The following is a 115343-nucleotide window of genomic DNA, read 5'->3' as shown; positions in this document are numbered from 1 at the left end:
GATCATTCTCACTTGGTATCCGCAAGTGAATCTGAATCGTTTGCCCTTTAATTTAATAGCTTGGCCTACCGAACCATTTTTAGTGCCATTGCGAAAACTGGTACAACCTATAGGCGGAGTGGACATTACACCTATTATTTGGGTTGGTATCTTCAGCCTGCTGCGAGAAATATTACTAGGTCAACAAGGATTGCTGACTATGCTATCTCGTGTGAATTAGAGATGGGGCATGGGGCATAGGGCACTGGTTCCCCTCCATCTCCCTCATCTTCTCCCACTCCCCACTCCTTACTGCCCGCTCCCTACCCCCTAGTACAAGTCGGCAGAATAAACCTACCATTTCATTACAGCCAGAAAGCCCAAAATTAAAGCAGGCGTGACTTTTGACTTTTGACTTTTGACCCTTCGACTCCTTTCGACTGCACTCAAGGCAAGTCGCTCAGAGTCAAGGCTGAACGAAGCCGAAGCCTTGACTTTTGACTTGCGGTACTAGCCGTTCATTTCCTGCACAAAATTTGTATAGACATTACCCTGTAAAAACTGTGGAGTTTCCATAATTTTTTGATGAAACCCGATGGTGGTAGGTAATCCAGTAATGGCACATTCCCGCAGCGCGCGTTTCATCCGGTTAATAGCAGTGGGTCGGTCTGGTGCCCAAACAATTAACTTGCCGATTAAGGAATCGTAGTAGGGCGGGATTTGGTAATCTGTGTAAACGTGGGAATCAATCCGCACACCAGGGCCTCCGGGGGGCAGATAGCTACTGATTCGTCCAGGAGAAGGGCGAAAGTCATGGTCGGGATCTTCAGCGTTGATTCGGCATTCGATCGCATGACCTCGTAATACTACTTGCTCTTGGGTAAGCCTGAGTCTTTCCCCTTGGGCAATGCGAATTTGTTCAGCAACTAAATCTATCCCAGTAATCATCTCTGTTACAGGATGTTCTACTTGAATCCGGGTGTTCATTTCCATAAAGTAGAATTTACCGGATCTATCCAGGAGAAACTCAATAGTACCCGCCCCACTGTAGTTAATGAATTGGGCAGCTTTGACAGCAGCTTGTCCCATTTTTTCACGTAGGTCTTGATCGAGAGCCGGACTAGGAGCTTCTTCTAACAGCTTTTGATTCCGGCGCTGAATTGAGCAATCCCGTTCGCCTAAGTGGATGGCATTACCATAGTTATCCGCCAAAATTTGAAATTCGATGTGGCGGGGACGTTCAATAAATTTTTCTATGTAAACGCCAGAATTCCCAAAAGCTGCTCCTGCTTCGCCTTGGGCGGCGAGAAAAAGTTTGACAAATTCGTCTTCAGAACGAACTAGGCGCATACCCCGTCCACCGCCACCTGCTGTAGCTTTGATCATCACTGGATAGCCGATATCCTTGGCGAATCCTAATCCTTCTTGCTCGGATTCTACCAATCCCTCAGTACCTGGTACCGTCGGTACTCCAGCTTTTTGCATGGTTTCTTTGGCAGTGGATTTATCGCCCATCCGTCTCATAGCTTCTGGAGTTGGGCCGATAAAAGCAATATGATGGTCGGCACAGATTTCCGCAAACCGGGCATTTTCTGCCAAAAAACCATAGCCTGGATGAATGGCAGTAGCATTGCGCGTCAGTGCAGCAGCAATAATATTGGGAATATTCAAATAACTTTTACCGCTAGCAGGTTCGCCAATGCAAACTGCTTCATCAGCAAGTTGGACGTGGAGAGCATTACGGTCAACGGTGGAGTGAACCGCAACTGTGGCAATTCCCATTTCTTCACAGGCGCGGAGAATGCGAAGGGCGATTTCTCCCCGATTGGCAATTAATATTTTGTCAAACTTCATTTTTTAGTTTCGATATCATTACCAGTAGATTGACATTTTCTCTGATCCAACTTGAAACAATGCTTCCACATTATTTCAAATTATTGCAGGATATTCACCACCCTGATTCTAAGCAAACGCAAGATGTGCAGGCTTGCTGCCTCTACGGGTCTTACTACACTAACAACATTGCTGCTGTAAGTCTTGGCTAGACTACCAAGCTGGACTTTTGCATAGGCGTAGCCCTTCCTAGATATCGCCTACAGCAGACGCATACCCCATTGCACCCCGCCAAACACACACAGTAGCTCTACCCTTTTCAATATCCCTTGTACAGCTGCTAAATTTCTGTCAGTCTGATACCGCCTTGAGAAAATTTATATTTTTGAGCAACTGAATTTAGATATCACCTTACTATAATTATTTTCTTATGCTATAGTCTATTCTTAGACAAACCATGCGGATGTGGCGGAATTGGTATACGCGCACGCTTGAGGTGCGTGTGGCTTTGCCTTGGGAGTTCGAGTCTCCCCACCCGCATTTTTGCTTGTTTAAGCATAGGGTCAATAGTCACAGGTCAAAAAACCTTAGACTGTTGACCCTTAAATATTAAGTTTGCTTCCGAAGCACTTCAGTGCTTACTAGATATTAAGTAAAGTTGCCTTGTCAAAGTACTAGTCCTTTATGCTTTTATAGAAATAGGTGAAGTTTTGTAAAAAGCATTGACTATTTCTTTTCCGCCAACAAACAACCTAACACTGCCACCAGCTTGGCATCGCCTCACTCCGATTTGGCAAGGAGGGGAGGAAATAATTCAACAAAGTTTACCTCACACTCAGCTAGCACCTGCATGGCAGCTAATGCTTTTGGGTGACGGCTCTCCAACACGTCACTTAGAATTGCTCACAGGTGAGGCTATAGAAGTAGATGTTATTGATATGTCATTGATTGGCATGGACTTGGATGCTGCTCCTGAGTTAATCCAAGCTGTCCCAGAACCGCGATTACGGCGACAAGTATGGCTGCGTACCGCTTCTGGTCAAAGATTAGCCTATGCTACTTCGTGGTGGGAAGCCAGTCATGTCGATGAGTATTTACAAAACCGTTCATTACCAATTTGGGCAAGTTTAGCTCGTCTTCGCACAGAATTGTATCGGGATGTTCGAGGAATTTACTACGGTGACTCATTGGCACTAGAGTCCGGTTTTGGTGTAACTGGGCCTTTTTGGGGCCGCCACTACTTGTTTTGGCATCATGGACAACCACTGACATTAATTTATGAAGTTTTTTCACCTTATTTAACTAAATATTTGGGGCCTATGCAGTTGAGTGCTGTTAATGCTGAGGCATAGTATTATTTAAAAGTTTTTCATCTTTTACAGTGCGCCCCAGAGCATGGGAATTTTGCATTAATGACTTTGAAGATGAGTAATCTATGTAAAATCCCGGACACTGAATTGATCTTGCTTAGATCAAGTCAACACCACAAATGGAGGCTCTATAAATAAAAGGTAGTCTGGGTTACAGATTACTTGCAGCTTTTTCAAGTTAGTTATATCCTCAAAGTGCTTGAAATCAAGGATGTTAACTTTCGGAGACTTTCCGAAAAAGACAGCCCTTTAAAGGAAGTGTCCTGCGAAATTTAACAAAGCATGTTAAAAAAGGTAACTAACCACTAAAACACCGCTTTGAAACAGTAGAGAAGGTTGATTACGGAAATATTATCAATGTCTATGGTGGAGAAATTTATGAAATTAACTACCTAGATCGCAAGAAACTTTTTGGTTGACTTAACCAATTCAGCAAGTAATGAGTTTGGAAATATGAGGTATAGGTTTCAATGGCACCGCCTCTTGTGTCTGTTCCGATGAAGAAAAATAAGAAACCGTCTCTGGTGCTGACGCTCTCGGCTGCTGGGTTATTGATTGGTGCGGGGAGCGTAGCTTACTGGTTGTTAGCTCAGAGACAATTATCTTCTAGCGATTTGCTAGTAGGTGCAAATATTATTCCTGGTGATGCCTTGTTTGCGGTTTCTTTAACAACAGATCCGCAGCAATGGCAGAAATTGCGGCAGTTTGGGACAAAAGAAACTCAAACAGAACTGGACAAAAATTTAGTCCAGTTACGCGATCGCTTTCTGACTAATAATGGTTACGACTTCCAAAAAGATATCGCTCCTTGGGTAGGCAACGATGTGACGATCGCAATTCTTGCCCCAACAATAGGGAAGAAACCCGCACCCAAACCAGTTACCACCAATGAAAGTGCTGCTAGCGATCAGCAGTCGATGGTAATGGTATTGCCAGTAAAAAATTCAGAAATCGCCAAAAGCATTTTGGCACAACCCAAAACCCTTAAACAAGGCAAATGGATTGACCGTACTTATCAAGGGATCGCCATCAAAGAAGGTGAGGGACAAGCAGGGCAAAACTTCTCGACTGCATTACTAGATGGGCGTTTTTTAGTCATAACTGATAGTCCCAAAGCTACAGAACGAGCGATCGATGCTTATAAAAATAAAACATCTCTAGCCACAACAGGAGGCTTTACTGAGAATTTCCCGAAAATTGCCAATTCCCAACCCTTTGCCCAGTTTTATGTAAATGTGCCAACAGCAGCGAAAATAGCCGCAGCTTCTCCAAACCGCCCTTTACCTGCTCAAGTTTTAGCTCAACTGCAAAATAACCAAGGTTTAGCCGGGACAATAACCTTAGAGTCAGAAGGAATCCGCTTCAAGGGCGTTTCTTGGTTAAACCCTAATAGTCAACGTGTGCTGGTGGTGGAAAACAAAGCTGGGAAAATGCAAAGCCGCATACCAGCAGAAACCTTAATGATGCTTACTGGTGGTAATTTACAGAGATTGTGGAGAGACTATGTTTTAACATCTCAGGGAAATCCTTTGTCACCGATCGCACCAGAACAGATTCGAGGTGGGATAAAATCCCTTACCGATCTTGATTTAGAGAAGGATTTGCTTAGTTGGATGAAAGGGGAGTTTTCGTTATCAGTAATTCCTGCTACTCCAAAAGAAGGTTCACCAAATGATTTTCGTGCGGGTTTGCTGTTCATGGTACAGACAAGCGATGCTTACGGCGGGCAAAGCCTACGCAAATCAGCTGAGGCATCCATCAGTAAGCTGGATGAAGTTATGAAAAATCAATACCAGTTTCAAGTGCAACCAGGAAAAGTCGCAGGTCAATCTGTTGTTAACTGGGTATCACCTTATGGTACGTTAACTGCTACCCGCGGTTGGTTAGATGGAGATGTCGCTTTCTTAGTAGTGGGCGCTCCTATCACCGATAAAATTGTTCCTAAACCTAACTACACACTAGCTGGTACTCTTCCCTTCCAACAAACAGTTCCTACAGAACCCAATCCAACGAATGGTCAATTTTTCCTGGATGTGGAACGAACTGTGAAAAATTTCCCTTTACCAACTCTAATTCCCAATCAACAAATTTTGCTAGATGCAACGCGCTCAATTGGCATGACATCTGCTGTCAGCGATAATCGTAGTAACCGTTACGATATTTTTATCGAACTTAAAAAAGTTACTAACGCGACTACATTACCTACCCCAGAAGGGGGTAAGAGTAACTCTGTTAGATAGGGAGTAGGGAGTGGGGAGATGAGTGAGATAGGGGGACAAGGGGACAAGGGGGTAAACAAAACTCTTAACTCTTAACTCCTAACTCAGCACTCAGCACTCCTAATGCCCAATCCCCAATGCTTCATTCCCGATTCCTCTCTAAACATATAGGATCAAAACAGTCAGAATAGATATTTTAAATTATCCACGGAGAGAAGACTTTATGAATTTGGTTGTACTCCAAAACTGGCTGGACAATGCGTCCTTTGCCATATTATTCCTAACAATGCTGGTGTATTGGGGAGGAGCGGCTTTTCCAAATCTGCCTTATCTAGCCGCTTTGGGGACAGCTGGGATGGCGATCGCAAATTTGTGTATAGCTACTCTACTAGGGGCACGATGGATCGAAGCTGGTTACTTTCCCTTAAGTAATCTCTATGAATCCCTGTTTTTCTTAACTTGGGGAATAACCGCCGTCCATCTGATTGCGGAAAATAGTAGCCGTAGCCGCTTAGTAGGAGTTGCGACAGCCCCGGTGGCAATGGCGATCGCAGCTTTTGCTACTATGACACTACCATCGCAAATGCAAGCGTCAGAACCCTTAGTACCTGCCTTGAAGTCAAATTGGCTGATGATGCACGTCAGCGTTATGATGCTGAGTTATTCTGCTTTGATGGTGGGTTCGTTATTAGCGATCGCTTTCTTAATAGTCACTCGCGGTCAAAATATTCAACTCCAAGGCAGTTCTGTAGGTAATGGTGGCTATCGCAGCAACGGCTATCGCTTGCACAAAGCCACTGAACTAATTTCTCAACCACCAACCCCTGCTGTCGAAAATAACGGCTTTGCCCGTTTTGAAAGTAGTAGTAACGGCAACGGTAACGGTAACACTGCTGTTTTGAATTTAGTAACTACTCCTGAATCTCAAGCCATAGCATCTGCTGAACCTCTTTCACCCCAGCGCCTTAGCCTTGCTGAAACCCTCGACAACATCAGCTATCGCATCATCGGACTAGGATTTCCCCTGCTGACAATTGGCATTATTGCTGGTGGCGTTTGGGCTAACGAAGCCTGGGGTTCCTACTGGAGTTGGGACCCGAAAGAAACTTGGGCATTAATTACCTGGTTAGTGTTCGCTGCCTACCTTCACGCCAGAATTACTCGCGGTTGGCAAGGGCGTCGTCCCGCAATTTTAGCCGCCACCGGCTTGCTTGTGGTTTGGGTTTGCTATCTCGGTGTGAATCTTTTAGGTAAAGGTTTGCATTCTTACGGTTGGTTTTTCTAAGAATCGTTTAAATAAAACTACCCTACCCGCGCTGCCGCGCACTCTCCCCTTGCCAACTACGGTGTATACACAAGTCTGAAATAGTTTACTCAGCTGCTTTTTTGCGTCAGTTTTACCCCACCCTAACCCTCCCCGTATGTATTGGGGCTACGGTGTACACACAAGTCGAAAAAAGCTTGATTTTCCATTGTTTTCTCGTTGATCTCGTTCCCATGAAGAGCATGGGAATGCCTGATTTAGAGGCTCTGCCTCCAGTCAGATATTGAGTCTCTGACTCAATGAATGCATTCCCAGTCTCCGACTGGGAACGAGGAAAAACAGGAAAGTCTTATCAAGCTAGGTTTTTAGGACTTGTGTGTACACCGTAGATGTATTGGGGAGGGAACTAGATTTCTTTTCCCCCAATAAACGGCGGGATTAAGGGGGGTAACTTGACTTTTGTATATACCGTAGCCCCTTACCAAGGGGAGGGTTGGGCAGGGGTAAAGCGAGAATTATAGGCTAATTTACCAGAGATGAAATTATTACCGAATTTTTATTTGAGCAGCACTAAATCTATAAAATCATTATTTTATTTCGGATGAACTGTTATATCTCTAGAAAATATAGATTTATTGATGGAGATTTTTATGGAAGATGGATTCGAGAGACTAAATCACGATGAAGTTGTGTCTATAGAACCAGACACATTTAATAAGTTAAATATTGCTAAAACCTTTAAAGTCCGTGATTTGATTACAGCAATTAAAGAATATGTTGGAGCAGAAGAAACAGATGAAGTAAATTTGTATACCCAAGGATTAAATTGTGAAGTTTTACAGTTTAGTACTTTGGGATGGAAAAAAGGAAAAGTGAGACTTGCTTTAGAATTTTGTCCTGATGAATCTGAGTCCCCACTTGATGAAATTTTTCAAAAACTCAAACAAGTGGAAAATTAATATCCAATGAGCAAAAGAACCCCGACTTCTTAAAGGATACAGATGGTGAATAGGGGGTTTTACCCCCTAATACAGTTTAGAGCAGCAGGTCAGAAGATACAAAAAGTAGAGTAACTTGTGGTATCTGTGTATGACACTGCATCCAAAAAATCAATGGGAAATACCAGAACAAACAGCACAAATACGAGGTAATTGGAGTGCCTTAAAAACCCTGCATGAAAATCCAAGCTACTCCCGCCGCTGTTAGAGGTACGCTGAGGTTATCTGTGCCGTGGGGTGAGACTGCCTCTGCTAAGGTTGCGAAAGTAGCAGTTACTACCGCCGTCAACAATGCCCATCCTAAATTTAAAGGCGTTGCTAGGGGACTTAGCGACGAAGCAGGTAGCAGTAACAGCACCAAGAAAATTACTACTGTACTTGCTACAAACATTGCTGCTGAACCTTCCCAGGAACGCACAGAACTTCCCACTTGGTATTTATGCTGCCCAAAACGTTTACCGATTAATGCTGCTAGTGCGTCACCCCAGGTCATTGCCATTATGCCAGCTACAGCAATTGGGGCGCTATCTACTGGGCCATCTGGTCGCCACAATAGCCCGAACAGCAGTGTCACTGAGATAGCGAAATAAACTGTGCCGGGTGAGCTATCTTGGGTATCCATTGCGCCGATAATTCGGTAGCGGTAAAACAAGTAGTTCAGTCCGATAAAGGTAGCAAAAGGTATAATTCCAATTTCCCAATTCTTAAACAGTAGCAAGACTCCGAAAACCCACATCCCGGCACCAATATGGATTACCTTGCGGGTCAAATCTGGCTTTACACCAAATAGCCTACGTAGCCCTTCGCCAATCACAAGCAGGCTGATAGCGTAAACATAAGAAATTGCTAGCCCGATAAAATTATTTGTCATTTGTCATTTGTCATTGGAAAAAGAACTACAGAGAGCTGTCCCTCTGCGTTGCTGATTCACTTAGGTCGATCGCTATTTCGTCTAAAGTTCTTTTCTACTGGCGAAACGCTACCAATACCTTGAAGAATACCACGACCGATTAAACCTAAACCCCGACCAACTATTTGGGTAAGGATAAAAACTATACCGCTACCGAAAATAGCTACTAGTGATTTTAAACGCGGTGCGATCGCATCACTAAATTCTAGGAGCAATGTGACTACTAAAGGAATATTAGAAAGTTTTACTAATTCCTGATTTCGAGGAGCATAAACTGAAGTATTGGCAATGCCACGAGGCACTATTACAAATAGTTCATAGCGACTTTCAAAAACTTCTTTTGGCTCGTTTATATAATTTTTGAATCTATATTTCCATGACAAATCATTTCTGAAACGTTCAACTTCTCTTGTAGAAATTAATTGCTGTCCATAAAAATTTTGCTTAATCTCTTCTACATCTGCTAAATAATTTAACAGTGGTTGCACTACTCCATTCGCTACCTGAATCAATAAGTTTTCTAAAATCATCAATGCTTGGGATTTAGCTTCAGCGCTCACTACTGGATATGAGGTATTATCAATGTTCAATTCCGTTTGAAATAAGACATAAGAATAAAACTCACAAACTAGCGGAATTTTATTAAGAATATCTCTTTGCACAACCTCTTGATTTTGCAGCAATAAATTAACTATTTCTATATTTTGATTAACTATTTTTATCCGAGAAAACTTCCCGAAAAAATCTATAATTACTGCTTGCCATAAATCTCTTATCAAGGTATTCCTTAGTTCATGTAATTGATTTATCTCTATTTGAGAAGTACGCAGTTCATCCAACTGTTCAGCTATTTTTTGTAGTATTAGATAAAGTAATTCCCGTTTTTTATCGTCACGAAAGATGTCAATTTCTAAAGGTATATCTGTGACATTTCGTAAAGGAAATTGAAGTTTAGTAACGCAAGATGTAAACAAGGCAGATTGTAGGGTTCCCGGACTAAGTAAAGGTGATACAGCTTGCCTTTGTTGAATGGTACTACTTAATGAAGGAGTAAAAGGCGGCTCTTCAGCAACCGGAATCTGTTCCTCTTGCCTTTCTTGTGATGAAACCAACAATCGATTTATCAGCCAACGAGCCGCTAGCAGTTCTCGCCGCTGTCCAGCTAGAATTGCTCGATCTAGTATTGGTAGTCCGGGAACCTGTAATTGTGCTGTTACTGCGGCTAGGGTAGCATCAATATTAGCGATTCCTGACAAACGTAAATTATTTCGCAGTTTAGAGAAAGGGAGTGAGGAATTAGGAGTTAGGAGTGAGGAGTTAGGAGTTATTATTGCTTCTCTGTCCTGGAACCAGTAAGAACCACCATCTGCAACTTCTTGCATGACGGCGACTAACTCAGGAAGTGGTGTACCTTTAGGGCAATAGCCATTTACACCAACAGATTTCGCAGCTAAGAGCAGTCCTTGTTCTTGAATAGAACTGAGGAGCAAAATTGGTAAATTGGGATATAAGGCTCTGAGTTGCCGACAGAATTGTAAGCCTAGCTGTTGGCTGGTGGTGGAGCGACCATTGCCGAACTCCAAAACTAACAAATTTAGCTGGTTAGGGTCTTTTTTGGCAGTTTCTGCTAGAATCTGCAAGGCAATGGTATCAGTTTCTACAACTGCGATCGCCTCTAGGTTAGGAATCGCTTCTAAAGCTACCTGTAATCCCAGACGAAAAATCGGGTCTTGGTCGATTAACAATAATTTTAAAGGGCGATCGCTCATAATCCACTCAGTTAGATCGACACTGTTTTTTACCAATCAGAAAAAACTTTGATCCAAAACTTTGTCTTCCCCATTGTCACCTGTTTTCGCAAACTGATAAATCGATCATAATTGCCTTATGCAGCCTTCACTGTGTAATTAAATGAACCTGAGTATTCGACACTGGTTGGCAGAACGCCATATCGCAATCAATAAAATCAGAGGCTTTTCTGAGGGGCAATTGGCAGGTATTGCCTACCGTATTGTTCAGGATATGGAACTCAAAAGCCTCATACCTTTCGATATCTGTACCTTGGTAGAGGTTTTAGAACTGCCCTTAAGTATTGTTTGGGAAGAAATCAGTGTCATTTCCCAGTTGACAGAAAAACTGTTGCGTAGCCTCAGCCAGAAAAAACCGTTAAAACGTAACGAAGGCACATGGCTAGCGTTTCAAATTGCCTATCTCCAAGCTTTGCAAGCAATTCTAGAGCAGGAAGCAAGCTTACAAAAACCGTGGTTAGACCGGGCAATTATACCCATGCAACCACACATACTTAAAGACGATGTGGGTAAAATTATCCTCGAAGATCCGCAACTACAAGGATTGCTGAAAACTCTCAGCCCAGGTAAATTGACTGATACTCAAGCTGAACAAGCACTATCTTCGGTTGCAGATTCATTATTAGTGCAACAAATAAATAACGCTGCTATAGCTTGGTTAGTTGCCAATGGTGCAGAGGAAGCGGAAGCGAAACTTCTAACACAGCGTTTGGTTAACTCACTTCCTGGTGACATATTGGTAGTCGTCACCGAGAATGCTGCACCTTTAGCCCAACTGCAAAAATTTTTCCGTTTGGGGATTTCATTATCTCCCAGTTTCATCACCCCAGAAGTTGGTTCTACAGTCAGTGAAAAAATTGATTTGCACCGAGAACATTACCGTGCAAGTTTGATTAAAAACCTCAGTATCCCTTTGCTGATGGAATCCTTTGCTCTTAAGGATATCTATGTGCCACAAAAAGGCTTACCAATAGAGGAAAATATTTCTGAGCAAGATAAAAAAGCTGTTAAACCAGTTGACTTAAAAACATGGGCACAGCAACAGCTAACTGATTTAGAAACGATCGCTGTCATTGAGTCAGAACCTGGTTATGGAAAAACTAGTTTTTGCCAACTTTGGGCAGCAGAGGTAGCACAGGAATTGTACCCTACTTGGATGCCGATAGTAATTAGGTTGCGAGACGTAAAATACGGCAAAACTCTAATCGAAACCCTAAATTCTGCCTTTGGTGTTAATCTTTCAACTTGGTTAGAGCAAGAAAATCTCCCTTGTCTGTTGCTGCTAGATGGTTTAGATGAATTGCCCCATTCTGCTCAGGGTATCAGGGCACAAGCAATTTTTATTCAGCAATTACTAAACTTTCAATCTCAACACCGCCACAAAATTGTGTTGACAAGTCGTTCAACGACGTTACCAGAAATCGTCTCGGAACTACCGCTATTATTGAGGCGAATCATTATTCAGCCATTGGATGGGGATGAACTCAAACAATGGTTTCAACAGTGGGCAAAAGTGCAATCATTACCCATTGCCCAAAATTTCTTTACATTATTAAAACAGGCAGGGTTATTTACCAGCCAATCAAAGTTAAAAGAATTATCTGTCCTTATCCGTCAACCCTTAATGCTGCATTTGTTGGGCATCTTGCACCGAGAGGGATTGCTAGATGATGAACTATTGCAGTTAGCTGCTAGTACCCAAAAGTCTTTTCTGTTATGGGAAATTCATCATCGCCTGAGTCGATGGTTGTTGGGTTATCCGCTAATTGGTGGGATCAAGACGATGCTACTGCGTTCAGGATCGGCTCATATTCACCGAACTCCAGAAGCGATCGCTAATTTACTCGCCGATCGTCATCCCCAAGATTTACTTGAGCAGATGCAAGCGATCGCTCTCAAAATTTTACACTCGCAACGTCATCAAATTAATTTAGCTGGTGAATTTAATACTTTACCAGTGTTTTATTTTAAAGTTTGGAATGTAAAAAGCTCAGGTGAAAGCACAGCGAAAAGTAGTTTAATAGAGTTTTCGCATCTCAAGTTAGGAGAATCTCTTTGTGCAGATGCTATAGCTACCCAACTTAAATTTCTAACTCAGTACCAAGATGAGGCTTATGGTACGCCCACTTTTGTACTTGATTTCAGTAGCGTGGCCCAGAATATTTATAATTTACTAGGTTACGGCATACTTAGCCAAGAAATCGAAGAACTAGCGATCGCTGGATTACGCCGCCAGCAAAAACACAAATTTTCGTTTGAAGTTTTATTTCAACGTCTTTTATCTTTCTGGCGTGCTTACTGTCAAGGACGTTGGTTAGATGAGGGGATAGCCCACAACGCTTTGACTAATTTTCACGCACTGCAAAACCCTGTGAATGTTGAACAGGTGAATGCTGCGGTAGGACTGAATGTGTTTTTATTGCTTTGTGCTTGCTACCGAGAAACAAAAGTTCCATTTTGGCCTTGTGGGAATCCAGTCAATTTGACAGAATTCAACCCAGAAGTGGTGAGTGTGCTAATTGCTAGGACAACGGTTTTGCATAAAAGTGCTTTCGCAACCCGAATCAAGTCTCTGTCTGGACTCAATTTATCGGGAGCCTCTTTATCGCAAGTGATGTTAACTGGGTTAAATCTTGAGCAAACAAATTTATCTAATGCGGAGTTAACAGGGGCGAATTTGGCTGGAGCCAATTTGCAACAGGCGAACCTCGCAGGCGCGAACTTACAAAACGTAAACCTTGCAGGCGCAAACCTGCAACAGGCAAATCTCACAGGCGCAAACCTGCAACAGGCAAACCTGATGGGGACAAATCTTAATTCTGCCGATCTCACCAACGCCTGCTTATTTGACACCATACTTGCTGCCACTGACAAAAAATTGGCCGCTGATAATGGTGCTTTGTTCTCTAAAGAAATATTTCAAAAACTGAAACATTTGCGTAGTTTACCGCCGCAGGCATCGCAGCAGCACTTCTTAAACACCGTGAAAATCACACCAAACACAAACGTTAATTGGAACCAAACCCCTGCGATCGGATTAATTGAGAGCTGTGAAGGCGCAATTTTATCAGCAGATTTAGATGATGATGTCGATGATGAGACAGTTTTTGGCAATTAATTCGATTGGGGAATAGGGAATTAGGCATTGGGTACAAGAGGAAGAGGTGCAGAGGGGAAAACTTACTGCAACTTCTTTTTCTTTGCTCCCCTGCTCCCCTGCTCCCCTGCTCCCTATCCCTCTTGCGGATTGCGGTAGCCAAAAAAGTTAATACTGTAGTCAGTAATCCGCACTCCTGTTTCTTCTTCAATTTTGCGGATCAAATCTTCTGGTAGTTCTACATGAACATCAAGAATTTGATTTGTATCCACACAGTTTATATGACTGTGAGAGTCACTGATATTGCCGTACAAACGCCCATCACAGCGTTCAATACACTCAATGATGCCTTGACTGGATAATGCTTCTAAATTTTGATAAACAGAAGTATGACCGATCTCTTTGCCTTGTTGGTTTAAGCGATCGTAAATCTCTCTGGCAGCAAGATGTTCATTTGCTTGCCAAAGTAATTCCAGAATAAAGCGACGCTGACGACTAACGCGCATACCCAGAATTTGACAGCGCTCAAGTGCATCTTCTAAGGAACGAATTGGTCTTGTAGTAATTGTTTGTTTTTGCATATTACAGCTTGTTAACTGTTAAGGGAATTTTCCCATCTAAATGTTTATTGGTTATTTAATATATGCAATGTATATTGCATACCAATATTTTACCTGTACTTATGTTTTGGCTTTTGATCCTGTGGAAGTGACAGGTGGCGATAATGATTTTTTTTGCTTGTTGACGGCTACTTTGTCAGACCTTAATCTAAAACAAACTCATTACAACTTTAACTTAAAATTGCTGTAAATGTCCACCTTGGGGCAGGTATTGCCTTACCCAAGTAGGCTAATTCTAATGGCATACTCTATTAATGGTGTAGTAATTATTTAGTTAGAGGCGAGTAATTATAGCAATGATAAAAGTAACATTTAACTTGAGCAAGAATCGGTGAAGTGAGTAGCCACCGCAAGCATCGCCAGCGGCTGATAATATCCAGGCTAGTAACTGGATGTATATTTGTTATAACTAGCAAAAATTAAGCAAAATTATCAAATAAATTTGATCGGGTCAGACTTGTGTCTCAACCTTGGATAGGTTGACGAAATTATTAACAAAAAAGTATCAGTAAATACTAATTGATTTGTGAAGAAAACTTTGTGCTAGGGACTTGCAAAAAATAAATTATCCCAAATTATTTGTATATTTGTAGGGGCGCAAGGGCTTGCGCCCCTACAATGGGATATTTTTTTAACTGGAAGTCCCCTATTAAAAGTCAATGTAGCGTCAATCCCTGAAAGCTGCTACTGTATATTCTCGATCCTACAGTTGAGCATCAAGAAAGTGGCTGCTGAATCAATGACAATTGCGATCGCACTCAATAATGACTTCATTAACAATCTAGATTTGTCGCCTGCGTCAACGGTGATTGAAAAACTGCTGCAAGATGGGGTTATATCCCATGAACAGCAGCTACGCTTTGATATCAATTACAATCTCGAACCTGGCGATCCACGGGAACTCTCAGAAATTCCAGAGGTACGCCTGTGGTTTGTGCGCCTAGATGCTAAATACCCCTGGTTGCCATTTTTACTAGATTGGAAAGCTGGAGAATTTGCTCGTTATGCCGCCATGCTTGTACCACACCAGTTTAGTTCCCAAGAAGGTATTCAGTACAATCCTGAAGCCTTAGAGATATTTTTGATGCATAAAATCTTTATCTTAGGCGATTGGCTCAAACAACAAGACATCCCTAGCCTCTCGCGCCTAAAGTCCATGGCCCAAATGCTGGGTTATGAATTAGATGATGCTTTTTTTGGGATATTTTAACAAGAAAGAATTCAGGAGTCAGGAGCCAGAATTCAGTATGAATTCTGAACGAAAAAGCGGACTTCGGCATGAGCGTTCAGTCGAACGCTAAATCAGTAGCATTTATTGCACCCCCATAAAATCTATGATTTTGTGGTCAACTTTCGTAATAACGGGTCTGAATCTCCCACTTTCTGATTCTGACCGGAGGCGGAGCGTCTCCGGCTCCGCTTCTGAATTCTGACTTCTGACTTCTTCAAAAAATTACTGGTTTAGCCACCCCAAATTTTCTCTAAAACTGCGTTTGGTGAAATATCCGCCGTTTTTCCCGTGAGGGATTCAATAGCCAGGAATTTATCGTTTTTCGGCAACAACTTAGCCGGATTGCTGGGGCCCAAGATGGCAATGGTATAGGTTTGGACTGCAACACTCAGTTGTAATGGCGCGCTATCAGTAGATAACATCAAATTTGCCCCAGCAATTATGGCAGTTAACTTACCAATATCATCTGGGGCAGTCACCTTGATATCTGGAGAAGACTCCAGAAGCGATCGCACAAACAGATCATCATCAACTCCCTTAATAACAACCACAGGCAGATCCGGCTGCTTTTGTTGGAAGGCTTGAATAATTTGCTGCCAATTTTCGACAGGGTAGATTTTATCCAGTTCTTTAGCCTGGGATAACTGGCCAGAACCGCCATGAATCAAGATATAGCCTGTTTCATGAACCCCTAAACGTTTTTGTTCCTTTTCTGCCCATTCAATATCTGGTTTGGGCACATTTACTGCTAACTCTGGGACAGGACTATTTATTTCCAATGGTTTTAGCAAGTCGTGGTAAACTGCTGCCGCATACTGGGATGGTTTTAATGGCACAGCATGGGTAAGAAAACCCGATCCTTTGCCTTGATAGCCAATGCGTATAGGAATTCCCGTCAACCAGAGTAAAAGACCCACCAACCAATTCTGCTTAACAGCAATGGCAACATCGTATTCGCGATCGCGAATTGTTCCCACTAAATTACCCCAATCTGCCAGACTGTTACGGTCATTAAAATCAAAGTTCAGCACCTCGTGAACTGACTTGCTCACTCGGTAGGCAGCCTTTGACCGGGGTTCAACAAAGACATCTATCTGAGCGTTAGGGTAATGGCGCTTCAGGTCATCTAGAGTCGGAAAGAAGAGAACTTGGTCGCCAATTCCGCCAGGTACAAGGGCTACTACTCGCATAATATTTATTGACGCTTACTCGCTCCCTATTTTAGGGGAAAATATATAGCTTAAAGATTGAGGAATTCTGTGTATTTACTAATTCCAGCTGCGGGAATCGGAAAAAGAATGGGTAGTAACCGCAATAAACTCCTGCTCCTCGTGCGATCGCAACCAATTATTGCTTGGACTTTATTAGCCGCAGAAGCCGCTAGTACAATTAGTTGGATCGGGATTATTTCTCAGTCTACCGATTGGCCAGAGTTCAATGCAATTCTCGCCGATTTGAAGCTGACTAAACCCGTGGAATTAATTCAAGGTGGTTCCACCCGCCAAGAATCTGTTTACAATGGTTTGCAATCTCTGCCAGTAGCCGCAGAACAAGTGTTGATTCACGATGGTGCTAGATGCCTGGCCACACCAGATTTATTTAACTCTTGTGCCGAGGCCATTCGCCACTGTCCCGGTTTAATTGCTGGTGTACCCGTCAAAGACACCATCAAAGTTGTCAATGAACAAGGCATAATTCAACAAACACCCGACAGACGACAACTATGGGCGGCACAAACTCCCCAAGGATTTGATGTCAAGTTATTGAAACAGTGCCATGCTGAAGGAGTCCGTCAAGGTTGGGAAGTAACTGACGATGCTGCTTTATTTGAAAAATGCGGCATCGAAGTCCGAATTGTCGAGGGAGAAGAGACAAATTTAAAAGTGACCACTCCACAAGATTTAGCGATTGCAGAATTTATTCTCACAAGTAGAGGCTTTTGAAGAGGCAGACGGGCAGACGGGCAGAGGAGCAGGGGAGATGAGAGGGATAAAGAGACAAGGGGAGGGGACAAGGAAAATAATTCCTCACTCCTCACTCAGCACTCAGCACTGTTTTGCCCAATGCCAAATTTGAAAATTAAAAAAATACTTTGACAATTTACGATATAATGCCACACACTTGTTGATTGTTAGTTGTCATGTACTAATGACCAATACAACTCTTGGAGAGGCTGCGCCCTAAGCGTAGCTATGCCGCAGGCTTTACAACTACGCGGTAGTTGAGCGAAGTCGAAACTCAGTACAAGTGACTAATGACCAATGACTAACGACTAATGACTAATGACTAAATGATTACAGCCACAGCGACGAAGATAGAAGCAATTCTCTATTTAAAGGGTAAACCCTTGTCGCTCGGCGAAATCGCCGAGTATGCCGCGTGCGATCGCGCCACTGTCAAAGAAGGCATAATTGAACTCATGGACAACTATGCCCACCGAGATAGTGCCCTAGAGGTAATAGAAACCCCAGATGGTTATAGTTTGCAACTACGGTCTGATTTTCATGACTTAGTGCAAACGATGATACCAGTAGAATTGGGTGTAGGTGCATTACGGACTTTGGCCGCGATCGCTCTTAATAGTCCCATACTCCAGAGCGACTTGATTAACCTGCGCGGTTCAGGAGTCTATCAGCACGTTCCAGAACTCGTCGAACTTGGGTTCATCCGCAAGCGCCGAGATAGCGATTCTCGCTCCTACTCACTTCAAGTAACCCCAAAATTCCATCAGTATTTCCAAATTGAACAACTCCCGCAAATACTTTCTACCAGCCAGAAGGAAGAACAACTAGAACTAGAACTAGAGTTAAAAGCAGTGGCGAGTGGGGAGTAAAGAAGGAATAGGGTACAGGTTACAGCGTGCAGATTATTCCCCATAACCTGTCATTTGTCATCTCTCCCCTAATTACACTCCCCTCCTCTTGACTTATACCCGTGGTGAATGCGCTAACCTTGTACTATGGTTTAGAGTGGAGTTAGCAATTAAGCTAAATAAAACTGCCAATGGTGTTTAATCCTGACTTTTTGAATGACAACTCTGAGGAACACCCTAATCAACTTCTTTCCGACCACTCTGAGGAATACCCTAATCAATTACTCAAATATCTACAGCATCAGTCTCCTGATGTTTTAGCTAGGGTTGCTCAGTCCGCCAGTCCCGAAATTAAACAAATCATCTCGCAAAATGTCCAAGGGCTAGTGGGAATGCTCCCCGCGGAAAATTTTAACGTGCAAATCACAACAGATCGGGAGAACTTAGCTGGACTTCTAGCGTCAGCCATGATGACAGGGTATTTTCTGCGCCAGATGGAACAAAGAATGCAGTTAGAGCATTTGTCTAATGGCCAATAATTAATAGTCAGTAGTCAAACATTCTGGAACTATTGACCAAATAATTACTAATTCGTAATTCGGAATGACGCACTCTAGGAATTACGAATTATGTTGACTACTTCTTTTCAGGATAAGCTCCTGATTGTACTTTGAAGGTTTGAACTTTACCGCTGCGGTTGACTTCGATAGCGATTATGTCTCCAACTTTGCTAGACTCTACCAGCCTTTGAACTTGGGCTGAAGTTTTGACTGGTTTACCGTCAACTTTTTGAATCACATCTCCAGGCAGCAGTCCTCCACGCTTGGCTGGAGAATCATCTGTGACTCCTTTAATCACAATCCCTGCATCCTGCTGAATATTTAGCTGATTTTCTTGATTAATCTGCTGTTTTCTGGTATGAGAAAGGTCTGCCATTTCAACACCCAAAAAGGGATGTTCCGCACGCCCTTTAGTAAAAAGTTCATTAGCGATGCGGGCGGCGGTTTCAATGGGGATGGCGAAACCAAGTCCTTGAGCATCAGCGCGGATAGCAGTGTTAATACCAATCACTTCGCCTTGGGCGTTCAATAAGGGACCACCAGAATTACCAGGGTTAATTGCGGCATCAGTTTGGATAAAGCTGACTCGCTTATCTGGGACACCAACTTGAGTGCTAGTGCGATCGGTAGCACTAATAATACCGATAGTGACAGTATTATCTAAACCCAGAGGATTGCCAATAGCGATCGCCCATTGCCCTGGGATCAGGTTTTGCGAATTACCCAGTTTTACTGTCGGCAAATCATTCGCTTTTATTTTTACCACTGCCACATCTGTTACAGAATCAACTCCTACTACCTTCCCCTCTAGACTCCGACCATCCTTGAGGGTAACTTGTACTGTATCTGTATCTGCCACGACATGAGCGTTGGTGAGTAATTCCCCATCTTCGCTCAAAATAAATCCCGATCCTGTACCGCGTTCAATGCGTTCTTGAGGAATTGGTTGCTCATCCTCTCCAAAGAATCGCCGCAAGAGAGGATTTTTTAAAGCGTCAGAAATGGGATTGGCTACTTTGCGAGTGGCATTAATCCGCACTACAGCCGGGCCAACTTTTTGCACTGCCGTCGCAATAAAATTCACGTTATCGCCACCAGTAGCCCCAATAGCTCCGTTAGAAGAATTCGGCACTATGGATTCTGGAGGCGAAGCCATTGTTACATTTTTTAACTGTTGGAACGAGCGATTTTGTGGCAGGAGATAGCGACTACCAAACAAACCTGCACCACCGCCAATTACCAGTAAAAACACATAAACCGCCAGTTGCTTTAAGGATAACTTCATAATTGTTTTGCTCAAGAACAGCAATGCAGTTGCTAATTTCTAAGTGTAGTCAAGCGAACGGCAAGTGGACAGATCAATTTACGAGAAATTAGGGAATAGGCATGGGGCATTGGGCATTTGTCATTAATTATTCTCCCCTGCTCCCCTGCTCCTCTGCTCCTCTGCTCCCCACTCCCCACTCTTCCCATCTAAAATCTAAAGTTAATGCGCTCTTGACCTGTGTACATGACTTTACCCTTTCGTCAACTGTTTCTCTGTAGCTTAGTTAGCGCCTTGGGCCTAGTAAGCATACTGCCATACTCAAACTCAAACATTGCTAACGCTGCTGTGGGTGGTTGCTCAACTCCAGCCTTATCTCGCTTCCAACGCCATAAAGTTCTTCGTGGTGAAACTTTGGAGAGCATAGCGCAGCGCTACAATCTCATTCCGACAACTATTATTGGTATGAATCCAGCTTTGCAGAACGGTGCAGCTGCCGCCGTTGGTAGTGTGCTTCAAATTCCTCCCTACAATGGGATTGTAGTCGAAGTGCCTCGTGGTCAAACTTGGCGACAAGTGGCGGCACAATACAAAGTTCGTGCTGATAGCCTGTTTGAGGTGAATGGCTGCCAACAAAACCCCAGAATTGTGTTTGTTCCGGGGGTAAATTGGTCGCCCAATGGTGTTGTAACTAAGTCCCCTTTACCTACTAATGCAGGTACGCCAAACCGTACATCTTTGTCTGGATACCCTTTAGGGGAAGTGGCAACTATAGGATTAGCTTACGGCTGGCAAATTAATCCTGCGACAAGTGAAGTTTTCTTCCACAGTGGTGTTGACTTATTAGCACCAATTGGTAGTAATGTGCAAGCGATCGCCCCTGGGACTGTAGCCTTTGCCAGCGATCAAGGTTCTTATGGCAAATTGGTCATTATTAACCACAGTGGTGGACTCCAAAGCCGCTACGCCCAGCTTGACAGTATCAAAGTTACTGTCGGCCAACAAGTGAAAAAAGGAGATTTACTAGGAACAGTAGGCACTAGTGGAAAACCAACTTCTAGTCAACCGCACCTCCATTTTGAAGTGCGTTCTAGCTCATCTCTGGGTTGGGTAGCGCAAGATCCCAAAGGTTATTTGAAGAAATGAGAGAATTGGAAGTAGTGAATTTTAGATTTTTTAGATTGAAATTTAATTCAAAATTCTCAGTCCAAAATTCAAAATTGTATTGCCCCATGCCCTATGTCCAATTTCCAAATTCACTAGATTTTACAATGTGCATTCCTGCCTCTGCAAACCTTGTAAATGCTGCATCTGCCTGTTCTGTGTAGTCTACAACACCAGGAACAACAACGGGGGAAGTGCAATCTTCTAGCAGATAGATTTTTTTCGTCAGGGTAGCATCTACCTGTTTAATTTCTGTTAATAAATCGTCAATTGTCCAAGCGACACAGTGACTTTTAGCTTGACCACCAATAATTACTGCATCATATTCTAAAAGTTGTTTAATCAGGCGCGTATTCTTTTGAGCGAGTGGACGTTGCTCAAAATCTTCCAACACTTCTGGACGTAAGATGGAATAGTTTTCTGTTAAGGGATTTTCACCTTTAATTTCAAATTGCGTTTGACTCTGACGCGCCATGCCGTGGAAAAATATCGCTTCTTCTACCGATGAAACTAGAGCATGACCAATACCGCCCAACATAGAATGATAAGGCCAAACAGTAAGGGGATATTTACCGTCTTGACTAAGTTTTTTAAGGTAATGGTAAACGTGTTTTTCTAATAATTCATAATCCCCATTAGTAACACTGTTAGCAACTGCTGGGTTGACTTTCCAGATACCTTGTTCAATATCTGCTGGTGTAATGCTAGTCGCGGCTGGGGTGGGATGTTCTCCCGCAGCGTTCATCCAAAATATCGGATGGAAGATTTGGGTTGCTGTGTGGGTATCTAGAGTAGGTACAATTTTTGTAATTACTCCCAAGTTGCGATAGATAAACTCACATAATCTGACATTATCATCCACTGCCCCTTTCCCAGATTTTCCACCTACAAATAATTCAAATCCAGGGATGCAGAAGGTGTTTTGGACATCAATTAAAAGTAGGCAAATACGAGTTTTATCTAAAGATGTAGGTTTGATATCGTGTTGTTTTGCCCAGATTTCAGCTTCAGCGGCACGTTCTTGATAAGGTACGCGCCAGACTTTGCCCACTTCTTCAAGATTAAAGTGTAGGGGAATTGGTAGTTGGGGTGTTATTTGGGTGTTCATAATTACAGCCGTTTTTTTTCTGTAATAACATCTACAATTTCAAACCCCAAATTTTCTTAAGTTTAAATTCAATAGTATACTTGTATTATAAAACACAAATTTAGCGTTAGCGAAGCTTAACGAAGTTATCCCTCTTATGAATCGAGATGAATTACTGAAACGCTATGATGCAGGTAAGTCCAATCATGCCTGATAGTAGTATAAAAAATGATAATTTATAGTTAAATTATTGCAGGTTGGGTCATAAAATTACGATAGCTTCTGTAGTATTTGTGACCCAGTAATAAAGCGATCGCGGTGTTTTGCTTTCCATTGTGAAACCTGCGCGATCGCACTCAAGCTACTCAGTTAAAAAGATTTTTAAGCAATATATCTTTACAAAAGAGCAAAACTCCTTAATTGCTCTTTATTTCTTTGCCTTTCTGATTCTCCATTTTTTTCTATATTAATCGTCCAAAAAAGCGCTAGCTGTGGCAATCTGGGAAACAGAGATTTATTAAATCTGATATTTGAGCAACAGCAAATTTACCTAATCAGGTTATGCAAACTCTGCCCACAGTAAACACTTCAAGCATCACATCACCTCAAGCCACCTTTGATACAACCATCAAGCGGCGTAAAACCCGTGCCGTAAAGGTTGGAAATGTCACCATTGGCGGCGGCTACCCCGTTGTGGTGCAGTCAATGATTAACGAAGACACTCTTGATATTGATGGTTCCGTAGCTGGTATTCGTCGTCTGCACGAAATAGGCTGCGAAATTGTCCGCGTCACAGTGCCAAGTATGGCTCATGCTAAAGCTTTAGGAGAAATTAAACAAAAATTAATTAAAACTTACCAAGATGTGCCCATTGTGGCTGATGTCCATCACAACGGGCTGAAAATCGCTGTGGAAGTTGCCAAGCACATAGAGAAAGTACGGATTAATCCAGGCTTGTATGTGTTTGAAAAGCCAAACATTAATCGCACTGAGTATACTAAAAGCGAATTTGACGAAATTGGCGATAAAATCCGCGAAACCTTAGAACCTCTAGTAGTTTCTTTGCGCGATCAAGGAAAATCGATGCGAATTGGGGTAAATCACGGTTCTCTGGCTGAAAGAATGCTATTTACCTACGGTGACACCCCCGAAGGAATGGTGGAATCTGCCATAGAATTCATCCGCATTTGTGAATCTTTGGATTTCCGCAACTTGGTAATTTCCATGAAAGCCTCACGAGTCCCGGTGATGGTAGCCGCTTATCGCCTCATTGCCAAGCGTATGGATGAACTGGGTATGGATTACCCGTTACATTTAGGCGTTACGGAAGCCGGTGATGGCGAATACGGGCGAATTAAATCAACAGCTGGTATTGCTACCTTACTTGCTGATGGCATTGGCGATACAATCCGCGTTTCACTTACAGAAGCACCGGAAAAAGAAATTCCCGTCTGCTACAGCATTCTCCAAGCTTTGGGATTGCGAAAAACGATGGTGGAATACGTTGCTTGTCCTTCCTGTGGACGCACTTTGTTTAACCTAGAGGAAGTGCTGCACAAAGTCCGGGAAGCCACTAAACACTTAACTGGGCTAGACATTGCAGTTATGGGTTGTATTGTCAATGGACCAGGAGAAATGGCAGATGCCGACTATGGGTATGTTGGCAAAACACCTGGTTATATTTCTTTGTACCGTGGTAGAGAAGAAATTAAAAAAGTCCCAGAAGATAAAGGTGTAGAGGAATTAATTAACCTCATTAAGGCAGATGAACGCTGGGTAGAACCTTAAAAGGGGCAGAGGAGAGGGGCAGGGGAAGCAAGGGAGCAGGGGAGCAGGGAAAAATTGAAGTTGCAGTAAGTTTTTCCCCTCTGCACCTCTGCCCCTTTGCACCTCTGCCTCTTGTGCCCAATACCCAATCCCCAAAAACTTTGCATCTTTTGACCACCAAGGTTGCCTGATTGTCAAGTATTTTGTTTAAATTAAGAATACATACTCGGTCTGTACAGTGGTAGCCTGTGTTAGATTGAGCATACTGACTATAAATTTTCCCTCTGACGCAGCTGTCATTATGGTGATTACAAAAAGTAGGCTTGTTTTGGGTGCTACGGCAGTTACACTCTCCACGATCGCTGTTACTAGCCTTGGCATTCATTCGCGAGGTCAGGCTTTATTTAAAGCAAGTCCTAAAGAATTAGTAGATGAAGTTTGGCAAATTGTTCAGCGCCAATATGTCGACGGTACTTTTAATCAGGTAGATTGGCAGGCTGTTCGTAAGGAATACTTGAGCAAGTCCTACAGTAATCCGCAGGATGCGTATAAGTCCATTCGGGAAATGCTGAAAAAGCTAGAAGATCCGTACACCCGATTTATGGACCCGTCGGAATTCAAGAATATGCAGGTGGATACCTCTGGAGAATTGACAGGGATTGGGATCACCATTAGTCAGGATGAAAAAACCAAGCAATTGGTTGTAATTGCGCCAATTGAAGATACACCGGCCTTTAAAGCTGGTGTTTTGGCAAAAGATATCATCCTCAAAATTGACGGCAAAGATACTAAGGGGATGGATACTAATCAGGCAGTATCGTTGATTAGAGGTGAAGCAGGCTCGCAAGTCAGCTTGACAATTATGCGCGACGGTAAGACAAAACAGTTTGACATCAAACGGGCGCGCATCGAAATCCATCCAGTTAAGTTTTCTGAAAAGAAAACTCCAGCCGGAAATGTTGGCTACATTCGCCTGAACCAGTTCAGCGCCAATGCTAGTAAAGAAATGCAAACTGCCATTAAAAATTTAGAAAGCAAAAAGGTAGCCGGATATATTCTCGATCTGCGTGGTAATCCAGGCGGGTTACTCTTCTCCAGTGTGGATATTGCTCGGATGTGGATAGATAAAGGTAAGATTGTCTCCACTGTTGAACGTCGAGGAGAAGCAGAAAAGGAAGAAGCAAACGGACGAGCTTTGACCAATAAACCGTTGGTAGTGTTGATAGATAAAGGTTCCGCTAGTGCCAGTGAAATCCTCTCAGGGGCTTTGCAGGATAATAAGCGTGCTACTTTGGTGGGTACTCAAACCTTTGGTAAGGGACTAGTGCAATCGGTACGCCCCCTGGAAGATGGTTCAGGATTAGCGGTGACAATTGCTCATTACTATACCCCCAATGGTACAGATATCAATCACAAAGGCATTTCGCCAGATGTGAAGGTGGATTTGAGCAAAAAGCAGATGGAGGATTTGTGGCTCCATGAACGTGACAAACTCGCTACTCTTGCAGACCCTCAATTCGCTAAAGCAGTGGAAGTGATAGGTAAAAAAATTGCTGCTAAGGGCATACCTACAGCAGAAAAATGAAGAGTTAGGAATGAAAGTTAGGAGTGAATAGTGAGGAGTTAGGAATAAAGTCCGTCACTGTCAACTTCTAACTACTAACTTAAACTGGTTGGCACTTTCCAGCCCTAATAAGTCCGACACGTCGAGCGATCGCTTCTTCTGGCGAACTAAAAGGCCCCCACTGTTCTATAATTTCTAAATTATCGTCGCCAACTTGCTCGCTGGGGATGATTTCACAGTTTCCAGCAGAACGCTTGATAATATACCAAGTTTGTGAATCGTTCATATTTTAAATAAAAATCTTGTTTTTATAGTCAGAATTTTACGGCATACAGAAAATATCTTCGCACTTACTGTTATTAATCGAGGTAGACTAAATTTTGATAGTCCCCTCGATTTCTCACATTAATTCACTATTGGCTAATACTTCCGCTCTTTTGGCTCAAACATATTAATCGCCACCGGTCGATATTGAATGTCAATTCCGGCTGGTGAATAGTAAGCCATTGTGTGTTGGAGAAAGTTCGTATCATCTCGCTCGGAATAATCTTCGCGGAAATGAGCGCCACGACTTTCTTGGCGATTTAGGGCTGATGCCAAAATAGTCTGCCCTACTACCATCAAACTTCGTAATTCTAAAGCTTCCACGAGTTCTGTATTCCAGCAACTACCTTTGTCATCTAAATAAATTTGCGGGTATTTTTGTTGTATTTCTTCTAATTTCTGCAAACCTTCAGTCATTAATGCCTCAGTGCGGAAAACACCACAGTACTCAGTCATACAATCCTGAAAAGCTTCACGGACTTGGTTAATGCGGTACTGTCCCGGTTGTTCTAGCAAAGCTTGAATTTGTTGCTGGGCTTCTGTTAGATACCGTTGCTCATCTACAGAGGGTAACTTACGTTTTTGCACAAATTTGGCGATCGCAGCCCCAGTTCTTTTACCATAAACTACGCATTCCAGTAGTGAATTACTCCCCAAACGATTTGCACCATGTACGGAAACACAAGATGTTTCACCCGCAGCAAAGAAAGCATCAACTAAACCATCGCCACTACTGCGAACTTGACCATCGGTGTTAACTGGGATACCACCCATACAATAATGAATTGTCGGGCGGACTGGCATCGGTTGAGTTACTGCGTCAACGCCTACCAAACGATGGGCTTCTTCCCAGCAAAAGGGAACGCGACTCATAATTTTTTCTTTGCCCAGATGGCGCAGATCCAGATAGACAAAGGGGCCGCCAGCACTTCCATTGAGATGAATACCACGTCCGGCGCGAATTTCGTAAGCGATCGCTCGTGAGGTAATATCACGAGGAGCTAGTTCCATGCGACTGGGTGCATAGTTCGCCATAAAGCGATCGCCTTCACTATTAATCAGATACGCCCCTTCACCCCGTACCGCTTCCGAAATCAGCACCCCTACCGGATATAAGCCAGTGGGATGAAACTGGACAAATTCCATATCTTCGAGGGGCAAACCTGCGATCGCAGTCATTGCCAAACCATCACCCGAAGAAGCGTAATCATTAGAGGTAGTGTTATAAACGCGACCATAGCCCCCTGTGGCAAACATCACCGCCTTAGCCCGCACCACCTCGATATGTCCATCCAAAAGATGGAACATGACCACACCCTTCGCCTCATTTTCTTCTAAAATGAGACGCATCACGTACCACTCTTCATAAACTTGCACCCCATAACGCCGCAAATTGTTAACCAATTCGTGCAAAATCGCGTGACCGGTTTTGTCAGCAGCGTAACAAGTGCGGTTGTGAGAATGTCCGCCAAAAGCTCTTTGGGCAATGCGCCCATCGGGTAAGCGAGAGAACAAAACGCCGAGATGTTCTAAGTCAATTACCACATCTGGCGCTTCTTGGGCGAGAATCGCTACAGCGTCTTGGTCTGCCAAGTAATCAGAACCTTTGACAGTATCAAAAGCGTGTGCTTCCCAACTATCTTCGGAATCAACATTTTTCAGCGATGCAGCCATACCACCTTGAGCTGCAACCGAGTGAGAACGAATTGGATGGGTTTTGGCAACCACAGCAATATTTAAATTGGGGTCAGTGCGGGCAATTTCTACAGCAGCGCGACATCCCGCCAATCCGCCCCCGACAATAATCACATCGTGTTCCAGCATAATTAGCCCCCTGATTGCAAACCACTGCTGTTCTATTGTAGAGACGTGATTAATAAGCTAGTGGGTTGTGACAGTAGCATCTTTACTAAAAAATTCCCTGCTTCTATACAGGGAGGTTGTAACAAATTTTGAAATTAGGAGTAAAAAGTTAAAAACAAAGAGTTATGGCACAGATGGAGTGACTCATAACTCATAATTCATAACTCCTAACTCTTTAGCTAGTTGCTTGTACAGGTTGTTGCTGAGAGACATTACCTGGTATGGGTTCCATTTTAGTCCCTGGCCCTACAGGACTGACTTCAATATGATTTAACAAGGTAGTGACAAACGCGAACAACAAGAAAGGTAGCGATAGCAGAACAACGAGACCCGCTGTTGCTAAAGCGTACACGGGCCGCTTGGCACCCATCAACGCCAAGGCTGATGCCAAACTTAGGGTAATTGTAATCAACCAAACAATTATTTGACCGTAGATATCACCGAAAGTCAGGGTACAGACAAAGCGGTACTTTTGAATATTATTTTCGCTCATCACATTTGCCTCAAGTCTCTCCTAATAGGTTCTACGTTAGAACTATGTTTGCCTTGTAGGCAATTTCTAAATATTTTTGCAAGCTTTGTAATATCACTTCACAATCTAGCTGCCTTTGGCGATAAGGCAGCTATGCTAAAAAACTTCTTTCTTTCATAGGAGAGATCGCGATCGCCTTCTTAACAAACACTATCTTGATTTTAAACAAAGAGACTATTTGTATTTGTCATCTATCAAATTCAGGATATTTCAAATAAATATATCAATTCTATTTAATTTGTGAAAATTGCAACCCACAAATTCCCGACCTTGTAAAAGTTGTTGGGTATCTTGTTTCTCGCGAGTGATTCAGGATTACTATAAAATTTATTTTTTTGCTAGTAAATATTAACTAAAGAAATCAAGTAAAGCTAGAATGCAAAAACCGATTTTTTGATGTTAAATTTTGAATATTGCCCGAATTTGTTGACTTAAATCAACAAAAATCTTTATTTTTCGTGGCAATATTGTTTTAGGAGTGAACGTGAATACTATTTTTCTTCGTAAAGGTGTTTTTTGGTTGCCAAGTATCGCTGCTCTTGCATTCCTGAGTAGTGGTTTATCTGCAAGCGCCCAGACAGTAGACAAGTTGAGCAATCAGCCATTAACTGAACCTTCCGCAACCGTAGCGTCTCCCAAAGAGTTTAGCCAAAACCTCTCTACAGAAACAACTGAAACTTTTACAGTCACAAATTTAACTAAGGTAGAGCAATCGCCTAACGCTGCGATACAGGAAAACGCCAGTGTAATACCCATACCCGTTCCAGGCACAGTGGCGACCTCATCTGCAACGCTCACCTCTGAACCTGTACAACCGACTTCTCAACCATCAGCTACAAGAGTGGCACAATCTGATATTGATTTAGGTAGAACTACTAGTGGTGGTAGTAGCTATCTTGGCGTCGCTGCTAACATTGGTTTGAGTGGTGGTGATACATCTTTGGGCGACGGTAACTTTGCGGTAGTTAGCAAAATCGGACTGACAAATTCTATATCAATACGACCCTCAGCCGTATTTGGGGATAACACCACAGTTCTACTTCCGATCACCTACGATTTTACCTTTAAATCAGCAGATGCTTTTAGCGAACCATTAGCGATCGCACCTTACGTCGGAGTAGGTGCAGCTTACAAAACTGGTGATGATTCGCAATTTGCCTTTTTGGTGTCTGGTGGGATTGATGTGCCTCTAACTTCTCAATTTACGGCAACGGCTGCTATAAATGCTGGATTCTTCGATCAAACTGATGTGGGCTTGTTATTAGGAGTTGGTTATAACTTCAGTGGACTTTAAGAATTAGGAGTTAGGAATTAGGAGTTATTAAGATTAAATTCATAACTCATCACTCCTAACTCCTAACTCCTAAGTTTCTACTTAGGGGTAACTTTGTCAATCACCTTGATTGTGCCATCGTCTCCTACTGTCCAAACATCGTATACACCCACGACATCGCCGTTAGCATCAACATCTACGTTGCCGCTAGCTCCTTGGTAGTTAATCTTTTGACCATCTTTAAGTAACTTCAGTCCCTCGCAGACATCAGTAACTTCTGTGCCAGGCCCATCAGCAACTTCCCGGATTTTGCTGGCTATACCAACGCCTGTATTTTCCTTAGCAGCTTGCGCCGCCAATGTTAATAAAGCAGCTGCATCCCAAGCTTGAGGAGCGTATTCTCCTGGCGCACCACCCTTTTTATCTTTCCACAGCTTGTTGAAAGCTTCTAATGCTTTACCATCAGAACCCGGTACTGTACCGATCGCTCCTGTTAAAATATATTTACCGTCATCGCCTTTGCCAACTTGTTCGGGAAAAGTCGGTGATTTTACCCCATCTGTCAGCAGAATCTGTACTCCCTTCGCCACACCTTGCTGATAGGCGGCTTTCAAGAACAGACTACCAGTTTCTGCATAGAGTACAGCCAGAACTGCATCTGGCTTACCAGCAAAAGCAGCAGCCGCTTCTGTATCAAATGTTTGAGCTTTTGGATCGTAGCGGACAGGTTTATCTTTATTAACTATAGTTCCACCCAATTTTTCAAAAGTTTGCACAAATGCTTTTTCAAACCCTACGCCATAGTCATTATTAATTACGACTGTTGAAACTCGCTTGAAACCTTTTTTTCTGGCAAGTTGGGCTAAAGCTAGTGCTTGGTAGGTATCGGGAGGAGCTGTACGTGCCCAAAAGCCTTTATAGTCGCCTTTTTGAGCCTTGTCGGTAAAGACGGGACTGGTACTACCAGGAGAAACCAGCATAACTTTATTCGGCGTGGCAATGGAGACTGCCGCACTAGAAACGCTACTAGCAAAGGAGCCAACTACACCTGCTACTTTATCTAAAGTTGCTAGTTTGGTCATACCGGCAGCTCCAGCTTTCGGGTCGGTTTGGTCATCTACTTGCACCAAGGTAACTGATTCGCCATTCACCCCACCGCAAGCGTTGACCGTATCGACCAGTAAAGGGACGGAACCTAGCATTTGCTGTCCAACGGAGGCCAAGTCGCCTGTCGTTGGTAGCAAGGAACCAATTTTTAGCCCTTTAGTACTGCTTGTAGTAGTTGAGTTTGCCGCTGGGGTGGCGGTATTTGCGTTGTTAGCTGTGCCGTTGGGGGTACTGCTATCACCACAAGCCCCAAGTAGAAACCCAGCCGCGAGGGTAGCTATACTTAAACTTAAGGCGGCGCTAATTTTTCTCATAAATTACTTTTACTCCTCAGATATTTAGGAGCCTAAAAATAAGATCCAAACTAGATTTGTAACTTAGCTGGATCTTATCAAGACTCCAAAGGATAAATCATATCATCCATCTTTGGGAGTAGAAATATTGACGCTGATATTAGTATTACTTTTTGTACACACAATATACTCTGTGTATCAAAATCTGAAAAACGGAGAGGGAGGGATTCGAACCCTCGGTACGGAGTTGCCTGCCGTACAACAGATTAGCAATCTGCCGCTTTCGACCACTCAGCCACCTCTCCTGACTCACGAATATCAATGTTACCAGACTTGCCAGTAAGAGTCAATAGTCATTTGTCATTGGTCATTAGTTATTTATAAAACACTGATGACTAAGGACTAGGGACAAATGACTAATTTTTTAAAGGACTTGCGATCGCATCCAAGCTATGGGCAAGGTGCGTAACTTTTTCCACTGGGGAACAAAAGCTCGCTGACTGAATACATCATAATCGTTGCGTTCAATCGCCTCTAGAATTTGACCGTACAGCATTGATGCTGCCCACACAGGCCAACGGGCATCGGATGCTAGATAAGTAATTCCCTGGTCGGATGTGGTGTAAAATTGGCGGGCGCGGTCAATTTGAAAGCGCATCAATGCCCGCCAACGATCGTCTACCACACCTTTGAAGAAGTCTTGCTCGGTATAGTTGAATTTTGCCAGGTCTTCAAGGGGAATGTAGATCCTTCCTCGTTTGGCATCTTCTCCCACATCCCGCAGGATGTTAGTGAGTTGATTGGCAATTCCGAGAGCGATCGCTTCTTCTATGGGAACATAAGGTTGTTTGTTCTGTTGCCACGGTGCTGCATATATGGTGTTATCCACACCCATAACTGATGTTGACATTAAGCCAACAGTGCCAGCAACGCGGTAACAGTAGAGGTATAAATCCTCAAAGGTTTCATAACGACTGCGATATAAGTCCATACGCTGACCGGCAATCATATCCCGAAATGGCTGAATGTCCATCGGAAAGCGCTGGAGAGTATCAACTAAAGCTACATCGTAATTTTCTAATGGACGCCCCGCAAAAATCGATTCCAGCTGCTGTTCCCATAGGTCTAGGGTTTCTGGCGTGGTAATAGCAGATGCGGGGCCATCCACCAATTCATCTGTACGGCGACACCAAGCATAAATTGACCAAATAGATTGACGTTTTACCGGACTCATCAGCAAAGTACCCAGGTAAAAAGTCTTGGCATACTTTGCTGTGAGATGCCGACAAAGTTTGTATGACTCGTCTACAGAGACCAGCGTTTTCATACGCGGCGGGGAATCAGGCAGTTGCAGCATTCGTTGCGGGCGGTCGGGTGAGCGTTTGCAGGTTTGAGGAATTTGCTACCGGGAGGGCCTCAGAAATCGCCTGCGCTGTCAGCTTACCAGAAAGTACGGCACCTTCCATACTGGCTAAGTAGCGTTGCATGGTGTAATCCCCTGAGAGATAGAAGTTACTAATGGGGGTTGTTTGCGAAGGACGGTACTGTTGACGACCAGGGGTCGCTTTGTAAACTGAACGGGGCGTTTTCACCACATGAGATTTCAGCAATGTTGCTGGATTGTCTCCCCCAAAGTGGTCGGGGAAGAGTTTTTCTAACTCGGCAATAGTTGCAGCCACAATCTCCTCATCGGATTTGGCAATCCAATCTTTTGCCGGGGCTAGAACTAATTCCAGCATTGAGCGATCGGGGTTGGCGTATTCACGGCAGGTATTGCTCATATCAGCATAAACGCTTAGGAGGGGCGATCGCGAGAATAGCAAGTGATCAATTTGCGTAAGTTTACGATCGAACCACAAATGCACGTTAATCACAGGCACGCCTTCCAACCCGTTTAATTTTTGGAAAAACTCCATTTCTTTCCAAGGTGCTGGCAAAATCACCTTCAGAGGGTCAACCGGCATGGCAGATACATACAAATCCGCCGTGAAAACTTCATCTTCGTCTCCATTCAACCCCCGCATCAAGTAACCTTTGACGCTACCATCGGCGTTTAGCAAAATCTCTTTTAAAGGGGCATTCAAACGGACTTCTCCACCGCGTTCGGTGATGTAATCCACTAGAGGTTGACACAATCGTTCTGTTGGCGAGCCATCCAGAAAGGCCATTTTCGAGCCTTTTTTTTCTTGGAGGAAACGATTGAGGGCAGTTAAAAGAATGGTTGCTGAAATTTCATCTGGCCCGATGAAATTCAGCGACTTGGCCATGGCAATAAAAACTTCTTTATTGACCCGTTCTGGAATTTTGTGTTTACGCAGCCAATCTGTCCAGGAATATTTGTCCATTTCTTCAACGTACTTTTGCCCCTGAATCATGGCCGGCAATAACCCGATGCCAAAGCGGATTTTTTCTGGCCATGTCAGCATATCGTTGTTTCGCAGAATTGCCACTATACCATTAATTGGTGCCGGCAAATCTGGGAAATCAAAGCGACTGTAAGTACCTGGTGCATCTGGCTGATTGAAGATCATTGTGTGTTCTTTCCACTGCAATCGATCTTCAATGTCCAGTTCTTTGAATAACTGCAACATATTCGGATATGCGCCAAAAAAGATGTGCAGACCTGTTTCGTACCAGTCTCCATCGGCATCTTTCCATGCGGCCACTTTACCGCCTAGAACGTTTCGACGTTCCAAGACAATGGGTGTGTGACCTGCGTCTGTAAGATATTTCGCGCAGGAAAGTCCTGCTAGTCCCGCTCCCGCGATCGCTACTCGCATGTAACCCTACTGCTCTTCAATATTTCTTAACCGTTTTATCGTTCTCATTATACGTTGCAATCCGTTACATTTGGCAGTGATTGTGCGATCGCTTCCCCAAAAAACTTTTGCTAAAGGGAATTTTACCTACACACACCTGCCCAAGCAAATTGCCAATAATGTTATTGGCAATAGCTTTGCGGCGCGCACTTTATCTATATTTACATGCAAGTGATTTCGGGAAACAAAAGTATTTCCTTTGACTGAAAATAGCTATTTTTAAAAGTTGTCTTCAAGTAGTTGATTTCTTTGCTAATTTGTGTATTTGGTATGAGAAAATATCTGGGGTATTGCTCAAAGACTACTTTGAAAACTTTCCTCTCCCTATAAGGGTGTAGGATAAAAGTCTATGTCCTCTAGGTTGAACAACCCAGTTGTTTACCGCACAACTTATAGGTAAAAGATTATGGTTGTATCGCAGGAGCTAAAGCGCTTTGGACATCACTTAATTTTAGGTATTTCTGGCACTACATTAAGTGATGACGATAAACGCGCACTCAATGAATTGAAACCGATTGGGGCGATCTTTTTTGCTAAGAACTTTTTGGATGGCACCCCATATCAAGTTTGGCTGGAAAGCTTCAAGGATTTAAACAGGCAGATACGAGAATATACTGAACGTGATTCTATGTTCATGACTCTCGATCATGAAGGAGGTCGTGTAATTCGTACACCACCGCCAATTACCCGCTTTCCTCACGCCTTATTGCTGCGATCGCACGCTTATGAAGTAGCAAAAGCCACAGCAGTAGAACTAAAATCACTGGGAATAAATTTATCTTGGGCACCTGTAGCAGATATTTTTTCCCATCCCGACAACCCCGTGATTGGGCCTCGCGCCTTTGGTAACACTCCCGAAACTGCTACTCAAGGTGCCCGTGACTATTACCTTGGACTTCGAGATTCAGGAATTTTAGGATGCGCCAAACACTTTCCCGGACATGGAGACACCAGCAAGGACTCTCACATTGAGCTACCAATACTGAATTTAACTCTAGAAGACCTGCGACTACGAGAACTTATACCCTTCAGAGCTTTAATCGAAGTACAGATTCCTTTGATTATGACTGTCCATATCTTATTTCCCAAAATAGATCCTGATGTCCCAGGAACGCTTTCTCAGACTATCCTCAAAACCATACTTAGAGAGGAACTTGGCTTTGAGGGAGTAGTTGTATCTGATGATTTGGATATGAAAGCGATCTCAGATATGTTTATGAAAGCTGGTACTGTGGCGCGGTCATTTAATGCAGGCTGCGATCTGTTTATTGTGTCGCGTAATATTAATTCATCATCTCTTGAAAGAACTTATCGGATTGCTGAAGATTTTGCTGATTCGCTCAGTAACGGTAGCTTAGATGAAGCAGTCGTAGAAGCAGCCAGAGAAAGAATTGAGAAACTACTGGCAGTAACACCGCAATATCCCGTACATACTTTGGATAAAGATGTCTTATTGCAACATGCTCAACTAGCGATCGCTAGTTGCTATTCATAACCCAAAACGCATTCAAGTAGCATATTAGCAATTGCCAAAAGGCTAACTAAGATTGCATTTTTTAATTTTTAATTCTTAATTTTAAATTTTTAATTGTTTAGTGGGTGGTATAGGGGTCGAACCTATTTCTGCGGGTTAAAAGCCCGCTGCACAGCCGGTATGCCAACCACCCTAGTTAATTTGAAAAAGAAATGAGCAAGTGCGATCTAATACGATCGCAAGCCTCGTAACACCAAACTTTAGATATAAATCCACCAGGGAGGTACTGCCCCTCCTATTTCTGTGTTATCAGCACAGCGCCTCGCTTTTCGGCTTCAGGTGGAAAAAGAGGAAGATGGAGGAATCGAACCCCTACAGTTGCCTGTACTCCAAGGTTCAAGCTTGGTTGTTGACCATTCAGCAGCATCTTCCATTCAAGGGTGCCTGACGGGGCTTGAACCCGCTATGACTGGTTCCACAAACCAGCGCCTCGACCATTTTGGCTTCAGACACCATCATCAGTGGAATCAATGGGAATTGAACCCATAACCTCCTGCTTGCAAGGCAGGCGCTCTAACCATTTGAGCTATGACCCCATCAAATAAGTAAAAAGAGCAAAGTAAAAACTAAAAAGAAAGAGAAATATTAAATTCATTCTTTTGACTTGTTTAGGCGGGAGTGGTAGGACTCGAACCCACAACTTTCGAGGTAGAAGCTCGAAGCTCTATTCCATTGAGCTACACTCCCAACATTTGGTAGTCCTGGCAGGATTTGAACCTGCAACCTCTTGCTTGTAAGGCACTTGCTCTACCGTTGAAGCTACAGGACTACGCAAGCGAGTGGAGGGACTTGAACCCACGCACTGAGTATGGCGCACTCAGATGCTACCGATTACATCACACCCGCATCAAGCTGGTAACAGGAATTGAACCTGCAACCTACTGATTACAAGTCAGTTGCTCTGCCAATTGAGCTACACCAGCACTAATTTTGGTAACGGGGGCAGGAGTTGAACCTGCCGATGTTCAGGTTATGCAGCCCCACGAGCCACCGTTGCTCTATCCCCGCATATTCACCAATAGACTTCTTGCAGAAGTGGGAAAAGGGTAAGGGGTAAAGGAGAAAGGAGTAATAAGATACCTTTTACCTTTTACCTTTCCCCCTCTTGCAAAAGAATTTTTGCAAGAAGTCAATACCCCTGACTGGATTTGAACCAGCAACCTCTTCGTTCTAAGCGAAGCGCCTCTTCCGTTGGGCTACAAGGGCGAAGTCTGAGTGGTAGGGATTGAACCTACGACCTGGAGTTCCCGAAACTCCCGCGCTCCCAACTGCGCCACACCCAGATATTTTGGTACTCTCGACAGGATTTGAACCTGCAAAAAACTAGATCCTCGGTCTAGTGCGTCTTCCATTCCGCCACGAGAGCTTAGTACCCCTGACAGGATTTGAACCTGTAAAATCTGGACTCTGATTCCAGCACGTATGCCAGTTCCGTCACAAGGGCATATCGGGGTGACAGGATTTGAACCTGCGACATCCTGCTCCCAAAGCAGACGCGCTACCAAGCTGCGCTACACCCCGTTGGTACTCCTGGTGGGAGTCGAACCCACAACTAAACAGATTTTAAGTCTGCCACCTCTTCCAATTGGGCTACAGGAGCAAAGTTTGGTACTCTTGGTGGGAATCGAACCCACAACTTACCGTTTTTGAGACGGCAGCCTCTTCCAGTTGGGCTACAAGAGCAGAGTTTGGCAGCCCCACCAGGACTCGAACCTGGAATCTTCGCCTTCAAAGGGCGCTATGTTGCCAATTACACCACAGGGCTTTATTGCCAGGGCAGGGTTTGAACCTGCAACCTCATCGTTCAGAGCGATGCGACTTACCAATTCGTCCACCCGGCAATGAATGGCTGCCTCAGTAGGACTCGAACCTACAACCGCGCGGTTAACAGCCGCTTGCTCTACCATTGAGCTATGAGGCAACGAAGCCCCCCAGGTCGGAATCGAACCGACGACCTCCTGTTCTTGTCTTTCAGACACGCTTCGCGAACAGACAGGCGCTAACTACCAACTGAGCTACCGAGGGATAAGAAGGAGAGATAGGTTTTACCCATTGGACTGGTTTAATTCAACTCGAATCAGCCACTCCATCATCTCTCCCATGTAACGAGAGTGGAGGGATTTGAACCCTCACGTCTTCAGTTTCGTAGACTGAGATGTTATCCAGTTACACCACACTCTCAAAACGGAGAGAACAGGATTTGAACCTGCGACGGATATTAACTACCCGCTTCCTCTTAGCAGGAGGACGCTTTGAGCCACTCAGCCACCTCTCCATAGTGGGTCGAGCAGGATTTGTAGCTTGCTTCCCGAAGGGTACCTGCGTGCAAATAAGAACAGTTTTACAGACTGTCGCCTTCAACCAGACTCGGCCACCGACCCATAATCATTCCCTCGACGAGAATTGAACTCGCATCTGTGCTTTGAAAGAACACTGACTTAACCATTTGTCCACGAGGGCATAATTTACCGAATTTTAGATTTTGGATTAAATTTATTAATCTAAAAAATCTAAAATTGTCTGACGCAGGGGCTAGGATTTGAACCTAGAACATCGGATTTGGAGTCACGAGGTGTTACCGTTACACCATCCCTGCATTTGGTAGCAGTGGCGGGACTTGAACCCGCATCGACCCGGTTATGAGCCAGGGGCTTTACGTTAAGCTACACTGCGGCACCAAAGGCTGAGGTGAGATTTGAACTCACGATGTCGGTTTTGCAGACCGACGCCTTCGACCACTTGGCTACTCAGCCATTTGGGAGTCCTGACGAGATTCGCACTCGCAATCTTCAGCTTGAGAAACTGACGGCTTAAACTATTCGCCTACAGGACTGCAACCAGGGTGACGGGACTTGAACCCGCAACATTTCCGCAGACAACGGAACGCTCTAGCCAGTTGAGCTACACCCCGATTTTTTTGAATCTGTGCTTAAACTTTGAGGTTTTTAGGCACAGATTTTATTGGTGAACTTGCCCATTTCTTATTTAGTTTTCAAGGTTCAGATAATTGACTTTTAACTGTTAGGAAAACAACCGAAATTCTAGATAGCAAGCCTGTTGTGTATTACGGATGTATTCAGTGGTTTTGATGAGTGCAAACTTAGAACTTTTTTCGTTTCTTGCTTCTACTGCCGATGGTTTGCAAGTAGAAACAGCTTTATTGACTGAGGACTTTGGTTTATTCCAACGCCTGTCCTTTAGTTGGATGTAGAACATAACTTTGACTCTTGAGAAGCTTTGTCTTTCGCCTTACTACAAACATACTACAAAATACTACAAGAGGTGTCAAGGGGTTTTAGAAAAAACTTTTGAAATTGTCTAGAAAAGTTTCTACGCTTAGGTTTGAACTTAATTAACCACTCTGAAAAGTAAAACTACAGTTATGCTTGGTTGAGTTTTTAATAGCCTGACGTGACAGACAACTCCTTCAAGCGACAACAGATAATTAGTTTTGTCGCGATCGCCTCTAGTATTACAGCTTGTAGTATTGCTCCAGGTATCTCCCCACAATCGGGGTTGAACCAGCCACTAAGCAAAATCCATACTGCACTTCAAGATCCAGCAAAAGGCCAAATTAATTCCCAGGTACCGCCATTAGACAAAGTAGAAAACCCTACCTTTACAGTCCCAGCTAAATTTCAGGGAAAAACAGTTTATAAGGTGCAACCCAGCAACAATGAAAAGGTTATTGCTCTCAGCATTGATGATGGGCCTTGGCCAAAGACAACCCTAGAAATGCTGGATATCTTGAAGCAAAATGATGTTAAAGCCACATTCTTTTGGGTAGGACAAGCTTTACAAACAAATCCAGGCTTAGCCAAGCGTGAAGTAGCCGAGGGACACGCCATTGGCAACCATACTTGGCATCATTGGTATCGGCAAATGGATGAAGCCACAGCCAAAAGTGAAATTGATCGCACAACCGATTTGATATACAAAACTACAGGAGTCAAAACTTCTCTATTTCATCCTCCTGGAGGCTTTTTAAACAACGGACTAGCCGCTTACGCCAAAAGCCAGAAAGATGCTGTAATTATGTGGTCGCTAACTTCAGCTGATACCGATCCTCACGCCAAACCGCAGGCATTTGTAAATAATGTCCTGAAAGGCGCGAAACCTGGTTTCATTGTTTTAATGCATGATGGTGGTGGCGATGTCTAGCGACAAGCCGCTGACGCTCCTTCGTCGCTACCGCTTCGCTAATGCGTCTACGCCACAGAACTGTAGAAGCTTTGCCACAAATCATCACCGGACTCAAACAGCAAGGCTACCGATTTGTGACAATTCCTGAACTACTAAAAATGGCGCAATAAAGGGTGAGAAATGATCCTCACCCAACTATTTAATTTATTCGCTCATCACAGAAGCACAAGATTGAGCTTCCTGCCAAAGTTTGTGCAAAAAGAACTCAGCGCGATCGCTCATAGTGGTGACAAACACACCGACAGAATCCTTAGAACTAGCTGATAGCCAAGAACCCCGTAGGGTGACTTCCATATATTCGGCATCGCACGTACAGAGGGCAATGATTTCCCTATCATCTTTTTTTACTTCAGCCCTCAGCACTTCTACTCCTGGCAAATCAACAGGAAGCAAAAAGGAAGCGGTATTGGGTTCAATGCATAAACTTTGCCCAACTCGCAGGGCTAAAATCACTCGTTGCGCTACCCATTCTTCTAGCGACAAAGTGACACATTCCAAATCAAAACTGCTTTCAGTGTAAGTTAATTTCAGCATTCCTTATGCTCTCCTGTTATTCCAGGTTTGCTTGCATCTCTATCCAAAACTGTTCAGCAAAAGAAATCGCGGGGTGGATTGGCGCTTTTGGTTTGGTACGCAGTTGCATACCAACTTCAAACAGGGTGCGATCGCCTTTACGGGAGTTACATCTTTCACAAGCTGCGACTACGTTATCCCAAGTGTGAGAACCGCCTTTAGAACGCGGCATCACATGATCTAGCGTTAGATGTTTGCCACTACCGCAATATTGGCAACTGTGATGGTCTCGTCGCAATACTTCCCGCCGATTCACTGGCGGAACTTTCCACATCCGCTCATTAGAAGTGATTGTCAAGCGAATATGTTTTGGCACATCAATTACCAAACTGGGTGAGTGAACTTGCCATCCGCTTTCTGTGGTAAAACCCAGCGGTTGCGCCTTGTTGGTTACTAACAGCACAATTGCCCGCTTGATATTTACCCGACATAGTGGCAAGTAATTTTGAGAAAACACCACCACAGATTGCTCTAACACTTGCATTGCGTTCGCGCCGCGCATGGAAGATATCGTCACAGCTTAACTCCTTATAAAAAAACCCCCGCTTCAAGTTTTCGGTGAAGCGGGGGTTAGAATTGACCGGAAAATTTTCTGGTCTCATATCGGTACAGGATTCCTTTGCCTGTATCCCCCGCTTTGTTGATCTAGTTGTGGTTTTGCAATTAGTGCACTAATGGCTACATACTTATAATCATCATTACCTTCTGTGATTTGCCCATGATTTCGGCTACCATCGCCCATAAATAAATACTCCACTTCCATAGCAGCTGATTCCCAATTGGTTCGGCAATTGGTAGCGCACAAAATTGAAGTAGAGATGGGGTAAATGGATTTCACAGAAAATTTCACCTATTGAACATTCCTTTAAACATACTACACTTGTATTACTATCCTGTCTATACCTTTAAGGAGAAAAACTGATGCATACGATCGCTCGCACCCCAACCACCGATATGGAAGTTACCAGCATTCGCCTAGAACGGGAACTCAAAGATAAGCTCAAAGAAATAGCTGGGAATCAGGGATATCAAGCCCTGATCCGAGATATCCTTTGGAATTATGTCCAGCAAAAATCAGGTGAGTGGAAGCCTCGATTTTCGCGATCCGACATCCGAGCTAGCATAGCTGCCACAGCTCAGCAAGAAGAACGCTGTGTGCTTACAGGTCAACTAATTCAACCCCAAGAACCGATGTTGTTAGGACTAACGAGGAATGGCGATATGGTTCCTCTGAGTGTCGAGAGCTTGGCTGGATAAACTTCGTCTATTTTGAAACCTGGTGTAGGGAGGGCATCTAGCCCGCCCTACCAGCAGGGAGTACAAAATGCTGTTACTACTTTAAAAAATATACTTCTGAAAATAGATGTGGTTTAGTTTTATATTTAGACGAATGCAGCCTAGTTATTTTTACTAATAACTGGGCTGCATTCAAAATTTAGCTATAACTGCCGCAACCTTTGGTAAGTAAGAATTTATTTAAATTTAAGCTTTACTCCAAATTTCTGCCACAGGTTAAGAACAAAATACTCACAAACTCGCTATCACAGTTAACCTATCAGTGTAGGTCTGAACAAGAGTACACCTCATTGGTGCAGGCTTTTGTAGAGAATAGAAGCCTACACTGCAAGAGCAACCTCCTCTTGGCTCCTTTACTTTTATTGATATTTTACTGAGAGTTACGGAGATCAAAGAGTAACTTGTTAAACCTACTAGTTTTTTCAATAAATGTAATAAAACTTTATAAAGCGAGTTGCGTAATTTTACGCGCTCAAAAGGGGAATTTTGCTGTAATTCCAGAGAAATTACGGTTTATGTATACTTACAGACAGGATAAAGTTAGTTAATTATTTCAAGATAGAGCAGTTAAAAATAAGTTAACTTAAGCATTTATAGGATATCTTAAGTATTTTATTACTTATGTACTAATGTAGCAATTTGCTTGATGCAGTGGAAATTTGGCCATCTGAGATAGAAAAGGGCTATAACAGGTGAGAGAAAGTATTCACACAAAATTTGTCAATTATCAGGGTATAGCAACACAACTAACGGTGAAGAATATGCCAAGAGGTTGGGTGCAAGAACAATGGGGTTATTATCCGAGGGCGTGCCAAAAATGAAAAAGCCTTTATCATCACCGCCACATTACGTAGATGACATAGACCGACTAAAACCTTACCAAGTCAAGCTGATGCAGCATCAGGAAGAACCTGCCCGCGAGTTGGTACAAAAGATTAACCAAATCATTGCTAATAGCTCTGCTACGGCTTTGATGCTGCAAGAGATTGCCCAATTGCTAGGAGTTGCTTTTCAAGTGGATTGCTGCTGCTTGGTTTCTGTGGCGGGTGAGACATCAGACGAAACAACTACAACTAATTGGTGTGCTGATGAGTATTTAGGGCTGCCACACCCAGAAGAAATGTTTTCGATGGAACAGTTGCTTATGCACTCGCCAGTGCTGCAATGTGCTGCCCAACCATTGACTATTGAAGACATTTCCATAATTCAAAATAGTCTGGTCATTGGGTGTCAATATTTACCACTACCGATAAAAGCGGTTTTGGCAATTCCCACTCGGTTTGGTGGCAATAATAATGGAGTGATTAATCTGATTAAATTCCAACCTTATGAATGGAGTGAATCAGAAAAACAATTGCTCAAAGAAGTGGAGTCGGCTTGCGCGATCGCTTTTTCTGGAGTGGCACAAGCTCAACAAATTACTCATCAAGAGCAGTCTCTGCAAAAAAGCAAGCACCATCAAAGCTTAATCAAGCAATTAACCTTATTGAGTCGTAGCAACTTGGAGCTGAATCAAATGCTCCAGTTAGTTATCGCCTCGACAGCCGAATCTCTACAGGCAGATCGGGGTTTGCTTATATTACTGAAATATACAGATCCACTATTTAAAACTCAAGCTAAAAAACAAATCCCCAAAGCGAAAGCTAGTGTAATCGCCCAATGGGCTAGAGAAACACAAAATTCTGGCACTAGTAAACTAGACACCTTAGCTGAGTCTTTCTTGATTTCAGACTGTGGTTTATGCCAGCGTGCCTTCATGGATTCTGGAAAACCAGTAATCTTCGATGACTATACAGATCAAAACGATACCTTAACAGCTGCTCCATTATTTGCGATAGAGAAATTGCCTGCGGTACTTTTAGTGCCATTGGAAAGTCAAGGTAAAATTTTAGGCTTTTTGGTGCTACAGCAAGCTGTAATTCGCAATTGGCAACCAGAAGAATTAAATCTTGTGGAAATGGTTTGCGCTCAAGTGAGTAACGCCATAATTCAGTCACAGACATTGCGCCAAGTGCAAATGTTGGTAGATGAACGGACGGCGAAACTCCAAAGTAGTCTAGAACTCCAAGCGAAATTGCATGAAAGAACCCGACAGTATGTCGAGCAGCTGCGGAAACTTAATGAACTCAAAGATGAATTTTTGAGTAATATGAGCGATCGCCTACGCTATCCTTTGACAAATATGCTGATGTCAATAAAAAACTTGCGTTTGCCAGGAATAGCGCCAGAGCGTCAGGGTAGATATCTAGATATTCTTGAGCAGGAATGTTCAAAAGAAATCAACTTGATTAATGACTTGTTGACACTCCAAAAGCTAGAGTCGCCTCACGAAGCTCCCCAATTAGAATCTATAGATTTAAATACTAGAATTCAAGATATAGCAGCATCTTTTGAAAAAAAACTTGGCGAAAAAGGATTAAAAATTTCTATAGATTTGCCGGAGGAATCGCTCAAACTGCAAACTGAACTGGAGAGCTTTGACCGGATCCTGCAAGAATTATTAACTAATGCCTGTAAATATTCAGAGTCTGATACAATAGTTCGCCTTGAAGCGTCTCACCGAGTCGATCAGCAAATCGATCAAGTTATCATGAAGGTGACGAATACAGGACGTGCCATCTCTGAAGAAGAAGCGACCTACATCTTTGATAAGTTCCGCCGTGGAAAAGGTCGCTGGACTCCAGGGACTGGCTTGGGACTTGCTTTAGTCAAGTCTTTAGTGCAGCATTTAGATGGAGCGATCGCTGTTGAAAGTCTCCCAATCTCGGATTCTGAACAGAGCGAAATTTGCTTCACCTTGACTCTGCCCCAATTTTCTGACGAAAGCAAACCATAATTCTGAAAGTGACTAAAAAACAGAACACAACAGAGAACCCTGATTTGCAATCTTCTACTGATGACACTAACCTAGAAGAGGATTTGCTTGCTCAGGTAGAAGTTCAAATTGAGAAAATAGCAGAGCGACAGCGGCAAATCAGTGCTAAAGTCCAAATTCCCCACCCAGTGGAGCAAATCTGGAAGGTTCTGACAAATTATGAAGCCTTACCAGACTTCCTCCCCAACCTCGCCAAGAGTTGTCTAATCGAGCATCCCGATGGTGGAATTCGACTGGAGCAAGTAGGCTCCCAACGTTTACTGAATTTCAACTTTTGTGCGCGGGTAGTTCTAGATTTGGAAGAATGCTTCCCTAAAGCAATTAATTTCCGCATGGTAGAGGGAGATTTTAAAGGCTTTTCTGGTAGCTGGTGCTTAGAGCCTTATTCTTTCGGTGAGTCTTTAGGAACAAATCTGTCCTACACAATTCAAGTTTGGCCTAAACTCACTATGCCAGTAGGAATTATTGAAAATCGTCTGAGCAAAGATTTGCGGTTAAATCTTTTGGCTATTCACCAACGTGTAGAAGAATTAGCCAGCAAAGAACCGTATGCATAACAACAATAAACCATCATTCAGGTGTATTCCTGGATGATGGTTTTTATTGCTAGATTTCAAACAAAAAAGCTTTTGCTTTTTATTGTTTTTAAGTACCCCCAGGGGAATTCGAATCCCCGTTACCTCCGTGAAAGGGAGGTGTCCTAGGCCTCTAGACGATGGGGGCATCGGACTCAGACCTTTTATAAATTAACCAATTTTCTTGCTGTTGTCAACAGGTTTTGCCAAAAAAAGTTTGTGGCAGCTAAACTGGGTGGAAGCAAAAGCTTGAAGAGGATACAAAGATATGGAGACAGATAAGAAAGTCCGTAGATGCTTCTGCGGTCAGCCGCAGGGTGCGTCAGCCTTGGGCGCTGGAAATTTCGGGGTATACACATATCTAAAAAACGCTGAAGACAGCAAGGAACAAAGGGTATGATGTTGTACCCTGTAGAGTTAATATCTACGGTTTTTTACAAGAGATTTTGAAATAAATCGCTCAAAATCTACAATATGGAAGCATCTTTTGAAATTACCACACAGATGGCGATCGCTGTCTTTGCAGGCATTAGCGCCCAAGTGCTGGCTGCATACCTTCGTGTACCTAGCATCGTCTTGTTATTGCTGTTGGGCATTTTGTTTGGCTCCGATGGTATAGGGCTATTGCATCCCCATTCGCTAGGCACTGGACTGGAAGTTATAGTTGCCCTCGCAACGGCAATCATTTTGTTTGAAGGCGGACTTAACTTGGATCTGCGTGAGTTAGGTAGAGTTTCAGTCAGCCTGCAATTGCTGGTCACTCAAGGAACGCTGATCACATTGCTTGGTGGGAGTATGGCTGCTCACTGGCTCGGCGAATTTCCTTGGAACATAGCTTTTCTCTATGCTTCCATAATCGTGGTGACAGGCCCAACCGTCGTTGGCCCTTTGCTGAAACAAATCAATGTAGATCGGCAAGTGGCAACACTTTTGGAAGGGGAGGGGGTTTTAATTGACCCTGTAGGGGCTATCCTCGCCTTCGTTGTCCTCGATAGGATTTTGAACGGCGATGCTGATCCCATCAATGCGATCGTCGGTTTACTTATACGCCTGGGTGTCGGCGCAGCAATTGGTGGTGCTGGCGGTTATCTGATGAGTTTGATTTTCAAACGCGCCAGTTTTCTGTCATTTGAGCTAAAAAACTTAGTGGTGTTGGCGATACTTTGGAGCTTGTTTACCTTATCGCAGATGATCCGCAGTGAATCGGGAGTCATGACAACAGTAGTTGCAGGAGCAGTCTTTGCTAACTCCTCAGTCCCAGAAGAACGTCTCTTACGCAGCTTTAAGGGTCAACTGACAATTCTCAGCGTCTCGGTGCTATTTATCTTATTAGCTGCTGACCTATCCATTGCCAGTGTGTTTGCTTTGGGTTGGGGTAGTTTATTCACTGTTTTGGTACTAATGTTTGTTGTTCGCCCGATTAATATCCTGTTGTGTACCTGGAACAGTGACCTCAACTGGCGACAAAAACTGTTTTTAAGCTGGGTTGCTCCGAGAGGAATTGTAGCTGCCTCTGTAGCTTCTTTTTTTGCGATTTCCCTGACACAGCGAGGCATTAACGGCGGTGATTCCATCAAAGCTTTAGTTTTCCTGACAATTATCATGACTGTTGTCTGCCAAGGACTAACAGCTGGCTGGGTTGCTAAATGGCTGCAAATCACTTCTAAGGACGTAACTGGGGCAGTAATTGTGGGTTGTAATCCCTTGAGTCTTGTGATTGCCCGGTTTTTTCAGGAACGGGGAGAAAACGTGGTGATGATTGATACTGATCCCGAATGCCTTGTGCAAGCCGAGGCACAAAATCTCCGGGTTATTGCCAGCAGTGCGCTAGATGCTGCTGTTTTAGAAGAGGCAGGACTTGCCTCTATAGGTACTTTTTTGGCTATGACAAGTAATGGCGAGGTGAATTTTGTTTTGGCTCAACGAGCAGCTGAGGAGTTTAAACCCCCCCGTGTCTTAGCTGTTTTTCCCCGCGATCCGCAAGCGAGTACCTCGACTAGTAATAAAGTTAATCAAGCTTTTATTCCAGACTTAGCAATTAAAACTTGGAATGAATATTTGAATGATGGACGAGTCAAGTTAGGGACAACTACGTTAGATGAGTTGGAGTTTTCGACTCAATGCGATCGCATCCAAGAAAAGATTCGGACTGGGGTGTTGATACCACTATTGGTAGAACGAGCAGAACGCTTACAGGTAATGCCAGCTAACCAAGATTGGGAAATTGGCGATCGCATTATTTATCTGTTACATGACCCCAGACCTAGCCTTTTAAAACGCTTATCTGGTGCTACACAATCCACTCCCCTGTCTCTAGAAAAGTTACCAGAGGTTGAAGACTTATCCCTCGCCCAATTATCTCAACTTTCTACTAGTGAGGCTTCTGGGGGATGAGGAGCAGGGGAGCAGGGGAGCAGGGGAGTAGGGGAGGAATTCCTAACTCTTGGCTCTTTATTAGCTTTGGGAAGGAATAAATTCGCTTTCTGGTTTTGGCGCTTCTTGGTACATTTGCCATTCCTGCCAGAGTAAAGCAGACAAATGTACTATGGCAAGAATTAGCGTCGCTACCGAAATTAGATAACTGTGGATTGTGTAAAGGTGTTCGACGGTAATTGTGTTAATGGCTCCACCACCAGTTAGGATTTCGCGCAGTTGTACACCAATCAAAGGAATGGCTTCGATGGTTCCTAGCTCAATGCTAAAACGCCAGTACCCTTCCTGAGTCCAATCTAAAATCATCGCTGTCCAATCCAGCCCGATCGCACTTAGGGTTAACAAAATCACACTAATCCAAGCAGCCAGCCAACTCTTACGAAATTGCCGACCTAAAAACATCACCACAATTTGAACGAGAGCGATCGCAATTACCGCGTTACCAGCAATTTCATGCGCTCTCCAAAACAACCAACCGTATGGCAGTTGTGTATTAATCATCTTTAAGGAGTTATAAGCTCCGCCTGCTGTCGGTTCATAGTAAAAAGAAAGCATTATTCCGGTAGAGATATAAATTAAACACAGAGTCAAAATCACGACTGATAATATCGTCGCTATTCGTCGCAAAATCTTATCGAACTGGGTGCTTTGCATAGCTCACCCCTCCTGTTCTTAACTAAGTATTTATTCTTATTACGATTTTAGCTAAGAAATTTTAATAGTTTTTACTTTTCTTATATAAAAATAAAGTTTTTTAAATCAAATATTGCACCCAAGCTTTTAAGGGTTCTGGTGAGCCATACCAAATCCCAGGACTTCTGGGAGAATGCTTTACACCTTCAATCACCAGATTTTCCGCCCCCTGCAAATGAGCAGCTTCAATGGGCGTAATCCCATCTCCCCAAGTGTTACCCTTACCACAGGTTAATTGGTAACTACTGTAAGCTAACCAACTACCAGGCCGCCTTTTCCCAAAGATAGTTTTGCCAGCCACACAAACGTAACGAACGTTTTTGTAAAAAGCTCCAGGGTAGTTATTGGTAACAAAATCCAGATTGGAGCGTGTCCAGCGTTCTTGGCTAATATGGGGTGTACCCAAGGTGACGAAAGTAGCAACCAAGGGATGCCCTTGCCAGAGAAATGGTTTGACATCACCGCGCGCTAAATAGGGCTTTTCTCCCATATAAATGCGGGATATCCAACCTCCGGCTGAGTGACCAATTAAGTTAATTTGAGTAGCATTATGTTCACGTAATATATGCTTGATCGTGTAATCGAGTTGTTGCAGAATCAGTATTACGGGTGTTACTCCCAAAGTGGGGAGCCAGTCACGCCGTCGCAGTGGGACTGTAACCGTGGGAAAATTTAACTGCTGTAAAGATTGTTCTAGTTGGCGATAAGCGATCGCGCTTTCTAGATATCCAGGCAAAATAACTGTCGGTAACGGCATTTTAAATTTTGGATGCAATGATTGAGGTTTTGAACTTTTTTGACGAAGAAGTAGTCATATTCAGGAGCTAGAATTGCGATCGTCTGACTGACTCCTTAGAGAAAAAACCAATAGCTTTGGTGGAATTTAAGGCTAAAATGTCAATAAAATTGTACAATTTGCAACAGTTTGAGGGGCTACTGATGTGGTAATATTTTCAAATAGGGCCCAGTCTTGGACAAACACGTGTGTCATCTGTTACAGAAGTGTAGTTGACTGAAAAACAGTTGAAAAAACAAGGCAACTTCGGCAGATGTTTTGATGTATTCAAAGTTGTGCGTTTACTTAAACTTTATAAAACTTCCAGATATTAATTTTAATTGTGTGCGTCATAAGAATAAAAAATCAAAAGTAGTAATTTTTCAAATACCTCTTTAGCAAGCTCGAATTTTGAAGATATGATACAGCGTCATTAGATTAATTAAAAACTTGAATAAATGGCAATTTTGGCGTTTTGATTGCCAACCGAGGAAGTTATTATTTCCTTATGAAGAACGCATATCTTGCAAGATATTGCAATGCTGAAAAGAGAAAATCGCTAGTCAACTGCAACTGAGTGAGTGAACGATAACAGCTATGTCTTACGTCTCCCTGCTGAAAAATATACCAGAAATTTTAAGCCAGCCAATTGGGATAGCAGCAATTGCTTCCCTTGGTATGCACGGTGCGATCGCCATGATCGTACCATTGATGCCGATGGAGTCTAACAAGCCCAAAGAAACAGCATCATCCCAGACAGTCGGACTTTTGGAATTAAGCCAAGCCGACCAAAACCGTTTGCCGCAAAGCACGCCCCAGATTGGTTTACAACAATTACCTCCAGTCGCCCCACTTGCGGCTCCAAACTTTAGCGTCCAACCGGGATTAACCCCATTAGCGCCATCACCATCCAGTCAGCTAGTATTACCTCCGCTACCGGCATCATCAAATAACTATCGAGTCTCCTCTTTGCCTACAAGGCAGTCTTTACGGATGATTCCGAGTGATAATTTGCGGTTCGACGCTTCCAAATTTGATAGTTCTAAATTTAATACCAGCGCCAGATTCTCTCGACCAGTTCCTCGTGCGAATGTGAGTGAGAGCGTCGCCAAATACGAGCCACCAAAGCCGCTAGCTGTAAATAGGTTGCCAGAATTGCAATCGCAGCAAATACCTGCTGATCTTTTGCGGAATCCCCAGCCTCCAATCTTATCTGACAGTACACCCATTGCAACAGCACAGTTAAATACGACTTCGCAGCCAATGACGCAACCAATTCCTAATGCGTCGTCTACAATTGCTCAAAACCCGCTGGTAAATTCTTTAAAACAAGCTCCAAGGAATGGAGATACTTTAATTGGAACTAGGGGAAGCACGCTACAAACAGCGGATTTATCAACGAAGGGAACTCAACAGGCAATTGCACAGCTAGACTCCTACGCAAACCTGAGAAAGGAAGTCCAGCAACAATACCCCAACGCTGAACAAAAACCAGTCATCCGCCAAACATTATCCACGAATAAGTCAAATCTTGAAGGTGCTGTTTTGGGAGTATTGGTGGTAGATCCTGATGGTAAGGTATTAGATATCAAATTTCAAGACAAGTTAATTTCCCCGGAATTGCAATTAAAAGCAAGGCAATACTTCAACAAGCAATCCCCCAAGGGAGATAAACAGATTAGTTCCTATCCATTTAATCTACGTTTCCAAAACAGCACGAGCAATCTTACTGGGACTACTCAAGAGCAAAACCCCTCGTCATTATCTGCACCGGGCATCAATAACAATCAGATTACCCCCTCACCAGCAGCTACTTTTAAACCATTACCTGATTTACAAATCAGAAATAACCCACCTACATCTTCACCAACAGGTACTCTCAAACCATTAATTGTACCAACAGCTACTCCCAAACCATTATCTGAACTGCAAATTAAAAATAACCAGCCTACGTCTTCATCGGCAGCTACTACTTCTGAACCTTTATTGTTGCCAAAAATCAATCAGGTTCAGTCTACATCTGCTGCTGAATCGGATAAAAAATTAGTAGAACGGTTGCGCGAAGTCAAGGAAAACAGACAAAAGTCTAATCCAGAAAAATAATCGCCCATTGATGATGGATTCAGGTAGCGGTGATTTATCTAGACGCATTTGCAGCGTCTGATAAAGAAGCGGCTACTCTACGATTTCTCCACTGGAGTAACCGGAGGGTGTTGTTCTGCCTGAAAATCATTGTTTTTGACTATTTTTTGCGTAAGTCCTGTTTAAAATACAATTTGTTTGGGTTAAGAGTTACTGATGTAGAGACGTGATTTATTGCGTCTCTACATCAGGGTTTTGGGTTTAAAATATTGTTTTTTATAGTTTACAAATTAGTGATCGCTACTTCGTCATACATAATACTTAACTTAGAAGTTCGTTAAAAGCTTCCAAGAAGGAAATGCACTGAGGGATTTCCAACAAATAAATTCTCCAATATTTTGGGGTGAGCGTCTAGCTAGCTATTAACTAAAGATAGGCAAACGCTCACCCCAAAAAAACTATACTGTATAGCTACTTTACCAACCTTGTTCTGCATTTTGAAAAACGTAAGCAGCTACCTCTAGAATCTCCTCAGAACTTAACTTGGCTTTAAAAGCAGGCATGGCATTTTTACCATTTTGCACTTGATGGATAATCGCCTCGATTGAGTCTTGATTGTAATTTTCTAGGTACTTTGACAATGCTTCCTTTTTCAAGGTTTTCTGGCTGATAAGGATGTTACCGCCACCTATATGGCAAGAAGCGCAGTTAGCCTCGAAAATTTTAGCACCGTTAGATGTTTCGGCAGCTAGTGCTGGACTAATGAATGTAAATTTGAATAGGGCGATCGCCGACAGTAAAATTAATAAAAGTATTCTCAACAGTATTTCCTCGCAACAAGCCTCCAGCAAGAGTATAAACGCGATTAATCCCTGATTAAGTCAAATTTGATCAAAATTGGCGGTAACAAGTTCACTCCTTGATCGCTACACATTGTTTAGCGTCTTAGGGAAAGATAGAACTCGTTACCGCCATTTCTACATTTTGTGCGTCACTCTAGGAGTGTAGCGTGTGGCGATGAGCTAATTTCACTGAGTAATCATCTCGTGTCAAACGCTGGTGTTTCTAGCTTTGGACAGTAATTGTACCAACCATGCCGGCACCACGATGAGGTTCACAGTAGAAGGTGTAGTCACCAGCAGGCGCGTCTGCTGCAAAGGTGGTCGTTTCCTTTTGACCAGGACTCATGAGCAACTTCTTATGAGATAGAGATTTAGCTAAATCGGCGCTCTTAGTGGGGTTTTTGGCAGCATCAAACACAACATTATGGGGAGGAACTTTATTGTTCACCCATTCAATAGTGTCACCTGGTTTAATGGTCAACTTTTTCGGTTCAAATGCTAGCAGTCCTTTATCACTACCCAATTTCACCTGGTAGGTTTCAGCCGAAGCACTGGGAGTAAAAACAGCAAAGCTGCTAACAACTAAAAGGATTGTCAACACAGCTAAACTAAGGCGCCGCCAGCTTGCCGAAATTAATTTCATAGCTCTCTCCTAACAAACAATTTTTTTCCCTTTCTCATTTTAAATAAAATCAACACCAAATATGACAATCTGTCATAGATCAATTTTTTTTTTAAGAATGGAGAGCAATTTATTGCAAAAAGCTGTCCAATAAGTAGTAAATGGGGAATGGGGAACGGGGAATTAGGAGTAGGGACTGAATTCTCCCCAATGCCCTATTCCCAATGCCCAATACCCTATTCCCAATGACTCAACCCCAGGATTTAGTAATAGATTTTTCCGCCTCCCCACTTAGTACCAACGATTTTGGGTTGTAAGAGAATATGACCGGCGATCGCTTCCAAGTCATCATCTGTCAGATTTCGCACTGCTGTGAAAATATCTGCGCTTTTGAGACTGGGGTGTATTTCGGAAATCTCTTCTTCACCGTCGTAAGTAGTGGGATTTTTCAGGTAATCTACTAAACCTTCAATGTTGTTACGGTTAGGTGTTGCCAGTGCCAAGTCCTCTGGAGTGAGTCCGACGTTTTGGTTTGTCTTGGTAACTCCCCCAGCATGACATTGGGCGCAAGCGTAATTAAATAAGCGTTTGCCTTCTTTGACTTGTTTAAGGCTGAGTACAACGGTATCACCCTGAGTATTTAATGGCACTGTTCGGGTAGCTTCGTCTAGTTCCACTGCTGTCGCGCTACCGACAATCAACTGAAACGAGAGTAAAACAGTAGCCACAACAACGCCAATTAGTCTTATAAACATGTTTCCCCTTAAAGATTTTGACGCTCAACACAGCTAAGAACGCGATTCTCAATCTCCAAGCTGCTAATTGCTAATGACTTATTGTTTTTTATCATTAGCTATCAGTTATTAGCCAAAGTTCTGAGATCACCCTTCAGGAGACTTCGTGATCACCCACCAAGTCGTTAGTACCATTGGGGCATATTTCAGAGGATATTCGGGAAATAATTGCCTTTGCATCTTCTAACGCCAAACGGGTTTTTTGGTGTTTGTAGGCGATTCCCAGTTGGTTGCACAGAGAAAACACTTGTTCTACAGGAATGCTGTAGTCAGCTGCTATCTCTGCGATCGATAGGTCTGCAAAACCCATAATGCTTGTTTACTGATAGATAGAGATTGAGTCGCTGTAATACCAATATCACGTTAGGAGTGCAATTTGTTGCCCAAAATACTGTTTGGGGAATGGGAGGGGGCAAGGGAAGCAGGGGAAGAATTTTTGACTAATGACTAATGACTAATGCCTATTAACCTTTTCCCCCGGTAAAAGTGACGCTTTGAATAAAGTAACGATTAAAAAAGGCATAAATGCCTAAAGCTGGCAGGGTAAAGACCATAGAAGCCGCCATAATGTAGTTCCAATAGCTGATGTATTGACCTTTGAAGGTGTTCAGCCCCAAGGGGAGGGTAAACATTTCTGGGTCAAATAGGATAACTATAGGCAGTAAAAAATTATTCCAACTCCCCATGAACAGAAAAACTGCCTGTGCTGCTAGTGCTGGTTTTGCCAAAGGTAAGACAATGTGTTGAAAAATTCCAAAAGTATTTAAGCCATCGAGTTGGGCTGCTTCTTCTAGTTCTTTAGGAAAATTAACGAAAAACTGCCGCATCATGAAGATAAAAGTCGCATTAACCATGCTAGGAATAATCATGCCTTGGTAAGAATTTAGCCAGCCGATCGCTTTTAAAATCAAAAATGTGGGAATCAGGGTGATTTGCGTCGGTACTGCCAGCACAGCCAAAATTAGGAAGAACCAAAAGCGCTTGCCCACAAAGCGCAGTCTTGCCAAGGCATAACCAGCCATAGAATTTAACAATAAGTTTAAAAGCGTAACGCTGACGGCGATCGCTACACTGTTGAACAACCAACGCCAAAATAGCGGTTCTTGGAGAAAGATTTGCCTGTAGTTGTCAAGAGTAAAATTCTTGGGGAGAAAGTTGGGTTCACCACTGACAATCTCTGTTAGGGGCTTAAATGATGCTGAAAGTGCCCAAAGAAAGGGAATTAGAGTAATGATGGCATAAAGTGTCAGCAAGACGTACAACAGGGCTTTGAGCCAGGATAAGCCAGAGGTGTTAGTCAAATCCGTTCGCCTCCGAAAAGTCGCCGCTGAATCAAAGTGATGACAATGATCACTGCTGCTAACAGAAATGCGATCGCAGCTGCATATCCCATTTGTAAATTCCGAAATACAGCTTGATAAATCAGCAGCACCACAGTTAAGGTAGCGTTGTTTGGCCCGCCAGTACCGCCAGAAAAGATGTAAGACTGGTCAAAAAGTTGAAAAGTCCCAATTACCCCCACAGTCGCCACAAAGAAGGTTACAGGCTTAAGCAAGGGAAGAGTAATGCGGATAAATTGCTGCCACCCATCTGCGCCATCAAGTTCCGCAGCCTCGTAAAGTGTTTGGGGTATATCTTGCAACGCCGCCAGATAAATCACCATAAAAAACGGCGCAGTTGACCAAATGTTCATGATCACAATTCCTTTGAGCGCAACTGCTGGATCGCCCAACCAGTTATAAATAGGTAGCCCCATAAAAGCGAGAAAATCGTTTAGTAGCCCATCAGTGTTATAAATCCACATAAAGATGAGTGTCAGCACTGCTGAAGAAGTGACTGTCGGCAAAAAATAGAGGATGCGCCACCAGTTTTTACCTCGAATCCCAGAATTCAGAGTTACCGCCAAAATTAAAGCCAGGATAGTTTGAGTTGGCACAACAATAGCTACATATTCGGCTGTGTTTCTCAAAGCAATCCAAACTCTTTCATCTTCAGCTAATCGCGTGAAGTTCCGAAAACCGATGAACTCGTATTCAATACCGCCGAGAAGTTGGACTTTTTGCAGGGAAAGAAAAACGGCGTAGAGAATGGGTAAGACTACAAAAGTTCCCAAAACTAGAATGGTGGGCATCATGAACATATACCCAGCCAAGTCTTCTGTGATGTTCCGCCTGGGGTTACTCTGCCGTCGGTTAATTTCAAACACTACGAAACCTCCGCTTAATCCCGCACTAACCCGACTGTAGCGATGGGTTGTGCATGATTATCGTACTCCTGTACAAAAATATTTCACCTCATCAAATAATTCTCTACCTTTGGAAAGCATAGATCAAAGCAGCAAGTTAAAAGACATCACTTGCGTAAGTTAGCTGGCTCAAAAGTAAGAAATAAATCAATCAATCAGCATTAGCCTCGACACGATTTAAAAAATCACCCTGCGTGCGGTTGTGGCGATCGCTTCCAAAGGTTCTAAGTAGTCGTGGGGTACTCCTGCGCCTCCGTGAAGACACAGAAGAGATAGCTTGCCAGAATCTTCTTGGTCTGGTTTAACGATGCGATACCATACCTGATGACCACGGAATGAAATAAAGTCTTCAATGGCAGAAGTATTAGACATGGCACAAAAATTATTTGACATTATAATAGTCAACTATACGTAGACAAAAATAGCAAATGGCGATTGTCCGCCCAAGAATAATTGATTACCACGGCATTTCAGCAACCCAAGCACAGCTAGATTTTGCCATAGCATTTCTAGATGAAGATATTCCCCTTTACGTCGACCCTTTTCTTTTATGGAAGTCTCCATCACAACAAGACCAATCACTTCATACCTCTATAATTAATTCCTTTAATAACCTAAACTTTCTTGTTCAGAAAGGCAAAATAGATCAGGCTCGTGACATCCTCATTCTTGCATCTGAATGCCAAGAGGTTGGACTTGGATTGTCAAAAAAACGAAAAGGTATAAAAATTAGTCGTAATAAAGCAGATGAAATTATCTCTCTCTTTCAGAAAATTTCTGAGTATGGAAAATATGGATTTGTTCACTTTGAAGAAATCCAGTTTTATGTAGATGGAATTGCGAAAGATCGGATAAGTGATATTTGTTGTAACTTTATTAAATCATTTTTGATAGACTTTACAATACAACAATGCGATCAAGTAGGAATACCAATTCATAAAGCTGTTGTTTCTGGAATTTATGATTACCGTAAAAACTCATTTGTCCGAGATCAGGAAATTACATTACCTGTGAATCCTGAAACTAAAGAGCCTTTAATATTTGTTCCTAAAAGATGGCTAAAATTTTCTCCTTGGATCAACTTTGAAGACTACTTTAAAGATTACTGCCCTCGTGATGAAATTTTTAATCCTGGTGAACCAGAAGAACGTGTTAAGGTTCTAAACTTCAATAGAGAGAATTATGATATTGTTCAGGAATATATCAAGGTAAAAGAGCGAACTCAGGACGACTGTAAAAACGATCCGCTCTTTAAACAGATTCCCGTCTTGTCCGCTAAACGGAAATTAGGTGAAATACAAAAGCTACCAACAGGAAAAACGGATGAAGCAGACATTAAATACGAAGATTACATCTGTCAACTTCTTGCATCGCTTTTCTATCCAGACCTTGACTTTGCAGCAAAGCAGAGTCGTACAGAATCTGGAAGACTGATTCGAGACCTCATTTTTTACAATAATAGGTCAATTGATTTTCTTCAAGAGATTCATCAAGATTATGGTAACAGACAGCTTATTTTTGAGTTAAAGAACGTCAAGACAATCGAGCGTGAACACATTAACCAACTCAATAGATATCTTGATTCTGGTCTTGGTAAATTTGGTGTTCTAGTCACTAGAAACCCTCTCTCAAAAGCAATGTTTGGCAATACTATTGATTTATGGTCTGGACAAAGACGATGTATTATTACGCTTACAGATGAGGATATCTCATTAATGGTTAAGATTTTTGAGAGTAAGCAACGCTCACCAATTGATGTTATAAAAAAAAAGTATGTGGAATTTCGTCGAGCTTGTCCCTCGTGAAAGGTGAAATAGATGAAGCGCAAAGATGTTGATGAGTTTGAAAAACTATCGGGACAACTTCAAGGTATTTACGAAGAAATTTCTGTCTTGTCTAAAAAATCTCCCAATGATGCAATCAATAAGTTTAAGCTCAATTTTATCAACCAATTGTTGAATAGCTCGAATGAATTTCTTGAAGATAAATATCGGCCTTTTAAAGAATTTTCAGAATTTGATACAGATGATGTTCCACAAAATAGTGATGTCGTGTTTATTCTCTCACAGTATCTACAATGCTTTGAGAAGTTACGTGCAGATAATGTACAGATCCGGCCTGGCGGTTGGTGTTGGGTAGTAGATGCTGAAGAAAACGAAATTGGAGATGAATCAGGCAAAATTTATATTAAAACAACTCGTCCAAAACGCTTAAGAGAATAAATTATTATTATGAAAATAGATCAAAAACAGACAAGCCTGGTGAAAGCTGAACTGCATGAAGTTACAATGCCTTTAATAGATGCCATGCATATAGAATTTAAAGAACTGAGCAAGAAGAAGCCAGAGGCTGTGTTGAGCAAGAATAAGGTAAAAATTGTCAACAGACTCTTAGAAAGCTGTCGTAAAGTATTAGATTCAGAAACATCGCTTGACTATCTTGATCTCATTGATGAGGATGATATCCCTCAAAATAGTGATGTAGTACTGATGTTATCTCAGTATTTAGCCGCTATGAAGCAGTTCAAATCCGCTTATTATGCCTGGGATGGTTCTGAGCGTCGCTGGTGCTGGTTTACTGAATAAATACAGCGTTTTTAAACTGATTGAATCATACTACTGACTTTTAGAAAGTAGAGATTTCCCCATTTTCTGCCCTAACAATAGTCCATTTACCTGTAAATTGCGCTCTCATAGTTGATTGTTAGCAGTTAAGTATTATGTGGTCAATACTCTTAAATTACTCCATCGCCCTAATTTGCTGATTAGCTTCATTCTGTGCCTTCAGCATCGCTTGTTTTAATGGTTGTTGTCCCAACAAGGCGCTGACAAACTGGTTATCAAAGTTATTGACGATCGCACTTGAATACTGACCTACTTGCCACGCTGTAGCATAACTAACTCCCGCGACTAATGGCGATCGCAACGGGTCTTGATCGTAGCCCAAATTCTTTGCCACTGATTTACGTGTTGGCAAAGCAAACCCTGTTCCTGTCCACTTTTGCATTCCTTCTTTACCTGTGAGATAAGAAATCAACTCCCAAGCTTCGGCTTTGTGTTGTGCTTGCTTATTCATCACGTAGGCAACTGTAAACACCATTGTGCCTTTTTTATTATTAATCGTAGGCACTGGTGCAGTAGCAAATTCTACTTGGGGAAAAGTTTCAGTTAGATAAGGAATTGCCCAGTTACCTTCAATCACCATTGCTACTTTACTCTGACCAAACATTTCACTACCTGAGTTTGTTCCTACATCAGATTTTTGGGCAGAGGAACGATCTTTTTGATACTGATTTACTACTAACTCTAAACCTTGTAGACCTGACTCACTGGCAAAAGTAGCATAACCATTTTTATCTACGAGTTGTCCACCAAAGGCTTTAATTTTATAAGCCTGACGCGCCAATTCAGGAATTTCGCCAAAGCCGTATTTGTTAAGTTTGCCTGTTAATTGTTGCGAGTAGTTACGTAATTCATCCCAAGTTGCTGGCGGATTACTTAAGCCTGCGGCGGCGAAGGCTTTTTTGTTATAAAACAGAGCCAGGGTTGAATAGTCTTTGGGAAGACCGTAAATCTGATTTTGGTATTTGAAACTGTCAAGTAGGGCATCCTCAAAATCCGTGAGGTCAAATTCGGGGGTAATGTAACTTTCTAACGGTTCGAGGACATTCTGACTCATTAAGAAAGGAGCTTCCAGCGCATCCAGATAAAAGACATCGGGCGCAGCTTCCCCAACTAAACGAGTTTTGATTACATCCATGTATTGGTCGGAAATTACCTCATATTTGACCTTAATAGTTGGATGTTGCGCTTCAAAGTCTTGCAGTACTTGTCTTAATAGTTTTTGCTCAACGGGAGAGCCTCCCCAACCACTAAGTTTGATGGTGACTGCGGTAGATGCTAACGGTTTGCTTGGCAATTGTAGGCTTTGACAAGTAATAATAGCGATCGCGATCGCCATCACCAATGCCAAAAAATTAAATAATCCTTTATTGTTCACAAACAAATACTATTCTCTTTCCTCGCTTATAACTTGTGTTATTAAGGAATGATATTTTACTTGTTTGAAATTTTAGCTGAAAATTGCAAGCTAAAATAACGAACAGTTATCAGCAATGCTAATTCAAGCATTGAGTCCCTTTCCAACCTGATTTATCTGAGGATACTTCACCCATAATTTATGTTGATGGATTCTGTTCAGATTGAAACAACTGCGCCACTGACTCTGGAATTTACCCAGATTGCCTCACCACCAACAGCAATCTCTTCAAACTCTCGAATTTCCAAGGATGCTATTCGCACCAGTTTAAAAGCTTCCACTGCGGATTGTGTCTTAGCATCGGTTTACTCTCTTGGAACTGGCGGGATTTTACTCAGCAATTTATTGGTGGAATTGGATGCTAGTCCAGTGGTATTTGGGATGCTGTCTTCTATTCCCATGTTGGTCAATCTCATTCAGCCGTTGGGTGCTTACTTGTCGGAACGCAGCACCAGCCGCTTTCAATATTTGCTTCGGACACACGGAATTGGTCGGCTGATATGGCTGATTTTAGTAATTGGTATTGTCAGCGCCAGCTTGGGAGTGATTGATGCTCACCAGTTAGTCATATTGACACTCTTGATTGTTCTATTCAGCAATCTTTTGGGAGGACTAGGAAGCGCATCGTGGCTCAGTTGGGTGGCAATAATAGTTCCCCGACGATTACGAGGCAGGTATTTTGGGGCACGCAATAGTGCTGGTAGTCTAACTAATTTGATTTGCGTACCAATGGCCGGTCTAGTTGTATCACATTGGTATGGGGGAACTATACAAGGCTATGGAGTAGTTCTACTGATAAGCATTGTCTTTGGAATTGTGGGATTAGGATGCCAGTATTTCCAAGTGGATATGAATCCGCAATTGCAAAATACTTATTATGGCAACTCATCACAAACAACTGAGATTCAGGCACAGGTTGCAAAAGATGAATCTTCTGAAGTATCTCAATCAATTCATCCGCCACAAGACCAGTTAACTGACAGCATCTGGAAAAACTCTAACTTTTTGAGATTTCTGCTGTATTTCAGCTTTTGGGCGCTTGCTGTTAACCTCAGCAGTCCTTTTTTTAACCTCTATATGCTCGACACCTTAAATTTGGATGTGAGCTACGTGACTATCTACAACAGTCTTCAGGCGGGAGCGACTTTGCTGATGCTCATCTTGTGGGGAAAATTAGCAGACAAGATAGGCAATCGTCCCATCCTCATCTGTGTTGGAATTTTGGTTGCAGCCACACCACTGCTTTGGCTGGGGATTGGTGTTAGCTACCTTGACATCTGGTTGTGGTTGCCACTGTTACACATCTTGACTGGGGGGACTTGGGCAGCGATTGACTTATGCAGCAACAATATCCAATTGGGCATTGCACCAATTAAAAATCAGTCTATCTATTTTGCGATCGCAGCTGCCGTTGCTGGAGCAAGTGGTGCTTTGGGCACAACTATAGGCAGCTTTCTTGTGCAATTTACTCAGTCTGGAGGCTTACTAGGCTTGTTTGCCCTCTCCGGTCTATTCCGACTAGTAGCCCTTGTTCCACTCATGTTTCTTCAAGAGCCGGGGAGAGGGTGAAGGAGCAGGGGAGCAGGGGAGCAGCACTTCTGTACGAGAGCTTGCACTTCGACTACGCTCAGTGACCGGGGAGAAGTTGCTGTAAGTTTTTCCCCTCTGCCTCCTGTGCCCCATACCCCATACTTTATTCTGCTGCGCTAGAAGTTAAGGACATTGTTTCCCACAAAACCATGTGAGGTGTTGTTAATACAGGCTGGTGTAGGGCAATCAGCTGGGCTAAGGTGTTCTTTAATTGGGTACGGGGTACGATATCATCAACAAAACCATGCTGGAGCAAATCTTCAGCAGTCTGGAAATTTTCGGGTAGTTTTTCCCGCAGGGTTTGCTCAATCACTCGCCGACCGGCAAAACCAATGGTTGCTTTGGGTTCTGCCAAAATTATATCGCCCAACATTGCAAAACTAGCGGTAACGCCGCCCGTTGTGGGATTGGTCAAAACGGGAATATATAATAGTCGGGCATCTTTATGGCGCTGTAGGGCTGCGGAGATTTTTGCCATCTGCATCAAAGAGAGCATACCTTCTTGCATTCTCGCGCCACCGGAGGTACAGATGATAACTACAGGATAGCGTCGTTGAGTGGCTTGCTCAATCATCCGGGTGAGTCTTTCTCCCACGACCGAACCCATACTACCACCCATGAAGCGGAAGTCCATAACCCCAAGAGCAATAGGCAAACCATTGATTTGACCTAAACCAGTTTTAACTGCGTCTATCAAGCCAATTTTATCTTGTGTTTCCCGCAAGCGATCGCTGTAAGGTTTGCGATCGCGAAATTCCAGCGGATCGGTTGGACGCAAATGCTCGTCTAGCGGTTTCCAGGTATTATTATCTATCAATTGACGGATACGCTCATCGCTGTCTACCCGATTGTGATGACCACATTCGGCACAAACCATCTGATTTGCTTTCAGGTCTTTTGTGTATGCCAACACACTACACTTAGAACATTTATGCCACAAACCATCAGCAATTTCACGTTCTTGGCGTTCGAGGCTGGTAGATCCTGATTTCCGTCGATTTGCAAACCAATCAAATAGAGACTTTAAACCGCGTGATTCTTCGTTGTTAGCCATTTTTTATTTTATTTTAAGTGGGCATGAGGTCGAAAACATGTCAAACCGTATTGGGTTGTCCTTAGCCTTTTGTCATTTGTCTTTATTAATGACCCTTCGGGTTCGCCAGTTGCTCATGGGGGAAACCCCCAAGACCGCACTGGCTCACTAAAGGCTACATCGTCAAACTACGCTTTTAAGCAATTCAGACCTTAATTTTCATCTTTGGTTGCCAGCTTAACGAAAATACTTATGCCAATACAAGTCTCTTAGTCTTTATTTTCAGCAGACTTAATTATATGGACGTACTGAAAAAGCCATGAGAATACCAACCTCCAAATTAAGATGCTCTCCCTCTCCCACCCAAATCAATGATTCATATTGCTAGGTTATGAACGATCAGCATCTGTTGCACTAGTTGTGCTTGCCAACGGTTAATCGTCGTTAAGAGGGTAATACAAGTCACAAGCAGAATATTATCAAAATATGAAGGGTTGATGGGGTAATGTTGGTTACAGTCACAAGTTATAAATATTTCTTATGAAAGGGCATGGGGCATGGGGCATGATTATTTTCCCTAGTCCCCAGTCCCCAGTCCCCACTCCAATTCAAGAGGCTGGAAAAAATAACCGCAGGTAGCTAGACAAAATGGCTTCGCCGCTAAACAGAGTAATCACAGATCCTAAAGCCAAAAAAGGCCCAAAAGGTATCTTTTGTCCTAATTTTTGTCGCGATCGCTGCATAATTAAAATACCGATGCCAATTAACGCTCCCAGCGCACAGGCAATAAAACTAGCCAAGAGCAAATATTTCCAGCCTAACCAGGCTCCCATCATGGCTGCTAACTTGGCGTCACCTGTACCCATTGCTCTTTTACCAAAGGCAATTGAACTCAATAGGGCGATCGCCTCAAACAGCCATAAGCCTAATACTGCACCAACTATAGCGATCATAAGGTGATTTACCAATGCCACAAAACTACCCTCTGGTAGAAAACCAACTACCATTTGAAACAAAATTCCCACCACTAAACCTGACTTAGTAAGTGGATTGGGTAGGGTCATTGTATCTAAGTCGATGAGTGATAGTGCCAATAACCAACTGCAAAAAGCCCAATAGCCTATTGTTAAAGTCGAAACTTGAAATACCAAAAAAATTAGTAAAAAAATTATGCCCGTTACCCCTTCTACCACGGGATAACGGACAGAAATTTTGCTTTTGCAATATCGACACCGCCCTCTTAAGGAAATCCAGCCGAATACTGGTACATTGTCGTAAGCTTTTAGCTGGTTTAAGCATTTAGGACAACGAGAAGGTGGCCAAAGAATTGACAACCCAGCAGGTAGCCGATAAACAATAACGTTGAGAAAACTGCCAATAGATGCACCTAAAGCAAAGACCATTACACTCGCCGGGATGGCGAACAAAATGTCCATACAGTCATTTGTCCTTTGTCATTTGTCCTGTGTCATTTGTGCTTTGTCATTTGTGCTTTGTCAATAACTAATGACCAATACTTCTCTGCGAGACGCTACGCGAAGCTTGCTTCCCCGGAGGGGTACGACTACGCTCAGTACAAGTGACTAATGACTAATGACTAATGACCAATGACTAATACATATGCGATTCAATTTGACTTAAGGGCACAAAACATTCTTGAGGTAAAAGAACTGGTTGGTTAGTAAAAATAACCTTACCTCGATGAGTCACACGATTAATTGCTACACCGGAAGGTTGCCCAGCTATTTCGGGGTGAACTTCACAGTGAGTATAGTATATCTGCCCAGCAGCTCTAATTACAGAGGGATCAATCAAAGGCGATTGGTTCTTTGGGGCGGTAAAATTTACTTGACCTTGTCGTAATGCGTACACTATCGACTGTTATTTGATTGCTAGATTTCCCTTTAGTCTACCCGAAACTTATAGCAAAGGTTGCCAAATTGCCCAAGTTGCTATACAAAATTATTTTTGTTCGATCGCTTTGATGAGTGAGTCTCCCATAGCGCGGCAACCAAGGAGATTTTTTCCTGGAGAAATTATATCCCCGGTGCGATCGCCCTGTTCTAAAACTTGTAATACACCTTGTTCGATACGATCTGCTGCTTCTGGTTGGTCTAAACCGTAACGCAACATCATCGCCGCACTCAAAACCTGTGCTAGAGGATTTGCCTTATCAAGTCCGGCAATATCTGGGGCGGAACCATGAACTGGTTCAAAGACACCAGGCCCAGAAGCACCCAAACTAGCTGAGGGTAACATGCCAATACTACCTGTGAGCATGGCAGCAGCATCAGAGAGAATATCACCAAACAAGTTGCCTGTGACTATAGTATCGAACTGTTTGGGAGCGCGTACTAACTGCATAGCAGCATTATCTACATATAAATGAGAGAGTTCTATATCTGGATATTCTTGTGAAAGTTGGGTGATGCGATCGCGCCACAACTGAGATACTTCTAATACGTTTGCCTTATCCACCGAGCAAAGTTTTCCACCGCGTTTTTTTGCCGCTTCAAACGCCACTCGTCCAATGCGTTCAATTTCCGATTCGGTGTAAACCATTGTATTTACACCGCGTTTTTCACCAGTTTCTGTGGCAAAAATCCCTTTAGGTTTACCGAAGTAAATCCCACCAGTGAGTTCGCGCACTACCATAATATCTACGCCTTCGACAATTTCGCGCTTCAAAGTCGAGGCATCGATTAGCTGGGGCAAAATTTTCGCTGGGCGCAAATTGGCAAATAATCCTAAACCTGCACGTAGTCCCAACAAACCTGCTTCTGGGCGTAAATTGGATGGTAGGGAATCCCACTTATAACCACCAATGGCTGCGAGTAATACAGCATCACTGTTACGGCAAGTATCTAGAGTCAGAGAGGGCAGAGGTTCCCCTGTAGCGTCAATTGCTGCACCACCGATCAGGGCTTCTTGGAATTCAAACTTCAGATCGAATTGCTTCCCTACGACTTTCAGCACATCTACCGCCACTGCCATAATTTCAGGGCCAATGCCATCGCCGGGGAGTAGAGTAATGCGGTAGTTCTGGGTCATAGCTGGTTATTACTAGGTAAATGCTTTCAGATTAAATATCATACCTAGCAAAATGTACTGATGGAGTTTTTAATTTATTTGGGTGTAGCTCTAATGTAATCATCTGGCATTGGATGAAACTACTAAAAAAGTCCTATATCCTTAGTTGAGCGGATCGAAACGCTGCAAGATGAGAGCTATGAACACTACTGGCAAACCTACACCCATACAAATAAGAGCTTGGATAAATGTTAAAGGTGTGGTGTCAAACACTTGATTCATCATGCTCCACTGACTGAACACACATTGTAAAATCACCACAACCACAATTCCGATCGCAGGTGCATAGGCTACAGGTGTGCGTTTACCTTGGATTCTCACGACTAGAGATGGTAAAAACTGGGTAATGCTTAACAGGTAAAAGACTTCTGCTGCCACCAATCCATTAATCGCCATTGTGCGAGCTAAGGCTTCATTGCCTGTAGTTTGAAGTATCCATTGAAACACCCCAAAAATTACCACCCAATTAAAAACAGAAATCGCTAATATGCGCTTAAGTAAACTACCTGATAAAAGCTTTTCTCTAGGGTTGCGTGGTGGTTGCTGCATTACCTGTCCAGATTGTGGCTCAAAGGCGAGGGGAACAATCAACCCTACTGAACTGACCATGTTGAGCCAGAGAATTTGGATTGGTAAGATGGGAAGCACGGTTGCTAGGAGAATGGCAATTAAAATCGTCATAGATTCGCCAACGTTGATCGGCAGCAAGAAGGCGATCGCTTTTCGCAAGTTGCGGTAAACACCACGTCCTTCCTCCACAGCCGCTTCTATTGAGGCAAAGTTATCGTCAGTTAAAAGCATATCCGCCGATTCTTTGGCAACCTCTGCCCCGGCTATGCCCATCGCTACACCAATATCTGCCTGTTTGAGAGCGGGAGCATCGTTGACACCATCTCCAGTCATAGCAACAATTTCACCCTGAGACTGCAACGCTTTCACCAGATGCAATTTTTGTTCTGGGGCAACTCGCGCAAATACCATACCTTGTTCAGCCGCTTGGGCGAATTCTTTTTCATCCATCTGAGCTAATTGCTGTCCGGTGAACACCTGTTCTTCAGTCGAGCAAATTCCCATTTGGCGGGCGATCGCAGCTGCTGTTAGTGCATGATCCCCAGTGATCATCTTCACCTGAATCCCCGCAGATTGACAAGCTTTGACTGCGGCGATCGCTTCCTCACGAGGCGGATCGATAATGCCTTGAAGTCCCAGAAACACCAGTCCTCGATCGATATCATTGCGATCCAAGGATCGCTTAGTGGCAACTTCTTTGCTGGCAAAAGCTAGCACTCGTAACCCTTGGTTTGCCATATCAGCAACTTCCTGTTCCACTGCGGCAGGATTGAGACGAGCGAGTTGTCCTTGAGCATCGAACATGCGATCGCATCGTTGGAGAATTGCCTCTACAGAACCTTTGAGATAAATCACATTCAGCGATCGCTTTGCATCCAATTCATGCAAAGTCGCCATGTATTGGAATTGAGATTCAAAGGGAATGGTGTCTATTCTGGGTAATTGATCTAGATTCCCTTGCGTCAATCCCGCTTTATTGGCAGCCGTAATCAATGCTCCCTCAGTTGGGGTTCCTACTAAGTTCCACTGTCCGTCTCCCCATTCGATGTGAGAATCATTGCAGAGCAATCCTGCTTCCAGGGATTCCCAAAGAGCAACATGTTCATCTGCATTGAAATCAACAGGTTGTTGATCGATCAGAATTTCACCGTCTGGGGCATAACCAATACCGCTAACGGTGTAATGTTGTCCACCTGCATAAATCTTTTGAACCGTCATCTGATTCTCAGTTAACGTCCCAGTTTTGTCAGAGCAGATAACAGTGGTACTTCCTAATGTTTCCACAGCAGGTAGCTTGCGAATAATCGCCTTACGTCGTGCCATCCGGGAAACTCCGATCGCCAAAGTGACGGTAACGATCGCAGGTAATCCTTCAGGAATCGCGCTGACTACCAAAGCCACACTCGCTTTGAAAACATCAATCCAAGATTCGCCTTGTCCTAATCCGACTGCAAATGTCAGGGCAGCTAAACCTAAAATGACATACAACAAGCTTTTGCTAAATTTGTCAATATTTCGTGTTAGCGGTGTTTTCAGATTCGTGCTGCTTTCAATTAACTGGGAGATGCGACCGGTTTCTGTGGCATCGGCGATCGCTACTACAATCCCTTCTGCCTGTCCAAAACTAACGAAACTTCCGGCATACACCATATTGCTTCGTTCGGCTAATGGTGTTTCGATAGCCAGTGATGCCGTTGCTTTCTCAACCGGAACGGATTCGCCTGTTAAAGCAGACTCATCAACTTGCAACCCACGCACACTTAATAACCGCAGATCGGCGGGTACTTTATCCCCAGATGCCAGCAATACTAAATCACCAAGAACAAGTTCAGTCGAAGCCAGACGGGTTTTTTGGCCATCGCGAATCAAAGTTGCTTCGGTAGTGACAGCTTTGGATAAAGCAGCGATCGCGCCTTCTGCTTTCGATTCTTGAATGTAGCCAATGATGACATTAATTAAGGTGACACCAAAAATTACTCCCGCATCTATCCAATCTTTGAGCAGCAGTGTCACCAGTCCCGCCGTCAGCAAAATATATAGTAGTGGTTGATTAAATTGCTCTAAAAATCGTAGCCAAGAACTTTTTCCACTTTTAGCAGTCAGTTGATTTGCACCCATCTGCTGGTGTCGGGTGGTAGCTTCTTCATGGCTCAAACCCGCTTCAGGATGGCTGGCTAAGGTTTGCACAACCTTTTGTTCGCCCAGAGTATGCCATTCATAGTTGAGTAAATCTTCTGTTGTCTGAGCAAAAGTATTTGTAGCGATCGTATTTGCTGTCATCTCAGTCTCCAAATTGAAGTAACCTTTAAACTAATTCGTAATTAAGACTCATCAGATTTAATATCGATTTCTCTGTTTGAATCTCTACCTTTTTTCAAATTTGTGTTGCTAACGAGAATCTTTTGCTAAGTTCATAAACATGCCACTCTTGCACACCCCAATAACGGAGAATCGATTCTGCTTGCCAGATTTCATCTGCTGTTCCTTCTACCTTCACCAAAAATTTTTCTTGGCAGGTGGCTGGCTCACAGAATCTAGCTTGCCTTTCGGGAGCAAACCAACCTTGAAATGCGCCATAAACACTGCCAAAAATCGCACTCGCTCCACCCGCTAGCAGTGTACTCACCACAGATTCAACCGCTAATGCCGGCCCAACACCGGGAATAACTAATACCCCAAGTCCGGCTGTCAGTGCCAGCAAGCCCCCGGCTGTTCCTCCTGTAATTGCACCTGCTTTAGCACCTTCGATCGGAGTTATGGGATGTTTATCCGCATTAGTATCCTCGTGCAACTTTTCGTCTTCAGAGTCTAAAGTGAACACAGAAATTTTCTGCATGGGAAAGTCAATAGCTCTGAGTTCATCAAGCACCTGTGTTACAGCCTGATGGGTAGAAATGATACCGATCGCATTTTTAACTGGACTGAAATTCATCACAACATCTCCTATCAAAATCAGTAATTTTAAAACGAAGCTTTATTAATCTCCAAATAGTAAAAAACTATAGTTTTATAGCGTAAGCATGACCTGTATTAGTTCGGGTATTCGTTTTAAACCTCAGTTGGGTTAGTTTCGTTTATCTGCTTCTTTTCCAGGATTGCTGATGAATGTGAACGAAAAGTGAATAAATCGTTATCCTACTTAATTTCACTTTTAAATCACATTTGTCCATCAAGCTAAAAGATAATACAAGTAAATGAAGTAATTGATTATTGGAGCTAGATATGAGTTTTAAGAAGATTTTGGTAGCAGTCGATGATTCACCTGCTACTGCAACAGTGTTTATAAAAGCGCTGGAGTTAGCCCAAAGAGATGCTGCTCAGTTAATGATTGGTCACAGCATTGAGCTAGCAGCTTCTAGTCAACTCACTGTAAACTTAGTAGACCTGGAAATAGAAACACAACAGGCACAAAGTTTACTTCAGTTGTACTATCAGAAAGCGAAAATACTAGGCATTAGGGCAGAATCCAGTTATCAAACAGGAGATCCTGGGACTAACATCTGTGATTTAGCCCGGAGTTGGGGAGCAGATTTGATTGTGCTTGGTCGTAGAGGACTTAAAGGATTTGCCGAACTTTTAGCAGGAAGTGTGAGCAATCACGTAGTTCATCACGCTCCATGTTCCGTCCTGATTGTTCAAGGCCAGTAGTTCCTTCAGAACTGTCTACCAACCGCCAGAATGTTGCTGTTCAAACGTAATTCCACGAATAGTATTCATTATGTTTTACAAGAAACAATCTAGTTTCCTCGTAGTCCACCAAAGAAACTTTGTATAGTTTATTTTATGGTAGGAAAATCAAGTTATTTTCTCCCCCTGCTTCCCCTGCTTTATCTACCTACTTTCACCCGTAATTTTTGGGTTGGTCGATTACTAGGACTAGAATACATGGGGTTGTTTTTAGCAGGAATAACCGTTTTAATTCTGGTTTTCCTATCAACTCATAACCATGAAAATCTACACTGAAATTGAAATTCAGGCATCTGATAAGCAAGTATGGAACTTACTTACTGATTTTGCCAGTTTTCCACATTGGAATCTGTTTATTCGTCAAATTAGTGGTTTGCTGAGTGAAGGGGCGCAGCTAACCGTTCACTTTCAGCCTCCGGGTAGAGATATTGTGACCTTTCGACCTACGGTGATTACGGTAGAACCTAATCGCAAACTGCGCTGGTTATGGCACTTTTTGATACCAGGATTATTTGACGTTGAACATAGCTTTATCATTGAACCGTTAGTAAGCGATGTCTACGACGGGCTACGCCTACGTGTTCGCTTCATTCAGCAAGAATCTTTCCAGGGTTTACTAGTACCTCTGTTGGCTCGTCGATTAAATATCGACGTTCGCCAAGGGTTTGAAGCTATGAACCAAACATTGAAAACCAAGGCAGAACGCATTGAAAATAAAAATCAGGAGGTCAGAAAGTTTATATAATCAGCTTTTTTCAACTATAGTAATAGCCTGAAATCGGATCGATGTTATTCCACAATCTCATAGCGCACTAACTTTCTAACATCTTCACGGGGTAAACCTAGTTCTTGGGCAATTGTCGCTTCTATTTGGCTGAATTCTATTGTTGGAAGTTCTAATTCCAACCGCTTCAAGATGGGATCTGCTGTTTCTACTTCTACCTGGGTAATTCTTTTAGTTCGGTTGACGGCGGCGTTAATGAGCAACACATTGACTGATACCCGTGCTTCAAGCTGAGTATCTGACTGAAGTTTTTTCTCGGTGGAGTAGGGTCGCCTTAACTCTTGAGCAGCTAGGAAATTACAGCCAAGCCAAAACACAACTGCTACCAATGGTAGAGGCAACCAAAACTCTAATCCCAGTCCTTGCAGCCAACGTTTACTAATACGCCACACACTACACCTGCTTCTGATTTTGCTAGGTCACACTTCATGTATATCCTAATGGGGTAGACAATCCTCTGAAATCTTACTGATGAAAGACGTTGAGATTGCTTCAATAGATTATTCTAAACAAGCACAAGTGTATAAAGGTGATGAAAATCTTACTGGTAGAGGACGATCCAAAGCAATTAATGCCGCTGCAAATGGTTCTCTCTCAGGCGGGACACAGCGTCGATGGTGTCAAGGATGGTGAAACTGCTCAATGGCTTTTGGCTGAAAAAGAATACGATCTGCTGATTTTGGATTGGATGTTACCTCGGATTAGTGGAGTGAGTTTGTGTCAACAGTATCGCGCGGCGGGAAAAACATCTCCCGTATTAATGATTACGGCAAAAGATACCACACCCGATAAAGTCATAGGATTAGATGCCGGAGCTGATGATTACCTCGTCAAACCGATTGATATCGTGGAGTTCATGGCGCGGGTGCGGGCACTGAGAAGGCGATCGCCCCTTTGGCAAGGAGACACCCTCTGCTTGGCAGACCTCGAACTTCATCTCGATAGACTAATTTTGGAGCGACAAGGGGCGATCGTATCGCTTTCTAGCCAAGAATTTCAGTTGCTAGAGTACTTCATGCGTCATCCTAAGCAAGTTCTGACTCGTAACCAGATTGAGCAAGCTGTATGGGAGTGGGGTAGTGAGCCAGAAAGCAATGCAATCACTGTTCTAGTTCGTAAACTTCGCCAACGTTTGCAAACATTAGCAGCAGCCGATTGGATTGAAACTGTCTACGGTATGGGCTATCGCCTCAACCCTCCAGAACCATCTTGAAACTTGATAAGGGCTACGCAAAGTAGAAATATAGTGTAGTTTAATTACTTGAAAAGCGTTGTAATTACGTTAGCGTAGCGGTAGCGAGTCCGCGAGCGTCATTACGAATTACGAATTACGAATTAGCATAAGTTGTGTTTAACCGCAGTCGTCGTAACTTAGCTCGTTGGTTTACCCTTTCAATGGGGTGCATTCTGATTCTCTTTGCTGGAGTTATTTATCATCTTGAGGTAAAAGACAAGCTTAAAGCATTAGATCAACTGCTTTATAAAAGAGCAGAGCTAATGGCAGCCAGTTCGCAGTATCGGCTGTATCAAGGACAAAAAGAAGTCGATCTGAGCAATATACCGCTATTAGGTAGTGGTTCTCACCCCGCTGATATTGAACTGGTGTATGTTCGCTGGTATGACCCGTATGGCAAACTCAAGCGGTTTTTTGGTACTCCACCTCCAGAAAAGTTGGGAATAGCATCTGAGTTTCTCACGATTAAGTCCGTTGACCAGTTTACAGGTGAGACGCTTTGGCTTCGTCAAGTCACCCTACCTGTTCAAGGAGGAAATTCGGTCATCGGTTATCTGCAAGTTGCTATCCCGCTGACAGAAACTCAAAACGATCTCAGAGAATTTCAGTTAATGTTGACCCTTGCTGTGCCTGTAGCACTGGGGTTAATTGGACTTACAGGTTGGGTACTTGGCGGCATAGCGATGCAACCCGTTCAGCAAGCCTATAATCAACTGCAACGCTTCACATCAGATGCTTCTCATGAGCTGCGATCGCCCCTTTCTGCAATTTTGACCAATGCCCAAGTTGGGTTATTAATGGCAGCAGACCATCCCCAAATCCATCCCTCTGTGGAGAATATCATCGATAGCGCCAAGTCGATGAGTACCTTGGTCAATAACCTACTGCTGTTGGCTCGGCATCAGGGAAAATTAACTCCCGAATCTCTCAAAAAGGTTAATCTTAATAGCTTGCTAGAGAATTTAGCTATTTATTACAATACTGTTGCTGCAAAAGCGTCGATCGAGTTGATCGGCCATTTACCAGAACAACCCATTAAGTTGTGGGCTGACCCCGATTTGCTGCGGTTAGCTATTGAAAACTTGCTCAATAACGCCTGTAATTACACTCCATCTGGTGGAACTGTCTGGTTACGCTTAGAACCTCACCCAGATCGGGCAGTAATTCAGGTCATCGATACTGGAATTGGAATTCCAGAGGCAGATTTACCTTACATTTTTGATCGCTTTTACCGAGTTGATACAGAACGTGCCAGAGAAAGCGGCGGATTTGGGTTAGGATTAGCGATCGCTCAACAAATTGTCCAGGCTCACGGTGGTCATATTTATGTGATGAGCAATGAGGGTAAAGGCTCAACTTTCCAGATAAAGTTACCGCTGATGAGCCATTCATAAATTACCTTTAAGAGATGATTCTTTGGTGGACTACTAGGCTAAACAGTCAAGTTTGAATCTGAGAATTTTACTAAATAACCTCAGTTCGGGTTAAGGAGGTTTATTCACCTCTAACTAGGCTTTACATATTTTGCTAATTTATAACCTGTTCCAAGCCTTGATCAAAGCAATCACTGCATGTCCGCAAGCATTCATCATTTTTGCAATATTATCTCTATTACCTACCCAATAAAAATTGTTGGCAAAAGATAGTTCCCATTGCCTACCATCTTCAATAGCATAAGCAATGGCAGGCATATTCATAATCGATTCAAAATCCATACAGCTTTTACCTGATTAACTGAGAAGGCCTAGAGATTTCTAGCTTTAGTATTTTCCGTCGCAAAACTTAATAATTGGTATTATTTAAAACTTTAGTGAAGATAGGTTAAATAATGCCTATGACTAAAAGCAGCTTTATATAAAGCCAGTTTCAATTTCCGAAACCAGCCTGACAAAAGTTGTAGAAAAAGGTTAGCTTAACTGTTAATCACAAGCCGCACCCTAGCCGCGATGGTAAAAGAATTAGCAATTTGCACCCGTGGACTAACTAAGCAATTTGACCGACACGTTGCTGTCAATGATGTTGATTTAGAAATACAGACGGGGGAAGTATATGGACTAATTGGGCCGAATGGCGCGGGTAAAACAACTCTCATCCGAATGTTGGCAACTGCTGAGGAACCAACTACGGGTGAGATTTATATTAATGGCGATCGCCTACTCCGTGACAAGAGTAATCCCAAACTTAAGCGTCGTCTTGGCTACTTACCCGATGACTACCCACTGTATGAGGATTTGACAGTCTGGGATTACCTAGATTATTTTGCGCGTCTCTATCGTTTACGAGAACCACGCCGCACTCAACGCTTACATGAAGTTTTAGAACTAATCCAACTTGGTAATAAACGCAATAGTCGCATTTCTACTCTGTCACGGGGGATGAAACAGCGCTTAAGTTTAGCGCGAACCATTATCCACGAACCGATTTTACTACTACTAGATGAGCCTGTTTCTGGGCTTGATCCCATTGCTAGGATGCACTTTCGTGAAATCATTAAGGCTTTGCAAGAAGCTGGAATGACTGTAATCATTTCTTCCCACGTTCTCAGTGATTTAGCTGAACTGTGTACTTCTGTGGGAATTATGGAACTTGGCTTTTTGGTAGAAAGTACCTCTTTACAGCAACTTTATCAACGTCTTGCCCACCAGCAAATTGTGATATCAACTCTGGGGAACCTAGAAGCACTATTAAGGGAATTGAAACATCATCATTTAGTAAAAGAGTGGGAGGTGATATTAGGAAAAAACAGCGTGCGGGTGAATTTTTCGGGCAAAGATGAAGATAGTGCTGAGTTGTTGCGATCGCTCATTAAAGCAGGCATTCCTCTGACTGATTTTCACTGCACCCAAGAAGACTTAGAAACTATTTTCTTAAAATTAGGTCACAAACAAGCATCTTAATGCGTCAATAAATATCACTCCCCATTTTTGGAGAAATTTTTTCCTATGATGCTCAATTTAATAGACAAAATCGGCGATTGGAATCCGCAACTATTACGGGAACTCAAAGGACGCCTAAAAATTTTTAATGTCGCGATCGCAGTTGCTACATCTCTACTTCTACAACTGGTAGTTTTTTTATATCAGTTACGCGAGTTTCCTAATGATGAATACTTGCTAACTGCTCCATACTGTCGTTTGCATAAAGTATATGAACTGCGGCAAAACCAGGTTTATCAGCAATCAAATCAATCTCAAATTGATGATTTAAATTATTTTTTCTCAAAGAATTTTTGCCCGCAAAACGAAATTGATTGGCAGTTATGGTGGCGAGATCACTGGGAATATATATTCCTCTCTTTGAGTGTAATTTTTGTATTTACCCTCTTAGTTGCGGGAACTTATTTGCTGATTAACGATTTAGCTAAAGAAGAAACTCGCGGTACACTGAATTTCATTCGTCTCAGCCCTCAATCAGAAACAAGTATCTTGACTGGCAAGTTACTAGGAGTTCCGAGTTTAATTTATCTCGTTATTTTAGGAGCAGTTCCTTTACATTTCTGGGCTGGGAGTTCTGCCAAAATTGCCTTTAGTTACATTTTTATTTATTATGCAATTCTTGCTACTAGCTGTATTTTTTTCTACAGTGCCGCATTACTATTTGGCTTAGTGAGTCGCTGGTTTAGCGGTTTTCAGCCTTGGTTAGGTAGTGGCGCAGTTTTGCTTTTCTTGTTTACAACGATATTGATGGCATCGTCTTATAACAACGGTATAAATAATTCAACTGCTTGGTTAAGAATTTTCGCTCCTTGGGATACAGTAAATTATCTGTTTCCTAACTTGTTACGTGTCTCCAATGGTTCTCCCATGAAAAACTTGGAGTTTTTCTATTTACCATTAGGAAAAAATATTGTTAGTGTTGTTAGTTTCCATTTGTTAAACTTGGGATTGTGTAGTTATGCAATCTTACAAGCTCTAAAACGTTGCTTTCGTAATCCTCAAGCTTCAATCATCAGCAAGGGACAAAGTTATTTATTAGTAGCTTTTTGCCAGGTGATGATGTGGGGATTTAGCTTACAATTTTGGCAAAAGAATTCCAGCTTTTACGGACAGTTTGAGCCAAATTTAATTTTACTGGCAATATACAACTTGGGGTTAATTTTCAGTTTGATTGCTATTCTTTCCCCTCATCGTCAAGATGTACAAGATTGGGCAAGATATCGACATCAGGGAGTTTCTAGCCGCAAGAGTGTTTGGCAGGATCTAATTTGGGCTGAAAAAAGCCCTGCACTTGTGGCGATCGCTATTAATCTGGCAATTGTTATTATCCCCTTGCTAGTCTGGATTTTAATTACATCTGTTTTTGATACAGACAATTGGCTAAATAGCAATTTTGGCAGGTTTAAAGTACTTTTAGCTGTAGCTTTGTCTGTCAGCATAATCATGATTTACGCTACAATTGCCCAATTAATACTTTTGCTGAAAACTCCCAAACGTTCTTTTTGGGCAATAGGTACTATAGGCGTGATATCATTCTTACCACCAATAATTCTAGGATTTCTTGGCATATCCTCGTGGGAATATCCTACTGTATGGCTGTTTTCAACTTTTCCTTGGGCAGCTATCCAAGACTCTGAAGCGACAACAGTTTTAATGGCATTCCTCGCTCAGCTGAGTGTTTTAGCGTTGTTGAATTTCCAGTTGACAAAGCAGGTGAGATTAGCAGGCGAATCTGCTACGAAAGCACTATTAGCAGGACGCTAGTACCGCAAGGCAAAAGTCAAGAGTCAAAAGTCAAAATCAATAAAGCGTAGGCGTTTTGTTGATTTGGAATGGGTTGTTTATTTCCGCCGCGCTGTACTAGGTAAATAGTTATCCATTAGAACCCCGACTTCTTGAGGAAGTCGGGGTTCTTGCGTTAAGGTTAAATTTTTTATTAGCATAAGTATCATGATAATTTAACAATAATGCTAAATCTGCCAACTCAAGACTTACGCCATACAGCCATCCAGTTTTTAGAACAAAGTCCCCCACAGCGTCTACAAGTTCTTAAGCAACTCGGCATAGCTCGTTATGAGTTTTTAACAAAAATGCGACTACATGAAGCAAACATCATCTGTATAATGCGGTTTTTTAAATATCCAAGTCAGCTAAAATTTCCGAATTTAATAGGAGCAGATTTATCTGATTTAACTTTAGATGGAGTAAACTTTATCCGAGGAAATTTGTCTGGAGCAAATCTGCAAGGTAGTAGTTTAGTCAATGCAGACCTTTTATTTGCAAATTTGATGAAAGCCGATTTGAGAAATGCAGATTTACGAGGTGCAACTTTGAATGATACTGTTTGGTTAGAGGCTCTAGTAGATAAGTGTAACTTTGGCGTTGGTATTGGTTTAACTGCGCTACAACGGCAAGATTTACAACTGCGTGGAGCTAGATTTAACCCTTGAGAAGGCGATAATTAAAACACAAAAAATTATAAGATTATTGGATTAAGATTGATCTGGATAAGCTAATGAGTATTAAATTGCCTCAAAAATTGATGCTGCTGGGTTCAGGAGAACTAGGTAAGGAATTTGCGATCGCAGCTCAACGTCTTGGTAATTATGTGATTGCCGTTGACCGCTACAGTAATGCTCCGGCAATGCAGGTTGCTGATGCTTATGAAGTTATTTCTATGCTCAGTGCTGATGATTTAGAAGCTGTAGTGACCAAATATCAACCAGATATTATTATACCAGAAATTGAAGCAATCAGAACAGAAAAACTGATCGAATTTGAGCAGCGAGGGATTACAGTTATACCAACTGCGGCTGCTACTAACTATACAATGAACCGCGATAGAATTCGGGAACTGGCACATCAAGAATTGGGCCTCAGAACAGCTAAATATGGCTATGCAACAACTCTAGAAGAATTGATTGCAGTTTCGGATAAAATTGGCTTTCCCAATGTTGTTAAACCTGTGATGTCATCATCAGGGAAAGGTCAATCTGTAGTGCAGGATAAGAGTGAAGTTGAGAAAGCTTGGAATTATGCGATCGCTAATTCTAGAGGCGACAGTCAAAAGGTCATCGTAGAAGAATTTATTAACTTTGAAATTGAAATAACTTTACTGACAATTAAACAGTGGAATGCACCCACTATTTTCTGTTCTCCTATTGGTCATCGCCAAGAAAGAGGAGATTATCAAGAATCGTGGCAACCCGCAGAAATTTCGGAAGATAAAATATTAAAAGCTCAAGAAATAGCTATCAAAGTCACAGATGCTTTAGGAGGAGCCGGAATTTTTGGCGTTGAATTTTTCATTACCAAAGATGAAGTGATTTTTTCAGAGCTTTCTCCCAGACCTCACGATACAGGAATGGTGACATTAATCTCACAAAATTTAAATGAATTTGAACTTCATCTGCGAGCTATTTTAGGCTTGCCAATTCCTCATATAGAACAGCTAGGAGCCTCAGCAAGTGCAGTAATTTTAGCTTCAGAAAACTCTGATTTGATTGCTTTTAGTGGTGTAGCCGATGCTTTGTCAGAAAAAGATGTAGATATTAGATTATTTGGTAAACCTAATGCTCATCCATATCGGCGAATGGGAGTAGCTTTGGCAAAGGGTGTGAATGTCCAAGAGGCTAGAGAAAAAGCTACTAGAGCCGCAAGTAAAATTAAAATCATCTAGTTGTGTTAACTAAATTGACTTATATCATGTCCGCCAAATGACCCATAAAAAAAGAACCCTACCCCCAACCCCTCCCCGCTTGCGGGGAGGGGAGACAAAGCACAGCTTTGGCGGGGTGGGGTTCTTCGCGTTTAATAAGCAATTAAGCAAACATGATGAGTATGAAGCAATACAGTTTAGTTAAGGTTAAAACTCTTTGCCAAAGTCAATTTTTTGAGGTTTTAAAAGGGTTGATGTACTTTATAATCCTAAATCTACGGCAATGCGATGGGCGCAAGCAAACCCAGAAAAAGCGACTGCATTCAAACCTTGACCAGGAAAGGTGCTATCTCCTACACAATAAAGTCCTGGAATAGCTGTGCGATTAAAGGGCATACTTAATAACCCCCGCAACTTGCGCCGGGGTATTGGCCCATAAGTGCCATCTTCACGACCCAAAAAGCGGCGATGGCTGCGCGGTGTCCCCACTTCTAAATAATCCAATCCGGCATCTAAACCGGGAAAAATCTTCTCTAGGCGGTCAATAATTCGCCAAGCTGCCTCTTCTTTTTTAGCTTCGTACTCGCTTGGAGAAAGTTTTTGCCAATCATCAATCCAATGAGGCGTAAAGGCATGAATGATGTGATATCCATTTGGTGCTAAATCTGGGTCAAGCAATGTGGGAATCGAAACGAAAACTGTCCCTTCCACTGCTGTCATCTTTTCCCAGTCTTCTAGCAAAATATGGTGACACTCTGTCCCCGCAGGTAAAACTGACTCTTTTACCCCTATATGCAAACTCAAGAAGCTGGGAGATTTTTGATAATTTTGTTGCCATTTTTTCTCATTATATGGCATTTCTTCTGCTGGTAGTAATTGTTCAAATGTATCCCAGCGTGTAGCATTTGAAACTATGCGTTTACCTCGATATACTTTACCATTTGCCAGTTGCACACCTACCGCTTTTCCCTGTTCTGTGAGAATTTTCGTGACTCTAGCTTGGTACTGAATTTTACCTCCAGCCTTCTCTAGGCCTTCCACCAGTTTTTGGGCAATTTGTCCCACTCCGCCTTTGGGATAGTTCACTCCGCCATAATGCCTGTCAGAAAAGACCATTCCAGCATTAATCATTGGTGTCATGTCTGATGGAACTACCGACCAGCAATAACATTCCATATCAATAAATTTTAATAATTGCGGGTCTTTGATGTAACGTCTTGCAAAATCCCCCGCATTTTGGGGCAAATACTTAACTAAACCGAGACACGCTAAAGGATGTTGGAAAAATACCCGCAGTAAATACCGAGGTTCTTCCAGCGACAACAAATCCATGCTGTTGAGACACTTGAATACTTTTTGGCATTCGTCATAAAAGCGACGAATCCCCTGCTCTTCATAGGGAAAATGAGCAGTAAGATTTTGCAAAAATTTTTCATAAACCCGGTCAACCTTGAGGTTTAAACCTTGGGGTAGATGATAGTGAATCTGCACCGGATCTGCGATCGCTTCTTGGCTGACATTTACAGCAGATAATGCTCGTGTGAGTAAGTTAGTAGTGCCGTTTTGTCCCAGCCCAAAAATCATCGATGCGCCAACATCGAACCGATAGCCTTGGCGTTCAAAACAACCAGCGCTACCACCTGGAATCAAATAACGTTCCAGTACCAGCACTTTCGCTCCCTTCGCCGCCAACTGGGTCGCTGTTACTAATCCTCCAATCCCAGACCCAATCACGATTACGTCATTTGTCATTTGTCATTTGTCCTTTGTACTGAGCCTACCCCTTCCGGGGAAACAAGCTACGCGTAGCGTCCCGTAGAGAAGTATTTGTCCTTTGTCTAGAGTTAATCAATATTTAATTTAACTAATGACTAATGACTAATGACCAATGACAAAAGACCATGACTAATCAAAAAAAAAGAGGGACGAGCCTGCTACTGCTGACTAATCCCGTCTGCCGATCCTTAAAAGAGAGGAGAACACTGTATATGAATATAGCCTTGATTGAGAATTAATGTCAACTACTAATGAAAATTTTTATCAATAAAATTGAGATTGCTAATTTTAAGCTGTCAGCCGGATGCAGGAAAGAGTATTATGGTGTTTCAGTTCTTATACAATAAAAAGGCGCCTATTTCTGGCTATGACGCTACAATTGCGCGTTTATGTTCCACCTCATCCCCTGATCAAGCACTGGCTAGCAGTTGCCCGTGATGCAGGCACGCCTTCAGTATTGTTCCGCAGTGCCATGACTGAGTTGGGAAGATGGCTGACTTATGAAGCTGCACGAGACTGGTTGCCGACTCAAGAAACAGCAGTACAGAGTCCCTTAGATACCTGTCTGGCAACGGTGATCGATCCGCAAGTACCTATAGCAGTAGTGCCGATTCTGCGGGCTGGGCTAGGATTACTAGAGGGAGCGCAGACTTTACTGCCTTTAGCATCGATTTATCACCTTGGTTTGGCACGAGACGAAGAAACACTGCAACCTCATTGTTATCTGAACAAGTTACCAGAAAAATTTGACCCTCAAACACGAGTGTTAGTTACCGATCCAATGTTGGCAACCGGAGGGTCAATTATGGCGGCAATGGCAGAATTGACACAACGGGGTGCTGACCCAGCCCTGACACGGATTGTTTGTGTAGTAGCGGCTCCACCAGCTTTGCAAAAATTGAGTGAAGCTTATCCAGGTTTAATAATTTACACGGCTACTATTGACGAAAAACTGGACAGCAAGGGGTATATTGTACCGGGATTAGGAGATGCAGGCGATCGCATCTTTGGGACTTAAGCTAGTATGCAGCTAGGGCAGGTAAATAGCATAACTACTGTAAAAGTTGCAAGGTTTGTTGAAGGCGGTAAAGATATGAGTCAGCGAGATGGTTTTGGCAGTGGTTTTGTAGCAGGGGCGTTTGTTGGTGGCATATTTGGCGGTGTGATCGGGGCGCTGATTGCTTCTCGACGCGATCCAGAATTGCTAATAGAAGAGGAGACAGAACTGACAGATAGCCAAGCCGAAGCTAAGAAAATAGCAGCAAAGCGGCGTCAGATGAAAGCCTCAGAAAGTGAAAGCATCGGCATAGAAACGGCCAGGCGATCGCTAGAAGATAAAATTGCCCAGCTAAATGCCACAATTGATGAAGTGCGAAAGCAACTGGGAAATGTTAATAGCAGTTCACCCCAAGCAGCCAATGATCGCTCCCTCACTAAAGACTCCTGAAGTTTGTTCAGGCGTGGTGAACGTGTCAAGTGTGGTAAACGTGAAATCCGCAAACACTTTTGACTTTGGACTAAATTAAAATTAAAAGATAAGACCGCGTTTGACACCTAGTAGGAAACAAAGCTATCCATGAGTTTACTGATTACGACACTAATTACCTTTGTCAGCTTTTATAGCTATTTGCTAATTATCCGGGTTTTGCTAACCTGGTTTCCGACAATCAACTGGTATAACCAGCCATTTGCCGCTTTAGCCCAAATAACTGACCCTTATCTAAATCTATTCCGCTCAATTATTCCCCCACTGGGCGGTATGGATTTTTCGCCGATCTTAGCTTTCTTAGCACTCAATGTAGTTAGCGGGCTTTTGAGTGCCATTCCAGCTAACCTGCCCTTATAGAAAGATTTTAATTACTACCTTGGTAAAAAATTGTGTAGAGACGTTAAGTATATAAGCGTCTCTACGATTTTTTACGAATTACTAATTAACCCAAGTTGCTAGTTCTCAAAAAATGCCATTATACAACACTAACTAGCAACTTACGTTAATTACCTAGCCTGTTTCTCGCCTTTGGGGAGTACTAGGAATTAAGAATTACTTACGCACTTGACCACTAAACCCCGCAGCCTTGAATTGCTTCAGCTTCAACGGAGTAGGCTGATTCGCCGGTACAGAAATTCTCAATTCAAAATCGCTAATACCTGGTGGCACCTCGGTAATAGAGCCTAAACGAGTGCGGTTTTGCATCACCGAGTCATTATTTGCATCATAAATGCGTCCAAAAATATCTGCGTCGTAGACTGTTTTATTAGTGCCATTTTCTGCTTTGCCAATGACAAGAAAACAATTGGCAGCAGCGCTACCACTACTGATAACAGCCCCTTCTGCTAGTTCTGGTGGACAATCTTTATAAGAGACATCAAATAGTTTAATCTGTGTCAGGGCTACAGCTGGAGGAATAATCACCCACGATAGAAGGGCAATGAGACATGAAATAAAAACGACCGTGAGTGAACGCAACCGCATAAAAGACCCCGTGATTTAATTCAATAATTATTAACTGATAACCTCAGCTTACAACATACCCCTACTCTCTATTCTCTACTTCCCTGATTAATTCGCCACTGCAAATACCTGCTCCACGGTCAATTCCCAATCAGGTACTATATCTGATGCAATGGTCGCCGTACCCTTCGAGTAGCATTTCTACTAACTCTCCATCCACTAATTCATAGCGGGTATCAGTGCGATCGTCATAAGCCAGAAATTCTTCAAAAGTCAGGACTTTTGTGGGATGCTGAGTTTGGGTCAACATTAGAAAATACCAAACTGATACCAAGAACTCAGAAGACAGGAGACGGAATCAAGTTTTTCTGCTGACTCCTGACTTCCTTGAATATTAGGCATCTTACATTTAATTATGTTTATGATTTAACTACAGGGTGATTGGAGACTTGAATTTAACATTTGTAATAATTAGGGGAATAACCCCTCAATTGCTATGAACTTATGACTCCAGATGAGATTGAAGTAGCTATGTTCGCAGCCTTTAATGATTGTGATGCAGCAAGCTGTCCTCTCACTGACACGCAGAAACAGATATTACTGCAAGTGATCGAGCAAATTCAGGGAAATTCTACCTCTGGGAAGTCAAATATTGCTAATCCTTTAGACGAACTTACCCCAGAGGAGTTAGAAGCATTTTTACAATTTGTTAAGGATGAAGAACAACGCAACCGTACTTGGAAAGTGCAATTACTCAACGACTGGTTACTAGAACAGGACTCTGGAACGGTACACTTTATTCGCCAACGCTATGGTTTACAGTGGTTGAATCGTGTTGAGTCATATCATTTTGACAAGTATTCTTATTTTGAGGATGCATTGAAGTTAAGAGTAGGCGATCGCATTGAAGTTTCCAATGCACTATGGGAATGGGTGCAGGAGGATGGGCCTTGTAAGCGGGAATGGTTTCCGTGTATGGTGATTAAAGTCGAGGAAATTAGCGATAGCGATGATTCCTCTACTAATTGCGTCGTCCGCTTCTTTAACGGCGCTGAGTATGAAATTCAAGGAATGTATGAATGGAATCGCTACAATTGGCGCTGGCCTCAAAAGGAGTAAGGAGTGCTGAGTTTTTAATAATTGTGAATGAGTCTGCTAATAAAATCATTGCCTGAACAACGCCCAAGCCAAAAACCTCTCAGTGTAATACAACGCTAGTTGATTGCTCACACCGTTGAAAACAGCATCAAAAGCGTGTTCTGCCCAAGGAATTTCTAGAAAAACCGCAGTGTTGCCATCATGTAAACGTTCGTACATCTGTCTGCCAAATCGCGCTTGCACCAAATGATCGCGACTGCCGTAAATTAATAAAGTTGGCGGTAAAGGGTGCGTTAAGTAATTTATCGGTGAAGCAATTTCATACCGATTAGGCAATTCTTCTAAAGAACCACCAAGAAATGCTTTTAAAACAGCGCGAGAATTTATAGGATCGGGATTTGGTGGTGTTTTATATCCTTCAGTTAAGTTAACAGGCCCGTAATAGTTCACCACAGCACGAATGGGTGGTGCATCGGGTTGATAAGCCGCTAGCATTGCTAGATGTGCCCCAGCAGAACGTCCTAAAAGTACCATACGTTCTGAATCGGCTTCATATTCAGTTGCATGTTTGCGAATAAAATTTAGGGCTGTACGCACATCATCTAATTGAGAGGGAAACTGATATTGAGGTGCGTGTCGATAGTCGATCGCAAATACCGTATATCCATGATTAGCAATATATTGATTAAACTCAGAATTGGCATGAGTATTGCCATATTGCCAAGCTCCACCATAAATTACTACCACTGCTGGATATTTCCCTACCTCTGGGGGTTGGTAAACTTCCATTTTTAAAGGTACTCCTCCAGGAGAAGCAAAGAGAATATCTTTTTGATGACGCGTTTTCCCTAATGGAATACCCCAGAAGAAATTAACTAAGTTAAAGGGATGGGTTTGCATTTTAGCCCTTACTTGAACGGGAATTTGCTCTAGATAATTTACTCCCAGCCCTTGTTTCATCGCTTTAGCCATCTGCATCTGAGTTGGTGGGATATTCACTAGCACCCATCCACAAATTAGCAATCCGATTAAACTGAAAATGCAAACTAAACGTTGGAGTTGACGGCGACGGATATAGAATAAAGACAGCAATAAAAAGAGCAAATTTAATAAAAATAACCAAGGACTGACTTCTGGCGCTCCCACTGCTAGTGTGAGTAAAAACATATTTGGAGCAGAAAGAATAATCCAAGCGCTAAGAAATAGGCTTGCAAAACTGAGTAATAATGCAAGCGATGATAAAAATATTTTGGGTTTAACAAACATAAATAAAAATGCGGTAGTAATGACTTCAAAGAAACCAATTTCACGCTTTTATCTAGCACTATCTTTATGTTTTAGTTCCAGAAAATCTTTAGTTAGTTTAACTATAGAATCTCCATTTATATAATTTGAAGTATAATTAGGCGTTAATGGTAGATTATCACCCGATTCTAATACTAAAATAACCCGAAAAAAGTATTCATCTATACTAGTATCAATCCGTTCAAGCTTAATATCAGTAATTTCGTTCAAATAATATTGAAAAACTGTTTTTCCTAACGTTCCAAACCACCTGTAACGACTAAGCTTTACAGTATTTGTTTCCTTGTCAAAATTACAAGTGATAAATAAACCTAGTGACGCTACTAGCAACGCTAATATTCCACAGAATACAGTAATCATGACAGAAATGTAACCCGTAAAAGTCTCATCAAGTATAACCGCTAAATTATTCTCTATAGGGTTTTTCAAAAAATTATTAATTCTTGATACTATTAATTGCAATTTTTCAAGGTTCAATTTTGGATATCCTGCGCGTGAAAAAGGAAAACTATCTCTATCATTTAATAGTAAAATGTTATATTTATAATACTTAGCCTGACCATCAGTATCAATCTGAGTTTCCAATTTAGCCTCTAGTAACTCAGAAACTAGCGTTTGACTCTGTTCTCGACCTAACCAATTATTTTTTGTTAACTTACACATCACTGTTAGAGTATTTTGTCCCGCACTCAAATCAATATTTGAAGTAGATATATTGTTTGGATAACGATTGCAGACAAGTTGTGTAATAGGTGTAAATACAATAGACGCAAATAAAAATAAAACAAACAATTGACTAAAAAATATTCCCAAACCTAAAAATACTTTTGGTCGAATAATAAAAATAAGTTTAGTTGATGTTTGCTCTGAAATTTTTAGAGGATTAGCTAGAGTCAAATAACATCCAGCACCTAAGTTAATTGCCAACAGGATGGCAAATAATAAAACAGTCATTTTATTTGTAGCTCCATAACCGCTTTAGCAGATAAAAATATTACGCGTTTACCAATTAGATAATAAACCAAGAAAGAATAACCTCAACTACTCTTCTGTGCCTAGCGCCATCAAATATGCCAGCATTAATCTACTCTCTACCCCTCACACTCCTTCATTTGATCTAGTTATAGCTCCCCGTTCGCGTAATCGAGAATGAGTTTGATGAAATAAGGGTCTTGCAAGACGCAATAAATCGTGTCTCTACATCTGGGTTTTTGGCTTATAACCTATTGAATTCTACTTAAATTAGAGACTTGGCTTGTGTACTTCACTAACTTGAAATCTGCTGTCTGTTGTGAATTCTGGTGACAGCAGAAGTTATTGCTGGTGTATCTGTTTTTGTACCCAAAGACGAAAAGCTTTGAGCGTTGCATTTCTACCTGCTGTTGTACTTTGCTCCAGATATTGGGGAATTGCTTCAATTACTGAGAATAGAGGAAAATTTAAGCTTTGTTGAGATTCTACATAGTGTCCGTCTTGCAGAACATTAATTTGGAGCTTACCTCGATCGAAACGCCAAAGCTCAGGTACTTTTAGCGCTTCATAAATATTAGGATGAGTGCGAGAAGTAATATCAATTTCTAGAGCTAAATCTGGAGGAGGATCTACTGCTAAATCTAGCCGCTTTTTGCCGCGAATCTTAGATTCATTTTTTATATAGAAACACTGGTCGGGTTCTATACCTTGAGCCATTGCTTGGTTTTTGAAAGTGGTAGAACCAAGGCATCTAAACTCAATGTCTAATTCTTCCAAAACAGCTTTGACTAAATCGCTAATAATTTCTTTATCGTCTTCATGTTCTGGCAGTGGTGCCATAATCTCCAGTATTCCCCTATCATAAGCAATTCGTGCTGCTCGGTGTTCCCCTAAATATTCTAGAATTGTTTCCAATTCCTGCCAGGTTACATCTCGTAGTAGCACTCTTTGTCCTGGTGGAACATGGATGCGCTTTAATTCCAACAACATCATCTCCACTCCCGATAGTTAAAACCTAAATTTAGCTTACTCTAGTTGACCTGATAGGGGCGACAATTTTACTGCTTCATAGAAGTGTATGCTGGAGCGATCGCTCCTATAAAGATGAATAGAGTAGAGAAAAACCTCTGGGGTTCCCAGAGGTTTTGGTTCCTGATTTAGTTTCTACTTGTTACTCCAATTTGTCCTTAGTCATTTCCCGATAATGGAGAAAATTATTTTAAAAACAAGATCCCCGATTTCTTAGACAGTCGGGGATCTAAGGCTTGCGATTTTATTTGGATACTGAGTATCTACCCATCTACGCTATTAATTCTTAGCCTGTGGCTACGAACCAGGAATCGTTACATCTATTGGTGTCACCTGTTTAGCTAACTGTGTCAATGGCGGTTGAATGGCGGTTTGATTCCCCACTACTAAAGTCACAATCTTTTCTGGTTTAAGATATTCTCGTGCTACCCGTTGGACATCGGCTGCTGTGGTGGCGGCGACGGCTTTTTGATAGCGAAAGAGAAAATCAGCAGGATAGCCGTAATATTCGTATCGCATCAACCGTGATAAGGTTTGGCCGGGGTCTTGAAAGTTGAATACAAAGGAGTTGAGTGTAGACTCTTTGGCATAAGCCAGTTCTTTTGCTGTCACTCTTTGAGTTTGGGTGCGCTTGATTTCAGCTTGTAAGGCTTTGACAAACTGGACAGTAGCATCCGATCGCGTTTGTCCACCAGCGATAAATATGCCAGGATAATCGAAGCGGGGACTCCACTGGCCATAGACAGAGTAAGCTAAACCTTGACGCGATCGCACTTCATTAAATAAGCGTCCACCAAATCCACTTAACACCCCATTCAATACATCCAGCGCTGGATAATCAGGATTGTCGAAACGTCCGCCCAAATGCCCGATAAGCACACTACTTTGGGTTAATTGTGGCTGATTGACAAAAAAGACTCCACCTGTATTAGCTGGCAAAACCTTTGGTAATGTGGGTTTAGCAATACCTGGGTTACGCTGCCAATTGGCAAACTTAGCTTGAATCAGCGATCGCATTTTCTTAGCATCAAAATCACCCACAATCCCCAAAATCATATTATTGGGGTGGAAATATTGCTGATAAAACTTGAGCAAATCTTCACGCTCAACTTTATCTACCGTTGCATACTCTATCGTGCGAGCATAAGGGCTATCTTTGCCATAGATCAATTTTTTAAATTCTCGATTAGCAATCCCATCTGGATTGTCATTACGACGGGCAATCCCACCTTTGGCTTGAGTTTTCGCCAAGTCTAGCTTTTCTTGAGCAAATACAGGCGATCGTAGCACCTCAGCAAACAGCCCAAACACCGTTTCTAAATCTTCACTCAGTGCGTCAAAGCTAGCACTACCAAAAGCTTCACCAATACCAACTTCCACAGATGCCGCCCGTTGTTCCAACATCTCGTTGAGTTCATCAGGCGAATGCTTCTTAGTTCCTCCAGTTCGCATTACCGCGCCTGTAAAACTAGCCAACCCAACTTTCTCCATTGGTTCCAAGCGATTCCCTGCCCGTACAAACGCTGTACCATTCACCAACGGTAACTCATGATCTTCCATTAAATACACAACCAAGCCGTTTTGCAGCACAAACCGCTCATACTTGGGTAACTTAATCTCAGGTAGCGGTGGTAGCTGCAATTCTGTGTAATGCTTCGCCTCAGCCGTCGCCGCCAGAGAAAAATTACAAGTTAAAAGTAAACACGCAAAAACAGCAACCAAAGCATAAATCAGCCCCTTCCTATTTTGAATTTTCAACGCTATCTGCCTTTTACCCTTCACCTTATACCTTTGCATATCTCTCTTCCTTTGCGGTTCGTTTTTCATCCTTTTTTCGACAACAGCTTCCCAATCGTGCGATTTTTCGGCGTAAAAGTCTCCTTTGCCACCCGTTGAATATCAGCCGTCGTCACCGCTGAAATCTCATCCAACTGCTTAAACAAATTCCGCCAAGAGCCAGTTTTCACCTCATATTCCAACAATTGTTGAGCCATGCCCATATTGGAATCGAGAATACGTAACAAACTCGCCCGTGCTTGGGTTTTCACTCGTTGCAAATCAGCCGCTGCTACAGGCTCAGTTTTTAATTTGTCAATTTCTTGACGTAAAGCCACCGCCAATTCATCAACTGTATGACCAGGAGCTGTGAGAGCATAGAAAAAGATCAGGTTTGGGTATTTATCTCCAGGAAATCCACTGTAACCTTGAGCATTTAGCGCCAAACGCTGCTTTTCTACCAAAGACTTATATAGCCGCGACGTGCGCCCATCACTTAATAAACTGCCAATGATTTCATAGACGGCATTATCTGGATGAGTAATCGCTGGACGATGATAACCTTCTAAATACCAGGGTTGAGAAGGTAGCTGTAAAGTCACTTCCCGTGTTTGTTGTTGTGGCGGTTCCACCGGAATTTGTTCAACAGCTTTGGTTTTGGCTTGAAAGCGGCCAAAATAAGTTTGCGCCAGTTTTTTCACCTCAGCTGGATTGACATCTCCGACAATGGCAATGGTTAAATTACTTGGTACATAGTAAGTATCAAAAAACTTTTGGACATCTTCTGGTGTCAGATTGCGGATATCTTGGTCATAACCAATCACCGGACGCCTGTAGGGATGGGCTTTGTAAGCTGTATCGATAAACTTTTCTACCATCAATCCAATTGGTGAATTCTCTATCCGCATCCGTCGCTCTTCTAAAATTACATCTTTCTCTTTATAAAACTCACGACGAATTACCGGATCAAGAAATCGCTCCGACTCCAATGACATCCAAAGTTCTAGCTTATTGGCAGGAAAGCTGTACAAATAACGGGTAGCTTCAGTTGAAGTATTGGCATTTAAACCCACACCTCCCGCTTGTTCGACAATTTGCCCCAATTCGTTTTGCTTGACAAGCTTGGCTGCTTGCAATTCCACTTGTTTAAATTCAGTTTCTAACCGAGCAACCTCATCTTTTTTGCCATCGGCTTTCGCTGTTTTAATTTGAGCATTCAACTGCTCTAAGGTATCTAGTAGCGGTTTTTCTTTTTTGTAATCTTGTGTACCAATGTGGGTTGTGCCTTTAAACGCCAAATGTTCCAAAAAATGAGCTACACCAGTTTTGCCATCTGGCTCATCCACACCGCCCACATCCGCATAAGTTAGAAAAGAAACCACGGGCGCTTGATGTCGTTCCAAAACAATAAATTTCAAACCATTGTCGAGGCGAAACTCCGTTAACTGCTTAATAACTCGATCGAGATAAGGTTGGATTGAACTTTGAACTGGCGGGGTTTGAGTTTTGGTTTCTTGAGGAGGAGGTGCTGTCTGAGTTTGAGCTAGAGCGACTTCTGGTAGTAACCCCCATGAGAGAACGATCAAAGCTAACAAAGCAACAAACAACCGCCGCAATATGACAGATACTCGATCTGACCAATCCAAAATCTCCAATCTAAAATCTAAAATTGACCGACTGCTCTGGTTCATAAGCGAGAATTAAGATAAAGTTACATTACCTAAATAACAGGATACTTAGCAAAAGAGCGTTAATCTTGTATTAAGCTTTCAGTGGCTCTTTGCACTTGACATTAGATAATAATGCTACAAGTTTTGTTACGGATATCTAACCATAACTGTTATGCGAGTTTTTAATTCTTCCCCGCCCTCAGAGGCTCAGACGCGCACCCGGATTTTACAGGCAGCGCAACGGTTGTTTGCCTCTCAGGGATTTGACGGTACTACCACCCGTGATTTAGCACAAGCGGCAGGTATAGCTGAAGGTACTCTATTTCGTCATTTTCCAAATAAAAAAGCAATTTTGGTGGAAGTAGCCACGAATGGCTGGGTAGAGATTCTTACAGATTTGCTCACAGAATTAAGTGAAATGGGCAGCTATAAAGCCGTCGCTCAGGTGATGCGCCGTCGGATGTGGAATTTCCAAAAAAATTCCGATTTGATGCGTGTTTGTTTTATGGAGGTGCAATTTCACCCCGATTTGCGCGATCGCATTCAATTAGAAGTTATTACCAAAATGACTGATGTCGGCGAAGCATTCTTTCAAACAGCGATGGATAAAGGCATTTATCGTCAAGGGGACGCAAAGTTAGTTGCGAAAGTTTTCTTAGGAATGTTTGCGATCGCAGGTTTTTCTAACAACACCCTCATCGAACCTGACGCCTCTCCCCAACAAATGCAGGAAATGGCCGAAGGACTCGCTGATATCTTCCTTAATGGTGTTTTAGCTAAAGAGTAGGGCATTTGTCATTTGTCATTTGTCATTAATTATCCTCCCCTGCTCCCCACTTCCCACTCAGCACTCAGCACTCCCCACTATTTTCGCTTGCTGACTCCACTGTTGTACTAGCTCAATTGCTGGACACAAATCTCGACGCTGCATTGTTGCTACCTGCAAGCGCATAATTTGTTGGTGCAATCTGTGAGTGGGAGTTTGAGCTAACTGCACTACAGAACCAATACCTGCATGAAGCAATAAACCACAATATTGTGTCCCGACACTGGGAATACGTGCCAAGTCAGCTAAAGCCATCCATTTATTTACATACTGAAGATGAATCTGTAGTTTATTTGCTAACGCTAGTCTTGACTCTAAAGTTTTCCCTTGTTTGACTAAGGTTACTGTGCTAGTAATCCCACAATTTTGAAGTTGAGATTGTTCCTCATGGCTCAGTCCAGGTAATTGCTCAATTGGCCAATCACGAGATTGGATAGTAGTTCTACTATCTTTGTGTTTTGCAGACATTTTTGAAATAAAAATATAGGCTTATTTAAATATTGTGACAGTTGTTTCTCCTTTAAAAGTACGCTTTTGCAGTTTAGTGTTTGTATTGATGTGCAATTTGAAGCCAACCTTCTGCAATGCGATTGCATCGTCTGACAATGCAATTGTTTCGCCTGACAAACATTAGATATCTTGCAAAACTCCCTATAACAGTCCCTAATATGATGTCTGGGTAATTAACCATAATAACCGGAACCCCACCCCGCAAAAGCTCCGCTTTAGCTCCCCTCTCCGCTTGCGGGGAGGGGTTGGGGGTGGGGTTCTTTTATTATGGTGATTTGGCGGACATGATATAACCAACCGCATTGACAGCTATTTTAGGCAGGTAATGCCTATCATATCGGGATAGTCAATGTAATCCTGCCAGAACTCGGAGCCAAATTTCTGTATGCCTTTGGGACAGACTATTGGATGATGCCAGCGGATCTCTTTAAAACCAGCACTCATCAAGGCCCATTCATAAGTTGCTTGGCTGAGGTAGTAGTTATCAATACTGATAGACTCACCGTCATCAGGAATGCTCAATGTTAAGGTTATGGGAGTACCTTCTTGGAGCGACTGGGCACATCTCCTAGAAATGCCATATTTCTCATGTTTATCATAAAACTCTGGAAGCAGTTCTAAATTATTGTTCAAACTGACGAATCGACCACCAGGTTTTAGATGAATTGCTATGGCCTGACACATTTTGAGTAGTTGCTCTTTAGTTGAAGCGTAATTGAGCAAGTAGGAGGCTACCACAAGATCGAAGCTGCCAATAGAACCAATTTCCATGACATCACCGATGATATATTCAATTTCAAGTGGCACAGACGCTTCTTCAAGTCTTGCCAATTTGATCATTTCTGAGGAAATATCTATACCAACCAAACGTGCAGCGCCATTCTGTTTGAGCAATCGTGTGAAAAATCCTTCTCCACAAGCTAGATCGAGGATTGATTTACCGACAACATCTCCGATTAAATTTAAGTATGTATATGCCTCACCATACAAGCGATAAGGCAATTTGTTCAGTTTTTGAAACTGGAGAGCTATGCTATCATACTCGGCTGCCATTTTTTGAACTCACTTGCAAGTTTTTTATTAAAGGATGTCTGAAAAGTTAAATTCCACGCCTACCACCTCAGCATTAACAGTTTCAGATAAGCGCGTTACGGCTCGTATGGCTAAAAAGATGCGATCGCTTCCTATAGTTTTCTTGACGTTAAAATGGGCGTACACTATCTCCAATTTAGCTAGTATACGGTAGATTGCAGAAAGCTCATGACCCAGATTCCGAAAAGCGCAGCCCAGTTGTATGAAACAGACTTTGCAGCATGGACAGAAAAAACTGTACAACTCATTCGTGCTGGACAATTTGGACAAGTAGACTGGGATGCTGTGATTGAGGAGATTGAAAGCTTGGGACGGTCAGAACGACGAGAGTTGAAAAGCCGCTTGGAAGTATTATTACAGCATTTGCTCAAGTGGCAATATCAATTTAGTTTGCGGAGTGGCTCTTGGCGAAATACTATTGATGAGCAGCGCCACAAAATTGCAGATTTACTGCAAGAAAGTCCCAGCCTCAAGTCTTATCTAGAAGAAGTTTTAGCCCAATGCTATCATCGGGGATTGAAAGCTGCTAGTAATGAAACTGAACTACCAATAAACACGTTTCCAGTGGAATGTCCTTATTCCATAGCCCAAATTCTTGATGGTGAATTTTTGCCGGATATTATTGATTTGTAATATTAGGTTGATGCGGTAAATAACTCCCCTCGTAGCACAGTTACCGCTTGTCCGGCGAGAAAGACGCGATCGCCTCCGTCATAATACACCTTCACCACGCCACCGCGACTAGATGCTTGATAAGCCAAAAACTCATTTTTGTGCAAGCGATCGCGCCAGAAGGAAGCTAGACAGCAATGAGCCGCCCCTGTAACTGGGTCTTCATTAACACCTAATCCTGGTGCAAAGAAGCGAGAGACGAAATCATATTGAGAATCAGATTGTGTGAGGCTGGTGACAATGACATTAGGAATTGGTAAGGTTTTTAGCAGTTGAAAATTAGGCTGTATTTGCCGCACCAATTCTTCAGATTCCAATTCCACTAGATAACCTATTGAATTCTGCAAGACAGATTTGTAGGGTACACCCAAAGCTTGGCCCAGTTCTGGAGGTGCGATCGCTGCTTGTGAGTGATTTACAGGAAAATCTAACTCAATCCACTCACCTTGTAACTTCGCAATTAGCACTCCACTTTTAGTATAAAAACGTGCAACTTCATCAGGTGACAAATGTCCCTCTGACCAAAGTACATGGGCACTAGCTAAAGTTGCGTGACCACAAAGCGGCACTTCCACCGTAGGCGTAAACCAACGCAGATTAAAGCCATCATCCTGCTTAACTAAAAAAGCTGTTTCAGATAAATTCATCTCCTGCGCCAAGTTTTGCATCCAGCGATCGTTTTGGGGAGTAGGCAAAACACAGACAGCAGCAGGATTACCTGCGAAAGGTTTATTAGTAAAAGCATCAACTTGAGTAATGATTTGTCTCATTAGAGTCGCCTTGAAAATTAGACAGCAATATATTATTTATCAGGAGTGCGTTAGAAATTTATGCTGACCGTTGCGATTACATATCGTGCGCTCTACCCTGTGTTAATCCAAATCAGAACCACTATATACAGTACCTTAGAAATTAGGAATACAATCTCCAAAAACTAGAATCAATGTTAAAGCAAACCGAAAACGTGAGGATAAAAATCTTCAGAAGCATCTTTGCTGCTGTCAACTTAGCGCTAATTTCTGGAGGATTAGTTAGTTGTGGTGTTGAAGCCCCACAGCCACTTGCACCAATTGAGCAACAAAAACCAGAGTTACAACCTAACCAGAACGAGAAAGATGACGACGACAAAGATGGTGACAACAAAGATGGCGATCGCAAAAATGATAAAGACGATGGCGATAAAGAAGATAACGACTAAATAAAGGCAAAATTATCACCTTTATCCTTTTGACATTTATGTTTATCCAACAAACTTCTACTTCCCTAGTTGATACTTTACGCCACCGACGGCAACAACTAGCCAACCTGATTGATTTTCCAGTAATTCTGTGGTCAGGTAGTAACAATCCACGCAACTTTCCTGCAAATCCCTTTCCGTTTCGCGCTAGCAGTCATTTCCTCTATTTCGCCGGACTACCATTACCAAAGGCGGCAATTCGTTTAGAAGCGGGCAAGCTAGAACTATTCATCGACGATCCCTCACCCAACAGCGCCCTTTGGCATGGAGAAATGCCAACGCGCGAGGAAATAGCCGAGAAGATTGGGGCGGATGTGGCTCGACCAATGGCAGAATTAGAGTCTTGGGTAGACAATGCCGCCACACTTGCTGTCCAAGATGCAGCTACTTGGACGCAGCAATCGCAGGTATTAAATAAATGGGTTTTACCACAAAGTCCTCCCCAAGGAATTGACTTGGAGTTAGCTAAGGCGATCGTTTCTCTCCGTCTCACCCACGATGATGGTGCATTAACCGAGTTGCGAAAAGCTGCGGCTGTCACTGTCAAAGCTCACAAAGCTGGGATGGCAGCAACACCCCAAGCCAAACTAGAAGCAGAAGTTCGGGCAGCGATGGAAGGGGTAATTATTGCCCACAATATGACTACCTCTTACAACAGTATTGTCACTGTTCACGGTGAAGTTTTGCATAACGAGCACTATCACCATAGTTTGCAACCAGGTGATTTACTGCTTGCCGATGTTGGTGCTGAAACTGAAATGGGTTGGGCAGCTGATGTGACTCGCACGTGGCCAGTTTCCGGCAAGTTTTCATCTACCCAAAGAGATATTTATAATGTGGTGTTGGCAGCCCATGATGCTTGCATTGCCAAAATCCAGCCTGGTGTAGAGTATGGGGATATTCACCTGCAAGCGGCTACAGCGATCGCGGAAGGTTTAGTAGAGTTAAACATTCTACAAGGAAATCCCCAAGATTTAGTAGAGATGGATGCTCACGCGCTGTTTTTTCCTCATGGTATCGGTCATCTACTGGGTTTAGATGTTCATGATATGGAAGATTTAGGCGATTTAGCAGGGTATGAAGAGGGACGTGCAAGGAGCGATCGCTTTGGCTTAAGCTATCTCCGTTTAAATCGTCCCCTGCGTCCAGGAATGTTAGTCACAATTGAGCCTGGTTTTTATCAAGTACCAGCAATTTTAAATGATGCTAATGTTCGTTCAAAATATCAGAATGTGGTGAATTGGCAGCGTTTATCTGAATTCGCTGATGTCCGTGGTATCCGCATTGAAGATGATGTTTTAGTTACTACAGAAGGCAGCGAAGTTTTAACAGCTGCATTACCGAACGATGCTGATAGTGTAGAAAATTTAGTTAATGGCTGAGTTGACGCTAAATTTTACCCCACCCTAACCCTCCCCTTGCAAAGGGGAGGGAACCGGATTTCTAGTTTCCCCCCAATGCATCGGGGGGATTAAGGGGGGTAATTAAGTTTCATCACTCCCCTAAACCCAGGTGATTTTGTAAGGCTTGGCGCATCACTTCTACAGGCAAAGTTTCCTGCTGCAACCAGATTTTTAATGCTGCTACCCCTTGTTGGACTAACATTTCTAATCCATCGATCGCAATTGCGCCTTGTTTTTCAGCCTGCTGGAGAAATTGCGTCGGTTTAGGAATATATATTAAATCGTAAGCGATCGCACCCGTTGGTAAATTCGCTATTTCTTCTACACTCAAAGGCGATTCGTTAACTTTGGGATACATCCCAATCGGAGTTGTGTTTACGAGCAGATTTGCTTGGGGAATTAGCTTTGGCAATTCCTCCCATTGATGAACCTGGAATTTCTCAGCTAGAGATGAATTGCTCCAACTATTGCGGAATTCTTCTAGTCTTTGCATATTGCGCCCAACAACATGAATTTGGGCAAAACCTAGCTGAGTACAACCTGCTACAACTGCTCTGGCTGCACCACCATTGCCTAAAATTATCGCTACTTTCTGACTCCAATCTTGTTTATATGTTGTTTGTAAAGGGGCAATAAATCCTTCTATATCTGTATTTGTGCCTACCCATTGGTTATTTTGGCGGCTAACAGTATTCACGGCTCCGATAGTTTGAGCCAGGGGCGTAATTTCTGACAGTAGAGGGATGATTGCTTGCTTGTGAGGTATTGTCACATTAAAGCCGGCAACCCCAACAGCAGCTAAACCTGCGATCGCCATCTCTAAATTCTGTGGTTCAATCGGAAAAGGTAAATAAATGTAATCTAATTCTAATTGTGCGATCACAGCATTATGCATCACTGGCGACAGCGAATGTTCCACAGGATGTCCAATGACTCCTAGTAGTTTAGTTTTACCTGTAATTTTTTTTGTCATTTGTCATTAGTCACTTGTACTGAGCGAAGCCGAAGTATTTGTCATTTATCCCCCCTGCTTCCTTGCTCCTCTGCCCCCCTGCTCCCCTGCCCCAATCCCCTCGCCTAGTTTACAATTATTAAAAGCTCCTTAACATTTCTTTAAATCATGCAGGTAACTACAGCCTCCTCTACAACTCCAATTCCTGGCAAATATTGGCAGTGGCGCGGGCACAACGTTTACTATGTGCGTGCGGGAGAGAAGCAAGCGCAACGTCCGCCCTTGCTTTTAGTACATGGATTTGGTGCTTCTACAGACCACTGGCGCAAGAATATCACAGGATTGTGTCAAGATTTTGAAGTATTTGCGATCGACCTTTTGGGATTTGGGCGATCAGCTAAACCAAAATTGCAGTACAGTGGCGACTTGTGGCGCGATCAACTTCATGATTTTATCAGCGAAGTGATTGGTCAAAAAGCAGTATTAGCAGGTAATTCCCTTGGTGGCTACGCTTGCTTGTGTGTTGCGGCACAACGTCCTGACAGTGCAGCTGGATTAGTGTTGCTCAATAGTGCTGGGCCTTTTAGCAAAAGCCAACCGACATCTGAACCTGAAGCTTTACAAAGCGAAATTCAGCCACCCAAACAACCCTCTTCTTTAGAGAAGCTCTTGGGTGATTCGGTTAAATGGATGTTTCAACAACCTTTAGCTCAGTTTCTGTTATTTCAATATGTGCGACAACGTTGGGTAATTCGCCAAACTTTAGAAAAGGTATATCTTGATAAAAGTGCAGTTACAGACCAATTGGTAGAAGAAATTTCTCGTCCTGCTTTTGATCCGGGTGCGTTGGATGTGTTTGTTTCAGTTTTTAGCAGTCCTCAAGGGGAAAAAGTTGATGTGCTACTAAAGCAATTAACTTGTCCTTTATTGATGTTGTGGGGAGAAGCTGACCCTTGGATGAATACTAGAGAACGTTCTCCAAAGTTTCGCCAATATTGTCCTGAATTGACAGAACATTTCTTAACGGCAGGTCATTGTCCTCATGATGAAATACCGGATAAAGTAAACCAACTTTTATGCGATTGGGTTTTGTCTAAGTAAGTGGGCATGAATGATTAAAGGTCAATACAGTTCAGATAAACCCAAAACCCTATGTATAGACACGATAAATCGCGTCTTGAAAGACCAATTAGATGCACTGAACCGTATTGGATTAAAGGTTAGTAGTAAGTGGCTTCAGGCACTTACTACAACCAACTTACTTAAAAACATAAGATTTAATTTCTTGCTCTATTTGATCGCTAATAATCTCGGTTCCCATACCGATTTTATCGAAGTTAACCCTCACAAAATTCGTTTTATCTTCTTTTGTAAACTTTTTATCATTATCCGAATCTTTGATAATTTTTAGAAAAATTGCATTTTGACTTGGAACAATAACCCAACTGATTATTCGACTATTATTTGGGGTAATTTGCTGGAGGTTCTTACCTGATAAGTCAGATAGATAGCCAATAGTAGCATCTTCACTATTGAGTTTTTTATCTGTATTTGTGTCTTCGTCAATGATTTTATACAACCAAACTCTTGTAGTTGGCTTGTTTGCCGCTTTTACCTCCAGTAAATCGAAGGAGGCGATCGCGGCTTTTTTATTTAATAAAAGATGAGCTTCACCATCTTGCTTTCGATAAAAGATAATGTTATATAATAATTGGTTACTCCTTTCATATTCATAAGAACGTGAAAGGTTTAAATCAATTCCTTTATCTTCATTCTGCTCTGCAAGACTAACAGGAATCATTAGATAATCTGATTGCTCTTTAATAATTAAATCGCCATAGATAAGATTTTGTTGTGGCTTCGGTTTCTCAGTTGCTTTTGCCTGTTCTGTATTTCTACTAACAGAAGACTTACAGGAAAAAGAAAGGGCAGTTACAATCATAACTGTAGTAATTTTATTTAAAAAGCGATAATTTATCATCAAATTCTCCTAGCAGGATATGTTGCTGTCCTATTTTATTCCCTGCTAGAAAATTAGCTAGAGTCCAGTACGCTTTAATACAGTTCAGTTAAAACTAAAAATTATACTGATGTAGGTTGACTTGAGGAATGTAGCTTGCTTCCCGTTCGCGTAGCGTCCCGGAGGGAAGGGTAAACCAACATTATCGAGACTTTGTTGGGTTTATCTGTCGCTCAACCTAACAAAGTCCCACCGAGAATCCTGCCGTATCGAGAAAATAATATTACAGTAAAATACCAAAAACCTGGTCGAGGTTGACCAGGTTTTATCGAGTTTACAGCTTTCAAATTTTAAACTAATTAACTAACTGAAGGTTAATAACTAGGGTGGACTAAAAAACTAACAAACTCAGCATTCTTGCGTTTTTCCGCTTTAGGATTTGGCTTTGCCTTCTACATTAGGCTTTTTGCCACTTTTATCACATTTGATATGCTGAAACTTGCTTGGGCTGATGACAAGGGGACACTAAGTCATTGACCCTTTTTGTTTGGTTTTATTTGGTTTGGTGTCCTACTATTTAAGTTACCACTTAATTTGTGATTTGCAATCCTTAGTTTACGAAAGTTGACGTTTTGTTAGATTTTGCAATCTAGAACCATAAATTTGATCCCCAGCTATCTTTTAAAGAAAGTTATAGGGATATTGAATAGATTAAGCATAGTAACCACACTGCATTGTCATCAATCCTACATAATCTGATTGTCATTCAGATGGCCGGTGACAATACGGCTAATGGCATCAATTTCTGGGATTTGGGCGGGCTAAAGCGTTATCTCGTGCTTGTTCGGGATAACGCCCTCCAGCGATGTCTGCCGACAAGCCGCTAAGACGCGTCTACGCATTTGTTTGAGGTTGAGCAATTAACCAGGCTAAAGCTAACTGAGCGAGGGTACAATTATAAAGAAGGGCTATAGGACGCAGTTTTTCTAGCGCTTGTTGAGCACGTTCAAAGTTTTCGCCTTGAAACAGTTTATTTTTAGCACGGTTATCTATTGGGTCAAATTTGTGACTGAGAGCAAATCTTCCTGTTAACAACCCCTGAGCTAAAGGCGAATAAGCAAGGATAGAAATATTGTTTTCGATACAATAGGGCAATGCATCTTGTTCTACCTGTCTCCAGAATAAAGAATAGGGTGGTTGTAAACTATCAATACGTCCATAACTTGGTGCTTCTGCTAACTGGACGCCAGAAAAATTGGAAACACCGATCGCTTTCCTAATTTATTGCCTTGGACAGGTTCATACTTTGTCAGCCTTAACTTCAAATTAAATCAGAGTTACAGTAGATGCCGATGGAATTGACTAGAACTTTTCATGCTCTCAAAGAATGGGCAGTTGCCATAAATGCCTTGGAAGGTGGCAAAACAATTATGTTGCTCCGCAAAGGCGGTATCCACGAACGAAATGGACATTTCCAAGTTGCTCACAAGCAAATTCTGCTTTATCCTACTTATGAACATCAACAAGCTTTCATGCTGAAAGCTGAATATGCCAATAATGTCTATCCAGTAACATCAGGCTGGCATCCTGAAACAGTTCGCATTGGTAGTTGGGCTGAAATTACAGATATTTTGCCCTGTAGTGACGAATCTATTGTTAACAACTTACTTCCCTTCCATATTTGGAACGAGCATTTTATTAGCGATCGCCTCAAATGGAAAGCACGTCAACCCCTTTATATTCTCCTTCTGCGGACATATAAACTACCGCAAGAGCAAGAAATTCCCTATTACGCTAAATACGGTGGCTGCAAGTCATGGATTGATTTAGATCGAGAAATTCAGTTGCAAACAGCACAACCAGTTTTATCTAACTTTGCATACAGCCAACTAGTAGAGACAATTCGCCAGATTGTCGGCGATAAATTGTATGCTCCATCCTTCTAATAACCCAACTTGTTGCTCAAATCCCCGACTTTTTAAACAAGTCGGGGATTTAAATTTAGCTTATAGATAAATACGAAATTGTATCTCGTCATCAAACGGACGATTATAGACAACCAACATCAAAATAGATTTTATATTGTTTGCTCAGAGTGTTTAATCAACGAAACTTTATAACTAACTTCTAGAATCTGCGCTTATATATCTCAGCAGAAAAACAAATAGTCTGATTGCGAACCCCAGTCAAAATAGTAGTGATTGTTACACACGATCGCAAAAAACGCGGATAACATGGGAAAAATCTCACCCAATAAACAAGGTGAGGCAAAACTGTTTATCTTTATGTCCCGTTAGCAGCTGTCTTCCAGGCTATGAGTTGTTAAGCAATTATCCCGCAGTGGATAGAACTTAATTACATTTTGTCTAAAGTATTAGGCAAAAATTATCCCCAAGGGTGATAATTAGCTTGACAAAGATCAGCTATTATGCATCATTAGCTAAAAGCAAAGGAGTTTGCAATGCATCGACAAATGTGCTGGTTATCTAAGTCTGGTGGCGACGGAGAGAAAATTTTGTATTTGCAGACAGAACCCAATCAACCCTGGCGTCCTTATACAGCTTTTGGACATTTTACAGTCCCAGATTATCAAATACCAGGTGGCTCTAAAGGTTGGGCAACTTATCAAAAACTTTTGAAAGCAGGTTGGACACTAGTACCTAGCGCACGGGCAAACGAGTTTGGCAGCAGCAGTTACGCAGAGTCAACAATCCAAAATCAATAGTCATTTGTCATTTGTCATTTGTCATTTGTCATTAGTTATTTTTTGTGTCCCGGCGTCTTCCTCACAAACCTCTGGGGGAACCTTCACCGCGAGGATCGGCGGCTCCTTCTAAAGTTCCATCAGATGTAACAGCGATCGCGTTACCATTACCCCAAGGAGTAGTTTCCTTAATTTTGTGCCCCCGACGGCGTAAGTCTTGCAAAGTCAAAGCATCCAAGCCCCAGGATTCAACGCGCAACTCATCTGGCAGCCATTGATGATGTATGCGTGGAACAGAAATAGCCGCACCAACATCCATGTTGTATTCCAGCACATTCAGGATTACTTGCAAAACCTGGGTGATGATGGTGCTACCACCAGGCGCGCCTGCTGCCATCCGAAAATGACCATTTTCTGTGACAATTGTGGGAGTCATGCTGGATAGTGGAGTTTTGCGGGGTGCAATGCTGTTGGCATCATTACCAACCAAACCAAAAGCATTAGGCACTCCTGGCGCAACGGCAAAATCATCCATCTCATTGTTGAGAACAATTCCAGTTCCCGGTGTCACAATACCCGCACCAAAAATGAGGTTAATCGTGAAAGTCAGACTTACAGCGTTGTGTTGTTCATCCACAACAGTCAGATGAGTGGTTTGGGGAGATTCATGGGGAAGACAAGGGAATGAGGGAAGACGCAGACATTTGGAATTTAAATCTACTGGCTTGACTTCGGTGGAGGGTCGAGCCATTTGCGTATTAATTTCTTGACGGCGTTTTTTGGCGTAAGCTGGACTGAGCAGTTCTTGTACAGGGACTTTGACAAAATCAGGATCGCCTAAATATTTTGAGCGATCGCTATAAGCAATCTTCATTGCTTCTACCATTAAATGTATCGCGTCTGGATGATGCCATCCTAAAGATTTTAAATCGGTGTCACCGATAATATTTAAAATCTGCAATAGGTGAATGCCTCCTGATGATGGTGGTGGCATTGAGCAAATTTTAGCTTTGCGAAAATTGCCACAAATGGGAGTACGCCAGATTGGTTTGTAAGCTTTCAGGTCTTCGAGAGAAATTAAACCACCATTTTTTACCATATCAGAAGCGATCGCACGAGCAATACTTCCGGTGTAAAAACTTTGGGGATTTTCGGCAATTGCTGTTAAGGTGCGTGCCAAATCACGCTGCACTAGCTTTTCCCCTGGTTGGTAAAATTCACCCTTGCGAGTAAAAATTTCCCGCGCTGCGGGATTATTGAGAACTACTTGCTTGCGGGGATCGTTTGCTTGCAGAGAACGCCAAGTTACCATATTGCTAAGAATAAAACCATCTTTAGCGAGTGCGATCGCAGGTTTCACCACCTCTTGCCAAGAAAGCTTACCATAGCGATGATGCACTTCATAAAGTCCCGCTACCGTTCCTGGTGTCCCTACTGCCAAATAACCATTAATACTTGCATTGGGACGCACTTTTCCTTCTGCCTCTAGATACATATTTCTTGTGGCTTTTAGGGGTGCGCGTTCGCGAAAATCTAGCGCTTTCATCTCGCCAGTTTTCTCAGAGTGCATCAGTAAAAATCCGCCGCCACCGATTCCGGCTGAAAAAGGCTCAACTACAGAAAGTGCAAAGGTTGTAGCGACGGCTGCATCCACTGCATTACCCCCTTTACGTAACATCAAAATTCCCGCTTCACTTGCTAAAGGATGGGCTGAAACCACCATTCCCTTCTTGCTGCGTAAAGGTAAAGTTAAGGCTGCTGATGCGATTTGGCTGTAAAGTAAGACAGTAAAAGAAAAGATTACGCTGGCAACTCGCTTAGGTTTAGCAACAGTAAGCATTTTTATACAATTTCTCCTAAAATTTTATATTTGTCTAGCATCGTGGTGTGAGATTATTAATACAAGCTGATTTGAAAATTTTACATTACTTATAAATCCTATGTTGCGAAAAATAAGTAAAACATTTTTTAAAGCTTTAACTATTGGATTATGTATCTCTAGTGGAAGCGTTCTCTCTCAAACATTACCGCTATCCTCTAATTTAGTTGGTTTTAATACACCTGAAGGGGAAAAATTATTATTTGAGAGTAAGTCCAATCAAGACTTCTTTCCTTTGAGTATGCAATTCACCACTCAAAATAATCAGGCATATTGTGGTGTTGCTAGTATGGTTATGGTACTGAATAGTCTAAAAATTCCAGCACCAGAAGTACCACAATACAAGCCATATCGAGTATTTACTCAAGAAAACTTTTTTAGTAATGATAATACAAAAAAAGTGCTAACTCCCGAAGCTGTGTCTCGCGAAGGTATGACTCTAGAACAGTTAGGGCAATTACTAGCTAGTTATGGCGTTCAAGTTAATGTTTACCACGCTGCTGACACTAGTTTAGAGCAGTTCCGCAAACAAGCAGCAGAAAATTTAAAACAACCGCAAAATTTCATTTTAGTAAACTATTTACGCAAAGAAATTGGTCAAGAGAAAGGTGGACATATTTCTCCTATAGCGGCATATAATGAGCAAACAGATAGATTTTTAATTCTTGATGTTTCTCGTTATAAGTATCCACCAGTTTGGGTAAAAACAACAGATTTATGGAAAGCAATGCTGACAAATGATTCCGTATCAAAGAAGAGCCGTGGCTTTGTATTTGTAAGCAAAAACCTTTAATTAACAATCTGTTCATTGGATTTATCAATCCTGCGATCGCTTATCCTGTATGTAAGTTATTTTGATGTTTCCTACTTTCTAGATAGAAATTCACGGGCGATGCTTACGGCGGCCAGCTATGCTGACAACGAATGCATAAATATTATCCTGTTTTATGCTGTCTCAAGTGTTCCCTACCTATTTTGAAACTAGTAAGGCTTATGCGTTGACAAACCAACTAAATTTTGTACAGTGCTTAAGACTTAGATAGTCCTCAATACTCGGATAGTAATGTTTGTAAACGAATACAAGGGGAAATCTTTAATGAATAATTTGCGGTTCTATCTAAAGACTGAATAGTATTCCGAAAGCTTTAACTTTTGGCACATTATTTGTGCGATTAAACAGCACTAACTCGATTATTGACAATTAAAGTTACTCCCAAAATCGATTCAGGTAGGAAAAACTTATGGCAATTATCATTGGAACCAGCGGTAACGACACCCTACAGGGCGCTTCCGATCCTTTCTACGAAACCCTAACCACCGTAACTGGTGGCGGTGGCAAGGATATATTTGCTTACAGTAGTGAAGTAGGTTTCTATATCAGTGTAATAAGTGATTTTAGTGGAGTAGGTAAAGGAACAAACCCCACCACAGCAGTCATTGCTGAAGTCGATACCCTAAATTTTCAGGACAATAGTAGCTTCACTGCCCAAAACTCGATCCTTACCCAGAATGGCAACAATCTGGAAATCAACTTTCAAGGGTTTACTTTTCGCAAAATCATTTTGGAAAACTTTGCCCTAGAAAACCTAGATAACCTCACTAAATCTACTGGAGCCACTGTAGATTTGGGCAATATTCTATTTTATGGGCAAACTACCATCACCGACAGCTTTGATGTCTTGGATGCCAACTCCACCCAAAGCACTGTGTTTAAAAAAAATACAGTCACCTTCCTAAACGACCTAGACAACAATGTTAGAGGATTTGACAATTCCAATGATGTCATCAATGGTCAAGGGGGTGATGACATTATTGAAGGCTTAAGTGGCAACGACCTTTTGAGAGGTGGTGCAAACAATAATACTCTCAACGGTGGTGTTGGTGACGACTTTTTGGATGCTGACTTCCCCTCAGGCAATAATCTGCTTAATGGTGGCAATGGCAATGATTCTCTCTTCGCCTCTGGGAACTACGAGTACTTCGCCTATTACGGCGGAAATGTCGATGATCGCTCTTTAGGCAATAATACCCTCAACGGTGGTGTTGGTGATGATACTTTAAATGCTAGTGGTTCATTGGGCGATAACCTCTTAGATGGAGGCGACGGCAATGATTCTCTCTCCATCTCTGGAGATGTAAGCAGTGAGCAATACACATCGTCTAACTCTCGCTCCAATGGCGATAACACCCTCAACGGTGGTGCTGGTGATGATATCTTGAGTGCTAGTGGTTCATCAGGCGATAACCTGCTTTTTGGAGGCGATGGTAATGATTTTCTAGATATCTCTGGCTATATTTACCAATATTTTGACTCCTACTTCGACTCTCGATCATCTGGCAAAAACCTTCTCTCTGCGGGCGATGGCAATGATACTCTAACAGCCTCTGGTGCCAGTGGTAATAACACCATCAACGGTGGTAATGGCGATGATAGCCTTACAGGCGGTGGTGGTAAGGATAGCCTCACAGGCGGCGGTGGTAAGGATAAATTTGTTTACAAAGGCTTAAGCAACGACACGACTAATAGTGGCAGAATCACTGACACGATTAATACTGGTACTCATACAATCGCCGATTTTACTGGAGTAGGTGAAGGAAGAAATCCCACAGCAGCAGTCATTGCCGAAGTGGATACTCTGATATTCCAAGACAATAGTGGTTTTACAGCCAAGAATTTGCTTCTCACCCAGAATGGCACAAGTTTGTCAATCAGCTTTCAAGGAAATGGTGATACCAGATTCATCCTGGAAAACTTTGCCCTCTCCAACCTGGATAACCTCACCAAATCTAATGGAGCCACTGTAGATTTAGGTAATATTCTGTTTTATGGGCAAACTACCATCACCGACAGCTTTGATGTCTTCGATGCTAACTCCACCCAAAGCACTGTCTTTAAAAAAAATACAGTCACCTTCCTAAACGACGTCAACAACAATGTTAGTGGATTTGACAATTCCAATGATGTGATCAATGGTCAAGGGGGTAATGACATTATTGAAGGCTTAAGTGGCAATGACATTTTGAGGGGTGGCGATGGCAATAATACTCTCAACGGTGGCGATGGCAATGATACTCTCAATGGTGACGATGGCAATAACACCCTCAATGGCGGCAATGGCGATGATTCTTTAAATTTCCCCTCCCTATCTACGTTAGTAACTCAAACAGTAGACGGGGGAACAGGTAACGACAGCTTGTCTTTCAGTTATAGCAGTGCTACCACCGGAATTACTTCGACTTTCAATCCAACTAATAACACTGTAGTAATTTCTTCGACACCGGACACAACAGTGTTTAGCTACAAGAATATCGAACAATTAAATATCACAGGTACAGACTACGATGATTATCTTTTGGGAAGCAGTGGTAATGATACGCTCCGCTCAGGCAATGGTAACGATACAATAGATGGCGGCGCTGGTGAAGATTTCCTGAATATTAGTCTTTCAACAGGGAATCACCTCCTCAATGGAGGCAATGGCAATGATTCTTTACAGGCCTTAAGTTACATTTACGATGAACTTGGAAATTACGTTGGGGGTAGCATATCTGGCGATAACACCCTCAACGGTGGTGTTGGTAACGATACATTAGATATTTACGGTTCAGCAGACGATAATCTATTAGATGGGGGCGATGGTAATGATTTCCTCTCTGCTATTAACACCTCTGGTGAGAACACCCTCAACGGTGGTGTTGGTGACGATACATTGGATGTTAGCAGTTCAGCAGACAATATATTAGATGGGGGCGATGGTAATGATTCCTTGATAGCCTCTCCTTCCACTGGTAATAACACCCTCAAAGGTGGCAATGGTAATGACACCCTCAGAGGTGGCTTTGGCGATGCGATCATCATCGGTGGCAAGGGTAATGATCGGCTCTTTGGGGAAGGTGGCACTGATACCTTTGTTTTCAATAGTTTCGATGAAGGTCTTGATCTGATACGTGACTTCGGTAGCATTAATGAACTTAATGAATTAATTCAGGTGTCGGCTGCTGGTTTTGGTGGCGGTTTATCAGCAGGTGTACTTCAGGCAAGTCAGTTTACACTTGGAGAATCTGCAACCACTCTTCTCCAGCGATTTATTTATAACTCCGCTACAGGTGCATTGTTCTTTGACTCTGATGGTAGTGCAGGCGCATTTACTCAAGTACAATTTGCCGGATTATCTGCTGGTTTGTCATTAACGAACAATAATTTTGTGGTTGTTTAATCGTTATCCTTCATGTCATTGAATAAAGTATGCTGAAAGCTTTAACTTTTGGCAGATTATTTGTGCCATCAAACAACACCAACTCGATTATTGATATCATGTCCGCCTAATTAGTTATGATTTCCACAGTCATTGCACCCCACCCCTTAATCCCCTCCCCGCTCTTCGGGAGGCAGGGTGGTTTCATACGAAAAAAGAAAAATACATAAGTCTTGATTTCTCGTTTTGTGGCATAGCTTTTTCCCTCACTTCCATTCCTCTCCCCCACGGGGGGAGAGGCTTTAAAACCCAGTTTGAGTTTTTCTCTGCTTGTATGAAACCACCCTGCTCCCCGCTCTTCGGGAGGGGAGACGAAGGGTAGCTTTGGCGGGGTGGGGTTCTTCGGGTTTAGTAAGTAATCAAGCGAACATGATATGACAACTGAAGTTACTCTAAAAATCGATTCAAGTAGGAAAAACTTATGGCAATTATCATTGGAACCAGCGGTAATGACACCCTACAGGGCGCTTTAGGTGGCTACGATGACACCCTAACTGGTGGCGGTGGCAACGATATATTTTTTGAGAGCGCCAACCCCTCCTATACGAGTGTAATCACCGATTTCGGTGGAGTAGGTAAAACAACAAACCCAACAGCAGCAGTCATTGCTGAAGTGGATACCCTAAATTTCCAGAGTAATAGTGGCTTCACTGCCCAAGACTTGATCCTTACCCAGAATGGCAACAACCTGGAAATCAACTTTCAAGAGTCTACCTTTCGTCGCAAAATCATTTTGGAAAACTTTGCCCTGTCCAACCTGGAAAACCTCACCAAATCTACTGGAGCCACTGTAGATTTGGGCAATATTCTGTTTTTTGGGCAAACTACCATCACTGACAGCTTTGATGTCTTCAATGCTAACTCCACCCAAAGCACTGTCTTTAAAAAAAATACAGTCACCTTCCTAAACGACGTCAACAACAATGTTAGTGGATTTGACAATTCCAATGATGTGATCAATGGTCAAGGGGGTAATGACATTATTGAAGGCTTAAGCGGCAATGACATTTTGAGGGGTGGTGCGGGCAATAATACCCTCAACGGTGGTATTGATGACGACTTTTTGGATGCTGACTTCCCCTCAGGCAATAATCTGCTTAATGGTAGCGATGGCAATGATTCTCTCTTCGCCTCTGGCAGCGACATCAGCTTATCCGAATACGTCTCCATATACGGCAAAAATCTCGACGATCGCTCTTTAGGCAATAATACCCTCAACGGTGGTGTTGGTGACGATTCTTTGGATGCTAGCGGTTCACTTGGCGATAACCTCTTAGATGGGGGCGATGGCAATGATTTTCTAGATATCTCTGGGAATGAAACCAGCACTGATCTCCAATCGTCTAGCTCTCGCTCAAATGGCGATAACACCCTCAACGGTGGTGCTGGTAACGATATTTTGGATGCTACAGGTTCATCAGGCGATAACCTGCTTTTTGGAGGCGATGGCAATGATTTTCTCGATATCTCTGGCGATTCGTACCAATATTTTGATGTTTACTCCAGCTCTCGCTCATCTGGCAAGAACCTCCTCTCTGGGGGCGATGGTAATGATACTCTAACAGCCTCTGGTGCCAGTGGTAATAACACCCTCAGCGGTGGTAATGGCGATGATAGCCTTACAGGCGGTGGTGGTAATGATTGGCTTTTTGGGGAAGGTGGCACTGATACCTTTGTTTTCAATAGTTTCGATGAAGGTCTTGATCTGATACGTGACTTCGGTAGCATTAATGAACTTAATGAATTAATTCAGGTGTCGGCTGCTGGTTTTGGTGGCGGTTTATCAGCAGGTGTACTTCAGGCAAGTCAGTTTACACTTGGAGAATCTGCAACCACTCTTCTCCAGCGATTTATTTATAACTCCACTACAGGTGCATTGTTCTTTGACTCTGATGGTAGTGCAGACGCATTTACTCAGGTACAATTTGCCGGATTATCTGCCGGATTGTCACTAACGAACAACAATTTTGTGGTTGTTTAATCGTTATCCTCCGTGTGATGCGATGTCTGGCGACAAGCCGCTTCTTTACAAGACGCTGCGCGAACGCGTCTACGCCAATATCTAAAATGTGAGCTAATTATGGATACCGTAATTACAGCAGAAAGAATCGAGTTACCACCTGGCGCGGTGTTGAAGCTTTTGGGAGATTGGAAAGTTACGCTAACCCTTAATTACGAATTATTATAATCCCTTCGATTTGCGAAACTCCTGAACAACATCTTTAACATCACGTAATTCCCCCTCAACTAAATAATTTAATTGCCGCATTTCATCTGCCGAAATTTTTCCAGAGAGAGAAGCGATCGCTGTTTTTAATTCGGGATATTTTTTTAATATTTCTTGTCGAACAATTGGCACAGTTTCGTAAGGTGGAAAATAATGTTTATCATCCTTGAGTACAACTAAACCCAAGCGAGAAATTTGCCCATCAGTGGAATTACCTGCTACCATATCCACCTGTTTTTGAATCAAAGCACGATATATTAAACCCAAGTCCATAATTTGGGGTGGTTTAGCAAAACGCAAATCGTAAGTTTTAGCTAATCCTGGGAAACCATCTTCGCGTTCTAAAAATTCGTAACCGAAACCGCCACGCCACTGCGGTGTATATTGAGTAGCTTGGGAGAGAGTTTGAATATTGTTCTGCTTGGCATCTTCACCTCGGATAATCATCGCAAAAGTATTTTCAAAACCTAAGCTAGGCATTACTTCCAGATTGAATTGCTGGGCGTATATTTTTTTTATGATTTCGTAAACTTCTTTGGATTTATTAACTGGTTTTTGCTTTAAAATTGCAGTCAAAGCTGTGCCTGTATACTCAATATAAGCATCAATTATGCCAGCCTTAATAGCGTTATGGCAAACAAATGAACCACCTAAACGGGGACGGCGAGCTACTTTTAAATTAGTTGTTGCCTCGATTTGCTGCGCTAACAATTCACCTAAAATATCTTGTTCAGTAAAATCTTTGGAAGCAACAACTATATTAGCATCTTTATTACTATTGATATTTCCCGTGCAGCCAGCGATTACCAGCAACAAAGCAAAAGTTAAAAAGCACAATGCCAAAAACCTTTTCATTACTTAACTTTTAATTTTTAATTTATTCTCCATCAAGCCAATTGCGAAGTCAACGAGTAATGCAATTGCCGCCGCCGGAACTGCACCAGCTAAAATCAACTGATTGTTCACTACTGATATGCCGCGAAAAATAAACACTCCTAAACCACCTGCACCAATAGCCGCTGCAATAGTTGCAATACCAATGGCAATGACTGTTGCTACTCGCACTCCTGCCAAAATGACTCCCAGTGCTAAAGGAATTTCAACTTGCAACAATAATTGTCTATCTGTCATTCCCATGCCTCTCCCAGCTTCTCGAATCGCTGGATCTACGCCAGTAATACCTGTGTAAGTGTTACGAATTATTGGCAGCAAGGAATATACAGTCAGAGCAACAATTGCTGGTACTGCGCCAATTCCGCCAATTATGGGAACAGGAATGAGTAAGCCAAACAGCGCCAAACTGGGAATAGTTTGAAAAATATTTGCTATGCCGAGAATTGGCTGGCGGAGATAGGTTTTACGTGTAATCAAAATACCTAAAGGAATGCCTACAAGTATGGCAATTCCAATGGCAATGCCTACCAAAAATAGATGTTCGAGAGTATGCTGAAGGATTTCTGGGGCATACTTAACGAGGAAGAAATTTTTCATAAAGTATCTTGCAAGGAACGCAGACATTGAAGAAAGGCAAGGGTTTCTGGGTGTTGCGATCGCATAAATTCATCTGTCGTCCCCAATACTATCAATTCTCCGCCAGACATTAAACCAATTCTCGATGCTAAGACAAAGGCTTCTTGAATATCGTGGGTGACGAAAACAACTGTTTTACCTAACTCTTGCTGCAAATGCCGAAACTCTTGTTGCAGTTCTAGGCGCGTAATTGGATCGAGTGCGCCAAAGGGTTCATCCATCAACAACACTGGCGGATCTGCTGCTAAAGCCCTGGCTACACCGACTCTTTGCTTTTGTCCTCCTGAAAGTTCGTGCGGGTAACGCCCAGCGAATTGTGCTGGTTCTAAGCCTACAAGTTGCAACAATTCATAAACCCGCATTTTAATTTGTTTCGGTTGCCAACCTTCTAAAGACGGGACTAAACCCACATTGCGTTCTACAGTGAAATGGGGAAATAAACCAATTTCTTGAATTACGTAACCAATTTTTCGCCGCAGTTTAATTTCATCCCATTCAGTTGTGGGAATACCATCAAATAAAACTTCGCCTTGTGTAGGTGTAAATAGGCGATTAATTAGCTTCATTGTTGTAGTTTTGCCGCTACCACTGCGCCCAAGTAATACTAGTGCTTCTCCTTGGCGAATGGTGAAATTGAGGTTTGACACCAACGGGCGATGATTGCGGCTAAAGGTAACATCGCGGAATTCGACGGTTGTTTGGTTATTTTGCGGCATTAATGGCTTTTGGTGGACGCTAGCTATATGTATTATGTGCTGATTTTGCTAGCGTGTTAACCCCCGATTTACCAGATAAGGGGTTTGAGCAAATTGTTAAATTAGTCTGAGTGGCGATTTCCTCGAAAGTAAGGAGTACCTTAACCAAATGTCAAATTTTCTACACTTTATAGTAACTCTTGCTGTGATATTGAGTTGCTCGCTGCTGAATCCAAGCCTGACAGCACAAGCCGCAACTAGTGCGATGTCTACGATGATCACTGAGCCTTGTCGAAGTGCGGACTACACCTACGCAGTTTACGAACAACGGCTAATCCACAGTCCAGATGGTATCGGCAAATACTACATGGGGCGCGAAATAGCCCAAGTTATGGGATACACTGGCGCAGGCTGGCTAGAACGTCCAAGTCGAGAGGGAGAAGAACAGCCAAGTAAGGTAGTCAGCCTCCTAAATCTGAAACCTAATGATGTGGTGGCGGATATTGGCGCTGGTACAGGTTACTTAAGCTTTCGCATCGCACCTTTATTAACAACAGGTAAGGTGTTAGCTGTTGATGTTCAACCAGAAATGTTGGAAATCATTGGGTTATTCAAAAAAGAGAAAAATATCACCAATGTTGAGCCGATTTTAGCAACTTTTACTGACCCTAACTTACCATCTGAAAGTATCGATTTAGCCTTGATGGTAGATGCTTACCATGAACTTGAGTATCCCCAAGAAGTGATGCAAGAAATTGTGAAAGCACTTAAACCAGGTGGAAAGGTGGTGCTGGTTGAGTATCGGGGTGAAAATCCCTTTATTATGATTAAACGTCTGCATAAAATGACTCAAAAGCAAGCCCGTAAAGAAATGCAAGCTGTTGGTTTGGTTTGGCGGGAAACTAAAAACCTGTTACCTCAACAGCATTTAATGATATTTGAAAAACCTGATTCTAGCGATTTATTAACAAAATGAGGCTTGGGTAGTATTTCCGTAGAAAAATATGTACCAAGCCATAATAAAGTAAGACTCCTTGCCAGAGCAGAAAATCATGGTCAACCTATCACTCAAGCAGCGAATTCCTCATTTAGAAAATGGCGATCGCCTCACTCGCTACGAATTTGAACGACGCTATCAAGCAATGCCTCGTCATCAAAAGGCAGAATTAATTGAAGGAGTTGTATACTTGGCATCGCCGTTACGCTTTGAAAGTCATGCTGAACCACATGGCCATACAATAACTTGGTTGGGAGTTTATGAAGCATCAACCCCTGGTGTCAGATTGGGAATTAAGCCAACAGTCCGCTTAGATCGAGACAATGAACCGCAACCTGATGGAGTGCTATTAATCACACCAGCAGCTAAAGGACAATCTCGTTTTAGTGGTGATGATTACATCGAAGGTGCGCCAGAACTTGTAATAGAGATAGCAGCTAGCAGCGTTGCTATTGATTTACATGACAAGAAAAAAGTTTATGGTCGTAATGGAGTAAAAGAATATATTGTTTGGCAAATATTTGAAAACAAATTAGATTGGTTTAGCCTGCAACAAGGAGAATATGTCTCCTTGGAAATGAACGCCGATGGAATTATCAAAAGTCAAGTATTTCCTGGTTTGTGGCTGTCAATGTCCGATTTAATTACTGGCAATATGCAACAAGTATTGGCTGTATTGCAGTTGGGATTAAATTCACCAGAACATCAAATATTTGTGCAGAAGTTGTCTAGTTAGAATGGGCTATGCTCCGCTGCGCTAACAGGAGTCAGAATAGTTAAAGAATCAGGAAAAGATTTGATGACTATTTTGGCATCAGTCTATTTTTTGGGGAATGAGACTGGCGCTTTTGGTTACACTATCCCAAACAATCCAGTTAAAAGAATTATCTAAATCATCGGGGCTGTTTGAAACTTTAAAATATAGCTTTTCTTCACGTTTTCTTTCAATGGCAAAGTCGGCATTTTGAGCATAAGCGACTATAAAACCTTTGTCTCGCAAACAATACATCGCCCAGGCTTTCAATGATTGCTTGTATGGTTCGTGTGGAATTGGCGGTTTTGTGATTGTGTCTTCAATTACTTTAAAGATTTGCGTGAGATTTGCAGCCATAGTAGATACTTTTGTTATTACCCCTAAGTTAACTAGCTTCTGGATCGCAACGAATTTCAATCATAAAGCCATCTGGATCGTAAAAATACACTCCTCTACCAGTAGGACGAGTGACTGGGCCGTGTGCGATCGCTATTTTATTTTCTCTGATCACTGTCACCGCGCGATCGAATAACTGCGGATCGATGTCAAAGGCGAGATGGTATGCTCTGGTGAAGGTTTTTTCTGGGTCTGGATTTGGTGGTGATAATTCTGGTTCCCCAAATAAATCGAGAATCGTACCATCCGGGGTGATGAAGTTGGCTACTTTCCCAGATGCGACAAGTTCCACCAGGGTTGCGGGTACTTCGTCACCTGTGAGTTCGTGCAAACCCAGAATTGTGCCATAAAAATAGCGGGAAGCTTGCATATCCCGGACGTTGAGGGCTATGTGATGCACTTTACGCAGATTTCCTGGCGCAAGGACACTGTTCGCGGATTGGGTGCTAGATAGCATAGTAGAACTAAATCTCAATACTTTGATAGAAGCTGAACTTTTTACTTAAAGTTTAGTATTCATAATAAAAATCTATCATGGCATTTGATTATTCTTTAGACTTTAAAAATATTGATTTTCGCCAACATCCTGAACTCTATCGTGTTGGCAAGGGTGAGCAGGGTGTACTTTTGGTTGAACCATACAAATCAGAAATTCTTCCTTACTGGCGGTTCAAAACTCCTGATATTGCTAGAGAGTCGAGTGAAAAAATATACGAGATGTTTCTTGATTATCTAGAACAAGATGATTTTGTTGGTGCGGATATGGCACGAAAGTTTATCCAAATGGGTTATACTCGCTCTCGCCGTTATGCTAATCATAAAAGTGGCAGGAAATATAAACAAAATTCGGATGCTTCAGGTGATAAAAAAGAAATTCTTCCTTATGAAGTAGACGCAGTTAAAGCGGAATCAGCAGCAATATTTAAAGCTAAGTGGGTAGAAGCAAAGACAAATGAGAAATATCAAGAGCTTTTAGTCAAGCATAAGCAGATGTATGAAAGTATCTGACCTTTGTAAATAAATATACTGGGCGATTAGAAATCGCGGCTATACAAACAAAGTCCGCCTGCGCGGACTCAGGAATTGGAAACCCAGGATCGGTAGCTTTTGTCTGTATAACCGTGAATTCCATTGGTCAGGGCGAGCCTTTGAGCTTCATTAATGAGCCTTTGAACTCCTTTAATGAGTCTTTGAACTCCTTTAATGAGCCTTTGAGCTTCATTAATGAGCCTTTGAACTCCTTTAATGAGCCTTT

At 42.5% G+C, this 115343-nt stretch carries 103 protein-coding genes, 31 tRNA genes and 3 pseudogenes (1 of these 137 running past the window's edge); 52 read left to right on the top strand and 85 right to left on the bottom strand.

All coding sequences use genetic code 11. From position 1 onward, the window contains the following. Positions 1–220, top strand: partial view of a YggT family protein gene (locus RMY16_RS09725; protein ID WP_265276153.1) — the 3' portion only. The gene continues 74 nt to the left of window position 1, outside the view; only the last 220 of its 294 coding nucleotides appear in the window; its start codon lies off the left edge, out of view; its stop codon occupies positions 218–220. A 269-nt stretch (positions 221–489) separates the two neighbouring features. On the opposite strand, the gene accC is transcribed toward RMY16_RS09725, so the two are convergent. Continuing rightward, a complete protein-coding gene (gene accC / locus RMY16_RS09720; protein ID WP_322736173.1) occupies positions 490–1833 on the bottom strand; it encodes an acetyl-CoA carboxylase biotin carboxylase subunit in 1344 nt (447 codons plus the stop codon). A gap of 438 nt (positions 1834–2271) precedes the next feature. Between accC and RMY16_RS09715 the strand changes: the two genes are divergently transcribed. The 5 genes from RMY16_RS09715 (at position 2272) to RMY16_RS09695 (ending at position 7624) form a co-directional block, all read left to right on the top strand. Next, a tRNA-Leu gene (locus tag RMY16_RS09715) sits at positions 2272–2352 on the top strand. Between the two features lie 182 nt (positions 2353–2534). After that, positions 2535–3164, top strand: coding sequence for a chorismate lyase (locus tag RMY16_RS09710; protein WP_322736172.1), 630 nt, complete (start codon positions 2535–2537; stop codon positions 3162–3164). Positions 3165–3652: 488 nt separating this feature from the next. After that, complete coding sequence (locus RMY16_RS09705) at positions 3653–5422, top strand: DUF3352 domain-containing protein (protein WP_322736171.1); 1770 nt, start codon at positions 3653–3655, stop codon at positions 5420–5422. Between the two features lie 202 nt (positions 5423–5624). Next, positions 5625–6686, top strand: a complete 1062-nt coding sequence (gene ccsB, locus RMY16_RS09700) for a c-type cytochrome biogenesis protein CcsB (RefSeq protein ID WP_322660173.1) — start codon at positions 5625–5627, stop codon at positions 6684–6686. A gap of 629 nt (positions 6687–7315) precedes the next feature. Then, the gene (locus RMY16_RS09695) at positions 7316–7624 is read left to right on the top strand and encodes a KGK domain-containing protein (protein WP_094350095.1); all 309 of its coding nucleotides are present in this window, start codon (positions 7316–7318) and stop codon (positions 7622–7624) included. Between the two features lie 202 nt (positions 7625–7826). Here the strand turns inward: RMY16_RS09695 and RMY16_RS09690 are convergent, their stop codons facing one another. After that, positions 7827–8534 (bottom strand): phosphatidate cytidylyltransferase, encoded by a 708-nt coding sequence (locus tag RMY16_RS09690; RefSeq protein ID WP_322736170.1) that lies wholly within the window; start codon positions 8532–8534, stop codon positions 7827–7829. 56 nt (positions 8535–8590) lie between these two features. Then, positions 8591–10342, bottom strand: coding sequence for a DUF3685 domain-containing protein (locus RMY16_RS09685; protein WP_322736179.1), 1752 nt, complete (start codon positions 10340–10342; stop codon positions 8591–8593). 142 nt (positions 10343–10484) lie between these two features. Between RMY16_RS09685 and RMY16_RS09680 the strand changes: the two genes are divergently transcribed. Next, positions 10485–13499, top strand: a complete 3015-nt coding sequence (locus RMY16_RS09680; RefSeq protein ID WP_322736169.1) for a pentapeptide repeat-containing protein — start codon at positions 10485–10487, stop codon at positions 13497–13499. 113 nt (positions 13500–13612) lie between these two features. Here RMY16_RS09680 and RMY16_RS09675 read toward each other — a convergent pair whose 3' ends face one another. Next, complete coding sequence (locus tag RMY16_RS09675) at positions 13613–14059, bottom strand: Fur family transcriptional regulator (RefSeq protein ID WP_322660180.1); 447 nt, start codon at positions 14057–14059, stop codon at positions 13613–13615. Between the two features lie 778 nt (positions 14060–14837). Here RMY16_RS09675 and RMY16_RS09670 point away from each other — a divergent pair. Then, on the top strand, positions 14838–15308 hold the full coding sequence (locus RMY16_RS09670; RefSeq protein ID WP_322660441.1) for a CRR6 family NdhI maturation factor: 471 nt from the start codon (positions 14838–14840) through the stop codon (positions 15306–15308). Between the two features lie 251 nt (positions 15309–15559). Here the strand turns inward: RMY16_RS09670 and RMY16_RS09665 are convergent, their stop codons facing one another. Beyond that, positions 15560–16519 (bottom strand): glycosyltransferase family 9 protein, encoded by a 960-nt coding sequence (locus RMY16_RS09665; protein WP_322736168.1) that lies wholly within the window; start codon positions 16517–16519, stop codon positions 15560–15562. A 69-nt stretch (positions 16520–16588) separates the two neighbouring features. Here RMY16_RS09665 and ispD point away from each other — a divergent pair, with 69 nt between their 5' ends. The 3 genes from ispD (at position 16589) to RMY16_RS09650 (ending at position 18680) form a co-directional block, all read left to right on the top strand. Further along, complete coding sequence (gene ispD, locus RMY16_RS09660; protein WP_322660184.1) at positions 16589–17272, top strand: 2-C-methyl-D-erythritol 4-phosphate cytidylyltransferase; 684 nt, start codon at positions 16589–16591, stop codon at positions 17270–17272. Positions 17273–17619: 347 nt separating this feature from the next. Continuing rightward, positions 17620–18162 carry an SMC-Scp complex subunit ScpB gene (gene scpB / locus RMY16_RS09655; RefSeq protein ID WP_094347413.1) on the top strand — a complete coding sequence of 181 codons (543 nt, stop codon included), beginning with the start codon at positions 17620–17622 and terminating at the stop codon, positions 18160–18162. Positions 18163–18332: 170 nt separating this feature from the next. Then, a complete protein-coding gene (locus RMY16_RS09650; protein WP_094347414.1) occupies positions 18333–18680 on the top strand; it encodes a DUF760 domain-containing protein in 348 nt (115 codons plus the stop codon). Between the two features lie 97 nt (positions 18681–18777). Here RMY16_RS09650 and RMY16_RS09645 read toward each other — a convergent pair whose 3' ends face one another. Then, the gene (locus RMY16_RS09645) at positions 18778–19986 is read right to left on the bottom strand and encodes an HhoA/HhoB/HtrA family serine endopeptidase (protein WP_322736167.1); all 1209 of its coding nucleotides are present in this window, start codon (positions 19984–19986) and stop codon (positions 18778–18780) included. A gap of 225 nt (positions 19987–20211) precedes the next feature. Here RMY16_RS09645 and RMY16_RS09640 point away from each other — a divergent pair, with 225 nt between their 5' ends. Next, a complete protein-coding gene (locus tag RMY16_RS09640) occupies positions 20212–21111 on the top strand; it encodes a M23 family metallopeptidase (RefSeq protein ID WP_322736166.1) in 900 nt (299 codons plus the stop codon). A gap of 91 nt (positions 21112–21202) precedes the next feature. Here RMY16_RS09640 and RMY16_RS09635 read toward each other — a convergent pair whose 3' ends face one another. Then, complete coding sequence (locus tag RMY16_RS09635) at positions 21203–22237, bottom strand: isochorismatase (protein WP_322736165.1); 1035 nt, start codon at positions 22235–22237, stop codon at positions 21203–21205. A gap of 540 nt (positions 22238–22777) precedes the next feature. Here RMY16_RS09635 and ispG point away from each other — a divergent pair. Both ispG and ctpC read left to right on the top strand, forming a co-directional pair. Then, positions 22778–24004 carry a (E)-4-hydroxy-3-methylbut-2-enyl-diphosphate synthase gene (gene ispG / locus RMY16_RS09630; protein WP_322736164.1) on the top strand — a complete coding sequence of 409 codons (1227 nt, stop codon included), beginning with the start codon at positions 22778–22780 and terminating at the stop codon, positions 24002–24004. Between the two features lie 280 nt (positions 24005–24284). Then, positions 24285–25568 (top strand): carboxyl-terminal processing protease CtpC, encoded by a 1284-nt coding sequence (ctpC, locus tag RMY16_RS09625; RefSeq protein WP_322736163.1) that lies wholly within the window; start codon positions 24285–24287, stop codon positions 25566–25568. Between the two features lie 79 nt (positions 25569–25647). Here ctpC and RMY16_RS09620 read toward each other — a convergent pair whose 3' ends face one another. The 3 genes from RMY16_RS09620 to RMY16_RS09610 all read right to left on the bottom strand — a co-directional run bounded on the left by RMY16_RS09620 (position 25648) and on the right by RMY16_RS09610 (position 28227). Further along, a complete protein-coding gene (locus RMY16_RS09620; RefSeq protein WP_322736162.1) occupies positions 25648–25833 on the bottom strand; it encodes a DDE transposase family protein in 186 nt (61 codons plus the stop codon). Between the two features lie 134 nt (positions 25834–25967). Then, entirely contained in the window at positions 25968–27695 is a 1728-nt protein-coding gene (locus tag RMY16_RS09615; RefSeq protein WP_322736161.1) for a succinate dehydrogenase/fumarate reductase flavoprotein subunit, read from the bottom strand. A 214-nt stretch (positions 27696–27909) separates the two neighbouring features. Beyond that, on the bottom strand, positions 27910–28227 hold the full coding sequence (locus RMY16_RS09610) for a hypothetical protein (RefSeq protein ID WP_099102821.1): 318 nt from the start codon (positions 28225–28227) through the stop codon (positions 27910–27912). A gap of 523 nt (positions 28228–28750) precedes the next feature. On the opposite strand from RMY16_RS09610, the gene RMY16_RS09605 reads away from it, so the two are divergent. After that, positions 28751–29560: a hypothetical protein gene (locus tag RMY16_RS09605; RefSeq protein ID WP_322736160.1), complete on the top strand. Its 810-nt coding sequence runs from the start codon at positions 28751–28753 to the stop codon at positions 29558–29560. A gap of 77 nt (positions 29561–29637) precedes the next feature. Here RMY16_RS09605 and RMY16_RS09600 read toward each other — a convergent pair whose 3' ends face one another. The 4 genes from RMY16_RS09600 to pds all read right to left on the bottom strand — a co-directional run bounded on the left by RMY16_RS09600 (position 29638) and on the right by pds (position 33719). Then, on the bottom strand, positions 29638–30960 hold the full coding sequence (locus tag RMY16_RS09600; protein ID WP_322736159.1) for an ABC transporter substrate-binding protein: 1323 nt from the start codon (positions 30958–30960) through the stop codon (positions 29638–29640). A 192-nt stretch (positions 30961–31152) separates the two neighbouring features. Then, positions 31153–31244 (bottom strand) — tRNA-Ser (locus RMY16_RS09595). A 119-nt stretch (positions 31245–31363) separates the two neighbouring features. Continuing rightward, positions 31364–32296 carry a 15-cis-phytoene synthase CrtB gene (gene crtB, locus RMY16_RS09590; RefSeq protein WP_322660204.1) on the bottom strand — a complete coding sequence of 311 codons (933 nt, stop codon included), beginning with the start codon at positions 32294–32296 and terminating at the stop codon, positions 31364–31366. Beyond that, positions 32280–33719: a 15-cis-phytoene desaturase gene (gene pds / locus RMY16_RS09585; protein ID WP_322736158.1), complete on the bottom strand. Its 1440-nt coding sequence runs from the start codon at positions 33717–33719 to the stop codon at positions 32280–32282. Before pds ends, crtB begins: the two co-directional genes overlap by 17 nt. Positions 33720–34164: 445 nt before the next feature. On the opposite strand from pds, the gene RMY16_RS09580 reads away from it, so the two are divergent. Then, a complete protein-coding gene (locus RMY16_RS09580) occupies positions 34165–35253 on the top strand; it encodes a glycoside hydrolase family 3 protein (RefSeq protein ID WP_322736157.1) in 1089 nt (362 codons plus the stop codon). A 101-nt stretch (positions 35254–35354) separates the two neighbouring features. Here RMY16_RS09580 and RMY16_RS09575 read toward each other — a convergent pair. From RMY16_RS09575 to RMY16_RS09440, 28 genes are all read right to left on the bottom strand, one after another. Beyond that, positions 35355–35425, bottom strand: a tRNA-Lys gene (locus RMY16_RS09575). Positions 35426–35581: 156 nt separating this feature from the next. Continuing rightward, positions 35582–35664: transfer RNA gene (locus RMY16_RS09570), tRNA-Ser, on the bottom strand. Between the two features lie 7 nt (positions 35665–35671). Further along, positions 35672–35745, bottom strand: a tRNA-His gene (locus RMY16_RS09565). A 9-nt stretch (positions 35746–35754) separates the two neighbouring features. Then, positions 35755–35828 (bottom strand) — tRNA-Ala (locus RMY16_RS09560). Between the two features lie 77 nt (positions 35829–35905). Continuing rightward, positions 35906–35979, bottom strand: a tRNA-Arg gene (locus RMY16_RS09555). Positions 35980–35985: 6 nt separating this feature from the next. Continuing rightward, a tRNA-Val gene (locus RMY16_RS09550) sits at positions 35986–36061 on the bottom strand. A gap of 5 nt (positions 36062–36066) precedes the next feature. Next, a tRNA-Gly gene (locus tag RMY16_RS09545) sits at positions 36067–36138 on the bottom strand. A 4-nt stretch (positions 36139–36142) separates the two neighbouring features. Continuing rightward, positions 36143–36215, bottom strand: a tRNA-Thr gene (locus RMY16_RS09540). Positions 36216–36425: 210 nt separating this feature from the next. Next, positions 36426–36498, bottom strand: a tRNA-Leu gene (locus RMY16_RS09535). A 4-nt stretch (positions 36499–36502) separates the two neighbouring features. Beyond that, positions 36503–36575: transfer RNA gene (locus RMY16_RS09530), tRNA-Pro, on the bottom strand. Between the two features lie 6 nt (positions 36576–36581). Next, positions 36582–36658: transfer RNA gene (locus RMY16_RS09525), tRNA-Leu, on the bottom strand. Positions 36659–36662: 4 nt separating this feature from the next. Next, a tRNA-Leu gene (locus RMY16_RS09520) sits at positions 36663–36736 on the bottom strand. Positions 36737–36739: 3 nt separating this feature from the next. Beyond that, a tRNA-Pro gene (locus RMY16_RS09515) sits at positions 36740–36813 on the bottom strand. Between the two features lies 1 nt (position 36814). Continuing rightward, a tRNA-Leu gene (locus tag RMY16_RS09510) sits at positions 36815–36892 on the bottom strand. Between the two features lie 6 nt (positions 36893–36898). After that, positions 36899–36975 (bottom strand) — tRNA-Leu (locus RMY16_RS09505). A gap of 6 nt (positions 36976–36981) precedes the next feature. Beyond that, positions 36982–37057 (bottom strand) — tRNA-Gln (locus RMY16_RS09500). A 3-nt stretch (positions 37058–37060) separates the two neighbouring features. After that, positions 37061–37133 (bottom strand) — tRNA-Gln (locus tag RMY16_RS09495). Positions 37134–37138: 5 nt separating this feature from the next. Then, positions 37139–37213: transfer RNA gene (locus tag RMY16_RS09490), tRNA-Asn, on the bottom strand. 6 nt (positions 37214–37219) lie between these two features. Then, positions 37220–37317, bottom strand: a tRNA-OTHER gene (locus RMY16_RS09485). Between the two features lie 81 nt (positions 37318–37398). After that, positions 37399–37473 (bottom strand) — tRNA-Arg (locus tag RMY16_RS09480). A 4-nt stretch (positions 37474–37477) separates the two neighbouring features. Beyond that, positions 37478–37567, bottom strand: a tRNA-Ser gene (locus RMY16_RS09475). A gap of 4 nt (positions 37568–37571) precedes the next feature. Beyond that, positions 37572–37673 (bottom strand) — tRNA-Tyr (locus RMY16_RS09470). A 7-nt stretch (positions 37674–37680) separates the two neighbouring features. Beyond that, positions 37681–37751 (bottom strand) — tRNA-Glu (locus RMY16_RS09465). A gap of 65 nt (positions 37752–37816) precedes the next feature. Continuing rightward, positions 37817–37888 (bottom strand) — tRNA-Trp (locus RMY16_RS09460). Between the two features lie 3 nt (positions 37889–37891). After that, positions 37892–37965, bottom strand: a tRNA-Ile gene (locus RMY16_RS09455). A 7-nt stretch (positions 37966–37972) separates the two neighbouring features. Beyond that, positions 37973–38045: transfer RNA gene (locus RMY16_RS09450), tRNA-Cys, on the bottom strand. Positions 38046–38048: 3 nt separating this feature from the next. After that, positions 38049–38125, bottom strand: a tRNA-Glu gene (locus RMY16_RS09445). A gap of 4 nt (positions 38126–38129) precedes the next feature. After that, a tRNA-Asp gene (locus RMY16_RS09440) sits at positions 38130–38203 on the bottom strand. Between the two features lie 177 nt (positions 38204–38380). Between RMY16_RS09440 and RMY16_RS09435 the strand changes: the two genes are divergently transcribed. Further along, complete coding sequence (locus RMY16_RS09435) at positions 38381–38503, top strand: hypothetical protein (protein ID WP_322660210.1); 123 nt, start codon at positions 38381–38383, stop codon at positions 38501–38503. 200 nt (positions 38504–38703) lie between these two features. After that, positions 38704–39605: pseudogene (locus RMY16_RS09430) on the top strand (polysaccharide deacetylase family protein). Positions 39606–39639: 34 nt separating this feature from the next. Here the strand turns inward: RMY16_RS09430 and RMY16_RS09425 are convergent. The 3 genes from RMY16_RS09425 to RMY16_RS09415 form a co-directional block, all read right to left on the bottom strand. After that, entirely contained in the window at positions 39640–40029 is a 390-nt protein-coding gene (locus tag RMY16_RS09425; protein WP_322660212.1) for an alr0857 family protein, read from the bottom strand. Positions 40030–40045: 16 nt separating this feature from the next. Then, complete coding sequence (locus tag RMY16_RS09420) at positions 40046–40552, bottom strand: HNH endonuclease (protein WP_322736178.1); 507 nt, start codon at positions 40550–40552, stop codon at positions 40046–40048. A 114-nt stretch (positions 40553–40666) separates the two neighbouring features. Next, entirely contained in the window at positions 40667–40918 is a 252-nt protein-coding gene (locus RMY16_RS09415) for a hypothetical protein (RefSeq protein ID WP_322736156.1), read from the bottom strand. A 71-nt stretch (positions 40919–40989) separates the two neighbouring features. Between RMY16_RS09415 and RMY16_RS09410 the strand changes: the two genes are divergently transcribed. The 3 genes from RMY16_RS09410 to RMY16_RS09400 all read left to right on the top strand — a co-directional run bounded on the left by RMY16_RS09410 (position 40990) and on the right by RMY16_RS09400 (position 44796). Next, a complete protein-coding gene (locus tag RMY16_RS09410; protein ID WP_094347436.1) occupies positions 40990–41325 on the top strand; it encodes a hypothetical protein in 336 nt (111 codons plus the stop codon). Between the two features lie 856 nt (positions 41326–42181). Next, on the top strand, positions 42182–44200 hold the full coding sequence (locus RMY16_RS09405) for a GAF domain-containing sensor histidine kinase (protein ID WP_322736155.1): 2019 nt from the start codon (positions 42182–42184) through the stop codon (positions 44198–44200). Between the two features lie 8 nt (positions 44201–44208). Next, positions 44209–44796: an SRPBCC family protein gene (locus RMY16_RS09400; RefSeq protein WP_322660216.1), complete on the top strand. Its 588-nt coding sequence runs from the start codon at positions 44209–44211 to the stop codon at positions 44794–44796. 93 nt (positions 44797–44889) lie between these two features. Here RMY16_RS09400 and RMY16_RS09395 read toward each other — a convergent pair. Next, positions 44890–44962 (bottom strand) — tRNA-Glu (locus tag RMY16_RS09395). Positions 44963–45288: 326 nt separating this feature from the next. Here RMY16_RS09395 and RMY16_RS09390 point away from each other — a divergent pair. Further along, the gene (locus RMY16_RS09390; protein ID WP_322660217.1) at positions 45289–47208 is read left to right on the top strand and encodes a cation:proton antiporter; all 1920 of its coding nucleotides are present in this window, start codon (positions 45289–45291) and stop codon (positions 47206–47208) included. Between the two features lie 60 nt (positions 47209–47268). Here the strand turns inward: RMY16_RS09390 and RMY16_RS09385 are convergent, their stop codons facing one another. Together RMY16_RS09385 and RMY16_RS09380 are read right to left on the bottom strand one after the other, a co-directional pair. After that, positions 47269–47901 (bottom strand): cytochrome b N-terminal domain-containing protein, encoded by a 633-nt coding sequence (locus tag RMY16_RS09385; protein ID WP_322736154.1) that lies wholly within the window; start codon positions 47899–47901, stop codon positions 47269–47271. Positions 47902–48001: 100 nt separating this feature from the next. Then, positions 48002–48697, bottom strand: coding sequence for a lipase (locus RMY16_RS09380; RefSeq protein WP_322736153.1), 696 nt, complete (start codon positions 48695–48697; stop codon positions 48002–48004). Between the two features lie 615 nt (positions 48698–49312). On the opposite strand from RMY16_RS09380, the gene RMY16_RS09375 reads away from it, so the two are divergent. Then, a complete protein-coding gene (locus tag RMY16_RS09375; protein ID WP_322736152.1) occupies positions 49313–50818 on the top strand; it encodes a hypothetical protein in 1506 nt (501 codons plus the stop codon). A gap of 455 nt (positions 50819–51273) precedes the next feature. Here the strand turns inward: RMY16_RS09375 and petJ are convergent, their stop codons facing one another. From petJ to RMY16_RS09340, 7 genes are all read right to left on the bottom strand, one after another. Beyond that, on the bottom strand, positions 51274–51618 hold the full coding sequence (gene petJ / locus RMY16_RS09370; RefSeq protein ID WP_289795865.1) for a cytochrome c6 PetJ: 345 nt from the start codon (positions 51616–51618) through the stop codon (positions 51274–51276). A 244-nt stretch (positions 51619–51862) separates the two neighbouring features. After that, positions 51863–52282 (bottom strand): plastocyanin, encoded by a 420-nt coding sequence (petE, locus tag RMY16_RS09365; RefSeq protein ID WP_322660225.1) that lies wholly within the window; start codon positions 52280–52282, stop codon positions 51863–51865. 242 nt (positions 52283–52524) lie between these two features. Further along, complete coding sequence (psbV, locus tag RMY16_RS09360; RefSeq protein ID WP_094347444.1) at positions 52525–53016, bottom strand: photosystem II cytochrome c-550; 492 nt, start codon at positions 53014–53016, stop codon at positions 52525–52527. A gap of 133 nt (positions 53017–53149) precedes the next feature. After that, positions 53150–53365, bottom strand: coding sequence for a hypothetical protein (locus RMY16_RS09355; protein WP_322736151.1), 216 nt, complete (start codon positions 53363–53365; stop codon positions 53150–53152). Between the two features lie 154 nt (positions 53366–53519). Continuing rightward, positions 53520–54356, bottom strand: coding sequence for a carbohydrate ABC transporter permease (locus RMY16_RS09350; RefSeq protein ID WP_322736150.1), 837 nt, complete (start codon positions 54354–54356; stop codon positions 53520–53522). After that, on the bottom strand, positions 54353–55261 hold the full coding sequence (locus RMY16_RS09345) for a sugar ABC transporter permease (protein ID WP_322736149.1): 909 nt from the start codon (positions 55259–55261) through the stop codon (positions 54353–54355). Before RMY16_RS09345 ends, RMY16_RS09350 begins: the two co-directional genes overlap by 4 nt. Positions 55262–55477: 216 nt before the next feature. After that, complete coding sequence (locus tag RMY16_RS09340) at positions 55478–55672, bottom strand: hypothetical protein (RefSeq protein ID WP_322736148.1); 195 nt, start codon at positions 55670–55672, stop codon at positions 55478–55480. A 56-nt stretch (positions 55673–55728) separates the two neighbouring features. Here RMY16_RS09340 and RMY16_RS09335 point away from each other — a divergent pair, with 56 nt between their 5' ends. From RMY16_RS09335 to RMY16_RS09325, 3 genes are read left to right on the top strand one after another with little or no spacing between them, the layout of a single operon-like run. Next, a complete protein-coding gene (locus RMY16_RS09335) occupies positions 55729–57105 on the top strand; it encodes a hypothetical protein (RefSeq protein WP_322736147.1) in 1377 nt (458 codons plus the stop codon). Between the two features lie 12 nt (positions 57106–57117). Next, complete coding sequence (locus tag RMY16_RS09330; protein WP_322736146.1) at positions 57118–57522, top strand: hypothetical protein; 405 nt, start codon at positions 57118–57120, stop codon at positions 57520–57522. Between the two features lie 9 nt (positions 57523–57531). Further along, positions 57532–57885 (top strand): hypothetical protein, encoded by a 354-nt coding sequence (locus RMY16_RS09325; protein ID WP_322736145.1) that lies wholly within the window; start codon positions 57532–57534, stop codon positions 57883–57885. Positions 57886–58039: 154 nt separating this feature from the next. Here the strand turns inward: RMY16_RS09325 and RMY16_RS09320 are convergent, their stop codons facing one another. Then, positions 58040–59260: an ABC transporter substrate-binding protein gene (locus RMY16_RS09320; protein ID WP_322736177.1), complete on the bottom strand. Its 1221-nt coding sequence runs from the start codon at positions 59258–59260 to the stop codon at positions 58040–58042. Positions 59261–59485: 225 nt separating this feature from the next. Between RMY16_RS09320 and RMY16_RS09315 the strand changes: the two genes are divergently transcribed. After that, the gene (locus tag RMY16_RS09315) at positions 59486–60907 is read left to right on the top strand and encodes an MFS transporter (protein WP_322660240.1); all 1422 of its coding nucleotides are present in this window, start codon (positions 59486–59488) and stop codon (positions 60905–60907) included. A 124-nt stretch (positions 60908–61031) separates the two neighbouring features. Here RMY16_RS09315 and accD read toward each other — a convergent pair whose 3' ends face one another. From accD to RMY16_RS09285, 6 genes are all read right to left on the bottom strand, one after another. Further along, the gene (gene accD, locus RMY16_RS09310; protein WP_322736144.1) at positions 61032–61982 is read right to left on the bottom strand and encodes an acetyl-CoA carboxylase, carboxyltransferase subunit beta; all 951 of its coding nucleotides are present in this window, start codon (positions 61980–61982) and stop codon (positions 61032–61034) included. 587 nt (positions 61983–62569) lie between these two features. Further along, positions 62570–63397: a prepilin peptidase gene (locus RMY16_RS09305; protein ID WP_322736143.1), complete on the bottom strand. Its 828-nt coding sequence runs from the start codon at positions 63395–63397 to the stop codon at positions 62570–62572. Between the two features lie 175 nt (positions 63398–63572). Further along, positions 63573–63833, bottom strand: a complete 261-nt coding sequence (locus RMY16_RS09300) for a hypothetical protein (RefSeq protein ID WP_094347451.1) — start codon at positions 63831–63833, stop codon at positions 63573–63575. 90 nt (positions 63834–63923) lie between these two features. Next, complete coding sequence (gene leuB / locus RMY16_RS09295; RefSeq protein ID WP_322736142.1) at positions 63924–65012, bottom strand: 3-isopropylmalate dehydrogenase; 1089 nt, start codon at positions 65010–65012, stop codon at positions 63924–63926. A gap of 141 nt (positions 65013–65153) precedes the next feature. Next, entirely contained in the window at positions 65154–67901 is a 2748-nt protein-coding gene (locus RMY16_RS09290) for an HAD-IC family P-type ATPase (RefSeq protein ID WP_322736141.1), read from the bottom strand. A 94-nt stretch (positions 67902–67995) separates the two neighbouring features. Further along, the gene (locus RMY16_RS09285; protein WP_322736140.1) at positions 67996–68553 is read right to left on the bottom strand and encodes a hypothetical protein; all 558 of its coding nucleotides are present in this window, start codon (positions 68551–68553) and stop codon (positions 67996–67998) included. A gap of 290 nt (positions 68554–68843) precedes the next feature. Between RMY16_RS09285 and RMY16_RS09280 the strand changes: the two genes are divergently transcribed. Continuing rightward, on the top strand, positions 68844–69269 hold the full coding sequence (locus RMY16_RS09280) for a universal stress protein (protein ID WP_322736139.1): 426 nt from the start codon (positions 68844–68846) through the stop codon (positions 69267–69269). A 298-nt stretch (positions 69270–69567) separates the two neighbouring features. Continuing rightward, a complete protein-coding gene (locus RMY16_RS09275; RefSeq protein ID WP_322736138.1) occupies positions 69568–70053 on the top strand; it encodes an SRPBCC domain-containing protein in 486 nt (161 codons plus the stop codon). A 44-nt stretch (positions 70054–70097) separates the two neighbouring features. Here RMY16_RS09275 and RMY16_RS09270 read toward each other — a convergent pair whose 3' ends face one another. Beyond that, a complete protein-coding gene (locus RMY16_RS09270) occupies positions 70098–70484 on the bottom strand; it encodes a hypothetical protein (RefSeq protein WP_322736137.1) in 387 nt (128 codons plus the stop codon). A 140-nt stretch (positions 70485–70624) separates the two neighbouring features. Between RMY16_RS09270 and rppA the strand changes: the two genes are divergently transcribed. Together rppA and RMY16_RS09260 are read left to right on the top strand one after the other, a co-directional pair. Next, positions 70625–71305 carry a two-component system response regulator RppA gene (gene rppA, locus RMY16_RS09265; protein WP_322736136.1) on the top strand — a complete coding sequence of 227 codons (681 nt, stop codon included), beginning with the start codon at positions 70625–70627 and terminating at the stop codon, positions 71303–71305. A gap of 134 nt (positions 71306–71439) precedes the next feature. Continuing rightward, the gene (locus tag RMY16_RS09260) at positions 71440–72720 is read left to right on the top strand and encodes a HAMP domain-containing sensor histidine kinase (RefSeq protein ID WP_322736135.1); all 1281 of its coding nucleotides are present in this window, start codon (positions 71440–71442) and stop codon (positions 72718–72720) included. A 138-nt stretch (positions 72721–72858) separates the two neighbouring features. Here the strand turns inward: RMY16_RS09260 and RMY16_RS09255 are convergent, their stop codons facing one another. Further along, positions 72859–73041 (bottom strand): hypothetical protein, encoded by a 183-nt coding sequence (locus RMY16_RS09255; protein WP_322736134.1) that lies wholly within the window; start codon positions 73039–73041, stop codon positions 72859–72861. A gap of 231 nt (positions 73042–73272) precedes the next feature. On the opposite strand from RMY16_RS09255, the gene RMY16_RS09250 reads away from it, so the two are divergent. From RMY16_RS09250 to purT, 4 genes are all read left to right on the top strand, one after another. After that, positions 73273–74223, top strand: a complete 951-nt coding sequence (locus RMY16_RS09250) for an ABC transporter ATP-binding protein (RefSeq protein WP_322736133.1) — start codon at positions 73273–73275, stop codon at positions 74221–74223. Between the two features lie 45 nt (positions 74224–74268). Next, complete coding sequence (locus RMY16_RS09245; protein WP_322736132.1) at positions 74269–76026, top strand: ABC transporter permease subunit; 1758 nt, start codon at positions 74269–74271, stop codon at positions 76024–76026. 203 nt (positions 76027–76229) lie between these two features. After that, a complete protein-coding gene (locus RMY16_RS09240; RefSeq protein ID WP_322736131.1) occupies positions 76230–76712 on the top strand; it encodes a pentapeptide repeat-containing protein in 483 nt (160 codons plus the stop codon). A 65-nt stretch (positions 76713–76777) separates the two neighbouring features. After that, the gene (gene purT, locus RMY16_RS09235; protein WP_322736130.1) at positions 76778–77941 is read left to right on the top strand and encodes a formate-dependent phosphoribosylglycinamide formyltransferase; all 1164 of its coding nucleotides are present in this window, start codon (positions 76778–76780) and stop codon (positions 77939–77941) included. Positions 77942–78181: 240 nt separating this feature from the next. Here the strand turns inward: purT and crtH are convergent, their stop codons facing one another. Continuing rightward, positions 78182–79672 carry a carotenoid isomerase gene (gene crtH, locus RMY16_RS09230; protein ID WP_322736129.1) on the bottom strand — a complete coding sequence of 497 codons (1491 nt, stop codon included), beginning with the start codon at positions 79670–79672 and terminating at the stop codon, positions 78182–78184. Positions 79673–80063: 391 nt separating this feature from the next. Here crtH and upp point away from each other — a divergent pair, with 391 nt between their 5' ends. From upp to RMY16_RS09215, 3 genes are all read left to right on the top strand, one after another. After that, positions 80064–80714, top strand: a complete 651-nt coding sequence (gene upp / locus RMY16_RS09225; RefSeq protein ID WP_322736128.1) for a uracil phosphoribosyltransferase — start codon at positions 80064–80066, stop codon at positions 80712–80714. Positions 80715–80789: 75 nt separating this feature from the next. Further along, positions 80790–81143, top strand: a complete 354-nt coding sequence (locus RMY16_RS09220) for a hypothetical protein (protein ID WP_322660447.1) — start codon at positions 80790–80792, stop codon at positions 81141–81143. Positions 81144–81272: 129 nt separating this feature from the next. Beyond that, positions 81273–81542: a YggT family protein gene (locus RMY16_RS09215; RefSeq protein WP_322695761.1), complete on the top strand. Its 270-nt coding sequence runs from the start codon at positions 81273–81275 to the stop codon at positions 81540–81542. 195 nt (positions 81543–81737) lie between these two features. Here RMY16_RS09215 and RMY16_RS09210 read toward each other — a convergent pair whose 3' ends face one another. Together RMY16_RS09210 and RMY16_RS09205 are read right to left on the bottom strand one after the other, a co-directional pair. Beyond that, positions 81738–82169, bottom strand: coding sequence for a biotin carboxylase (locus RMY16_RS09210; RefSeq protein ID WP_322736127.1), 432 nt, complete (start codon positions 82167–82169; stop codon positions 81738–81740). A 175-nt stretch (positions 82170–82344) separates the two neighbouring features. After that, positions 82345–82458: pseudogene (locus tag RMY16_RS09205) on the bottom strand (Uma2 family endonuclease); the annotation flags it as partial. Between the two features lie 194 nt (positions 82459–82652). On the opposite strand from RMY16_RS09205, the gene RMY16_RS09200 reads away from it, so the two are divergent. After that, the gene (locus RMY16_RS09200; RefSeq protein WP_322736126.1) at positions 82653–83267 is read left to right on the top strand and encodes a hypothetical protein; all 615 of its coding nucleotides are present in this window, start codon (positions 82653–82655) and stop codon (positions 83265–83267) included. A 45-nt stretch (positions 83268–83312) separates the two neighbouring features. Here the strand turns inward: RMY16_RS09200 and RMY16_RS09195 are convergent, their stop codons facing one another. The 5 genes from RMY16_RS09195 to RMY16_RS09175 all read right to left on the bottom strand — a co-directional run bounded on the left by RMY16_RS09195 (position 83313) and on the right by RMY16_RS09175 (position 90019). After that, on the bottom strand, positions 83313–84512 hold the full coding sequence (locus RMY16_RS09195) for an alpha/beta hydrolase (protein WP_322736125.1): 1200 nt from the start codon (positions 84510–84512) through the stop codon (positions 83313–83315). Between the two features lie 48 nt (positions 84513–84560). After that, positions 84561–85505 (bottom strand): hypothetical protein, encoded by a 945-nt coding sequence (locus RMY16_RS09190; RefSeq protein WP_322736124.1) that lies wholly within the window; start codon positions 85503–85505, stop codon positions 84561–84563. 360 nt (positions 85506–85865) lie between these two features. Beyond that, positions 85866–86513 (bottom strand): Uma2 family endonuclease, encoded by a 648-nt coding sequence (locus RMY16_RS09185; RefSeq protein ID WP_322736176.1) that lies wholly within the window; start codon positions 86511–86513, stop codon positions 85866–85868. Between the two features lie 336 nt (positions 86514–86849). Continuing rightward, complete coding sequence (locus RMY16_RS09180; RefSeq protein ID WP_322736123.1) at positions 86850–88349, bottom strand: pitrilysin family protein; 1500 nt, start codon at positions 88347–88349, stop codon at positions 86850–86852. A 26-nt stretch (positions 88350–88375) separates the two neighbouring features. Then, positions 88376–90019, bottom strand: coding sequence for a pitrilysin family protein (locus tag RMY16_RS09175; protein WP_322736122.1), 1644 nt, complete (start codon positions 90017–90019; stop codon positions 88376–88378). 151 nt (positions 90020–90170) lie between these two features. Here RMY16_RS09175 and RMY16_RS09170 point away from each other — a divergent pair, with 151 nt between their 5' ends. Next, positions 90171–90785, top strand: coding sequence for a TetR/AcrR family transcriptional regulator (locus RMY16_RS09170; protein WP_322736121.1), 615 nt, complete (start codon positions 90171–90173; stop codon positions 90783–90785). A gap of 57 nt (positions 90786–90842) precedes the next feature. On the opposite strand, the gene RMY16_RS09165 is transcribed toward RMY16_RS09170, so the two are convergent. The 3 genes from RMY16_RS09165 to RMY16_RS09155 all read right to left on the bottom strand — a co-directional run bounded on the left by RMY16_RS09165 (position 90843) and on the right by RMY16_RS09155 (position 92552). Continuing rightward, complete coding sequence (locus tag RMY16_RS09165) at positions 90843–91292, bottom strand: DUF4332 domain-containing protein (protein ID WP_322736120.1); 450 nt, start codon at positions 91290–91292, stop codon at positions 90843–90845. A 351-nt stretch (positions 91293–91643) separates the two neighbouring features. Continuing rightward, a complete protein-coding gene (locus tag RMY16_RS09160; RefSeq protein WP_322736119.1) occupies positions 91644–92387 on the bottom strand; it encodes a class I SAM-dependent methyltransferase in 744 nt (247 codons plus the stop codon). 27 nt (positions 92388–92414) lie between these two features. Continuing rightward, positions 92415–92552: a hypothetical protein gene (locus RMY16_RS09155; protein ID WP_322736118.1), complete on the bottom strand. Its 138-nt coding sequence runs from the start codon at positions 92550–92552 to the stop codon at positions 92415–92417. Positions 92553–92594: 42 nt separating this feature from the next. On the opposite strand from RMY16_RS09155, the gene RMY16_RS09150 reads away from it, so the two are divergent. Beyond that, a complete protein-coding gene (locus tag RMY16_RS09150) occupies positions 92595–93059 on the top strand; it encodes a DUF29 domain-containing protein (RefSeq protein WP_322736117.1) in 465 nt (154 codons plus the stop codon). A 2-nt stretch (positions 93060–93061) separates the two neighbouring features. Here the strand turns inward: RMY16_RS09150 and RMY16_RS09145 are convergent, their stop codons facing one another. Beyond that, positions 93062–93868 carry a PhzF family phenazine biosynthesis protein gene (locus RMY16_RS09145; RefSeq protein ID WP_322736116.1) on the bottom strand — a complete coding sequence of 269 codons (807 nt, stop codon included), beginning with the start codon at positions 93866–93868 and terminating at the stop codon, positions 93062–93064. Positions 93869–94041: 173 nt separating this feature from the next. Between RMY16_RS09145 and RMY16_RS09140 the strand changes: the two genes are divergently transcribed. Together RMY16_RS09140 and RMY16_RS09135 are read left to right on the top strand one after the other, a co-directional pair. Further along, complete coding sequence (locus RMY16_RS09140; protein WP_322736115.1) at positions 94042–94296, top strand: hypothetical protein; 255 nt, start codon at positions 94042–94044, stop codon at positions 94294–94296. A 38-nt stretch (positions 94297–94334) separates the two neighbouring features. Continuing rightward, the gene (locus RMY16_RS09135; RefSeq protein WP_322736114.1) at positions 94335–95717 is read left to right on the top strand and encodes an aminopeptidase P family protein; all 1383 of its coding nucleotides are present in this window, start codon (positions 94335–94337) and stop codon (positions 95715–95717) included. A gap of 112 nt (positions 95718–95829) precedes the next feature. Here the strand turns inward: RMY16_RS09135 and RMY16_RS09130 are convergent, their stop codons facing one another. Continuing rightward, positions 95830–96711 (bottom strand): shikimate dehydrogenase, encoded by an 882-nt coding sequence (locus RMY16_RS09130; RefSeq protein ID WP_322736113.1) that lies wholly within the window; start codon positions 96709–96711, stop codon positions 95830–95832. 147 nt (positions 96712–96858) lie between these two features. On the opposite strand from RMY16_RS09130, the gene RMY16_RS09125 reads away from it, so the two are divergent. Beyond that, on the top strand, positions 96859–97791 hold the full coding sequence (locus RMY16_RS09125; protein WP_322736112.1) for an alpha/beta fold hydrolase: 933 nt from the start codon (positions 96859–96861) through the stop codon (positions 97789–97791). Between the two features lie 157 nt (positions 97792–97948). On the opposite strand, the gene RMY16_RS09120 is transcribed toward RMY16_RS09125, so the two are convergent. Together RMY16_RS09120 and RMY16_RS09115 are read right to left on the bottom strand one after the other, a co-directional pair. Then, entirely contained in the window at positions 97949–98671 is a 723-nt protein-coding gene (locus tag RMY16_RS09120; protein WP_322736111.1) for a hypothetical protein, read from the bottom strand. Positions 98672–99396: 725 nt separating this feature from the next. Beyond that, a pseudogene (locus RMY16_RS09115) lies at positions 99397–99925 on the bottom strand (aldo/keto reductase); the annotation flags it as partial. Between the two features lie 71 nt (positions 99926–99996). Here RMY16_RS09115 and RMY16_RS09110 point away from each other — a divergent pair. Next, positions 99997–100596, top strand: coding sequence for a DUF1802 family protein (locus RMY16_RS09110; protein WP_322736110.1), 600 nt, complete (start codon positions 99997–99999; stop codon positions 100594–100596). A gap of 515 nt (positions 100597–101111) precedes the next feature. Then, entirely contained in the window at positions 101112–101375 is a 264-nt protein-coding gene (locus RMY16_RS09105; RefSeq protein ID WP_322660309.1) for a hypothetical protein, read from the top strand. Positions 101376–101436: 61 nt separating this feature from the next. Here RMY16_RS09105 and ggt read toward each other — a convergent pair whose 3' ends face one another. Next, positions 101437–103194, bottom strand: a complete 1758-nt coding sequence (gene ggt, locus RMY16_RS09100) for a gamma-glutamyltransferase (protein WP_322736109.1) — start codon at positions 103192–103194, stop codon at positions 101437–101439. A gap of 100 nt (positions 103195–103294) precedes the next feature. Here ggt and RMY16_RS09095 point away from each other — a divergent pair, with 100 nt between their 5' ends. From RMY16_RS09095 to RMY16_RS09085, 3 genes are all read left to right on the top strand, one after another. After that, positions 103295–104026: a phytochelatin synthase family protein gene (locus tag RMY16_RS09095; protein WP_322736108.1), complete on the top strand. Its 732-nt coding sequence runs from the start codon at positions 103295–103297 to the stop codon at positions 104024–104026. Positions 104027–104474: 448 nt separating this feature from the next. Next, entirely contained in the window at positions 104475–107450 is a 2976-nt protein-coding gene (locus RMY16_RS09090; RefSeq protein WP_322736107.1) for a calcium-binding protein, read from the top strand. 460 nt (positions 107451–107910) lie between these two features. Beyond that, positions 107911–109470, top strand: a complete 1560-nt coding sequence (locus tag RMY16_RS09085; protein WP_322736106.1) for a calcium-binding protein — start codon at positions 107911–107913, stop codon at positions 109468–109470. Positions 109471–109671: 201 nt separating this feature from the next. On the opposite strand, the gene RMY16_RS09080 is transcribed toward RMY16_RS09085, so the two are convergent. From RMY16_RS09080 to RMY16_RS09070, 3 genes are read right to left on the bottom strand one after another with little or no spacing between them, the layout of a single operon-like run. Then, the gene (locus tag RMY16_RS09080; RefSeq protein ID WP_322736105.1) at positions 109672–110571 is read right to left on the bottom strand and encodes a glycine betaine ABC transporter substrate-binding protein; all 900 of its coding nucleotides are present in this window, start codon (positions 110569–110571) and stop codon (positions 109672–109674) included. A gap of 3 nt (positions 110572–110574) precedes the next feature. After that, positions 110575–111207: an ABC transporter permease gene (locus tag RMY16_RS09075; protein WP_322736104.1), complete on the bottom strand. Its 633-nt coding sequence runs from the start codon at positions 111205–111207 to the stop codon at positions 110575–110577. Then, positions 111204–111962 carry an ATP-binding cassette domain-containing protein gene (locus RMY16_RS09070; protein WP_322660324.1) on the bottom strand — a complete coding sequence of 253 codons (759 nt, stop codon included), beginning with the start codon at positions 111960–111962 and terminating at the stop codon, positions 111204–111206. The genes RMY16_RS09075 and RMY16_RS09070 overlap by 4 nt, the downstream gene beginning before the upstream one ends. 148 nt (positions 111963–112110) lie before the next feature. On the opposite strand from RMY16_RS09070, the gene RMY16_RS09065 reads away from it, so the two are divergent. Continuing rightward, on the top strand, positions 112111–112917 hold the full coding sequence (locus RMY16_RS09065) for a class I SAM-dependent methyltransferase (RefSeq protein WP_322736103.1): 807 nt from the start codon (positions 112111–112113) through the stop codon (positions 112915–112917). Between the two features lie 76 nt (positions 112918–112993). Continuing rightward, positions 112994–113674: a Uma2 family endonuclease gene (locus RMY16_RS09060; protein WP_322736102.1), complete on the top strand. Its 681-nt coding sequence runs from the start codon at positions 112994–112996 to the stop codon at positions 113672–113674. A 78-nt stretch (positions 113675–113752) separates the two neighbouring features. On the opposite strand, the gene RMY16_RS09055 is transcribed toward RMY16_RS09060, so the two are convergent. Together RMY16_RS09055 and RMY16_RS09050 are read right to left on the bottom strand one after the other, a co-directional pair. Then, positions 113753–114049, bottom strand: coding sequence for a hypothetical protein (locus tag RMY16_RS09055; RefSeq protein WP_185585967.1), 297 nt, complete (start codon positions 114047–114049; stop codon positions 113753–113755). Between the two features lie 28 nt (positions 114050–114077). Then, on the bottom strand, positions 114078–114545 hold the full coding sequence (locus RMY16_RS09050) for a VOC family protein (protein WP_322736101.1): 468 nt from the start codon (positions 114543–114545) through the stop codon (positions 114078–114080). Positions 114546–114622: 77 nt separating this feature from the next. Between RMY16_RS09050 and RMY16_RS09045 the strand changes: the two genes are divergently transcribed. Beyond that, positions 114623–115096 (top strand): DUF4385 domain-containing protein, encoded by a 474-nt coding sequence (locus tag RMY16_RS09045; RefSeq protein WP_322736100.1) that lies wholly within the window; start codon positions 114623–114625, stop codon positions 115094–115096. The last annotated feature ends 247 nt before the right edge of the window (positions 115097–115343 follow it).

The organism is Nostoc sp. DedQUE12b, assembly GCF_034530835.1.
Taxonomy (GTDB): Bacteria; Cyanobacteriota; Cyanobacteriia; order Cyanobacteriales; family Nostocaceae; genus Nostoc.
This window is presented reverse-complemented; position numbering and strand designations above follow the sequence as displayed.

Coding starts and splice junctions, on each gene's coding strand:
- psbV (WP_094347444.1), bottom strand. CDS start 53,016: ATGTTTATAAGACTAATTGGCGTTGTTGTGGCTACTGTTTTACTCTCG.
- RMY16_RS09110 (WP_322736110.1), top strand. CDS start 99,997: ATGCCGATGGAATTGACTAGAACTTTTCATGCTCTCAAAGAATGGGCA.
- RMY16_RS09620 (WP_322736162.1), bottom strand. CDS start 25,833: ATGAACGATTCACAAACTTGGTATATTATCAAGCGTTCTGCTGGAAAC.
- RMY16_RS09210 (WP_322736127.1), bottom strand. CDS start 82,169: ATGCGGTTGCGTTCACTCACGGTCGTTTTTATTTCATGTCTCATTGCC.
- RMY16_RS09340 (WP_322736148.1), bottom strand. CDS start 55,672: ATGTCTAATACTTCTGCCATTGAAGACTTTATTTCATTCCGTGGTCAT.
- RMY16_RS09670 (WP_322660441.1), top strand. CDS start 14,838: ATGACAATTGCGATCGCACTCAATAATGACTTCATTAACAATCTAGAT.
- RMY16_RS09640 (WP_322736166.1), top strand. CDS start 20,212: ATGACTTTACCCTTTCGTCAACTGTTTCTCTGTAGCTTAGTTAGCGCC.
- RMY16_RS09160 (WP_322736119.1), bottom strand. CDS start 92,387: ATGGCAGCCGAGTATGATAGCATAGCTCTCCAGTTTCAAAAACTGAAC.
- RMY16_RS09685 (WP_322736179.1), bottom strand. CDS start 10,342: ATGAGCGATCGCCCTTTAAAATTATTGTTAATCGACCAAGACCCGATT.
- RMY16_RS09120 (WP_322736111.1), bottom strand. CDS start 98,671: ATGATAAATTATCGCTTTTTAAATAAAATTACTACAGTTATGATTGTA.
- RMY16_RS09170 (WP_322736121.1), top strand. CDS start 90,171: ATGCGAGTTTTTAATTCTTCCCCGCCCTCAGAGGCTCAGACGCGCACC.
- RMY16_RS09165 (WP_322736120.1), bottom strand. CDS start 91,292: ATGTCTGCAAAACACAAAGATAGTAGAACTACTATCCAATCTCGTGAT.
- RMY16_RS09675 (WP_322660180.1), bottom strand. CDS start 14,059: ATGCAAAAACAAACAATTACTACAAGACCAATTCGTTCCTTAGAAGAT.
- RMY16_RS09135 (WP_322736114.1), top strand. CDS start 94,335: ATGTTTATCCAACAAACTTCTACTTCCCTAGTTGATACTTTACGCCAC.
- RMY16_RS09665 (WP_322736168.1), bottom strand. CDS start 16,519: ATGCGAGTAGTAGCCCTTGTACCTGGCGGAATTGGCGACCAAGTTCTC.
- RMY16_RS09095 (WP_322736108.1), top strand. CDS start 103,295: ATGTTGCGAAAAATAAGTAAAACATTTTTTAAAGCTTTAACTATTGGA.
- RMY16_RS09090 (WP_322736107.1), top strand. CDS start 104,475: ATGGCAATTATCATTGGAACCAGCGGTAACGACACCCTACAGGGCGCT.
- RMY16_RS09705 (WP_322736171.1), top strand. CDS start 3,653: ATGGCACCGCCTCTTGTGTCTGTTCCGATGAAGAAAAATAAGAAACCG.
- RMY16_RS09635 (WP_322736165.1), bottom strand. CDS start 22,237: ATGAACACCCAAATAACACCCCAACTACCAATTCCCCTACACTTTAAT.
- RMY16_RS09325 (WP_322736145.1), top strand. CDS start 57,532: ATGAAAATAGATCAAAAACAGACAAGCCTGGTGAAAGCTGAACTGCAT.
- crtB (WP_322660204.1), bottom strand. CDS start 32,296: ATGCTGCAACTGCCTGATTCCCCGCCGCGTATGAAAACGCTGGTCTCT.
- RMY16_RS09145 (WP_322736116.1), bottom strand. CDS start 93,868: ATGAGACAAATCATTACTCAAGTTGATGCTTTTACTAATAAACCTTTC.
- RMY16_RS09220 (WP_322660447.1), top strand. CDS start 80,790: ATGAGTCAGCGAGATGGTTTTGGCAGTGGTTTTGTAGCAGGGGCGTTT.
- ggt (WP_322736109.1), bottom strand. CDS start 103,194: ATGCTTACTGTTGCTAAACCTAAGCGAGTTGCCAGCGTAATCTTTTCT.
- ctpC (WP_322736163.1), top strand. CDS start 24,285: ATGGTGATTACAAAAAGTAGGCTTGTTTTGGGTGCTACGGCAGTTACA.
- RMY16_RS09200 (WP_322736126.1), top strand. CDS start 82,653: ATGACTCCAGATGAGATTGAAGTAGCTATGTTCGCAGCCTTTAATGAT.
- RMY16_RS09695 (WP_094350095.1), top strand. CDS start 7,316: ATGGAAGATGGATTCGAGAGACTAAATCACGATGAAGTTGTGTCTATA.
- RMY16_RS09290 (WP_322736141.1), bottom strand. CDS start 67,901: ATGACAGCAAATACGATCGCTACAAATACTTTTGCTCAGACAACAGAA.
- RMY16_RS09580 (WP_322736157.1), top strand. CDS start 34,165: ATGGTTGTATCGCAGGAGCTAAAGCGCTTTGGACATCACTTAATTTTA.
- RMY16_RS09380 (WP_322736153.1), bottom strand. CDS start 48,697: ATGCCGTTACCGACAGTTATTTTGCCTGGATATCTAGAAAGCGCGATC.
- RMY16_RS09055 (WP_185585967.1), bottom strand. CDS start 114,049: ATGGCTGCAAATCTCACGCAAATCTTTAAAGTAATTGAAGACACAATC.
- RMY16_RS09190 (WP_322736124.1), bottom strand. CDS start 85,505: ATGACTGTTTTATTATTTGCCATCCTGTTGGCAATTAACTTAGGTGCT.
- RMY16_RS09180 (WP_322736123.1), bottom strand. CDS start 88,349: ATGCAAAGGTATAAGGTGAAGGGTAAAAGGCAGATAGCGTTGAAAATT.
- RMY16_RS09045 (WP_322736100.1), top strand. CDS start 114,623: ATGGCATTTGATTATTCTTTAGACTTTAAAAATATTGATTTTCGCCAA.
- leuB (WP_322736142.1), bottom strand. CDS start 65,012: ATGACCCAGAACTACCGCATTACTCTACTCCCCGGCGATGGCATTGGC.
- RMY16_RS09410 (WP_094347436.1), top strand. CDS start 40,990: ATGCATACGATCGCTCGCACCCCAACCACCGATATGGAAGTTACCAGC.
- RMY16_RS09305 (WP_322736143.1), bottom strand. CDS start 63,397: ATGGACATTTTGTTCGCCATCCCGGCGAGTGTAATGGTCTTTGCTTTA.
- RMY16_RS09070 (WP_322660324.1), bottom strand. CDS start 111,962: ATGCCGCAAAATAACCAAACAACCGTCGAATTCCGCGATGTTACCTTT.
- RMY16_RS09420 (WP_322736178.1), bottom strand. CDS start 40,552: ATGCAAGTGTTAGAGCAATCTGTGGTGGTGTTTTCTCAAAATTACTTG.
- RMY16_RS09330 (WP_322736146.1), top strand. CDS start 57,118: ATGAAGCGCAAAGATGTTGATGAGTTTGAAAAACTATCGGGACAACTT.
- RMY16_RS09075 (WP_322736104.1), bottom strand. CDS start 111,207: ATGAAAAATTTCTTCCTCGTTAAGTATGCCCCAGAAATCCTTCAGCAT.
- RMY16_RS09245 (WP_322736132.1), top strand. CDS start 74,269: ATGATGCTCAATTTAATAGACAAAATCGGCGATTGGAATCCGCAACTA.
- crtH (WP_322736129.1), bottom strand. CDS start 79,672: ATGACAAATGACGTAATCGTGATTGGGTCTGGGATTGGAGGATTAGTA.
- RMY16_RS09140 (WP_322736115.1), top strand. CDS start 94,042: ATGTTAAAGCAAACCGAAAACGTGAGGATAAAAATCTTCAGAAGCATC.
- RMY16_RS09280 (WP_322736139.1), top strand. CDS start 68,844: ATGAGTTTTAAGAAGATTTTGGTAGCAGTCGATGATTCACCTGCTACT.
- RMY16_RS09405 (WP_322736155.1), top strand. CDS start 42,182: ATGAAAAAGCCTTTATCATCACCGCCACATTACGTAGATGACATAGAC.
- scpB (WP_094347413.1), top strand. CDS start 17,620: ATGATTACAGCCACAGCGACGAAGATAGAAGCAATTCTCTATTTAAAG.
- RMY16_RS09060 (WP_322736102.1), top strand. CDS start 112,994: ATGGTCAACCTATCACTCAAGCAGCGAATTCCTCATTTAGAAAATGGC.
- ccsB (WP_322660173.1), top strand. CDS start 5,625: ATGAATTTGGTTGTACTCCAAAACTGGCTGGACAATGCGTCCTTTGCC.
- accC (WP_322736173.1), bottom strand. CDS start 1,833: ATGAAGTTTGACAAAATATTAATTGCCAATCGGGGAGAAATCGCCCTT.
- RMY16_RS09680 (WP_322736169.1), top strand. CDS start 10,485: ATGAACCTGAGTATTCGACACTGGTTGGCAGAACGCCATATCGCAATC.
- RMY16_RS09435 (WP_322660210.1), top strand. CDS start 38,381: ATGAGTGCAAACTTAGAACTTTTTTCGTTTCTTGCTTCTACTGCCGAT.
- RMY16_RS09240 (WP_322736131.1), top strand. CDS start 76,230: ATGCTAAATCTGCCAACTCAAGACTTACGCCATACAGCCATCCAGTTT.
- RMY16_RS09195 (WP_322736125.1), bottom strand. CDS start 84,512: ATGTTTGTTAAACCCAAAATATTTTTATCATCGCTTGCATTATTACTC.
- RMY16_RS09255 (WP_322736134.1), bottom strand. CDS start 73,041: ATGGATTTTGAATCGATTATGAATATGCCTGCCATTGCTTATGCTATT.
- RMY16_RS09175 (WP_322736122.1), bottom strand. CDS start 90,019: ATGAACCAGAGCAGTCGGTCAATTTTAGATTTTAGATTGGAGATTTTG.
- RMY16_RS09215 (WP_322695761.1), top strand. CDS start 81,273: ATGAGTTTACTGATTACGACACTAATTACCTTTGTCAGCTTTTATAGC.
- RMY16_RS09315 (WP_322660240.1), top strand. CDS start 59,486: ATGGATTCTGTTCAGATTGAAACAACTGCGCCACTGACTCTGGAATTT.
- petE (WP_322660225.1), bottom strand. CDS start 52,282: ATGAAATTAATTTCGGCAAGCTGGCGGCGCCTTAGTTTAGCTGTGTTG.
- RMY16_RS09050 (WP_322736101.1), bottom strand. CDS start 114,545: ATGCTATCTAGCACCCAATCCGCGAACAGTGTCCTTGCGCCAGGAAAT.
- RMY16_RS09105 (WP_322660309.1), top strand. CDS start 101,112: ATGCATCGACAAATGTGCTGGTTATCTAAGTCTGGTGGCGACGGAGAG.
- RMY16_RS09615 (WP_322736161.1), bottom strand. CDS start 27,695: ATGCTGGAACACGATGTGATTATTGTCGGGGGCGGATTGGCGGGATGT.
- RMY16_RS09690 (WP_322736170.1), bottom strand. CDS start 8,534: ATGACAAATAATTTTATCGGGCTAGCAATTTCTTATGTTTACGCTATC.
- rppA (WP_322736136.1), top strand. CDS start 70,625: ATGAAAATCTTACTGGTAGAGGACGATCCAAAGCAATTAATGCCGCTG.
- RMY16_RS09385 (WP_322736154.1), bottom strand. CDS start 47,901: ATGCAAAGCACCCAGTTCGATAAGATTTTGCGACGAATAGCGACGATA.
- RMY16_RS09275 (WP_322736138.1), top strand. CDS start 69,568: ATGAAAATCTACACTGAAATTGAAATTCAGGCATCTGATAAGCAAGTA.
- accD (WP_322736144.1), bottom strand. CDS start 61,982: ATGGCTAACAACGAAGAATCACGCGGTTTAAAGTCTCTATTTGATTGG.
- RMY16_RS09355 (WP_322736151.1), bottom strand. CDS start 53,365: ATGGGTTTTGCAGACCTATCGATCGCAGAGATAGCAGCTGACTACAGC.
- ispG (WP_322736164.1), top strand. CDS start 22,778: ATGCAAACTCTGCCCACAGTAAACACTTCAAGCATCACATCACCTCAA.
- RMY16_RS09250 (WP_322736133.1), top strand. CDS start 73,273: ATGGTAAAAGAATTAGCAATTTGCACCCGTGGACTAACTAAGCAATTT.
- RMY16_RS09320 (WP_322736177.1), bottom strand. CDS start 59,260: ATGGCGATCGCGATCGCTATTATTACTTGTCAAAGCCTACAATTGCCA.
- RMY16_RS09375 (WP_322736152.1), top strand. CDS start 49,313: ATGTCTTACGTCTCCCTGCTGAAAAATATACCAGAAATTTTAAGCCAG.
- RMY16_RS09085 (WP_322736106.1), top strand. CDS start 107,911: ATGGCAATTATCATTGGAACCAGCGGTAATGACACCCTACAGGGCGCT.
- RMY16_RS09130 (WP_322736113.1), bottom strand. CDS start 96,711: ATGACAAAAAAAATTACAGGTAAAACTAAACTACTAGGAGTCATTGGA.
- pds (WP_322736158.1), bottom strand. CDS start 33,719: ATGCGAGTAGCGATCGCGGGAGCGGGACTAGCAGGACTTTCCTGCGCG.
- purT (WP_322736130.1), top strand. CDS start 76,778: ATGAGTATTAAATTGCCTCAAAAATTGATGCTGCTGGGTTCAGGAGAA.
- RMY16_RS09610 (WP_099102821.1), bottom strand. CDS start 28,227: ATGAGCGAAAATAATATTCAAAAGTACCGCTTTGTCTGTACCCTGACT.
- RMY16_RS09150 (WP_322736117.1), top strand. CDS start 92,595: ATGACCCAGATTCCGAAAAGCGCAGCCCAGTTGTATGAAACAGACTTT.
- RMY16_RS09285 (WP_322736140.1), bottom strand. CDS start 68,553: ATGAATTTCAGTCCAGTTAAAAATGCGATCGGTATCATTTCTACCCAT.
- RMY16_RS09065 (WP_322736103.1), top strand. CDS start 112,111: ATGTCAAATTTTCTACACTTTATAGTAACTCTTGCTGTGATATTGAGT.
- RMY16_RS09645 (WP_322736167.1), bottom strand. CDS start 19,986: ATGAAGTTATCCTTAAAGCAACTGGCGGTTTATGTGTTTTTACTGGTA.
- RMY16_RS09425 (WP_322660212.1), bottom strand. CDS start 40,029: ATGCTGAAATTAACTTACACTGAAAGCAGTTTTGATTTGGAATGTGTC.
- RMY16_RS09600 (WP_322736159.1), bottom strand. CDS start 30,960: ATGAGAAAAATTAGCGCCGCCTTAAGTTTAAGTATAGCTACCCTCGCG.
- RMY16_RS09185 (WP_322736176.1), bottom strand. CDS start 86,513: ATGTTGTTGGAATTAAAGCGCATCCATGTTCCACCAGGACAAAGAGTG.
- RMY16_RS09080 (WP_322736105.1), bottom strand. CDS start 110,571: ATGAAAAGGTTTTTGGCATTGTGCTTTTTAACTTTTGCTTTGTTGCTG.
- RMY16_RS09390 (WP_322660217.1), top strand. CDS start 45,289: ATGGAAGCATCTTTTGAAATTACCACACAGATGGCGATCGCTGTCTTT.
- RMY16_RS09125 (WP_322736112.1), top strand. CDS start 96,859: ATGCAGGTAACTACAGCCTCCTCTACAACTCCAATTCCTGGCAAATAT.
- upp (WP_322736128.1), top strand. CDS start 80,064: ATGACGCTACAATTGCGCGTTTATGTTCCACCTCATCCCCTGATCAAG.
- RMY16_RS09335 (WP_322736147.1), top strand. CDS start 55,729: ATGGCGATTGTCCGCCCAAGAATAATTGATTACCACGGCATTTCAGCA.
- RMY16_RS09650 (WP_094347414.1), top strand. CDS start 18,333: ATGGTGTTTAATCCTGACTTTTTGAATGACAACTCTGAGGAACACCCT.